The following is a 93854-nucleotide window of genomic DNA, read 5'->3' as shown; positions in this document are numbered from 1 at the left end:
TCGCGAGCCGGCCTTGGCTGTTGCCTGGCCCGCCATGGCGTCAGTCGTCTGCGGGACCTCGAGCCACCGGCATGCCCGGTCAAGGGGAAACCGTTCAAAGCGTATGAACCCGGGTTTGTGCATGTGGATGTGAAGTACCTGCCGCATATGCCGGATGAAACGGCGCGACGCTATCTGTTTGTTGCGATTGATCGTGCCACCCGCTGGGTATTCGTGCAGATCCGGCCGCACAAGACGGCGGCAGCGAGTTCACGGATCGGCTGTTCAATAAGCAAAAGCAGGCCAGTGGCGAACATGAGTTCGACCGGCTGTGTGCCGCACTGGGCATCGAACATCGCCTGACGAGACCACGCCATCCGCAAACGAATGGGATGGTGGAGCGCTTCAATGGCCGGATCAGCGAGGTGCTGGCCACGCACCGCTTCGACTCGGCGGAGGATCTGGCGCAGACGCTGACGCGTTATGTCTGGCTCTAATAACCAGCATTTGCCACAGCGGGCGCTACAGCACCAATCCCCCCTTCAAGCGATGAAGCAGTGGCAGCAGCAAAGGCCAGAGTTATTCAAAAAGCGTGTAATCAATCGAGCGGGACTGGACATCTAGCTAACAACAAATCCAAAATTCATATACCCCCACAAACGCCAAACGATGGTGAACCTTCGGCTACTAAAACCCGGCACGGAAAACTCTACAAGTAGAAAGCGGCATCACTCCAGAAAGAAGCTGCTGCATCTTTTTGTGCCAGTATCGGCACACCGCCTGCAAGAGGCCAGTCAATGGCGATATGCGGATCAGCCCAATTCAGCGAACGATCAAGTTCCGGATGCCAGAAGTCGGTTGTTTTGTAGAGAAACTCCGCGACATCACTGACAACGAGAAACCCATGGGCAAAGCCTTCAGGAATCCAGAGCTGGCGCTTGTTTTCGGCACTCAGTGATACGCCAACCCATTTACCAAAAGTCGGAGATGACTGGCGCAAATCCACCGCCACATCAAATACTTCGCCGAGCGTGCAGCGCACCAGCTTGCCCTGCGGATGCGGGGTCAGCTGGTAATGCAGTCCGCGCAAGACTCCCTGCACCGAACGAGAGTGATTGTCCTGCACAAACTGGACCTCGCGCCCGATGGCTGCGTTGAAGTGCTGCTGATTGAAACTCTCGTAAAAGTATCCTCGATCATCACCAAAAACACGCGGCTCGATAATCTTGACATCAGGAATTTCGGTATCGATTACATTCACAGGGATATTCCTTATAACCCACAATAACAATGCTCAGGAGTAAATACACCCTGGAGGCTTCAGGCTTCATTGAAAAATCAAATAATCAACGCAGGGTTTCTTTGGTGAGCCGGAGCAAATATTGGCCATAGCCTGTTTTTTTGAGCGGCTGCGCCAATTCAACAAGTTGCGCGACACCAATCCATTGCTGCCGATATGCCACTTCTTCAGGACTGGCAACTTTCAATCCCTGCCGCTGCTCGATAGTCTGGATAAAAAGACTTGCTTCCAGCATGGACTCGTGTGTCCCCGTGTCCAGCCAGGCAAAGCCACGCCCCATGGTCTTTACATCGAGAGTTCCGCGCTTGAGATATTCACCATTCACATCGGTAATTTCCAGTTCGCCACGCAGCGAGGGTTTAATACCTTTGGCGATGTCGACAACAGCATTGTCGTAGAAATAAAGACCGGTCACGGCATAGTTCGATTTCGGCTGTGCGGGCTTTTCTTCAATAGATAGAGCATTACCTGCCTTGTCAAAATCTACCACGCCATAGCGCTCGGGATCATGCACATGGTAGGCAAACACGCTGGCGCCTACCTGCTTTGCGGCGGCATCCTGCAACAATTCGGCGAATTCGTGCCCATAGAAGATGTTGTCACCGAGAACCAATGCAACATTGTCATCACCGATGAAATCCTCACCGATAATAAAGGCTTGAGCCAATCCATCCGGACTGGGCTGGACTGCGTACTTGAGTGAAATACCCCACTGGCGGCCATCACCGAGCAGCTGCTCGAAGCGTGGCGTGTCCTGCGGGGTTGAGATGATCAGGATTTCACGGATGCCCGCCAGCATGAGTGTGGTGAGCGGGTAGTAGATCATCGGCTTGTCGTAAATCGGCAGCAGTTGCTTGCTGACCGCGATGGTCGCCGGATAAAGCCGGGTGCCGGAACCTCCGGCGAGGATGATACCTTTGCGATTATTCATGTTTGTCTTTTCCCGGATGTCACTTGGCAAGCAGGGTCATTACCTGCTGCACACCTACCTGCCAAGGCGGCAGGCGCAGATTGAATGTGCTTTGCAGCTTGCTGGTATCGAGGCGAGAATTCGCCGGGCGCGGAGCAGGCAGCGGGTATGCGCTGGTCGGAATGGGCGCAATCGTCTCGGCAGTACACTTGAGGGTATACCCATGAAGCCTAGCATTATCATTAGCTTCCAGCGCATACCCATGCCAACTGGTTACCCCCTCGGCGACCAGATGATACGTACCAAAGGGGAATACAATAGGCAGATCCGCATGCAGATAGCGGGCAATAATCTGTGCGGTAATGTCTGCCAGCAAGGCCGCCGAAGTCGGTGCGCCGATCTGGTCGGCGACCACGTTCACCGCATCGCGCTCCTGCATTAGTCGCAGCATGGTTTTGAGGAAATTGTTTCCGTGCGCGCCATACACCCAGCTGGTGCGGAATATGAGATGGCGGCAGCCGCTGACGCGTATGGCATTTTCACCTGCCAGCTTGGTTTTGCCATACACTGACCGTGGATTTGGCACATCCTCTTCGGTGTACCAGCCATCTTTACCCCCATCGAACACATAATCCGTGGAGTAATGCACCAGCAGCACTCCGCACTCAGCAGCCCAGCGGGCGAACTCGGCAGGCGCGCCGGCATTGATGGCATGCACCAGTTCCGGCTCGCCTTCCGCCTTGTCAACCGCCGTGTATGCAGCCGGATTGACTATGACATCCGGCTGGACCCGTGTCAGTAGAGCACGAATGGCGTCAGGATCACTCAGATCGCACTCGTAGCGATCCACTGCGATTATCTCGCCAAGCACGGCAAGACTTCGTTGCAGCTCGAATCCCACCTGGCCAGCCGCGCCGGTGACGAGTATTTTCGGAAAAGCCATGCTTACACTCCGTACTGGGTGGATACCCATTCGCGATAAGCGCCGGAAGTCACATTCTGAATCCAGTCCTGATTTGCCAGATACCATCCCACCGTTTTACGGATGCCAGACTCGAAGGTTTCTGCCGGTTTCCAGCCCAGCTCCTGCGAGAGTTTGGTCGCATCAATCGCATAACGCCGATCATGCCCCGGGCGATCAGTGACATAAGTAATCTGCTCGGCATAGCCCTTGCCATCCACCCGTGGTCGCAATTCGTCCAGCAAGCTGCAGATGGTATTTACCACATCCACATTGGCTTTTTCGTTCCAGCCTCCTACGTTGTAGGTCTCACCAAGCCTGCCCGCTTCCAGTACGCGCCGGATGGCCGCACAGTGATCTTTCACATACAGCCAGTCGCGAATTTGCTGGCCATCGCCATAAATCGGCAGCGACTTGCCGGCCAGTGCATTAAGGATCACCAGTGGAATCAGTTTTTCCGGAAAGTGGTATGGGCCGTAGTTGTTCGAGCAGTTGGTCGTCAGCACCGGCAAGCCATAGGTGTGATGCCATGCGCGCACGAGGTGGTCGCTGGCGGCCTTGCTTGCCGAATATGGGCTGTTCGGCTCGTAGCGGTTTGTTTCAGCAAAGGGTGGGTCGCTGGCTTCAAGCGTGCCATAGACTTCGTCAGTGGAAACATGCAGAAAGCGGAAAGCTTCCTTTTCATCAGCAGCCAGGTCATTCCAGTAGGCGCGCACACTTTCCAGAAGGTTGAAGGTGCCCACCACATTGGTATGTATGAAATCGCCCGGCCCATGAATCGAGCGATCAACATGCGATTCGGCTGCAAAATTGATGACTGCACGCGGCGCATGCTCAGTAAGCAGGCGTCCGAGCAGTTCGCGATCTCCGATATCGCCACGGACGAATAAGTGCCGCCCATCGCCATCAAGTGATTTCAGTGTATCGAGATTGCCGGCATAGGTCAGCTTGTCGAGGTTGATCACAGGCTCATCAGAGCCAGCCAGCCAATCCAGAACGAAATTGGCGCCGATAAAGCCGGCGCCTCCTGTAACCAGAATCATGAAATCAAACCTCTCGGGATTTTCTAGACGTTTTCCGATAAACCAGCCATTTCGGCGTTTTGAACCGCGTAATGCAGCGATAAAGCCAGAGATAGCCGATCACAAAACAGATGGCGGTAATTTGCAGCCCGAGTGTTGAGTGCCATAACAGGGTTGCAGGCACCACCGAAAGGGAGGCAAAAAACCACAGGTAAGGGGAAGTCATGCTGTTGCGCATGGTGCGCTCTTCCGGACAGGAGCTGCCAACAGCCCAGCGCATCATGCGTTTGTAGATCAACTGGTGCAGGTGGGCAGCATCCGGCATGCCGGGGTGTGCCTTGCGGTCAAGGCGGCGCTGTATGGTAAAAATAGTCTCAACGATTGGGTAAAGCAGCAGCACAGAGGAGTACCACGGCGAGACGGAAGGATTGCGCATTACAATTGCAATCGCAAGCGCAGCCAGCCAGAAGCCCAGCGTGTAAGCACCACCGTCGCCGAGAAAAATCAGCCCACGTGGCCAGTTCCACAAGGTGAATCCGAGACAGGCGCCGATCATGCTTACAGCGGCAACCATCACAAGACGGTCGCCAACCTTAAAGGCCACGTAGCTCAGCGAAGCCAGCATGATCATGCCCACCGCACTGCTCAATCCGTTGTAACCATCAATGAGGTTGAAGGCGTTGATGATGCCGAGAATGGCGGCAACCGTGACAATGACAGCCAGCCAGTGATATTGCACAAGCCAATCCACGATGGCCATATCGGTGCGAATAATCAGCCACCCCAGTAAAGCGATGAGGAGCAGGCATGAGACCACCATGGCAAAGAGCCGTGTTTTGATAAGGCCAATCTTGAGGATATCTTCAGCCATACCGCCAGCAAATGCGGGAAATGCACTCGCGAGCAGCAAGGCGAATGCCCCGCCCAGCGAGGCGCCATCAAAAAGGTAAACCAACGGAATATCTAGCAGCAATGCAAGCAGGAGCGCCAAGCCGCCGACACGAGGAACAGCGAAGGCGTGGAACTTCTGAGCCCCATCCAGATCATTGTCCGCAGTCAAGTGAGCATGTGCGTGCCGGAAGCGCACCAGAAAAAGGCACACAACAAAACTTACAAAAAACGCAGACAAAAAGTAAAGTATATTCACAGAAAGTCGCAAGCTTGATTGCAGCGGGGAATTTTATCGCAAAAGCACAGCGCCTGCCTTCAAAATACTTCACATTGCAGCATCAGTTACGCCAGCCCCAGCGGTTGAAGTACTTCACTGCAGAAGTCAGATGCAGCAGCAAAGCCCTGCCCCAGCGATAGGATGCCTGCCCGTGGCCATGCACTATATGTACATCCGGATTCATGACCAGAGTATATCCGGCTTGTGCAATACGCCGGCACAAGTCGTAGTCCTCAAGATAAAGGAAGTAGCGCTCGTCAAACCCCTTTAGCTTCTTGAGCACTTCTGTCCGTGCCAGCATGCAGCATCCGGAAATAAGCGGAACGGGGGTCGGAGAGCTGAAGCTTTCGTCACGCATCTCATAATGCGCGATGCGGCACCTCAGCCACTCAAACTTCGGCAGGAAGCGCCTGCCAAAGAGAATGAGGGGGCTTGGCAAGCGTTTTGCCAGAAACTGGCGTGAACCATCTTCATTGCGAACATCCGGCATCACAGCGCCGCACTCCGGATGAGCAGTCAGAAAACTGAGCAGTACTGGCAACGGACTGCTCGGCCAAGTGACATCCGGATTAAGAATGAGGTGAAAGGAGCTCTTTTCCAGACTGACATTTGCCAGAAGTCGATTGTGCCCTGCACCAAAACCAAGATTCCGCCCTGCACAGCCATAAAACCAACCTCGCCGCGTCACTTCTTCCCTCAGGTTCACATCACCCTGATTGTCAAACACCAGCACTTCCGCAATGGCGCCATCTCCGGCCAGAAGATCAAACAGAGGCAGCAATTCTGCAACGGGGGTCCGGTAGATCACCAAGCCTACGGAGCATTTCGCAAGGGGATTCGCCACAACACCACTCCAAAAGCGAACTGGCATGCCTTGCGGACATGCCAGCACTCACAGCGTTAAATGCCTGAACCGGTCAGAATGCAAATGCCACGGTTTCCGGTAACAGGGCTGGCAGATTGTATTCAAACAGCTTCTGCGTGGAACTGACTCCATCCGGAGACTTCGTCACGCGGCAGGCACTCATGCTGGGCTCTGCACCGGTCACCAGGATTAGTCGGCCGGATGCGCCCAGCTGGGTCAGCAGTGGCGCCGGTACATCAGCCACAGAGCCGCTCACCAGAATCACATCAAACGGCGCCAGTCCTGCCTGTCCATCTGCCGCAGAACCCTGCTGCACTTGGGCGTTTTTGACTCCGGCCTTGGTCAGTGCCGCATTGGCAAACTGGACCAGACTCGCATTCTGCTCGATGCCATACACTTCCTGTCCTAGCCCTGCCGCCAGCGCCACCAGATATCCGGTCGTCGCACCAACGACCAGCACGCGGTCTGTTGGCTTGATGGCGGCTTCCTGCAGGAAGCGCGCTTCGATCTTCGGCGCCAGCATACGGGCACCATCACCTACCGGCAGCTCGATATCGGCAAGCGCCAGTTCGCGTTTGTCGGCGGGAACGAAGTCCTCGCGCTTTACATCCAGAAAACGTTGCAGAACCTTCTGGTCGGTGACGTTCCAGGGGCGAATCTGTTGCTCTACCATCAGGTAGCGGGCGCGTTCCCAATCCATTTTTTGCTCAACCTCAAGGCTTACGAATATCAGGCGGCCAGCGGCCGGATTTGACTTGCAATTATCCCATAAGTCTTTAAGCTCTACACACATCAATCGCTAGGGGTTCTGCTGTCACGTATCCGCCCGGATACACGATGCAGATGAGAATCACCCTTGGAACCTGATCCGGTTAACACCGGCGTAGGGAAGCGAGTTGCGTATCTGCTACTCCCTCTGTGCCGCGTTTAAAAGACCATTGGAGAGTAGTGTTATGAACAAGCCCACCGAATTCCGCGCCGACACGGCGCAAGTCGACGAAGCAGCCATCCAGCCGCTGCCCAACTCCCGCAAGGTTTACGTACAGGGCTCCCGTGCCGACATCCGCGTACCGATGCGCGAAATCAGCCAGGACGACACCCCGACCATGTTCGGCGGCGAGAAGAACCCGCCGATCTATGTGTATGACTGTTCGGGCCCTTACACCGATCCGAATGCCAAAATTGACGTCCGCAAGGGACTCGAAGCGATTCGTGCCGCGTGGATCGAAGAACGCAATGACACCGAAATCCTCGATGGCCTGACCAGCGACTACGGCCGCCTGCGCGAGGCCGACGCCAGCCTCGACCACCTGCGCTTCGACCTGCAGCGCAAGCCGCGCCGCGCCAAGCCGGGCATGAATGTTTCCCAGATGCACTATGCCCGCAAAGGCATCATCACGCCGGAAATGGAATATGTGGCGATCCGTGAAAACCTGCAGCGCGAAAAGTACATCGAGAGCCTGAAGGAACTCGGTGCGAAAGGTGAAAAGCTGGCTAAGATGATGCTGTTCCAGCATCCGGGCCAGAATTTCGGCGCCAACATTCCGGAAAAGATCACGCCGGAATTCGTGCGCGATGAAATCGCCGCTGGCCGCGCAATCATCCCGAACAACATCAACCACCCGGAATCCGAGCCGATGATCATCGGCCGCAACTTCCTGGTGAAAATCAACGGCAATATCGGCAATTCGGCAGTCACCTCGTCGATTACCGAAGAAGTTGACAAGATGACCTGGGGCATCCGCTGGGGCGCCGACACCATCATGGACCTGTCGACCGGCAAGAACATCCACGAAACCCGCGAGTGGATTCTGCGCAATTCGCCAGTACCGATTGGCACCGTACCGATCTATCAGGCGCTGGAAAAGGTGAACGGCAAGGCCGAAGACCTGACCTGGGAAATCTTCAAGGACACGCTGATCGAGCAGGCCGAACAGGGTGTCGACTACTTCACCATTCACGCGGGGGTGCTGCTGCGCTACGTGCCGATGACCGCCAACCGCATGACCGGCATCGTGTCACGCGGCGGCTCGATCATGGCCAAGTGGTGTCTGGCGCACCACAAGGAAAACTTCCTCTACACCCATTTCGAAGAAATCTGCGAAATCATGAAGCAGTACGACGTGGCCTTCTCGCTGGGCGATGGCCTGCGTCCGGGCTCGGTGTGGGATGCCAATGATGAAGCGCAACTGGGCGAACTGAAAACGCTGGGCGAACTGACGCAAATCGCGTGGAAGCACGACGTTCAGGTGATGATCGAAGGCCCGGGCCACGTGCCAATGCAGATGATCAAGGAAAACATGGACCTGGAACTGGAATGGTGCCACGAAGCACCGTTCTACACCCTGGGCCCGCTGACCACCGACATCGCCCCCGGCTACGACCACATTACCTCCGCCATCGGCGCCGCGCAGATCGGCTGGTACGGCTGCGCGATGCTGTGTTACGTCACACCGAAGGAACACCTGGGACTGCCGAACAAGGATGACGTGAAGGAAGGCATCATCGTCTACAAGCTGGCGGCGCACGCAGCCGATCTGGCCAAGGGCCACCCGGGCGCGCAGATCCGCGACAATGCCATGTCGAAGGCGCGCTTCGAATTCCGCTGGGAAGACCAGTTCAACATCGGCCTCGACCCGGATCGCGCACGCTCCTTCCACGACGAAACACTGCCGAAGGAAAGCGCCAAGGTCGCCCACTTCTGCTCGATGTGCGGCCCGCATTTCTGCTCGATGAAAATCACGCAGGATGTACGCGAGTTTGCCGAGAAGCAGGGTCTGCAAGCCAACGAAGAAGCGCTCGCGAAAGGCATGGAAGCCAAGGCGATCGAATTCGTGCAGGGCGGCGCCAAGCTGTACGACAAGGCCTGATTACCGAACCAACACCTGCCTGCAAGTGGGTGGCTGTAAAACCTGAAAAGGCTGCGTTGTTTTTACAACGCAGCCTTTTTATGGGTATATCCAGCCAAGCATTAACAATGAAAGGCTCCAAGCATATACCCAGAAGACAGACACACCAGCATACATCATGACAGCAAAATTTGTAGTCGATCAAAGCCAGACTACCTTGCTCCGCTAAGATCATCCGATTAATCAGCCTCCGGAGCTTCGCCATGCCACAGACCAAATTTTGGTTACCCGAATCTGACATCCCGACGCATTGGTACAACGTCGTCGCCGATATGCCCAATGCGCCCGCGCCGGTGCTGGGGCCGGATGGCCAAGCCATTGGCCCGGATGCGCTATCGGCCATTTTCCCGAATGCAGTCATCGAGCAGGAAGTCAGCCGCGAGCGCTGGATTCCCATCCCCGAACCGGTGCGCGAGATTTATCAGATGTGGCGCCCGACCTGCCTCGTGCGCGCCCACCGCCTGGAAGCCGCGCTGGGCACACCGGCCCACATCTATTACAAGTACGAAGGCGCCAGCCCGGCCGGCTCGCACAAGCTCAATTCGGCAATCGCACAGGCGTATTACAACAAGCAGGAAGGCGTCACCCGCATGACGACCGAAACTGGCGCCGGACAATGGGGCAGCTCGCTGGCACTCGCCGGCCAGATGTTCGGCATCGACGTGCGCATCTATATGGTGAAAGTGAGCTACCAGCAAAAGCCCTTCCGCCGCTCGATGATGCAGGCCTGGGGCGCAACCGTGCTGGCCAGCCCGAGCATGGAAACCGCCAGCGGCCGCGATGCGCTGGCCAAAGACCCGAACAACCCCGGCTCGCTGGGACTGGCGATTGCCGAGGCAGTGGAAGAAGCCGCGTCGCGCGCCGACACCAACTATGGTCTTGGCTCGGTACTCAACCATGTGCTGCTGCACCAGACCGTGATCGGGCTGGAGGCAAAGAAACAGTTCGAGATGGCCGGCGAATACCCGGACATGATTTTCGCGCCGTGTGGCGGTGGCTCGAATTTCGGCGGCGTGGCCTTCCCTTTCCTCGCCGACAAGGCTGCCGGCAGTGATGTGCGCCTCGTCGCCGTCGAACCGGCCTCCTGCCCTAGCCTGACGCGCGGCCATTACGCCTACGACTTCGGCGATACCGTCGGCCTCACGCCGTTGATGAAGCAGTACACACTTGGGCATGATTTCATGCCACCGTCGATCCACGCCGGTGGCCTGCGCTACCACGGCGCCAGCACGCTGGTCAGCCAGCTTTACCACGAAAAACTGATCGAGGCCGTGGCTGTACCGCAACTCGCCACCTTCGAAGCGGGCGTCACCTTTGCGCGCGCGGAGGGCATCATCCCCGCGCCGGAATCCTGCCATGCCATCCGTGCCTGCCTCGACGAGGCACAGCGCTGCAAGGAGGCGGGCGAAGCCAAGGTGCTGTTCTTCAACCTCTCCGGCCACGGCCACTTCGACATGGCGAGCTACGACAAATATTTCAGCGGCCAACTGGAAGACTACGCCTACCCGGAAGAGGCGATTGTGGCTGCACTGGCACGCCTGCCGAAGGTGCCGGCCTGAACGCCTGCGTCACCATGAAAACGGGCGGCCCAGCCGCCCGTTTTTCATAGCACCGCCGCCACTCAGGCCAGCAGCATGCCACGGAGCATGAAATAGACCATGGCGGCCATCAGCGCCGAAGCGGGCACGGTAATCACCCAGGCTGCGGCAATTTTCATGATCTGCGAGCGCTTTACCAGCTCCTGGCGATAGACCTTTTTCAGGTTCTTGCGCTCCATCTTGGAAAAGTGTGCGGGATCGAGCTGCTGGCGCGCCTGTTCTTTCAGTTCGGCCAGCATCAGGCCCTTTTCCTGGATCGTCGCCCTGTCAAAGCGCGCCATGAAGGCCTCGATGGCCTCCTGGTCATCTTCCGGATGATGCGCCTTGATCTCGTCCAGCGTGCGGGCGTGACTGGCCTTCAGGTATTCACGGAGGAAGCCCACGCCAAACACGCCACCAACGGCGATATGGGTCGAGCTGACCGGCAGCCCCATCTGGCTGGCCACAATCACGGTAATCGTCGCGGCCAGCGCAATGCAGAAGGCCCGCATCTGGTCGAGCTCGGTAATTTCACTGCCAACGGTGCGGATTACCTTCGGGCCGTACAGCGCCAGCCCGATCGAAATACCGAGCGCCCCGATCATCATCACCCACAAGGGAATCGCCGCCTTGCCGTGCAGTTCGCCGGCACTGGCCAGCGCATCATTGATCGCAGCCAGCGGGCCGATGGCGTTGGCCACATCATTGGCGCCGTGGGCGAAGCTAAGCAGTGCGGCAGCAAAGATCAGCGGCACGGTAAACAGCTTGTTCACACTCTGCTTGGTATTGCTGATCTGGCTCTGGCGGGACTTCAGCAGAGGGCGCAGCACCAGCATCACCACCACACCGGCAGCCAGTCCATACAGCACGGCCGGCAGGAAATCGACCTTCCACACCTTATTCAGCCCTTTCAGGATCAGGTAGGTGGTGAAAGTCCAGGCCATCAATCCGACCAGCAGCGGCACAGTATTGGTCGCTGCGGCCACCATATCCTGCCGGTAGGTGATGGTTCGCTTGATCAGATACAGGAACAGCGCCGCGAACACCCCGCCCAGCAGCGGCGAAATCACCCAACTGGCAGCAATCGTGCCGACCTGCCCCCAATCGGCGATGCCGAAACCACCGGCGGCAACGCCAGCTCCCAGTACGGCACCGACAATCGAATGCGTGGTCGATACAGGCGCACCGACCGCGGTAGCCACATTCAGCCACAGCGCACCGGCCAGCAGCGCGGCCATCATGATCCAGACAAAGGTCTGCAGATCGGGAATCTGCTCAGGGTCGATGATGCCGCTGCGGATGGTGGTCACGACATCCCCTCCGGCAATCAGCGCTCCGGCAGCCTCGAAAATGGCTGCGATGATCAGCGCACCACCCATGGTAAGCGCCCCCGATCCGACCGCAGGGCCGACATTATTGGCCACGTCGTTGGCACCGATATTCATCGCCATATAGGCGCCGATCACGGCAGCGACGATCAGCATGATATTGGGAGGCGAGCCACGCAAGGCGGTATAGAAAATGATGCCGACGATGAACAGCAGGGCAACGCCCAGACGGATCAGCTCGGCATGGCCGGATTTGGCTGCGCCATGCAGCTTGTCGATTTGCAGATGGTTCATGGGGGAATGTGATGGCAGATCAAGCGGCATGAGACCACCAGACTCAGTCAAAGTTGCACCACCGGTCGCGGCACTTCTGCCCGGCGGTGTTACGACGCACGCCGCATGCACATAAGCCACTGATTGCTATATACTTCCGCGCCTTGTTGCCCCAACCGGATGTCCCATGTCGCTGTTGCCCCACCAGATCGAACTGCTCGCCCCCGCCAAGAACATCGAAATCGCCCGCGAGGCCATTCTGCATGGCGCGGATGCGGTGTATATCGGCGGCCCGAGCTTCGGCGCGCGCCACAATGCGGTGAACACGGTCAGCGAGATTGCGGAACTGGTGAAGTTCGCGCGCCGTTACCATGCGCGCATCTTCGCGACGCTCAACACCATTCTGCACGACAGCGAGCTGGATGCGGCGCGCGAGCTGGTGTGGCAATACTACGACGCCGGTGTCGACGCGCTGATCATCCAGGACATGGGCCTGCTGGAGCTCGACCTGCCGCCGATCGAGCTGCACGCCAGCACGCAGTGCGATATCCGTGGCAAGGACAAAGCGGTGTTTCTCGCCGATTCGGGCTTTTCGCAGATCGTGCTGGCGCGCGAGCTGACCATCCCGCAGATCCGCGAGATTTCGGATGCCTGCGGAAACCGCGCGACCATCGAATACTTCATCCATGGCGCGCTGTGCGTGGCGTTTTCCGGCCAGTGCTACATCAGCCATGCCGACAACGGCCGCAGCGCCAACCGCGGCGACTGCTCGCAGGCCTGTCGCCTGCCCTACACACTGACCGACCAGAATGGCGGCGTGGTGGCCTTCGACAAGCATCTCTTGTCGATGAAGGACAACGACCAGAGCGCGAACCTGGAAGCACTGCTCGATGCCGGCGTGCGTTCGCTGAAGATCGAGGGCCGCTACAAGGACATGGGCTATGTCAAGAACATCACCGCCCACTACCGCCTGCTGCTCGACGAAATCCTCAACCGCCGCCCGGAACTGGCGCGAGCCTCCAGCGGGCGCACCGACATCCTGTTTACCCCGGACGTCGACAAGAACTTCCACCGCGGCCACACCGATTATTTCGCCACCGGCCGCAAGATCGACATCGGAGCCTTCGATTCACCGAAATTCGTCGGCACAGAACTGGGCACCGTCACGCGTGTGACGCCGAAGTATTTTGAGCTGGAAGCGCTGGAGCCCTTGGCCAATGGCGACGGCTTGAATTACATGAAAAAGCGCGAAGTGGTGGGTATGCAGGCCAACACGGTTGAAATCATCAATCGCGAGCAGAACACCTGGCGGGTATTCCCCAACGAAGCGATGAGCGAACTCGAAGGCCTGAAACCCGGCCTGACCATCCACCGCAACCGCGACCACGCCTGGGAACAGGCACTGACCAAGAAGTCGTCCGAACGCAAGATCGATGTCTGGCTGACCCTCGCCGATTCGCACCATTCACTGACGCTGACCGCGACGGACGAGGACGGTTTTAGCGCATCCAGCACGCTGGAGCTGGCGCTGGAGCCGGCCCAGAATGCCGAGAAAGCGCTGGCCGGCCTGCGGGACAACGTTGCCAAGCTCGGCAACACGATCTTCAATGCCGTCGATGTGCAGCTGTCGCTCAGCCAGCCGTGGTTCGTGCCGGCCAGCCAGATCAACGCACTACGCCGCGAGGTGATCGAGCAGCTTGAAGCCACGCGCATTGCCGGCTGGCAGCGCCCGACCCGCAAGGCCGCGGTCGAGCCGCCGGTACCCTACCCGGAAACCTCGCTGTCGTATCTGGCCAACGTCTACAACCACAAGGCACGCGAGTTCTACCACAAGCACGGCGTGGCGCTGATCGATGCCGCCTACGAGGCGCACGAGGAAGCCGGCGAAGTCAGCCTGATGATCACCAAGCACTGCCTGCGCTTCTCGTACAACCTCTGCCCCAAGCAGGGCAAGGGCATCATCGGCGTGAAGGGCCAGATCAGGGCCGAGCCGATGACGCTGAAAACCGGCAACGAAACCTACACGCTGAAGTTCGACTGCAAACCGTGCGAGATGCACGTAGTGGGCAAGATGAAGCCGCACATCTTCAAATCCGCACCGCCCAGCATCATCCCGGCCACGCCGCAGCCCATCACTTTCTTCCGCGAAAAACCGGCCAACATCAAATAAGCAGGTATATTTCTGCAGCCATTGCAATAAAAGGGCTGCAGAAATATACGGCACCGGGTAAGCAAAGCCCGGCCGTGTCACCCGGCCCGCACATTTTTCCAATCATCCCTGCGGGCCGATGAGCGAGTATGCTGGCAGCTTATCCGGCACGAACGCGATGAAACAGCTGCAGGCATTACCCTCCCCCTTGCTGGCCCCGTGGATACACAGCTTCCGCCGCTATGCCTTTGCGGCGGACGACCCTGCCTGGCTGACACGCTTCCCCGGCACCGGCGCCGAGCTCTGGCTGGAAGAAGCCGACGGCCACGCTGCGCGGCACAGCGAAGATGGCCTGCTCTGCCTGCGCAGCGTCTGCCTGCCGATGCGGCAAAGCGGGCAAACGGTCTTTGCGATCCGTTTTCGCGCCGGTGCGCTGCCGTTTTTCACGCGCACGCCGCTCGCGGCACTGGTCGACCGCTTCACGCCCCCTGCCACCATCTGGCCGGAAGCCGGTAATGCACTTGCCGCAATCCGGCATTGCCGCGATTTTGCGGCGCAATGCGCGCAGGCGGAGGAATTCCTGCTTGCCCGGCTGCAAGCACGACCGGAGCTGGAGGCCATGCACCGGCTGGCCGGCACCATGCATGAGGAGTGCGCGGGCTTTGTGCTGGGCGAGTATGCCGAGCAGCAGGACTGCCACCGCAGCCACCTATCGCGGCAGTTTCACGCCACGCAGGGCGTGAGCGCCAAGTACTACCATCGCCTGTGCCGCTTCGAGCGCTTCCTGCGCGCAGCCCTGTTCGACCCGCAGCCTTCGCTGGCGGGGCTGGCCTGCGAATACGGCTATTACGACCAGGCTCACCTGCACCGCGACGTCCGGCAGTTCAGCCGCAGCTCGCCGCTGCAATTGCTGAAGGATGCCGGCCCGCGCCTGTTCTATTCGCCCCGGCCGGCGAATGCGCCGCCGGGGCGAAGCTGAGAAATCAGGCGTCCGCGTCGCCCGAGCGGCCCAGCACCGGGTGATGGTCAAAACGCACGACGCCGATTTGCGCACGGCCGGCAACAGCCTCGGTCACCATCGCCACGCCCCGGTGGCCGAAACCGCCGCACAGCTCGATGGCCACGCAGCCTTCATCGGCCAGCGCAACGGCCGTCCGGCAGGCCTGCGCATAATCCGGCACAGCGATGGTAATCATCTCGGCCAGCGGTGTGCTGACCAGCCCCCGGTGCAGGGACGGATCGGCTTCGGGAACAACAAACATGAAAGCAAAACGCAAACTCATGGCATGACTCCGTTACGGTTGATCGAGCAGACACTGTAGCGCCCGGCCCAAGCACCGGATTGGAAAAACGTGCTGCGCCCGCCACCGGAGGATCGGTGCAAGAAGCGCTTGCAAGATGCTGAATCTGCAACGGATTCCGGACTGCGTCACGCTGGCAACCTTATGTCGGCCTCTTGCAGCCGTTACGGCAGATTTTCCTGTAAGCCGGCATGGCATCTGCCATTGATACAGCATGCGTATATGTCAGCGGTGACGATGATGGTTGATACCCAGATGCCGATGTGGATTGCCGTTCCGCCAAGCCTGCTGCAGCTTGACGAAGCCTCCGCCCTGCAGATCCGTGATCCTTATGGCGAACTGCTGCTTGATCGCGGCGAGATCATTGCTGATGCCCAGTTGCTGCAGCGCATCCAGGCCATCGGCCTGTGCAATGTCGAAGAACTCGGCCAGATCGACGAAGTGGACTCACAGGAGGCCAGTCCGGTCAGATCGACCGTGCGGCTGGAAGAGTTTCACCTCGGCCCGGGCACGCTGCTGTTCCTGAGCCCCGAGGGCGATGCGCAGGGCGACTCGCTGCCTGCCCATCTGATCGGCATCATCCCGGGTGAAGACTTGCTGGTGCGCCCCGCCGCCGGCCCCGCACAGGAAACACTGCGCGTACGCCTCGCCAAGGCTGCCAGCATCGATGTGCGCGTGGCAGTCGGACAGGACGTGCTGCGTTTTGCCAGCCCCTTGCGGCTGAGCTGCGCACAACCCTACTGGTATCTGCACCTTGGCTGGCCTGCTGACGTTGCGCTGCAGCAGGATCGCCTGTGTCCGCGCCTGCCGGTCCACCAACCGGTGCTGATCGAGCATGAAGGCGAGGTGCGCCGCAGTGCGCTGCTGCTCAACCTCTCGGAGCAGGGCGCTCTGGTGCAGTATCACACCCGGCTGGGCAAGGCTGGCGACACTCTGCTGCTGCGCTTTGTGCTGCCCACCGAGCAGGGGCACCTCACGCTGGCGCTGCCAGGCATCATCCGCAACCGCCATACCGGCATGCAGTCCAGCGACGTCGTACTGCACGGCATCGAATTCAGCCATCTGGACGATGCGGAAATGCAGGCCATTCGCCGCCACGTGCAGCGCGGGCTACTGGCGGCAGACAAAAACTGAGCGGACAGGACCTGCTGGCCAGAACAGAGGTACCCCTACGCCCTATCACGCCATAACAAACCATCCGTAATGGCTACAGACAGATACCCAACATGATTACGGCGCGATCGACAGAAAGAGGAAGATCGCGAACAGCAGCAGGTGCACCATGCCCTGCAGGACTGTCGTGCGCCCGGTCGCCAGGGTCATCGTGCTCACAAAGAGCGTGAGCAGCAGCAGGATGATGTCCCGCACGCCCAGTCCGAGCATCAGCGGCTCGCCCAGCACGACATAGATGCCGGCCAGCACCGGAATCGTCAGACCGATGGTCGCGAGCACCGAGCCCAGCGCGAGATTCAGGCTGGTCTGCAGGCGATCGGCCTGTGCAGCGCGCGCGGCGGCCAGCCCTTCGGGCATCAGCACCAGCGCGGCAATGATGATGCCCACGACCGCCGGGGGGGCTCCGGCGGCGGCCACCAGATGCTCGATGGTCGGCGACAGCAGTTTCGCCAGCCCCACGACCACCACCAGCGCGATCAGCAGCAGCACGGCACTGATGGTCGCCTGACGCTTGCCGGGCGGCGGCGCGTGCTCGTCCTCGCTGTGGCTGCCGGGAACCAGGAAATAGTCGCGGTGACGGATGGTCTGCACGAAGATGAAAACAGCATAGAAGGTCAGCGACACCACGCCGGTAAAGGCCAGCTGGCTGGCCGACAGCGCCGGCCCGGCGCTGCTGTGCATGTAGTTGGGCAGCACCAGCGTCAGCACCGCCAGCGGAATCAGCACACCCAGCGCGGCATTCGCCCCCTGCAGCTGGAAGCCCTGCACATGGTGGCGCAGCCCGCCCAGCAGCAGGCAGACACCGACAATGCCGTTGCAGACGATTATGATCGCGGAAAACACCGTGTCGCGCGCCAGCATGGCCTTGGCTTCACCGCCGCCGACCATCATGGAGACAATCAGCGCGACCTCGATGATGGTGACGGCCAGCGCCAGCACCAGCGTACCCAGTGGCTCGCCGATGCGGTGCGCCACGACTTCGGCATGGTGTACGGCGGCAAACACGGTGCCTGCCAGAATCAGCGCAATCAGCAGCGTCAGCGGCATCGAGGCGGGCAGCCAGCTGCCCAGCAGCAAGGCCAGGCAGCCCATGGGCGGCAGGATCAGGGTCCAGTGCGGCAGGCGGTTCAACATCGTGTTCTCCTGTTCTGTCATTTATGCCAATGGTAACAAGCCACTGTCCCCGCGCAGACCGAGATGCGACGTATTTACCCGTAATTATGTACGCGGGAAGACAGACGGAAACAGCCATACCTGGGTATATAAGCACAGCCCTTGGCATGCCATTATGAAATCTGCATACATTAGCAGGTATTACCGTAACACCAGCGCTGACAAAATACTGACTATGATAGGTCTTCCCGATCCGATTCCTGCGGAGATTCTGCGATGCTGCAACTGGTCATAGGCAACAAGAACTACTCGTCCTGGTCACTGCGCCCCTGGCTGGTGCTCCAGGCGCTGGACATCCCGTTCACCGAGATCAACCTCTCGTTCAACGACCCCGATTTCAAGCTGAAAGCCCGCCAGTATTCGCCCACCGCAAAGGTACCGGTGCTGCTGGACCACGACTTTGCCGTCTGGGATACGCTGGCCATCGTTGAATACCTGGCCGAGCATTTTCCCGATGCCGGCGTCTGGCCGGCCGATCCGCAGGCGCGCGCCACCGCCCGCAGCCTTGCCGCCGAAATGCACAGCAGTTTTGGCGCCTTGCGCAGCGCGATGCCGATGAATGTCGAAGCCAGCCTGCCGGGCATCGGCATGAGCGAGGGCGTGCAGCGCGACATCGATCGGCTGGTGAGTGCCTGGGCCGATTGCCGCGCCCGCTTCGGTGATGGCGGCCCCTTCCTGTGCGGCGCGTTCAGCGCGGTCGATGCCTTTTTCGCACCGGTCATCCTGCGGCTCACCACGCACGCGGTAGCCTTGCCGGCCGAGGCGCAAGCCTATGTCGATGCGATGCTGGCACTGCCTGCACTGCAGGAATGGTGTCGCGAAGCGCGCCTCGAGCACGACTATGTCGAATGCGACGAGCCCTATCGCAGCGCGGCGGAAGCCGCAGCGGCGCGCACGGCGTCCTGAACGACAGGGCGTCCCCCTGTCTTTCGGCAAGCTGCTAGAATGCGCGCGACATCTCCCACAGGTCGTTCATGTTCACACGCCGTCCGCTGATCCGGCAACGCGTGGCCTGGCTTGCGCTTGGCGCAATGCTGGCCATGCTGCTGCTGCCGTTCATTCACCGCATGCCGGTGCAGGGCGCATTGCGTCTGACGCTGTGCAGCACGGCCGGCCAGACCGGCGCCGAACGGATCAAGGCAGACCAGGCCGCGCTGGCCACGACCAGCACCCAGCCTTTCTCCGACAATGACAGCGGGCCCTTCAAGGCCAGGCCCGTTTCCTGTCCCGTCTGTGCGATCAGCTCGCACCTGCAACTGGCGCCGCCGGCGGCGCCACCGGCCTTGCCCGTCACCCGCTATGCTGCCATTCCGCTCCGTATGGCAGAGGGCACGGGCTTTTTTATCCCGGCATCCGATTATCTGCTCCCGCCCGGCCATGCGCCTCCCGCGCAAGTAGCCTGAACCAAGTCCGAAACACATACCCGACCAGGCATTGCCTCATAGCCCAATAAAACGGAAGGCAATGGCAATATACCCCAACAACCAGTTAGCCATGACCTGCCGCAAGCCAGCCGGAATCCTGCTGACTGCGCTGGGCATCAGTCTGCTGCTGCACCTGCTGCTCGTGTTTTTTGCCAGCTGGGAAGCCCGCATTGCGGCGCTCCCAGTTCTTGCAGAGCGGCTGCAGGTTCGGCTGGACGCGCCAGCAGGCACAGCTCTGCCCAGTCCAGCCACACGCAGCGCGCTGGCAACACCCCGAATGCAGGGGAAAACAGCAGCTCAGCAGGCGGCTAGGCCCATACCGGGAAAGGTGGCCGCCACACCGCTGCCGGTACTGGTGCCGGCACAGGCCAGCGCAAAACCGGCGCAAGCAGCGACTGCGCAGGATGACGGGGCGGGTACGGCGGGTTCAGCCCGGCAAAGCGCGGCTGGCGTCCAGGCAGCGGCAAGCGGCACACCCGCGGCACGATTCGTTCCTGCCAGCAGCAATGCGGCCTACCTGAACAATCCGCCGCCCGAACATCCGGCGGCATCAAGGCGCCCCGGGCGCGAGGAAGAGGGCCGCGTGGTACTGCGAGTCAAAGTACTGGCGAGCGGCGAGGTCGAGTCCGTCAGCATCGAGCAGTCGAGCGGCTTCTACCGGCTCGACCGCGCCGCCCGCGATGCGGTGCTGCGCTGGCGCTTTGTCCCGGCCCGCCGCGGCGACGAGGCGGTCGCCGACACCGTGCTGGTGCCGATTACCTTCCAGCTGCACAACTGAAACCTTACTGCCACCTGGCAGTGCCAAACACATACAACAACAAGCCGGGCCTGCCCCGGCCATGCCACACGAGATCAAGCAACCATGAAAAACTGTTTTCCATCCTTGCCCTGATGAGCGCACTGCTGCTGCCCGCCGCACTGGCCTGCGCCGAGCACGACGAAATGGCCATCGTCGCCCATATGAAATCCGTCTGGGAAAAACCCGATGCACCGCTGACGGTCAAGCCGGTCGTCACGCTGGACGGATTCGGCATTGCCGGCTGGCTGCAGGGCGCGCGCGGCGGGCGGGCCATCCTGCAGAAAGGCGAGCACGGCTGGCAGACGCTGCTGTGCGCAGGCACGATCACCAACCGCCTGCTGGAACAGGCCGGAGCCAGCCCGGCAACGGCGAAAGCGCTGCTGGCCGAACTGGGTCGTGCCGAGCAGGAACTGACGGCGGGAGAACGCGCACAGCTGGCGTCCTTCCAGAGAGTGGTTCACATGGACAAGGGTGGCCAGCACCATGGCCATGAGGCTCATGGCAAAGCCAGTGCAGCCAGCACACACGCCGCGCAGCACTGAACAGGCGGCAAGCAGAGCGCAGTGACGGAACAAACCGTCTCTTGAAAAGAGTCTGTGAGGCATTTTTCAGCAACACCGAAAAATGCAGGAGACACCCTGCTAAACTGCGCGCTCGTTACCTCCGGAGCGCGCATGAACCCCGTCTATCCCCTGCTTGCCCTGACCATCGGCCTCGTCGTTCCCTTGCAGGCCGCCATCAACAACCAGCTGAAAGCCGTGATCGGTGGCAGCACCATTCTGGCGGCGCTGGTTTCCTTTGCGATCGGCACGCTGGCTCTGCTGGCGGTCGCCTGCCTGACCGGGCAGAAGATGAGCGGGCTGCTGCAACTGCCACGGGTGGAATGGTGGATGCTGCTGGGTGGCATACTCGGTGCGCTCTTCGTCTTCGGCACGACCTTTCTGGCACCACGCATCGGCGTGGCGGCGATGCTCTCGCTGATCATCGCCGGACAGATACTGGCCTCGCTGCTCTTTGACCGCCTGGGGCTGCTCGGCATGCCACTGCGCGACATCAATGGCTGGCGGCTGGCCGGCGCGGTACTCGTGATCGCCGGCGTGCTGCTGGTGAATTTCGGCGACAGGCTCGGCGCTGCGAAGTAAACAGGCAGCCGCGCCGGTCAGGCCAGTTCGATGCAGTCGCGCCCGGCGTGCTTGGCGCGATACAGCGCCTCGTCCACCCGCTTCAGGATGGCCGTGATGCTCTCGCCATGCTGATAGGTGGTGCAGCCGAAACTGAGCGTCAGCGGGCAAATCTGTCCATCGTGGATGAAGGGCTGGTCAAGCAGCTGCTGCCGGATGCGCTGGATGGCCTGCTGCGCCGATTCCAGATCCCCCGCCGGAAACAGCAGCAGAAATTCCTCGCCGCCCCAGCGCCCGCACAGGTCGTACTCGCGCAAGGGCGCTTCGATCATCCGTGCGACATGGCATAGCGCGGCATCACCCACGTCGTGCCCGCAGCTGTCGTTGATCTGCTTGAAGAAATCGACATCGCCCATCGCCAGTGCAAAACCGCCCTGCCCGCGCACGGCCTTCGCCAGCTCATCGCTGAGGCGGTCGAACAGGTAGCGCCGGTTGAACAGCCCCGTCAGCAGATCGTGCGATGCGGTACGCTGCAGCTCATTGTTCAGGTCGCGCAGCATGTGCTGGTACTGGTCGCTGATCCGGACAATCTTTTCCAGCTGCCGCAGTTGCCGCTCGTAGCGCTGCGCAAAGCTCAAGCCGCGCTCGCGCTCGGCCAGCTGGTACTGGTCGGCGATGCGCGTGAGGCGCTCTAGAATGGTCGTGCGCTCGGCATAACGCTGCTGCAACTGCTGCAGCAGCGCATGCAGCGGGTGATCCTGCCATGCCGGATTGGCCAGCGCGGCCTCCAGCTCCAGATCAAAAGCATCCTTGTCGTGCACGCTGCTCATTCCGCAATGATGTCGAAGGGAAAGGTGCAATCCTCGCGGAACTCTTCGGCGAGTTCGGCCACGCGCTCGTTGCGGGCATCGTAATACCAGCGGACAGTAACAGGGAAACCTCGCCTGTGCGCGGCTTCGAGCTGGTCGAGCGCATCCATCATGATGCGTACCGAGCTGGTATTGAGGTACAACAGGCGCAGCTCCAGCTGCAGCGGACGGCTTTCCGAGGCCAGAAAGGCACCGATCCAGTCGAGCAAGGGCTGGAAAAGCTCGAAGGCATTTTCCGGATAGGAGTCGCCCTGCAGGCGGACCAGGCCGGCAGACCAGTCTGTCGTGATGGCCGGCGCGGCGGCGGTAGCGGAAATGGAGAGGTCTTGCATCAATACATCCTTAAATCACAACTTCAAGACTGAAAAAAGCGGTCTGCCCGTCCAGCGGCTGCAGCCGTGCCGCCAGCGGCTCACTGGCGCGCCGCGCCATGTCGATCAGGCCCAGGCCCGCACCGGTACTCGCATCCGGATCGCGCGGCTGGCGCATCTGCTCCTTGAACGCGGCTTTCAGCATGGCCTTGTCCATTGCGGCCAGCTCGTGCACGCGCGCCAGCAGCGCCTCGCCATCCACAGCGCGCACCAGATTGCCGGCGCTGACCAGATAGCGTCCGTCGGCGCGGTGAGAAATCACCACCGTCGCACGGGTCAGCTCGTCAGGCATGTCGTGCGTGCGCATGTAATGGCGGATATTCTGCGTCAGCTCGATATAGACCGAAAACACGTCGAGCACCGAGGAAGGTGATGCGGCGACGCCTTCCAGGTGCTTGCGCAGCGCCAGGCCGATTTCCTCGATCAGGCTGGCGGAAAACGGTCCGTTGAAACACATGAGGATACGCTGCTGCTCGAAGGCATCGCGCAGAGCCAGCACATCGATTGCGGTCATTCTTGCTCCTTGTTGAAATGGGGCTGTGCCGCCGGGCCTTGGGCCGGGAAGGTCACGCCGATCACCGACATGTCATCACGCTGCGGGTAGCTGCCCTGCCAGGAACGGATCAGGCCGGTCAGCAGGGCGACCCGCCCGGCGGGAGATACCCGCACCAGATCGGGCAACCAGTCGGCAAACTGCTTCTTGCCCAGGCCGAAGCCGGCTTCGCCACCGGCCAGATCGAACAGCCCGTCGGTGGCAAGGCACACGGCATCGACGCCATCCAGCAAGCTGGTGTGGTTTTCCCATTCACCCTGGCGCAGTTCGGCAATCGCACGCCGGCCACCGTCGATGCTCTCGACGCCGTCAGCGCGGATCAGGAAGAGCGGCAGTTTGGCGCCGGCAAAGGTCAGTGTGCGCTCGGACTGGTTCACGTAGCAGAACGCCGCATCCATATTGGTCGCCAGCTTCGAGCGGGCATTGTCGGCAGGCAGCATGCCGCGCACCCGCGCATCAATCAGTGCGATCAGACGCGCAGGATCAGATGGCCCGGCCTCATTAAGCGCCAGATCGGCAGCAACGTGCGCCAGCATGGTCATGAACGCGCCGGGCACGCCATGGCCAGCGCAATCGATCACGCCCATCAGGTAACCGTTCTCGTCTTCCGAAAACACGAACAGATCACCACCAACCACATCGCGCGGCTGCAGCCACAAGATGCCATTGTCGCCGAGCCGCTGGCGGAATTCGTCCTCGGGCAGGAGCGAACGCTGGATGAGGCTGGCGTAACGCAGGCTTTCCTGGATGTGCTGGTGCGCCTCGGCCATCAGCGCATTGGCATCCGACAGCGCCTGCGTGCGGTCAGCGACTTTCTGTTCGAGTTCGCTGGCGTGCTGGTCGACGCGCTCGGCCATGCGGTTGAACACATTGGCGAGCACACCGAGTTCATCCTGGCGGGTGCTGGTGATCCGCACCGAGTAATCGCCATGCCCGAAGCGCTGCGCCAGTCCGGTGAACTGGGCGAGCGGGCGCAGCAGGCCGCGATCAACTCCCAGCGTCAGCAGCACGAACAGCAGTCCCAGCAGGCAAAGGGCGGCAAACAGCCAGGGCAGGAACTGGTCGAGCGAAATCAGCTGCGCGGTATGCCAGTCGAGCGCGGTCACCGCGTACCAGTGCAGCTCGGGAATATAGGCCAGTGCCAGCAGCTGCGTGCTGCCATCGAGCGTCACCTGCACGCTGCGGACCTGGTCGGGCCGCGCACGGGCCTCCGCCATCGCCTTGCGAATAGTGGCGCGATCCGCCTCGCTGCCAAGATAGCGGTCGAGCGTCTGGTCGATGCGGGTGGAACCGGCCACCTGGAACTGGATGCGCGCCGGGTCAGCGTGCGCCATGATGGCGCCCTGCTGATCAATCACCATGGCACTCACGCCTTCCTGCGGCTTGCGCACGTATTCCTGCAGAAAGGAGGTGAAATCAAGCCCCGCCGAAATCAGCCCCAGCCGCTGGCGCGGCTCGCCAACCATCACGTTCAGCCACACTTTCGTGGTTTTCAGATGCTCGTCCTGCGAGACATTGAGCTGATACGGTTGCGGACGCTGCAGCAGCGAAAAGAACCAGTTGTCGTCGGGATTGTCAGCCTTGACGGCATAGCGTGGCGCAGCGGAAAACGGCAGCTTGCCGTCGTTCAGGTAGTAATTGCCCGTTTTCGCCACCACCAGCGAATAGAGTTGCCCGCTCATCAGCTTGCGGTAGGCCTCGGCCTCGCGGATGGCGGCATCGCGCACGCCCGGCGCGGCTTCGTCGCGGAAGAATGCGCTGATGACAGCCTCGTCAGCCAGGCGCTGCGCCAGCGCCAGCTCGCGATTGAGCGGCGCCAGGATACGCTGCTTGTACAGCAGGGTATGCTCGCGCACATAGGCTTCGCCATAATGCAGCTTGATGGCATCGACGATCCGGGCGCCAATGGCCCAGGCCAGCACAACGATGACTGCAGCGCACAGCACAAACAGCAGGATGGATTTGGCACGCAGCCCCATCCGCAAGGGGCGGGGCGGTTCATCGTCGTGACGGGGCACGCAGCACTCCAGTATTAAACAAAGCTGATGTAAACATTAAGCCATAACAAGCATGTACTAAGCAAAACAAAGCACCACCCCGCATTACATACCAATGTATCACCTCGCAACCCTTTAAAAACAAAGGCTTCAAACCCATACCCATGACGCCAATTGCAGTCCATGCGCAGAACGACGACTTTCTGCTGATCGCCAAACCCGCCGGCATTCCCTTCCACCACGACGAACTGCACGCCGGGCTGGCAGAACGCCTGCGCCAGGAAACGGGGCTCGCCGAGCTCTACCCGGTGCACCGGCTCGATACGCTGACCTCCGGCCTGCTGCTGTTTGCACGCCATCCTGCCGCCGCGCGCGAGCTGGGCGAACTGCTCGCCAGCCACCGCATCGAAAAATACTATCTGGCGCTCAGTGCAAGACAGCCCGCCAAGAAGCAGGGCTGGGTCAGGGGAATGATGCAGAAGGGCCGCAACGGCAGCTGGAAACTCAGCCACGATGAAGGGCTTCCTGCCACGACGCAATTCTTCAGCGGTGGGCTTGGCAACGGCCTGCGCGCCTTCCTGCTGCGCCCGCTGACCGGCCGCACGCACCAGCTCAGGGTAGCCATGAAAAGCCTCGGCAGCCCCATTCTGGGGGATGAACGTTACGGTGGTGCGGCAGCCGACCGCGGCTATCTGCATGCCTATGCGCTGCGGCTGCCCTGGCGCGGCGAAACGCTGCAATGGGCCTTGCCGCCGGACAGTGGCGAGGCCTTCCTGAGCGATGCCTTCCGGGGCTGGCTGGCGCGGCAGGATGCGCCGTGGGATCAGCCCTGGCCCGGACGGGCAGGCTGAACCGGGACGGCAAGGTGGCCCATCGCCAGCAGTGATTGCACCGGCAGGCAGCCTGCACAACGACCTCCCGGCGAGCCTTTGTGACCCGCCAGATACTCATGACTGTATCAAGCCAAAGTCTTTGTTTAGAAAAGGTCACATCGACATACCCCACTACCCATCGAGGCTGCTCAAGCACACGGACAGACCGGGCACACAGCGGATGGACGACCTTGTTTTGACAGGGAAAAAGCCTGGCAGGCATCCGGGCTGTCGATGCAAAAAAAACTGTAAGCCAGCTCCCCAAGATGACAGGAATTGTTTAATATCCCGTAGCCGGTCGAGGTGTTACTACAATACTTCGGGATCACCCGAAGCCATCGCCCAGCGCAAAACCGATGCTGCAGCACAAGCAGCCGGTCACAATAACTAAGCAATGATGGAGTGATTGATGAAGACTCGTATGCGTACACTCGCAGGCGCCTGCCTGCTCGCGCTCGGCACGCTGGCACCACTGCCGATGCTGACCGCCACAGCCCACGCGGCAACGGCCTGGGCCGAAGGCGTGACCTACAATGCCGGCACCGTCGTGACCTACAACGGCAAGGATTACCAGGCACTGGTCACCCACACCGCCTATGTGGGCACCAACTGGAACCCGGCCGCTTCGCCGACCCTGTGGAAGCAGGTAGCCGGCAGCGGCACCCCGACTCCGACAGCGACCCCGACCGTTGCACCTACCCCGACGCCAACTCTGGCACCGACAGCCACGCCGCTGCCGACGGCAACCCCGACCGTTGCACCAACGGCCACGCCGACCGCGACTGCCACACCGACTGCAACCCCGACCGCAGCCGGCTCCTGCTTTGCCGCCTGGAAATCCGGCACCGCGTACACCGGTGGCCAGAAAGTGACCTATAACGGCCGCAACTACGAGGCCAAGTGGTGGACGACCGACACCCCGAACAACAGCGAATGGGGTCCGTGGAAGGATCTTGGCGCCTGCAATGGCGGCGGCACCACGACACCGACGCCGACCGCGACACCGACAGCCACTCCAACAGCAACGGCAACGCCGACTCCGACAGCAACGCCGACGGCAACCCCGACCCCCACCGCCACCCCAACAGCCACACCGACCCCGACAGTCACTCCGACGACGACCCCGACGTTTGTTGCCCTCTACAAACCGCAGATCAGCTATGTCGCCATGCCGGCCGGCGGCCCGTCTGACGCCCAGCTGGCAGCCGACGAGCAGAAACTCGCCAGCCAGGCCAGCACCGATGCCGGCGCCATTGCCCGCATCCGCGAAGCACTGCAAGTGTTGCCCGATGCCGAAGTCGAAGCGGTCGTTCCCGGCCGTACCGCCAATCCGGACAACGTGAAGCGGATCGAGCGCGTGCTGGGTGAAAGCAAGTTCGACAGCCTGTTCCCGGTACGCAATGTGGGTTACACCTATGTGAACCTGCTGCGCGGCGTGGCCAAATTCCCGGCATATTGCAAGACCTACACCGACGGCCGCGATTCCGACGCCATCTGCCGCAAGCTGCTGGCCACGTCCTTCGCACACTTCGTGCAGGAAACCGGCGCCAACTGGCCGGCACTGACTCCGGCTACCGCCCGCGCTTACCCGGCACAGAACAACCCCGTGCTGGCCACCATGGACCAGAACACCGCGATTCCGGCCTACAAGCAGGGCCTGTGGTTCCTGCGCGAACAGGGTACGACCGAAGGCCAGAGTGTCGGCCAGTATCAGGATTGCTTCCGCGGTACCGGCAGCTCGATCTTCTCGATCTTCTATCCGTGCGCGCAGAACGCCAGCGGCCAGTTCATCGACTACTTCGGCCGCGGCTCCAAGCAGCTGTCGTGGAACTACAACTACGGCCCGTTCAGCAAATCGCTGTACGGCGACGTGAACGTCCTGCTCGACAATCCGGGCCGTGTTGCCGATACCTGGCTGAACTTCGCGTCCGCCATCTGGTTCGCGGTGTATCCGCAATCGCCGAAGCCGCCGATGACCTGGGTTGTCGATGGCACCTGGAAGCCGAACGCGGTCGACGTGGCCAACAATATGTCGCCGGGCTTTGGCGCTACCGTTCACATCATCAACGGTGGTATCGAGTGTGGCGGCGGCGGAGCCGAAAAACAGCAGGTCGTGAACCGCATTGCCGCCTACAAGGAAATGGCGCGTGAACTGAGTGTGCCGGTTCCGGCCGACGAGGCTCTGGGCTGCGCCAACATGAAGGGCTTCCAGCCGGGTTCCGCTGCGGCAACCAAGTCGTATCTGGACAAGAACTGGGGCTACAACGCCAACTATCCGGGTGGCAAGGCCTATGCTTGCCAGCTGGTGGATTACCAGATGCCGTTCTCGCTCGCCAATCCGGGTGATTACAAGGCCTGCGTGGACTACATGTTCCGTGGCCAGGTCAAACAGAATGGCAGCATCGTGATCGACAATACCAAGTAACGCTACGCGCCGGTTTTCCGGCTGTGCACAACAGGCTCCCCACGGGGAGCCTGTTTTTTTCAGACAACACCAATATACCCAACCATGTAATTTCCTGTAGCAATTATATAAAAATGGATGCAACCATATACCCACACTTCCAGGGTAACGAACAGCACAGCACTGCGCAATAGCATGCCAGCTGCATCATCATTTTCTTACATAAGAACTCCCTGTTTGTTCCAGTGCTGTAAGCGGATGTAGAATCCGGTAGTCGGCAAAATCATTACTACACAAAGCCGATGCGCAAGAACGGGTCCACCCGTCTTTCAATCCGATGATGGAGTAATGATGAAAACACGCATGCGAGTTCTCGCAGGTGCTGTTCTGCTTGGCGCAATGGTATCCGCATATGCGGCGCCAGTCTGGCAGGAAGGCAGCACCTACACGGCCGGCACGGTCGTTTCCTACAACGGCCAGGATTACAGCGCGCTGGTCACGCACACTGCCTATATCGGCACCGGCTGGAATCCGGCGGCATCACCGACACTGTGGAAGGCGGCCGGGACAAGCATCAGCCCAACACCGCTGCCGACACCGTTACCGACACCGACCAGGACGGGCACCCCCACACCGACGCCAGAGCCTACCAAATACCTATGCCCGATCGTCACTGCGCCACCGGGCTGGATTTTCACGGGCTATGACTCGAATGGCTGCGCGATGTTCGAGATAAAGCCACCCACTCCGACACCGACCACTGCCCCCACCCAGGCTCCAGCATCCCCATCCTGGGAGAAAGGCATCGCCTACACCGGTGGCCAGCGCGTGAGCTACAACGGCCAGTTGTATGAAGCCAAGTGGTGGACGCAGGGCGATGTACCGGGCAGCAGCGAATGGGGCCCGTGGAAACTGCTGGGTGCGGCCATTACGCCCACACCCACTACCGTACCTCCGACCCCTGGCCCCAGCATCACGCCGACCCCGGTTGCCGATCTGGCCTGCAAGCGCTCCACGCCCAGCTGGAGTGCGACCGTCAGCTTCAGCTCCGGCAGCAAGGTGCTGTATGGCAGCGGCCAGTACACCGCGCTGACCAACTCGCTGAACAAGGACCCCGCACTCAACAAGAGCGACTGGAAGTACGACGGCTACTGCCTGACCTACATCAACGACGTGACACCGGTCGTAAGCCCGACACCGACGGCTTCGCCGACTCCCACGACGGTCATTACCCCCACTCCTGTCATCACACCGACGGCTAACCCGTCGAGCGTGCCGAGCTACACCCCGGGGACCATTCCGAGCAAGGCGCAGGCGGATGCACTGGAAGTCGAGCTGACCAAGGATGCGCCGGCCTACGTGAAGCTGGTGAAGGAAACCCAGCGCGTGATCGATGACAGCATCGTTGATCAGGTGGCTCCGCTGGCGGCGACCAACCCGGACAACGTCAAGCGCGTCGAACGCATCGTGCCCGCTGCCCGCTTTGACTACCTGTTCGCGATCCGCAACGCCAAGTACAGCTACAGCAACTTCCTGAAGGCCGTCGCCAAATTCCCGGCGTTCTGCCAGACCTACAGCGATGGCCGCAATTCGGACGCCATCTGCTCGAAACTGCTGGCAACAATGTTTGCGCACATGGTGCAGGAAACCGGCGCCAACACCACCTGGCTGGACGGCATCGGCGCGATCGACACGCCGAAGTGGCGCCAGGGCCTGTACTGGGTCGAGGAAGTGGCTTACCAGAACAACCCCAACCTCTCGGGCTACACCGACAGCTGCGGCGACCCGTACTGGGGCAAGATCTGGACCTGCCCGAAGCGGGCTGACGGCCAGTACAACTCCTACCACGGCCGTGGCGCGCACCAGTTGACCCACCACTACAACTACGCGCCGTTCTCCAAGGTGCTGTATGGTGATCCGAATGTGCTGCTGCAGGATCCGAAGCGTGTGGCCGACACCTGGCTGAACCTGGCCTCGTCGGTGTTCTTCATGCTGGAAACCCAGCCGCCGAAACCCGCCATGATCCACGTGATCGACGGCAGCTGGGTTCCGAATGCGGTTGACCAGGCCAATGGCCTGACCGCCAGCTTCGGCACCACCATCAACATCATCAATGGTGGCTTCGAGTGCTCGAAGGGAGCGGAAACCAGCCAGGCGCAGAACCGCATCTACGCCTACCAGAACTTCGCACAGGAACTGGGCGTGCCGGTAGCCGCGAACGAGCAGCTCGGTTGCGCGAGCCAGAAACAGTTCAGCGAAGGCGGCGCCGCCTCCTTCCCGCTGTACTGGGACAAGGACTGGGGCTGGCAGCGTGACTACATGTGCAAGCCGGTGAACTACCAGACTGGCTTCCGCACGATTTCCAAGGGTGACTACGCCAAGTGCGTTGAATTCATCTGGAATGTGCAGGTGAAGTAATCCGGCCCGCGCCGAAATGACAAAGGGAGGCGAAAGCCTCCCTTTGTTTTTGCCATGCCGCAGACATCAGAATGGCACACCCAACCAGGGTATCGCCACAAAGCCCTTTTAATCATTTACCTGCAAGGCAATACCTAGGCTTTCGATTTTCAGGCCATGAACCGGGCGATATCGATATGCCAGCGCGCGGGATCTTCGTGACCGGTGATCTTGTCCGCCCCGCCCTTGCCCATCGGCTTGGCCAGATCGATTTCCAGCGGTGAGATGTAACTGTTGGACTTGGTACTGAAAATGGCCTTCACCACCGGTTGCAGCAGCGTGCCTTCATTCTGCTGGATGACGATGGCCAGCCGGCCTGATTCCAGCCGCACCAGCGAGCCGACGGGATAGATGCCGACACAGCGCATGAAGGCCTGCACCAGCTCCGGATTGAAGTGGAACTTGCTCCACTCCCACAGCTTGCGCAATCCTTCCGGCGCCGGCATGCCCTTGTGGTAGCTGCGATCCGACGTGATCGCGTCATACACATCGACCACCGCCGCCATCTGCGCCATCTTGCTGATCGCGTCCCCCGGCAGCTTGTGCGGGTAGCCGCTACCATCCATGCGCTCGTGGTGATGCAGTGTGATGTCGAGCGTGATGTCGTCAATACCGGGAATTTCTTTCAGGATTTTCCAGCCTTCCTCCGGGTGCGAGCGCATGATCGCGAACTCCTCGTCGGTCAGCCGGCCCGGCTTGTTGAGGATTTCATTGGGTACCTTCATCTTGCCCGTGTCGTGCAGCAGGCCGCCGGCACCAGCCAGCTTGATCATGTCATGCGAGAAACCGAGATTCTTGGCAAAGGTCACCATCAGCGTACAGACGCTGACCGAATGCAGGAAGGTGTATTCGTCCTTTTCCTTGATGCCCGAGAGCCCGACGAGCGCGCCGGCATTGCGCAGGATCGAGTCGGTAATGGCCTCGACCACTTCTTCGACGGCTTCCATGTGCACGGCCTGGCCGAGGCGGACGTCGCGCATGACGCTCTTGACCACATTGTGCGCCTGCTTGTGAATGCGGCCGGCCCGCTTGATTTCCTCGGCGAACGACACCTGGATGACGGGCGAGGGATCACTCGCCGCCTGCAGGATTTCAGCCTCGATGCCGGCCTTCACCTCGTCGACGGTCGGCGCATGATCGCCCACGTCCAGCCCCAGCTCGGTGTCGATATACACCTCGCGGACACCGGTCGCATGGATGCGGGCAAGTTCCTCCTCATTATTGACCGGGAACTGGTTGCGCAGGAACGGGTGATCCATCCAGCCGACATTCAGGTCGTGGATATACATGCCGGGTTTGAGTTCGGAGAGCGGGATTTTCTTGATCATTGAATGCGCACGGAAAAACGACTGTACTGCAGCATAGGCGAGAAACCCGACGAACGGCGAACTTCGCACCGCCAGGGTTCTGCTGAACCTAGCACCCGAAGAGAATATGACACCCAGAAATAATCGCTTTCCGGCACTCGCGCCATACCTTTTAACCCGCACGGCAGAGAATGATACCCTTAGTCCTGCTGGTGGGGAGCCCTGCCGGTACAGCTGCCCACGCCAGATACACGGAGATGTATGAGCACACAACCCTTTAAATAAAAGGGCCCGGAAGAAATACCCGAGACCAGGAACTCAGGTCTTGCTGCCCAGCCCCAGACGCAGATAGAGGTCGACGACGCCGGCCGGGACGGGCTCGCTGAAGTGGAAGCCCTGCAGATAATCGACTCCCAGCCCTTGCAGAAAGCGGGCTGTTTCCAGGTTCTCGACGCCCTCGACGACAATCTGCAACCCCAGCCCCTGGCCGAGCTGCACGATGGCCTGCATCACGCGGCGGCCTTCCTCAGTGTGCAGGCGCTGGGCAAAGGAAACATCGACCTTGAGCAGGTTGGCCGGCATTTCATGCAGTTGCGACAGTGCCGAATAGCCGGTGCCAAAGTCGTCGATGGCCAGCTGGAAGCCGGCCACGACCAGCAGCTTGAGGTGCTTGAGCTGGCGGGCGTAATCGGTGAGCGCCACGCTCTCGGTGATTTCCAGAATCACGTCACCCGGTGCCAGCCGGCGTTCATCCAGCCATTCGATCAGCTGGGAAATGAAGCGCGGATAAAAGAGCTGGCTGCGCGAGATATTGATCATCAGCTTCTGCTGCAGGCCGGCATCTCGCCAGGCACGCAGGCGCTCGAAGGCGATGCGGATCACCTGCTCGGACAACTCCTGAATGAGGCCGACCTTTTCCGCCATCGGAATGAAAAGCTCCGGGCTGATCCAGCCGCTCATGTCATCCTGCCAGCGCGCCAGCGCCTCCACCGCCATGACTTCGCCACTGCGGGCGTGGATTACCGGCTGGTAATACACCTGCAGGCCGCCATTGCGGATGGCGTCCGACAGCCGCGCCTGGATGGCGACGTGTTCGCGCCCCAGCGCTTTCAGGTGGACGATGTCGCTGTAAAAACAGACATTGTTCCGCCCGGCATGCTTGGCGTGGTACATCGTGTGATCGGCGGCCGACAGCAGCTCCTCGCCCGATTCGGCATTGTCGGGGAACAGCGCAAAACCGGCGGAAATCGTCGGCCGTGTTTCCAGCCCGTCGATGTTCACGCCCTGCCTGGCTGCCAGGCGAAGACTTTCGGCCAGCTGGCGGATGACGGTTACATCATCCTGATCGGGGATCAGCACGATGAATTCATCGCCCCCCCAGCGCGCCAGCAGGGAACCCTCGGACAACACGGCGGAGAGTTGCTGGGCCACGTTCACCAGCAGCTCGTCACCGGTCTTGTGACCAAAGGCGTCGTTGATCTGCTTGAAATGATCAAGATCGATGAAGCCCAGCGCAACCTTGCTGTGATCGCGCCGTGCCCGCTCGATGGCCTGATGCAGCGCATCGTCCAGCATCAGGCGGTTCGGCAGATGCGTGAGGTTATCGTACAGCGCCAGCCGGGTGATGTGCTGCTCGTTCAGGTGCGCCACAGTGACGTCACGCAGGATGCCGCGCAGCGAGGTGACGCTGCCGGACGGGCTGCGATGGGCAATGAGGCGGGCCTCGACCCACAGCCAGCCCTCGATGCCCTGGCGCAGCCGGAAGCGAATGGCTTCCGGCGTGGCGGTACGCTGCAGCTTGGCCAGCGTGGCCAGCAGCAGCTCCTGTTCTTCGGGATGAACCCAGGTCAGAATGTTCTGCCCGCGCGCGGCTTTCAGCTCCTGCTGGTCGATTCCGCGCAGTTTGGCCCAGGCCGGAGTCAATTCGACAAGCTCGCCGCCCGGCAATAGATCGACAATCGCTTCTTCCAGCAGATTCAGGGTATCGAGCATGGTCTTGCGCCGCGCGGCATCCTGCATCATGCCGCTGACGTCCTGAATCAGCACCACGGCATTGCGCCGTCCCCCTTCGGCGACCACCGGCTGCAGGCGCACCAGCAGATAGATGACGCCCTGCGGCAGGGTCAGGCTGCAATTGAAGGTGGCGCTGCGATTGCCCGCCAGTGCCCCCGGCAGCAGTTTTGCCAGTTCGACCGCCAGCTCCGGCGGCAAAGCGGTGCGAATGGACTGCCCAAGGAGAGCCGAAGCATCGGGCAAGGACGGCAGCACCGACCAGACCCGCTCGACCACGCCATCCCCATCCATTTCGAACACCATGTCCTGCAATGCGCCCACCAGCGCCTGCAGACGCTGCTGATTGGCCTGTACCTGCTGCTCCATGCGCTGCTTCAGCAGCGCCTGGGCGACATGGTTGGCCAGCATCGCCAGCAGGCGCAACTCGACCGGATCGCGGTTGGGCTCGACTTCTTCGAAGACGAATGCGAGGAATCCGAACGGCTCGCCACGGTCCAGCAAGGGAATGCACAGCAGCTGCCGCCCTCCCGCCAGCGCCAGCAGCATCTGTTCGGACAAGGGGAGTTCCAGCAGCGACTTGTTCAGAACCATGCCGACAGCGAGTGTATCAGCCAGCAAGGGGTATGCCGGATAGTGCAGCTCCATGAACACATCGGGCAGCACCTGCGGCACCCGGCTGCCGGCATCACGCCAGGCCGCAGTGAGGTGGGCCCGCTCGTTCTCGGGCGAGTTCAGATACAGGGCGGCCAGACTGCAGCGGCAGGCATCACCGAGGATGCGCATCGCCTCGGCGAGCGCATCCGGCTCGCCGGGAGACAGCAGGGAGGCCACAACGCCATCGAAGGCGTTGAAATAGGTGTGGTAGGTCGCGACTTCCTGGCGCAAGTCGAAATCAATGCTGCCTTCGCCATTCAGTAGATGCGATAACACCTGCCCCTCCCTGCCTTATGGCATCACGCCTTTTCTGGCGGCGGAATGACGACTTCGCTGTAACCGCATTCCTTCTGCGGACACACCTTTTCGGTGCCGCGGCGCTTGGTCGTTTTCAGCGTGAGAATCGGCCAGTTGCACTTCGGACACGGCTCGGCAATCGGAGGATTCCAGGTCGCGTACTTGCAATCCGGGTAGGTATTGCACGAATAGAAGAGCTTGCCATAGCGGCTCTTGCGCTCGATCAGGCTACCCTTGTGGCACTCGGGACATTCTACGCCGGTATCCTTCGGCTTTTCCAAGGGCTCGATATGCTTGCACTTGGGATAAGCCGAGCAACCGATGAACTTGCCGTAGCGCCCCGTCTTGATATGCAGTGGTGACTCGCATTTCGGGCAGGTGCGTCCTTCGACCACTTCCGGCTCGACGGGCGCCGACTCGGCATCCTCGCCCAGATTGCGTGTATACGTGCACTCCGGATAACCGGTGCAGCTGATGAAGCGGCCACGCTTGCCGAGCTTGATCGCCAGCTTGTTGCCGCATTTCGGACAGGCTTCGTCGATTTCTTCCTGCGTCACTTCCTTGCGAGAGAGTGACTGTTTTTCTTCGATCTGCTTGTGGAATTTTTTCCAGAACTCGTCGAGAACCGGAATCCACTCCAGCTTGCCGGTCGATACCTCATCAAGACGGTCTTCCAGTTTGGCCGTGAAGTTGTAATCGACGTACTGCGTAAAGTGATCGGTCAGAAACTTGTTGACCACTTCACCGGTGTCGGTCGGCGTGAAGCGCTTCTTGTCGAGAATGACGTACTCGCGATCCTTCAGCGTGGAAATGATCGAGGCGTAGGTGGAGGGACGGCCGATGCCGAATTCTTCCAGCGCTTTCACCAATGACGCTTCGGAGTAGCGCGGCGGCGGCTGCGTAAAATGCTGCTCGCCAAAAAGTTTGTCAACCGGCAGCTCGTCGCCTTCTGCCAACGGCGGCAGGCGGGCTTCATCTTCGTCCTCGACGTCGTCGGCATCTTCCTGATAAACGGCAATGAAACCTGGGAAGACCAGCGTCTGGCCGGAGGCGCGGAACATGGCTTCGTCGCCGACAGCAATATCGACACCGACGGTATCAAACTTGGCCGCGGCCATCTGGCAGGCCAGCGTGCGCTTCCAGATCATCTGGTAGAGCTTGAACTGTTCGGGCGACAGAAAGGCCTTGACCGAATCCGGCGTACGAAAGATCGACGTCGGGCGGATCGCCTCGTGCGCTTCCTGCGCATTCTTGGCCTTGTTCTTGTAGGCAACCGGCTCTTTGGGCAGGTAATCCTTGTCGAAATGCTGGCCGATATAATCGCGGATCTCGACGAGCGCATCATTGGCAAGCGCGACCGAGTCGGTACGCATATAGGTAATCAGACCGACAGTGCCACCACCGACATCGATACCCTCATACAGCTGCTGGGCGGTACGCATGGTGCGGTCAGTGGTCATTCCCAGCTTGCGTACGGCCTCCTGCTGCAGCGTCGAGGTGGTGAACGGCGCGGCGGCGCTGCGCGACTTCTTGCGCTTTTCGACCGATTTGACCTGCGCCGTCTTGCCCTGCAGCGCAGCCAGAATCTCTTCGTGGCGGGCGGCATCGGGAATATCGAACTGTTCGAGCTTGCTACCCTGCCATTGCGAGAGCTTGGCGCCGAATTTCTGGCGGCCCTTGTAGGTGTCCAGATGCAGCGTCCAGTATTCCTGAGTGACAAAGGCGCGGATTTCGATCTCGCGCTCGCAGATCAGGCGCAAAGCCGGGCTTTGCACGCGTCCGGCCGACAGACCGGTGCGAACCTTCCGCCACAACAGTGGCGATAAATTGAAGCCAACCAGATAGTCGAGCGCGCTGCGTGCCTGCTGGGCATTGACCAGGTCATTGTCGATATCGCGCGGATTGGCTACCGCAGCCAGCACGGCAGACTCAGTAATTTCGTGGAAAACAACCCGCTTGAACAATTTTTCCGCATCAACCAGCTTCTTGCCACGGAGTATTTCCATGATGTGCCAGGAAATGGCTTCGCCTTCACGGTCCGGGTCAGTTGCCAGATAGATGTTCTTGGCTTCTTTTACTGCAGCACAAATGGCGTCGACGTGCTTTTTGTTCTTGTCGATTACCTGATACTTCATCTTGAAGTCATGTTCGGTATCGACCGAGCCATCCTTGCGGACAAGCCCGCGGACATGGCCGTAAGACGCCAGTATCTGGAAATCCTTGCCCAGATATTTTTGCAGTGTTTTCGCTTTCGAGGGCGACTCAACGATCAGTAGATTGTCGGGCATTGTTCCCGGCTCACAGTTGGTTTAACGGAGGATAAGGCTTGCGCGCATCAGTGCAGCGTTGCACCTTCACGTCCAAACAGGATCTCTTCGATCCAAAGATTAGATAGCAGGTCCTGCTTGCGCCAGACCTGCATCAGTACAATCAGTTTCATCCGCTCAAGCACGACCTCGCCGTCCGGTTCGCGCATCACGCGTTCAAGGATCTGCTCACGGTCAGCGCCATCCAGCACGCCACTGCGTTCGAGCGAATACAGAAAATGTATCGCGTCGGCACTCATCCGCTCCAGCTCTTGCGGATGCAGCACCCGCCAGGCGGTCGCCTTGTCCGGGAATACCAGCTGCGGTTCGGCCGCCATTGCATTCAATTCTTCCATCCAGCCCATGGCTTCCTGAATGTCTTCCTGCGTAAAGCCCGCGACATCCAGTTTACGGATCAGCGTCGGGAGGTCGGAATAATCCGTTCCATGAAACTCTTCAAACAGATAAGCGAGTACGTCCAGCATTCAATTCATGACCCCGTCTTGCCGGCCCGCTGATAGCGGCCGCCCGGCAGAACCAGGATAGTCCCTTGCAACTCCAAGCCGAGCAGAATCTCGCACAGTGCGCCATGAGTCAAGCCCGTACGCACGACAAGCGAATCCAGATCAATCGGCCCCCACCCCATTTCGGCCAAAACGCGTACTTCCATCCCACCCTCCTGCGGGTAGTCCGCCACGGCAGGAGCAAGCCCGTCCTTCATCGCTGCTGCGGACTCAATATCCGGAAACTCGGTCAGAATATCATCGACCTCATCAACCAGTTTTGCCCCCTGCTTGATCAGCCAGTGGCAGCCTTTGGCGAGCGGAGAGTGAATAGAACCCGGTATGGCAAATACCTCGCGCCCCAGGTCGGCGGACTGGCGGGCCGTAATCAGCGAACCGCTACCCAGCGCAGCCTCGACCACGAGACAGCCGCTCCCCAGCGCAGCAATCAGCCGGTTACGTTGCGGGAAATTTTCAGCCTTGGGCGGGGTCCCCAAGGGAAACTCGGAAAGCAGCAGGCCCTGCTCCGAGATCTGGTGCGCCAGCTGATGGTTGCTTGCCGGATAAACCCTGTCCAGGCCAGTTCCCACCACCGCTACCGTCATCCCGCCCACCGACAATGCTCCACGGTGTGCGGCGGCATCAATCCCGGCCGCCAAGCCACTGATAACCGTCATCCCGCTTCCCGCCCATGCCGCGGCAAAATCGTGTGCACTCTGCCCCCCTTGCGGAGTGGGGTTTCTGCTTCCGACAATTGCGAGGCCGGTATGCAGCAGCAGTTCGCGATTGCCTTTGCAATAAAGCAGCACCGGGGGGTCGGGCAAGTCCAGCAATGCACGGGGGTAGGCCGGGTCGCCAAGCGTCAAAATGCCTTGCCCGGGTTCAGTCAGCCAGCCTTTGGCCGCATCCAGTGCGGACCAGGAATCCGCACTCATGGCGTACTGCAAACCGGCAAGGCGCTCGGCACCCAGCACTGCGGCAACCTCGGGGGGAATACCGGAGCGAAGATTCTGCGGATCACCGACCTGCTGGAGTATCCTCAAACGACGACGCGTGGTCAGTCCTGGCGCCAGGGCCAGTCTTAACCACGCGTCGTAAGCGTTTTCCGAAAGCAAGGTTTATTCAGCGCCTGCCGGTTGGCCCTTCACTGCGTCGCCGTAAGTCACGGCATCCGTGCTATCAAGCACCAGCCCGTAAGAGAGCGTCGGGAATACGCGGTAGACGAATACGCTGCCATTGCGCAGCGGGGGCGTGATGCGTTCCGCCTCGTCATCCTTTTCCTTCTTGATTTTCTTGCCCGGCTTGTAGGCAAACAATACCGTACCTACATCAACGCCGTCATTGGCGCCGCGATTCAGCACCACGGTAGAGAGCGAGCCGACATAGCGCTCGCCACCATAAGAGGAAAGCACCTTGGCATCGATCGGAAGTTCAGGGAGATGGGGCACGTAATTGACGAAAGGTTTTTCCGGGGCCTTGACCAGACGGGCACCAATCGGAATTTCACGCACCGAGCGACTCACCCGCAGGGTTGCTACTTCTCCGGACTGGGTAACGACAGCGTCACCCAGATAGGCCAGCTCCAGACCAATCTTCACTTCCTTCTTGTCCGGATCCAGTACAGAGGCTCGATTGATGAAAATCTGCCAGATTTCACCCGGCTGGCCATTCATGTCAACCGCATAAATAGTATCCCCCTGACCGAACACCACGCGATTGTCCGGCCCAGCGCCGACACGCGGCGCGGCGAGATAATCGGCTTCGGCCATGACCAGCGGCTTGTCAAGGAAGGGGTCAATGGCCGCAGCGGGAATACTCGTGATCGCAGTACCCTGCAGTTGCTCGACACGTGCCCTGGGCGACAGTTTTTCGGTTCCGGAGGCTTTCTGGTTTTTCAGCAGGCGCAGGCAGGGCTTGCCATCGCACTGGGCCAGCAGGATGACGTCACCAGGATAAATCCAGTGCGGATTCTTGATTTCGGCCTTGTTCATCTGCCAGATTTCCGGCCAGCGCCAGGGCTGCTTCAGAAACTTGCCCGAAATGTCCCAGAGCGTATCGCCCTTGACGACCACATAACGCTCCGGCGCATCTTTAGCCAGCTGCAAGGTATCGGCACTTGCCACACCGGCAGAACCAAGCGACAAAAGAAGCGATATAATCAATTTACGCATGCTGATATGCCCATTCCCTGCCAGTTGTCATCAATACCCTTCACAAGGTAGACCACGCCGGCAACAATTGCGATAGCCTTGCTGCCAATACCCATTACCGGGTAACTAGACAGAAAGACCAGATTTCCTGATTCTGCATACAAACTTTTTAGCCCGCAAGAAAATATGGCCATTTTGAACATTTTGCACTACCCGGACGAACGCCTGCATACCGTTGCCAAGCCGGTCGAGGTTTTCGATGACGCCTTGCAGCAACTGATCGACGACATGGCCGAGACCATGTATGCCGCACCGGGCATCGGCCTTGCTGCCACGCAGGTCAATGTACACCGCCGCCTGGTTGTCATCGATATTTCGGAAACCAAGGATCAGCTGCTGGTGGTCATCAATCCGGAGTTCATTGAAAAAGACGGCATCACGACTTACGAAGAAGGCTGCCTGTCGGTTCCCGGCATCTATGAAGAAGTCGAGCGTGCCGAGCACGTCAAGATCCGAGCACTCGACCGCCACGGCAAGCCTTACGAACTTGCGGCCGACGGCCTTCTGGCTATCTGCATCCAGCATGAAATCGACCACCTCGACGGCAAGGTCTTCGTGGAAAAGCTCTCGCGCCTGAAGCTCAACCGTATCGTCCAGAAGCTGAAGAAGAACCAGCGCAAGACGATGTAATGCCGGCAGCGGCAGCAATGCCACCCATCCGGCCACAGACCTTGCAGCAAAAGGGCTGCAGCCCGATACCCCGTACAACACTCGCATCCAGCAGGATCGCCCGATCATGAACGTCGTTTTTGCCGGTACGCCGGACTTCGCTGCCAGCGCACTGGCTGCCATCCATGCCGCAGGCCACACCATCTCACTAGTGCTGACCCAGCCCGACCGCCCGGCTGGCCGCGGCATGAAGCTGACTCCGTCACCGGTCAAGGTGCTGGCAGAGCAACTCGGCCTTGCGGTCTACCAGCCGGAAAAACTGCGCACCGCTGAACAGCAGGCACCACTGGCAGCGCTGACAGACTGCGACGTCATGGTCGTCGCCGCCTACGGCATCATCCTGCCGCAGGCCGTACTTGACCTGCCGAGACTGGGCTGCCTCAACATCCACGCCTCGCTGCTGCCGCGCTGGCGCGGCGCGGCGCCAATCCAGCGCGCCATCCTGGCGGGCGACACGGAAACCGGCATCACCATCATGCAGATGGACGCCGGACTCGACACGGGCGACATGCTCTCACGCCACATCACGCCGATCGCCGCGACAGACAACGCCACCACCCTGCACGACAAACTGGCCGAGCAAGGCGCCGAAGCCATTGTGGGCGCACTGGCCGACCTCGCCGCACTGCAGGCCAGGCGGACCCGGCAGCCAGAAGACGGTGTTACTTATGCCGAAAAGCTGCGCAAGGAAGAAGCGCAGATAACCTGGGCCAGGAGCGCCACAGAGCTTGACCGCATGATCCGTGCCTTCAATCCCTTCCCATCGGCGCAGACCACTCTTGACGGCACCGCCATCAAGATCTGGCAGGCGGAAATCTGCGCAGGCAGTGGCGCACCGGGGCAGATTCTGGCGGCTGGCAAGGGCGGCATTGTCGTGGCCTGCGGCGAAGGCGCACTGCGCATCACCGAACTGCAGCGAGCCGGCAGCAAGCGGCTCGATGCCGCGTCGTTCCAGGCCGGCATCCCGCTCGCCAGCGGCATGCGCTTTGGGTAATTTCACCATCCGGCAGACCAGCGATTGAATCTTTCCGGCACGGCATCCATCTAATTCCTGACGCTTTAGCCACGCAGGAGACGACGATGTTCAACATGTTCAAGACCGCCATACTCATGGCCGCCATCACCGCACTCTTTGTCGCCATCGGCGGCATGGTCGGCGGGCAGGCGGGCATGCTGCTGGCCCTGCTGTTTGCCGGCGGCATGAATCTGTTCGCCTACTGGAATTCGGACAAGATGGTGCTGCGCATGTATAACGCGCGCCAGGTCGACGCCTACAGCGCGCCCGAGTTCTACGGCATGGTAGCCGAACTGGCGCAGAAGGCCGGCCTGCCGATGCCCAAGGTCTACATCATCGACGAAGCCCAGCCGAACGCCTTTGCCACCGGCCGCAATCCGGAAAACGCGGCAGTTGCCGCCACCACCGGCATCCTGCGCATGCTCACCCCGCGTGAAATCCGCGGCGTGATGGCGCATGAGCTTGCGCACGTACAGCACCGCGACATCCTGATTTCCACCATTTCGGCGACCATGGCCGGTGCCATTTCCGCGCTCGCCAATTTCGCCATGTTCTTCGGCGGCCGCGACGAAAACGGCCAGCCAGCCAACCCGATTGCCGGCATTGCCGTTGCCCTGCTGGCGCCGCTTGCTGCCAGCCTGATCCAGATGGCCATTTCACGCGCTCGCGAATTCGAAGCCGATGCCGGCGGCGCGCGCATCAGCGGCGATCCGCACGCACTGGCCGATGCACTGGCGAAAATCGACGCGTACGCCCGCGGCATTCCGCTGCATACCGCCGAAGCGCACCCGGAAACCGCGCAGATGATGATCATGAATCCGCTGGCCGGACGCGGCGGCCTCATGGACCTGTTCCGCACCCACCCGCGCACGGAAGAACGCATCGCCCGTCTGCGCGCACTGGGTAGTACCAGATAACCCACCAATGTGTTTGCCTGCAGCCATTGAATTCAAATGGCTACAGGCAAATACCCAAAGGAACCATGTTTCTCACCCAAAAACTAGCCAGCCAGACACTCAGTGCCGTACTGGACGGACAGAACCTCACCGAAGCACTGCAACTGGCATGGCGGCGCAACCCGCAGCTGACGCCACAACAGCGCGGCGCGATTCAGGATGCGTGTTACGGTACGCTGCGGGAACTGGGCCTGTGGCAGACCGTACTGGGCAAACTGCTGAAGGCGCCACTGAAAGAAGCCGCCATCGAATCGCTGCTGCTGATCGCCCTGCAGCAGCTGGGCAGCGCCCGTGCCGCCAGCTACGCCATCGTCGATCATGCCGTGCAGGTCGCAGGAAAAACGGGCAAGGGGCAAGCCAAGGGACTGGTCAACGCCGTGCTGCGCAACTTTCTGCGCCAGCAGGACACCCTGCTGGCTGAAGCACGCCAGGTGCCACTGGCGCGCTGGAATCACCCGGCCTGGTGGCAGACCACCATGCGCACAGCCTACCCGCAGGACTGGGAAGCCGTGCTGACCGCCAACAACCAGCACCCGCCAATGACGCTGCGCGTGAACCGTCGCCACAGCACTCCCGAAGCCTATCTGGCACTACTGGCGGAAGCGGGCATTGCCGCGCGGCCGCTGGGCCGGCACGCTCTGCAGCTCGACAAGCCAACCGGCGTCGACCAGCTGCCGCACTTCAGCGAGGGCTGGGTGTCCGTACAGGATTACGGTGCCCAGCTGGCAGCCGCTCTGCTCGACGTGAGCGATGGCCAGCGCGTACTCGACGCCTGCGCCGCCCCCGGCGGCAAGACCGGCCACATTCTGGAGCTGGCAGACGTGCGCCTCACCGCCATCGACAGCAGTTCTGAGCGCCTGCAGCGCGTGGCGGACAATCTGCAACGCCTGCACTTTGACGCCACGCTGCAGTGTGGCGATGCCAGCCGCCCCGCTGACTGGTGGGATGGCCAGCCCTTTGACCGCATCCTGGCTGACGTACCCTGCTCGGCTTCCGGCGTAACCCGCCGCCATCCGGACATCAAATGGCTGCGCCGGCCGGAGGATTTCCGCAAATTTGCGGTACAGCAAGCACAGATGCTCGATGCGCTCTGGCCCTTGCTGGCTGAAGGCGGCAAACTGCTGTACGCTACGTGCTCCGTTTTCCCGGTGGAAAATGCCGATTCGGCCAGCGCGTTTGCCGCCCGTCACCCTGACGCACGCCGCCTTGCGCTGCCCGATTTCCTGCCCGCCACCGGCCAGTTACTGCCGACCCCGGAGCATGATGGGTTTTATTACGCGCTTTTCTGCAAGGAAACCCCGCGGGCTTAGCCTGCTGCTGGCGCACGCCCTGCTGTTGCTGAGCGTTCTGACCTGTGCGGCCGAAATTTCGCCGCTGAAGGCGGAAGCCCGCCTCGGCAACAGCCAGGTCGAAGTCAGTGCCCGCTTCAGCATCACCCTCCCTCCCGCCGCTGAACTGGCCCTGCAGAATGGCACCACGCTGCCCTTCACCTACCAGTTCCAGCTCAAGAAGCCGCGCATGCAGGCCTGGTACCAGCAGGTGAAAAGCGGCTTTGGCGCCATTGCCACCAATACCTACCGCCTCAGCTACCATCCGCTGACGCGGCAATACCGCGTTTCCAGCAATGGCATCGCGCGCAATTTCGCCAGTCTCGAAGAAGCCATCCAGGCTATTGCGACCATCGGCGGCTGGATCGTCCTGAAAGACACCTCGGTCGGTGACGAACCGGAGAACTTTGCCGGCAAGATAAGGCTGATCCTCGATTTCGACCTGCTGCCCAAGCCCCTGCAGATCAATGCGCTGGGCAACAGCGAATGGCGCATCGATTCGGACTGGCAGGATCTGCAGGTCATTGCCGCCAGCGGAGGCAACCCGTGAAGCGCCTGCTGCTCGTTTTTGCCGGCCTTGGCGCCGTACTGCTGTTTTTGCTGGCAACAGCAGCCGGCAACGCCTCGGCCTTTTCCGAATACTACGACGTCGTCCTGATCCTCAACCTGCTGCTGCTCGGCGGCATGGCCGCGCTGGTCATCGGCCACCTGCGCCGGCTGCTGCAGCGCGTGCGCAGCAAGATTTTCGGCTCGAGACTGATGCTGCGGCTGGTGCTGATGTTCGCACTGGTCGCCATCTTGCCGGGTGCACTGGTCTACACGCTGTCAGTGCAATTCCTGAACCGCTCGATCGAAACGTGGTTCGACGTGCGCGTCGACAATGCACTGGATCGCGGCCTCAACCTTGGGCACAACGCCATCGATTTCCAGCTGGGAGAGCTTGTCCGCAAGGGCCAGGTCATCGCCTGGGACATCCATGACAATCCGAGCAGCACGCTGCTGACGCGCCTGACCCAGCTGCGCGACACCACCGGCGTACAGGAAATCACGCTGTTTGACGAAAACGGCAACGCCAGTGCCCATATCGGCAACGAGAAAGCCAGCCTGATTCCGCCGCAGCCTGATCGCAAGATGCTGCGCAAGGCCGCGTATGAGCCCTTCAGCGGGCTGGAAGAAGGGCTTGGTGGCGTACTGGATATGCGCGTTCTGGTGGCGCTACCCGGCAGCGGCTTCAGCGACAAGAAGCGCTTCCTGCAGCTGATCCAGCCCGTACCGCAGCAGCTGGCACAGGATGCCGAACTGGTCGAGCAGGTGCGCAGCGAATACAAACAGCTCTCGCATTCGCGGCAGGGGCTGAAAATGATCTACAGCCTGACGCTGACGATCGCGCTGCTGATCGCTCTGCTGGGCGCACTGGTGCTGGCGCTCTATCTTTCCGACAAGCTGGCCGCGCCACTGTCGCTGCTGGCCGCCGGTACCCGTGCCGTGGCGCAGGGCGACTTTAGCCAGCAGCAGCCAGTCGTCAGCCGGGACGAGCTGGGCATTCTCACGCACTCGTTCAACCGCATGACGCGCCAGCTGTCCGAAACGCGCGCCAAGCTCGAGCAGAACCAGGCCGAACAGGCAGCGGCCAAAGCCTATGTCGAGGCCATCCTCGGGTCGATTTCGGCCGGCGTACTGTCCTTTGATGAAGACTGCCTGCTGCAGTCCACCAATCTCAGTGCACTGCGCATTCTGGGGCTGGACCCCGCCAAGGTCGACCAGCTGCCGCTGGGCCGCTGGCATGAGCCCTATCCGGTGCTGGCGAAATTCTGCGCGGAAGTACTGCGCGGCGTGCTGTCGGAAGAAGATCACTGGCAATGCCAGGTTGAGCTGCCGGAGGACAAGCGCGTGATGCTGGTCCATGGCACGCGGCTGTCCGGCATGCCCGACGATTTCGACATCATGGGCGGCTTTGTCGTGGTGTTCGACGACATTACCGAGCTGCTGTCAGCCCAGCGCGACGCAGCCTGGGGCGAGGTGGCGCGCCGGCTGGCGCATGAAATCAAGAACCCGCTCACGCCGATCCAGCTCGCGGCCGAGCGCATGGAGCACAAACTCGCGGACAAGCTCGAGCCGCAGGCGGCCGAGCTGCTTACACGCAATACGCAGACCATCGTGAAGCAGGTCGGCGCCCTCAAGCAGATGGTCGACGCCTTCCGCGATTACGCCCGCAAACCATCCGGCAAGCGCCAGCCGCTCGACTTCGCGGCCCTGCTGCGCGAGATTCTGGTGCTGTACGAAGCCGCACCGATCGAGCGCCATCTGATCACCACGACACCGCTCATGGTCAAGGGCGATGCAACGCATTTGCGCCAGGTCATCCACAACCTGCTGCAGAACGCGCAGGATGCCATTCGGGAAAGTCCTGACCCAAAAGTTTGCATTCGTTGCGAAAAAGACGAAAAATGGGTGCGCTTTAACATTTCAGACAATGGTCCGGGCTTCTCCAGTGAGCTCCTGCCCCGTGTTTTCGAGCCCTACGTCACAACAAAAACCAAAGGAACCGGGCTGGGATTGGCCATCGTGAAAAAAATCATTGAAGAACATCACGGACGCATCCAGGTGGGCAATCTGCCCGATGGAGGCGCGTTTGTGCGCATTGAACTGCCGCTGTGGGAGGATGCAATAAGTGGCTAGTCAGGATATTTTGATTGTCGATGATGAAATCGGCATCCGGGAATTGCTCTCGGAAATCTTGCAGGACGAAGGCTACAGTGTTGCCGAGGCGGAAAACGCCGAAGCAGCCCGTCGCTACCGCAATCAGGCCATCCCGAAAATGGTGCTGCTGGACATCTGGATGCCGGACACCGACGGTGTCACCCTGCTGAAGGAGTGGTCGCGCAACGGCCAGCTCACCATGCCGGTGGTGATGATGTCGGGCCACGCCACGATCGATACGGCAGTCGAAGCCACCCGCATCGGCGCGCTCGATTTCCTCGAAAAACCGATCGGGCTGCAAAAGCTGCTGGCGGTGGTCAAGCGTGCCATGACGCAGCAGGTCGCCCCCCCAAAAGCCATGCAGGGGTTGCAGAGTCTCGGTAGCAGCGCTGCCATTGCCGCACTGCAGGAGACACTCGATCAGGTCGGGAAACAGCCTCTGCCCATTCTGCTGACCGGCGAGCCTGGCGCCGGCTATGAACTGTGTGCACGTTATCTCACCCCGCCCGGCGGCCCCTTCATTGCGCCCAACGCCAATGACGATCTGGCTTCCGCCCCACAAGACCTGCTCAACCGCGCCAGCGGCGGCACGCTCTTCCTGCGCGACATTGCCTGGCTGGAACGCAAGGCACAGCAGAGCCTGCTGGGCCTGCTGCCCAAGCTGGAAAAGCAGAAAATCCGCCTGGTCTGCGTCAGCAGCCGCTCACTCGACCAGCTGGTACCGGTCTTCGACCCGGAACTGCTGCGGCAACTGACCCAGATCATTGTTCCCATTCCGGCGCTGCGCGAACACTCGGAAGACATTCCGCAACTCGCCAGCCAGCTGCTCGCGCAACTGCCCAGCCAGTGCGGCGAACGCCACTTCTCGCGTGCTGCGCTGCAGTTGCTGGCGCAGCAAAGCTGGCCCGGCAACCTCGACCAGCTAGCAAATGTGGTGAAAAGCCTGGCACTAACGTGCCGCACGCCGGAAATTGACGTGCTGCCGGCCAGCCGCCTGCTCGCGCAGATCGGCCCGACCCAGGGCTGCGAATCCGGCCCGACCGCCGCATCGACCATGCCGCTGCCGCAGCTGGATCTGGATCTGCCTCTGCGCGAGGCGCGCGACCAGTTCGAAAAGTTCTATCTGGAGCGCCAGATCGAGCTGGCACGCGGCAACATGAGCCGGGTGGCTGAAAAGATCGGTCTGGAGCGCACGCACCTCTACCGCAAGCTCAAGCAGCTCGGCATTCAGATGCAGAAAAAGAATCGCACTCACGACGAGGAATAACCTCACCCCGGTATCAACCCGAAACCCAACAAGTAATTAGGCTTCAGGCAGATACCCTTGCAAACACGACCGGACTGCCGCAATGCATCCGGTCGTTTTTCATAGGCATTCATCATGTCGCGCATCCTGATCCTCGGCGCCGGACGAGTCGGCTCATCGGTAGCCGAACAATTGGTGCTGGAAAAATACGACGTCACCATCGTCGACAGCAATCCGGCACTCCTCAAGCCACTGGCTGACCGCCTCGACCTGCGCACCATCGTCGGCGACGCCGGTTCGCCTGCGACACTGACGGCAGCCGGCGCGGCGGATTGCGATCTGCTGCTCGCGGTCACGCCCAGCGACGAAGCCAATATGGTCGCTTGCAAGGTGGCGCACGAGCTGTTCAATGTCCCGACCCGGCTGGCGCGCATCCGCAAGCAGGATTACCTGGGACACCCGGGCCTGTTCAACTCCGGCAACTTCGCGATCGACCACGTGATCACGCCGGCGCAGATCGTCACCGATTACCTCGTCAGCCTGATCGAAACTCCGGAAGCGCTGCAGGTTCTCGAATTCGGCGCCGGCAATGCGGTGATGGTCGCCGTGCGGATCGAAACCGGTGCACCGGTCGACGGGAAATCGCTCAGCGATCTGAAGGTACTCCTGCCCAAGAGCGAATGCCGCGTTGTTTCGATCTACCGGAAGAACCGCCGCATCCGCCCCGATGGCGACAGCGTGTTGCATGTGGGCGATGAAGTATTCTTCCTGGCCGCCAAGCGCGACATCCGCAAGGTGCTGCATGAATTCAGAGCCGAAGATCGCGCCATCCGGCGCATCACCATCGCCGGAGGCGGCAATGTCGGCTACAGGCTGGCGCGCGCGATCGAGCGGGATTACCAGGTAAAACTGATCGAAAGCAACCGCGAACGCGCCAACTGGCTCGCCGAAGCACTGCCATCGACGCTGGTCCTGTGTGGCGAAGCCACCGATGAAAACCTGCTCGACACCGAGCAGATCGAACGCTGCGACCTGTTCCTCGCGCTGACCAGTGACGACGAGGACAACATCATGTCGGCACTGCTGGCCAAGCAGATGGGAACCGGCAAGACGATTGCCATCATCAACCGCAGCAGCTATGTCGACCTGCTGCAGGGCGGGCGCATCGACGTGGCCCTCTCGCCAGCGCAGGCAACGATCGGCTCGCTGCTGGCGCACGTGCGCCAGGGCGACATTGTGGCCGTGCACAGCCTGCGCCGTGGCGCAGCCGAAGCCATCGAACTGGTCATCCACGGCACGCGGGATACCTCGCGCGTGATCGGCCGCCGCGTGGAAGAACTCAAGCTGCCCTCCGGGGCCGATCTGGCGGCGCTAATCCGCGGCAATGAAGTGCTGATGGCGCATCATGACACCGTGCTGCAGGCTGATGATCATGTCATCATCTTCATCGACAACAAAACCCACATCCGCGAAGTTGAAAAACTGTTCGCGGTCAAAGTGGGCTTTCTCTGAGACCTGCCATGGCCCTGTCCCGCCGCGTACTGCCGGTCGCCAACGTCCTTGCCCGAGTGGCAGGGCTGTTTTCCCTGTCGCTGCTCGCGCCGATTGTGCTGGCCTGGAGCCAGGACGAAGCCGCGCTCTGGCCATTCATCGATGCGCTGATCGGCCTGCAGATCGCCTGCGCGCTGATCTTTCTGCTGACCCGCCGCTTCAAGCGGGAAATGCAGGCGCGCGACGGCTTCATTCTGGTTGTCGGCCTGTGGACGGTGCTGCCCGCCGTTGCAGCGGTGCCGCTGATGCTCTACAACCCGCAATGGAGCTTTACCGATACGTATTTCGAGGCAATGTCGGGGCTGACAACGACTGGTGCGACGGTTTTCAGCGGGCTGGACAATCTGCCGGCATCAATCAATCTGTGGCGCCACCTGCTCAACTGGCTGGGCGGCATGGGGATCATCGTGCTGGCCGTGGCCATCATGCCGCTCCTTGGCGTGGGAGGGATGCAATTGTTCAAGGCCGAAACGCCGGGACCGATGAAGGACGCCAAACTCACGCCACGCATCCACGAAACCGCACGCAACCTCTGGCTGGTCTACGCCGGCCTCACCCTGCTGTGCACGCTGCTGCTGAAGTTCGCGGGCAAGATGAGCTGGCTGGATGCGGTCTGCCATTCCTTTGCCGCGCTTTCGCTGGGCGGCTTCTCGACCCGGGATGCCAGTGTCGGCTACTTCAACTCGCCGGTCGTCGAAGGCATCCTGATCGTTTTCATGCTGCTGGCCGCAACCAATTTTGCCACGCATTACCTGGCCATCACCGGGCGCCGGCTCTCGACCTACTGGCAGGACAGCGAATTCAAGACGATGCTGCTGCTGATTGTAGGCAGCACGCTACTGCTGGCCGGCTATCTGGTCTGGCATGGCACCTATCACGATTATCTGGTTTCCGTGCGGCACGTTGCCTTCAATCTGGTCTCGATTGCAACCGACAGCGGCTTTGCCAGCCAGGATTTCGGCCGCTGGCCGATCTTCGTGCCGCTCGTGATGCTGATGCTGTCATGTGTAACGGCCTGCGCCGGCTCGACCGGTGGCGGTATCAAGATGGTACGCACCCTGGTTCTGTGGCGCGAATCGGGACGCCAGTTCATGAACCTGATCCATCCGCAGGCAGTCCGTCCGGTGCGGGTGAACGGCAACATCATCCCTTCGCCGGTCATTTTCGCGGTGATGGGTTTTGTTTTCCTGTATGTACTGAGCATCATCGTGATGACGCTGGCGCTGCTGCTGAGCGGCCTCGATTTCATCACTGCATTCAGTGCCGTTCTTGCCTGCATCAATAACGCAGGGCCGGGGCTGGGAGCGGTAGGGCCGGCTGGCAATTATTCCAACCTGAGCGATGTGCAGGTCTGGATCTGCAGCTTCACGATGCTGCTGGGGCGGCTGGAAATCTTCTCGGTACTGGTACTGTTTACACCGGCCTTCTGGCGAACCTGAGCCACGCCTTGCGGCGTGGCCCGAGGGACTCAGTTCGTTTCTGCCACAGGCGGTACATTCCAGCTACCGCCCAGCGCCAGCAAGAGGTTGACACGCTGGTTCAGCGCGGCAGCCTGCACCTGCACCAGACTCATCTGCGCATCGAGCAGCGCCTGCTGGCGCTGCAACACCGCCAGCGGATCGCGTGAACCAACCTTGACCCGCACCCTCTCCTGCTCCAGCAGGCGTTGCTGGTCGCGCACATTCTGCTGCAGGGCCTGCTCGCGCAGAGCTAGGCTTTGCGTCGCCCGCAATCCCGATTCAACTTCCTGCAGGGCCTGGATTGCCGCCTTGCCATAGGCTACGGCAGCCTCCTGCTGTCGGGCACTGTAGACTTCAACCTGCGCCTGCAAGGCGCCACCGGTAAATAGCGGGGCCAGAAAACTGCCGCTCATTCCCTTGATCGGGTTATTGGCGGAATTCAGCAGGAAAATATCGCTCTCAATATCGGTGATGGCAGCAGAAATCGAGATTCTGGGCAGGCGGGCCGCCTCAGCCGAGCGGGTAAGATCAAAGGCTGCCGCAACACGCCGCTCGGCAGCGATCAGGTCGGGACGCCGTTCCAGCAGGCTGGCCGGCACACCGGCAGCAGGTGCAGCCGGCAATGCGGGCAACACCACCGCCGTTTTCAGTTCGGCGGCAGGATAGCGGCCCAGCAAAACCTCCAGCGCCTGAATGGACTGGACCCTGGCGAGGCTGATCTGCTGCAGGGTATCGCGCTGCTGCTGGAGCGTGCTGCTGACTGACTGGATCTCGGAGTCTGCAATGATTCCCGTCTTGACGCGCTGGCGAGTCAGCGCCAGCAGCGACTCCTGTGCGGTAACGACCTCCTGCATCTGCCGCTCGAGCAAGCCATACTGAACAGTTGCAAACCAGGCGCGGGCAACCGTCGCTACCAGAGACTGCTCGGCCCAGAGGTAATCGGCCTGCGCGGATGCGTACTGCGATTCAGCAGCACGAGCCTGCGAGCGGACACGCCCCCACAGATCGATTTCCCATGAAGCACCGAGCGAGAGAATCTGCGTATCGCTCTTGCCACCCACGCCATTCGCGGCGACAGCCGGGAACAATTCGCCACTGTTCACCGTCACCAGCGCGCGCGCCTGGGCGACCCGGGCTGCTGCCATTTTCAGATCACGGTTGTTGGCCAGTGCCTCACCGGCCAGCTGCAGCAACTGCGGATCGTTGAAATCGGCCAGCCAGCCGGAAGCAGGCTGCCCATCGGTGGCAGGCGCAGCCCAGCGGCTCTGCTGCTCAAGCACCTGCAATTGCTGCTGGCTCAATTCTGCCGTCGATGGCGGAGTCTGCAAGGCACACGCGCCCAGGGCAGACAGCAGCAGCACGGACAGCAGTCGTCGTGCGAGAGGAGGAGAAAACGTCATTGCCCCCCCTCCTTAATGCAGCTTGAGAACAAGATAGTTCAGCTTGGTATTCACGCGAAGAATCACCTTGCGCAGAATGTGAATGGCGGCGACATGCTCGGTATAAATGGCGCCCGCGCCCATTGCACCAGTCGGCAGAACAAAATCCTTCGATTTGCCATCAAGCTTGAGCTTCACCGCAAAACGGTTGGGAGGAGGAGTGTATGGCCCGGTATTGGGCAAATTGCCCCCTGTTCCAGTCGGGGACATACCTGCGGCCGGAACCGCACCCTGCGATTGCGCCCAGATCACGGAGTCGACCCTGGCCTTGATGATTTCACCCGGATTTGTTTCCAGTGCCACTTCGGCGGCATTGCCGGGAGCGACGTTGTAAAGCTCGTTCTGGTGATAAAACGCGATCAGTTCCTGCTCATCCTCGACAAAGCTGAAGGCCGGAGCAAAAGGCATCGGAACCAGCATGGTACCGACACGAATCTGCAGGTTGACCACCTTGCCATCAGCCGGAGCACGATAAACGGTCTGCTCCAGTTCCCATTTGGCATTTTCCAGCTGGCTTTCCGTTGCCGCCCGCTGGGCCCGAGCAGCGGCAATCGCAGCAAACTCGCCCTGGCTTTGTGCCGACAATTGCTGCTTGGCCTGGTTTTCGGTTGCCTGCGCACTGGCATACTCGCCTTCCAGCTCGCCAACGCGAGCACGCGCATCCTCCAGTGCGAACTTGTCACCGGCACCGGCGGCCACCAGTTCCTCATGCTCCTTCAGGCGCTTGCGAGCCAGATCCAGCTTGGCCTGCACGGCACTGACCTTGCCAGCGGCGCCGCGTATGGATTCATTGAGCTGCCGGGCGGCAGCTTCGGCATTGGCGAGCGCGGCATCATCCGCTTTCAGCTTTGCTTTCAGCTGTTTCACGGCAAATTCGTAGTTGGTCGGGTCGATGCGCAAGAGCACATCGCCTTTCTTGTAACTGCGGTTCCCCTCTACTGCCAGTTCGACCACACGCCCCTTCACCTGAGGCACCACTTGCAGCACCTTGTTCATTACACGGATATCCGGCGATGAGGGTGCAACCACATTCAGGGTCAGAATCAGTGCAGTAAGACCCACAACAGGGATCGTAATCACGATCACCATTGAAATGTTATTCCAGGGCAGCCACTTGAACTTGAAGAAAATCAGCCAGACAAAAAATGCGTAAATCCCGAGCAGTATCGCTTCCATTTCAGGCTTCATCCTTCTTGATGTTTGCTGCAGCCACCGCAGTTTTCAGACGCTCGATTTCAGCCTTGAGCGCGGCAAGCTCATCGGCCTCTTCCTGTGTGCGCTGCTCCAGAGCAGCAAGCTTCTGGTCATCCTGCTTCAAATGCTGCTCATGCTCGTCAATCACCTTGTCCGTACCGTAGGCCAGCTTGTACATCACCGGCTTGCTGTATGCCCACAGCCAGGCGATCGGCCAGAGCATGCCGCCAAACACCAGAGAAAGCAGGCACAGGCACTGGATGGCATCCTTCTGCGGATGATGCCGCTTGTGAGCGATTTTCTCTGGCAGGATATGCACCATCCAGAAGAGATACAGGCCACCGATCGGCATGGCGATCAGAATCAGCCACGCCAGTCCATCTGCAACGGCATCAAGCGTTTCACCATGCAAAAACGAAGCATGGGCGCTCTGCGCCAGCATGATCAGGCCGGCAGCAGCCAGCATTTTGCGAAAATTACGGGTCATGGAACATTCACCTTCCAGAATTGGCGCATCGCCTCGCCAAAAAAAACGAAAACGAGGCCGTGCTGCAATGCGGCAGCTTTCATTGGAGAATATACCAGTGCCTGCATAAACGACAGGGAAACACCCTATTTGAAGAATGCTTGCAACACCCTACATGGCGCGGTAATTCGGTCCGCTGCCGCCTTCCGGCGTCACCCAGACGATGTTCTGCGTTGGATCCTTGATGTCACAGGTTTTGCAATGCACGCAATTCTGCGCATTGATCTGCAACTTGGCAGCACCGCTCTTTTCGACGATCTCATACACGCCAGCCGGGCAGTAGCGCGTTTCCGGCGCGGCATACTGCGCCAGATTGATGGCAAGCGGCACAGCGGCATCTTTCAGCGTCAGGTGATCGGGCTGGCGGTGATCGTGGTTGAGATTGGCCAGCGCCAGCGAGCTCATGCGGTCAAAGCTCAGCACACCATCCGGCTTGGGATAGGCGATCGGTGCGTAATCGGCAGCCAGCCCGGTCGCTGCGTGATCGGCTTTGCGGTGGCGCAGCGTCCACGGCAGGCGCACACCCAGCGCCCCAAGCCACAGCTCGGCACCGGCCAGCATGGTTCCGCCCAGCGTACCGAAGCGTGACAGCATGGGCTTGATATTGCGTACCGACTCCAGTTCGCGACCGGTGGCCGACGCGCGCAGCGCAGTATCGTAATCGGCAAGGCACGCGCCACGCTCACCACGCGCCAGCGCGGCAATCACGGCGTCGGCCGCCAGAGTGCCTGAGCGGATCGCATTGTGAATGCCCTTGATGCGCGGAACATTGACCATGCCGGCAGCACACCCCAGCAAGAGGCCGCCAGCAAACGCCAATTGCAGCAACGCCTGCCAGCCGCCTTCGCTGATCGCGCGCGCACCGTATTCCAACCGCTCGCCCCCCTTGAGCATCGGCGCAATGCGGGTATGTGTCTTGAACCGTTGGAATTCCTCGAACGGCGACAGATACGGGTTAGCGTAATCCAGATGCACGACAAAGCCGATCGCCACCAGATTCTCGCCATAGTGATACACAAAGCTGCCGCCGCCGGTATCGTTCGCCAGCGGCCACCCCAGAGTGTGCTGTACCAGTCCCGGCTGATGCTGGCTGGCCGGCACTCGCCAGACTTCCTTGATGCCGATGCCGTATTTCTGATGACCACAGGCTTTGCGCAAATCCAGTTGCGCTTCCAGCTCTCGGGTTAGCGAACCACGCGTCCCCTCGGCGACCAGCGTGTAGGCTGCATGGATTTCCATGCCCGGAGCAAAATTGGCGGTTTCATTGCCCTGCTTGTCCCGCCCCATGTCACCGGTGACCACACCCAGCAGACGTTTCTCCTTATCGAGAATCGGCGCAGCCGCACTAAACCCCGGATAGATTTCCACCCCCAGCTCTTCGGCCTCGCTCGCCAGCCAGCGGCACAACTCACCAAGACTGAGAATCACATTGCCCTTGTTATGCAGAACAGGCGGCTGGCTCCAGTTCGGCAATTGCCAGCCACTGTCCTCGTCGAGCACCAGAAAGCGATCCTCGCTAACCGGCGTAAAACTCACACCACTGCGAGCACGCCAGTCGGGCAGCAACGCATCGAGAGCAGAAGGGTCAAGTACCGCCCCCGACAGGATGTGCGCACCAACTTCCGCGCCCTTTTCCAGCACGCAGACGCTGGTATCGGGGGCGGCCTGCTTGAGGCGGATTGCCGCCGCCAGCCCGGCCGGGCCGGCGCCGACAATCAGAACATCGTAATCCATGCGGTCGCGCTGCATTGCGGCTCCTTATCTGCTAAATAGAATAATTAATTCAAATTAATCGTCTTTACAAATATTCTACGCCCACGCTATAGTCCTTGGCAATGTAAGGAGATTATTGGCATGAAAGCACTCGTCGCCATCAAACGCGTTCTGGATTACAGCATCCAGGTGCGCGTCAAACCTGACCAGACGGACGTTGATCTGGCCGGCAGCAAAATGAGCATCAACCCCTTTGACGAAGTCGCCATCGAAGAAGCGCTGCGCCTGAAAGAAGCTGGCATCGTCAGCGAAATTGTCACGGTTACCATCGGGGCCAGCGTCGCTCAAGATGTGCTGCGCCACGCACTGGCGATGGGCGTTGACCGCGTGACCCTGCTGGAAACCGATACCGCACCCGATTCACTCGGCGTGGCCAAGCTGCTGGCCGCACTTGTCAAGGACGAGCAGCCGGGGCTGATTCTGCTGGGCAAGCAGGCGATCGACGATGATGCGGCACAAGCCGGGGCGATGTTGTCGGCCCTGCTGGGCTGGCCGCAGGCAAGTGCCGCATCGAAGATTGTGATTGCCGACGGCAAGGCGCTCGTCACCCGCGAAATCGATGGTGGTACGCAGACGGTGCAACTGACTCTGCCCGCCGTGATTACCGCCGACCTGCGCCTGAATGACCCGCGCTTTGTGAAGCTGCCCAACCTGATGATGGCCAAGAAAAAGCCGATCAACACGGTCGCCGCCGACAGCCTTGGCGTCCCCTTTGCCGCACGCCAGCAACAAGTCCGTGTTTCCGAACCAGCCCAGCGCCCGGCCGGCGTGCTGGTGAAGTCTGTAGCGGAACTGGTCGCAGCACTAAAGGCGAAAGGAGCACTGCAATGAGCACACTACTGCTGGCCGATCATGACGGCCACCAACTGAAAAAAGCCACCCTGCAAGCCATCACCGCCGCGCAGGCCTTTAACACTCCGGTTGACGTGCTGGTGCTCGGTTCTGATACTGCGGCCGTTGCCGCACAGGCCGCCAGCATCGCTGGTGTTGCCCGGGTGATTGCCGTATCGGCTCCGCATCTGGCACATGTACTGCCCGAAGATGCCACCGCCATCATTCTCGATCAACTCAATGCTGGGTATACGACGGTAATTACTGCACATACTACGCTGGGCAAGGATACCCTTCCCCGTGTTGCTGCCCTGCGCGATGTCGGCATGGCCTCCGACGTGATTCGTATCCACGCCCGTGGCCAGTACGAGCGGCCGATTTACGCGGGTAATGCGATCGCCACCATCCATAGCGATGAAGCGCTGCAGGTACTGACCATCCGCGCCACCAGCTACGCCGCCGCCGCTGCGGGCAACAGCGCCGAGATCATCAGCCGCAGCGCCCCGGCCGCACAGACCGGCAGCCTGTGGCTGGCAGATGACCATAAAATTTCTGATCGCCCCGAGCTAGCCACCGCACCGGTGGTGGTCTCCGGCGGGCGTTGCCTCGGCGAGCGTTTTGACGAAGTGCTGGCGCCACTGGCGGCCAAGCTCGGTGCGGCACTGGGCGCCACCCGTGCCGCCGTCGACGCCGGCCTGGCACCGAATGAAATCCAGGTCGGCCAGACCGGAACGATTGTCGCCCCCGAACTGTATATCGCGGCCGGCATTTCCGGCGCGGCGCAGCATCTGGGCGGCATGAAGGACAGCAAGGTCATCGTCGCGATCAATACCGATCCGGACGCGCCGATTTTCAAGGTAGCCGACATCGGCATCGTCGCCGACCTGTTCGACGTGGTGCCCGAACTGACCCGTCAACTCGGATAAAGCAGGTATACGGCCATAGCCCAATAATTAATTTGGCTGCATAGCAATACATATAAAGGTATAAAAATGAGCGCCTACAACATCCAGAAAGTGCTGTCCGTTCACCACTGGAACGACACGCTGTTCAGCTTCAAGGTGACGCGTGACCCGGGTCTGCGCTTCGAAAATGGCCAGTTCGTCATGATCGGGCTGATGGTCGATGGCAAGCCGCTGATGCGTGCCTACTCGGTGGCCAGTGCCAATTACGAGGAGGAGCTGGAGTTCTTCTCGATCAAGGTGCCCAACGGCCCGCTGACCTCGCGCCTGCAGAAAATCCAGGTTGGCGACGATCTGCTGGTGAGCAAGAAGCCGACTGGCACGCTGGTGCTCTCCGACCTGCTGCCCGGCCACAATCTCTATTACCTCAGCACCGGCACCGGGTTGGCGCCGTTCATGAGCCTGATCAAGGACCCGGAAGCCTACGAGCGTTTCGACAAGATCGTGCTGGTACACGGAGTGCGCTCGGTGAGCGAACTCGCTTACGCCGACTACATCGAGAACATACTGCCGAACGACGAATTCCTCGGCGAGATGGTCCGCGAGAAGCTGATCTACTACCCGACCGTGACGCGCGAACCCTTCCGCAATCAGGGCCGGCTCACCGATCTGATCACCTCGGGCAAGCTGTTCGACGATATCGGTCTGCCGCCGCTTGATCCGGCCACCGACCGCGCCATGCTGTGCGGCAGCCCCGCCATGCTGCACGACACTGCCGCGCTGCTGAACAAGCTGGGCTTCGAAGTCTCGCCGCGCACCGGAACGCCGGGTGATTATGTGATCGAACGGGCGTTTGTCGAGAAATAAGCCAGGAGAACCAGGCCCATACCACCAAGGGCGCCAATGGCGCCCTTTTCTTTGTTTCAGCCCTCGACTGGCTGCAGCTTGGCGTAGGCTACCGCCAGCCATTTTCTGCCATGCTCGACAAAATTGACCTGCACATTGCCATTGGCACCACCTTCGTAATCGGTGACGACGCCGGTGCCGAAGCGGTGATGCTTCACCGTCATGCCGATCGCCAGGCCATGCTCGGGAGCCGACCTTGTCGCAGCGGGGGTATTAACCTGCGGCTTTGGTATATAAGGGGTCTGCGGCGCATACCCCCGGTTCAGATAGCGCAACACTTCCGGCGGGATTTCGCCCAGGAAGCGACTGCCGGGCGCATAGCGCGTCTGGCCGTGCAGCATGCGGCTTTGCGCCAGCGACAGATACAGCCGGCGGCGTGCGCGCGTGATCGCGACATACATCAGCCGGCGCTCTTCCTCCAGCGACTTTGGGTCGCTCATGCTGTTTTCATGCGGGAAAAGTCCTTCCTCCAGTCCGGTGAGAAATACCGAATGGAATTCCAGCCCCTTGGCCGCGTGCACCGTCATCAGCTGGATTGCCTCGGCTTGCGCATTGGCCTGATGATCACCCGCCTCAAGGCTGGCGTGCGAAAGGAAGGCGACGATGGTGTTCTCGTCCTCGGCAATAAAGGCCGCCGCCGCAGTCACCAGTTCACCGAGGTTTTCCAGCCGGTCTTCGCCATCCTTGTCGGCCCGGTAGTGGGCGGTGAGGCCGGAGAGATCCAGCATCACCGACACCACTTCGGGCAAGGGCAGCCCCTGCGTCTGCGCGCGCATGGCTTCGATGATCTGCACAAATTTGCCCACCGCCGCGCCGCTGCGCCCCAGCCCGCCCGAGCACGCGGCCTGCCACAGCGAGGTGCCGGCCTGCCGCGCGTTTTCCTGCAGTGTATCGACCGTGCGTGCACCAATGCCGCGCGTGGGGAAATTGATCACCCGCAACAGCGCATTGTCGTCCTCGGGGCTGGCAATCAGGCGCAGGTAGGCCAGTGCGTGCTTGATTTCCTGGCGCTCGAAAAAGCGCAATCCACCGTACACACGATAGGGGACACCCGCGGTAAAGAGGCCGTGCTCCAGCACGCGCGATTGCGCATTGCTGCGGTACAGAATGGCAATGTCATTGGCCGGAACACCATCACGAATCAACGCCTGCACTTCGCCAACAACAAATTCGCATTCGTCGAAATCGCTCAGGCCTTCGAAAACGCGGATCGGTTCGCCAGCCTCGGAATCAGTCCACAATTGCTTGCCCAGACGATTGCGGTTGCAGGCAATCACCGCATTGGCGGCGGTCAGAATATTGCTGTGCGAGCGGTAATTCTGCTCCAGCCGGATCACGTGCTTCACCGCATAATCGCGCTGGAAATCGTGCATATTGCCAACATTGGCACCGCGGAACGCATAAATCGACTGGTCATCATCGCCAACGGCAAAAATGGCCGAATCAGGGCCGGCCAGCAGCTTCAGCCAGGAATACTGCAGCGTATTGGTGTCCTGGAATTCATCGACCAGAATATGCCGGAAACGCTGCTGGTAATGCGCGCGCAGGCTGGCATTGTGGGCCAGCAGTTCGTGGCAGCGCAGCAGCAATTCGGCAAAATCGACGACACCTTCGCGCTGGCATTGCCGTTCGTATTCTTCATACACGGCCTTCATCACCCGGCTGGGCTCGTCCCATACGCCGACCGCCGCCGCGCGGATTCCGGATTCCTTATTGCCATTGATGAAATGCTGAAAACTCTTGGCGGGATAGCGTTCGTCGTCGATATTGAGCAGCTTCAAGACACGCTTGATGGCGGACAGCTGATCCTGACTATCCAGAATGGCAAATTGCTCGGGCAGGCCCGCATCGCGGTGGTGCAGACGCAGCATGCGGTTGCAAAGGCCATGGAAGGTGCCGATCCACAGGCCGCGCGGATTGAGCGGCAGCATGGCCGTCATGCGCGCCAGCATTTCCTTGGCGGCCTTGTTGGTAAAGGTCACCGCCAGAATGCCGGCCGGGCTTACCTGCCCCGTGGACAGTAACCATGCCATTCGCGTGGTCAGAACCCGTGTCTTGCCCGAGCCCGCACCGGCCAGAATCAGGGCATGCTCGGCAGGCAGTTCGACCGCAGCAGCCTGTTGCGGGTTTAGGTTGGCGGTAAGCGAGACAGTCATGGCGACAGCAGAAAAGCAAAACGCCATTGTACAAAATGCAGGGAACGCGGGCGCAGGCATTTTTGCCCGGACAATGGAAAACGGGATGGCATTGCCATCCCGTTTCGCTCATGCAGACTGAATGCTTGCGATCAGATGCGCAGGTCGTCCAGATTGCCACCCTGGGCCAGGAAATCCAGCACCCACTGCGGCTTGCGGCCACGGCCGGTCCAGGTCTGCTCCGGATTGGCGGGATTGGCGAATTGGGCTACGCCGGCAGTTTTCTTGGCTGCACCGGCCTTTTTGCCGCCAGCGGCCAGCGCCAGCAATTCGCTCAGGCTAAAGCCGCTTTCGGCAGCGCGAGCCTGGATATCCTGCAGCAATTGGTTCTTTTCCTGCTCCTTGCGGCGTACCAGTTCGCCTTCAACTTGTTTGCGCAGATCGGCGAGCTGGTTGTAATTCAGGTTGGACAAGTCAATCACGGTGGTCTCCATTGGATTAAGGCAATTCAATTGTGAGCCTATTATGGAGGCGCCTTCATTGAATTACAAGAATCATCGGTTTATTTCATTCCACCGTCAATAAGCCAGCCATTCACATTCTGCAATACGGTCTCGTCCAGCGCGCCAGTAGCCGCTGCCAGCTGTAATCCCGAGTAAAGATAGGTGTATTTTGCGACCACCAGCTGATAACGCGTTTCGTAATACCGCTGATCGGCATTCAATACATCGACCATTGTCGAAACGCCGACCTGATACCCCAGCTTGGTCGATTCCAGCAGCGACGTACTGGATTTCAATGCCTGCTGCAGAGCGCGAATCTGCGCGGCACCGGCCGAAACACCAAGGAAAGATTGCGTGGTGGTTTGCTGCACGTCACGCCGGGTTGCCTCAACCTTGTCGGTTTGCTGGTCGCGATTGGCGACGCTTTCGCGCAACTCGGACGACAGGCGGCCGCCGGTAAAGACCGGGATCGACAATTGCACGCCGATGATTCCCTGTCCGCTGCGATCCGTTCCGCCATTACGCGCCAGATCGCCCTTGTCGTAGCTGTTGCCGTAACTCGCCACCAGATCGAGCGTGGGCGAGTATTCGTGGCGGAAGCGGTCGATTTCGCGATTGGCAATATCGAGATTCAGCCCTTGTGCCAGGATATCCAGGCTGCCGCTTTGCGAGCGGGCAATCCATTCCGGCAGATTGTTCGGCACCGGAGGTTGCGGCTCGCGGTCGGCAATGACGGACAGCTTGCCGGGCTCCATGCCGGTAATCAGCCGGAAGGCGTTTTCCTTCACGGCAAGCTCGTTGCGGGCAACGATTTCGGTCGCCATGGTGCTGTCATAGCGAGCCTGCGCCTCATCGACGTCGGTAATCGTGGCCACACCGACCTCGAAAGACTTGCGGGCCTGCGCCAGCTGCTGCGAGAACGCTTCGAGCTGTGCACCAGCCAGCGTCACCTTTTCCTGGGCTGCGAGCAGCTCGAAATACGCCAGCGCCACACGCAGGATCAGTTGTTGCTCGGCGGCACGGAACTGCAGATTGGCCAGATCGGTGTGCTTGCCCAGCTGATACGCCGACACGAAGGAATCCATGCGGAACAGTGGCTGCGTCAGCGCCACATTGTATTTGTATGATTGCCCGGAGCTGGTCGACTTGGGATTTGCCAGCGTCGGCACGCCCGGATCATTTTCGATGCGGGTCTGATTGGCACCCGCGGTAAAACCGATCTGTGGCAGGAGCAGCGCCCTGCCCTGCACGGCCTTTTCCTGCCCGGCGATATGCGCCTGCACGGCCGCAGCATAGGTAGCATCGTACTTCTTGGCGGCCTGCCAGGCCCCCATCAGGTCAATGGCACCGGCAGGCATGGCCATGAAGCCTGCAAGAAGGATCAGAAGCGGTTTCAGTTTCATTGCTTTACCCATTTTCAGTCAGATGCGCCGCCAGCCCGCAGTCTGGCAGCACGTTATTCGTCTCAGTCTGCCACGAGCGCGCTGTCCGCGTCTGTGCCAGTCTTGCTATCCCGTGCCGGCGTATCCGGCCGGATACGGAACCAGGCCGCATAGAGCGCGGGCAGGAACAGCAGTGTCAGCACGGTCGCGACCAGCAGGCCGCCCATGATCGCCACGGCCATCGGCCCCCAGAAGGTATCCCGCGAGAGCGGAATCATTGCCAGGATTGCCGCGGCCGCCGTCAGCATGATCGGCCGGAAACGCCGCACCGCCGACTCGATGATGGCATCCCACGGGCGCGCGCCATCGCTAATATCCTGCTCGATCTGGTCCATGAGAATCACCGAATTGCGCATGATCATTCCCATCAGCGCAATCACCCCCAGTTGCGCCACAAAGCCGAATGGTGCGCGGAATACCAGCAGCGATAGCGTCACGCCGATCAGGCCCAAGGGTGCGGTCAGCAGCACCATCACCATACGCTGCATCGATTGCAGCTGCAGCATCAAGAGCGTCATCACCACGATCAGCATCAGCGGCATCACGGCAGTAATCGATTTCTCGCTCTTCTGCGACGATTCCAGCGTACCGCCGGTTTCGATGTGATAACCGACCGGCAACGTGGCCTGCAATTCGCGGATTTTCGGCAGCAGCCGGGTACTAACGTCCGGAGCCTGTGCGCCGATGACATCGGCGCGCACACTGATGGTCGGAACCCGGTTATAGCGCCAGATGATGCTTTCCTCGTTTTCCAGCGACAGGGTTGCCACCTGCGACAGCGGCACCGAGCGGCCATCGGGCAGCTGCACCGGCAGGCTCTGCAGGAAATCAAGCCGCGAGCGCTCGCTCTCGACCAGCCGCGCAACGACGGCAATGCTCTCGTTGCCTTCGCGCAATTGCGTGGCTGTGACGCCGGACACCGCCATCTGCAGCATTCCCGCCAGCTGCTGCGAATTCAGCCCCAGCTGGCGCAGGCGATCCTGGTCGGCGGTCAGGCGGATGGTTTTGACCTTCTCGCCCCAGTCGGTATGAACCTGACGGGTATGGGGATCAGACCTCATTATTTCCGACACCTTCGCGGCAATACCCCGCACCGTTTCCTGATTGGCGCCGGATACGCGGAACTGTACCGGATAGCCGACCGGCGGGCCGTTCTCCAGCCGGGTGACCCGGCCGCGCACCAGCGGAAAATCACGCTCGAAGAGTTCCGTAATGCGCCGGTAGACGTTGTCGCGCACGAATTCGTCCTTGGTCATCACGGTGAGCTGGCCGAAATTGATGTTCGGCATCTGCTCGTCCAGCGGCATGTAATAGCGCGGCGAGCCGGCACCGACATAGCTGGTCACGTGCGCCACATCCGGGTCCTTCAGCAGGATGGCTTCGAGCTTCTTTACCTCGCGCTCAGTCGCCTGATATGACGCCGAGTACGGCAGCCACAGGTCGACCATCAGCTCGGGCCGGCTCGATGCTGGGAAAAACTGCTTGGGGACAAAAAGCCCGAACAGCGCCAGCGCCAGCACAAAAGCGGCGGCGGTCAGCGCCACCGTCGTTTTGCGCCAGCTCACGCACCACGTCACCATCGCGCGGAATTTGCGGTAAAAACGCCCCTGATACACGTCAGTGACTTCGTGCGCCGGCTGCTCGGGCAGCAGCAGGTAGCCGAGATAGGGCGTAAAGATCACCGCCACCAGCCAGGACACGATCAGGGCAATTCCGACCACGGCAAAAATCGAGAACGTGTATTCACCGGCATCGGATTGCGCCAGGCCAACCGGCAGAAACCCGGCGACGGTAATCAGCGTGCCGGTGAGCATCGGAAAGGCGGTGGATGTGTAGGCAAAGGTTGCCGCGCGGAAACGGTCCCAGCCCTGCTCGAGCTTGAGCGCCATCATTTCCACCGCGATGATGGCGTCGTCGACCAAAAGCCCCAGTGCGATCACCAGCGCCCCCAGCGAAATGCGCTGCAGTTCGATATGGAAGAACTTCATCAGCAGGAAGGTGATCGCCAGCACCAGCGGAATAGACAGCGCCACAACGATGCCGGTGCGCCAACCCAGGCTGAGAAAGCTGACCGCCAGCACGATCACCACCGCTTCCAGCAGTGATGTCATGAAAATGTGGATGGCACTCTGCACGACGGCCGGCTGATCGGACACGGTGTGGACTTCAACACCAACCGGCAGCACCTGGCGCAGTTGTGCGAGCGTCGTGTCGATCTCGCGCCCCATTGCGATGACGTCACCGCCATTGCGCATCGAAATGCCCAGCGCCAGCGCCGGCTGCCCCTGATAGCGGATCGCCGACTCGGGCGGATTGACCGTCGCGCGATACACCTGGGCGACGTCTTCCAGCCGGAACGTGCGGCCATTGACCGTAATCGGCGTGGCCTTGATCGTGTTGACCGCATCAAAACCGCCCGTCACGCGCAGGAAAATCCGTTCGTCATTGCCTTCGACGACGCCGGCTGGTGTCACCGTATTGGTGGCCGCCAGCACCTGGTTGATCTGGAACGGGCTGACGCCGGCACTCGCAAGCTTGGCCGTGCTGTACTCGACGTAGATTTTTTCGTCCTGCACACCCAGCAGTGTCACCTTGTTCACGTCGCGGATGCGCAAGAGTTCGTTGCGCGCAGTTTCCGCCCAGTGCTTCAGCTCGGGCAGCGAGAAGCCGTCGCCGGTAATCGCATACAGATTGCCGTAGGTATCGCCGAATTCATCGTTGAAAAACGGCCCGACCACGCCGGGTGGCAGCTTGCCCTGCGCATCGCCGATGCGCTTCCTGACCTGATACCAGGCATCCGGCACTTCCTTGCGCACGTTTTCGCGCAGGATGATGGTGATCAGTGCTTCGCCAGCCCGCGAATAGCTCTTGGTGTAATCGATATAGCCAATGCCCTGCAGAGCCTCTTCCAGCCGGTCGGTGACCTGTTCTTCGACCTCGCCCGCCGAAGCGCCGGGCCAGAAGGCGCGAACGACCATGGCCTTGAAGGTGAACTCGGGGTCTTCCTTCTGCCCGAGCTGCGTATAGGCCAGCACACCGGCCAGCGACAGCACGGCCATCAGATAGAGAATCAGCGAGCGGTGCTTCAGCGCCCATGCGGAAAGGTTGACGCTATTGAACATGGCTGGCGACTCCTGCGACAGCGGCATCCAGCACGGTCACCTTCTGCCCTTCGTGCAAAAGATGTACGCCGGCCGTCACCACCCGCTCGCCGGCAGCGACACCGCTGACGACCACATGCTCGTCCTGATAGCGCAGGACGTTGACTGCGCGGCTTTTCACGCGTCCATCGCTACCCAGCAGCCAGATCCGCTGCTCCTTGTCCCGGCCGTACAGGGCGGTCAGCGGCAAAGGCAGGCCGCTCTCGCCTGCGGCAGCCTGCTGCGGCACATGCACCGAAGCCGACATGCCCAGCGCCGGCGCCTGCGGCCCGGCCGGTAGCGCAACCTTGATCTGGTAAGTGCGCGCCACCGGGTCGGCGGCTGGCGCAACTTCGCGCACCACGGCGGGCAGCATGCTGCCTTCTGCGGCCCACAGCTCGACCATCACTTCCGAACCGGGCTTGAGCGAGCGCTGCCGACCTTCCGGCACATCGAACACCACATCACGCGCACCATTCTGCGCCAGCAGCACAACCGGCTGGCCAGCGCCAAGCACCGCACCGGGCTCGGCCTGTACGGCAGTCACAACCCCCGCCACGTCGGCGGTCAGCTGGGCATAGCCCGACTGGTTGAATGCCATCTGTGCCTGCGAGCGAGCCTGCTCAAGCTGCTTCTTCAGCGCGTTAACCGTGGTCAGACGACGGTCAACTTCGGCCTGGCTGACGAACTTCCGCGCCAGCAGGTCTTCGCTGCGCTTGAGGTCCAGCTCGGCCTGGCTGAGCTGGACCTGCGCCGCATCGACCTGCGCCGATGCGGCCTGGGCCTGCAGGGCCACATCACGCCCGTCCAGCAGGGCAATCACCTGCCCGGGCTGCACCTGCGAACCAACCTCGACCTTGCGCTGCACCAGCTTGCCGCCGATACGGAAAGCCAGTGGCACCTCAAGACGCGCCCGCACGACACCGGAGTACACCACTTCGCCCGCCGCGCTGGCCGGTCTGACGGTCATGATGCGCACCGGACGAACTTCCTCCTGAACCTGCGCCGCCTTGTCGCCGCAGCCGGCCAGCGCCAGCAGCAGCACCACACCCAGCCAGTGCACTTGTTTCATCGGTATTGCTCTCCTGAATGTCATGGTTTTGTCTCCGTAGCACGCAAGCCCTGCAGCAGCAGGTCGCACAGGGTGGTGATGTACCGGTTCGAGTCAAAATCAGCGGGCAGGCAACAGGTCAGCGATTGCCGCATCACCATGGCCATCACCACCGGTGCACAGATCACATGCAGCGCATACTCGACATCCATCGGCCTGAATTCGCCACTGGCAATCCCGCGCTCCAGCAGAGCCCGGATCATCGCGTCGCCGGGCTCGACGAATTCCTTCTGATACAGCTCGGCCACTTCGGGGAAGTTGCCGGCTTCGGCAATCATCAGCTTGGGCAGCGCCGCCAGCGGGGTTTCGCCCTGCAACTGCCACCACATGTGCAACAGGGCACAGAGCTGCTCGCCGGCACTGAGGTGCGCCAACGCCTGCAGGCGCGCTTCACCTTCCTGCAGCCTTGGCAGCAGCAACTCGCGCAGCACCGCCTTGAACAGCTCTTCCTTGTTGGGAAAATACACATAGGGCGTACCGCGGCTGACCCCGGCGGCACGGGCGATGTCTTCCATCTTGGTGGCGGCATAGCCCTTTTCAGCAAACAGCGCGAAGGCCGCCTCGAGGATTTCCTGCGGGCGGGCTTCCTTGCGGCGGGAACGCGGGGGGGGCGAGATCGGCATGACGGCCAGCTATTGAATGAACGTTCATTTAACTATACGCGCGTCATTTTCTCAGCAACAGGCTGCCGGATGTAACCGTATGTTTTAGCGCAGAAGAAAGCCGGCCATGCCGCATGACGCCAGACGGTGCTGGTGTACAATCGCGCCGATTTCTCCACTTTGCGGAAAGCTCAGCCATGACCACGATCACTGCCGCCGACAAGGCCAACATCCTTTCCGAAGCCCTGCCTTATATTCAGCGCTTCACCGACAAGACCATCGTGATCAAGTACGGTGGCAATGCGATGATCGACGAAGAGCTGAAGGAAGGTTTCGCGCAGGACGTGGTGCTCTTGAAGCTGGTCGGCATGAATCCGGTTGTCGTGCACGGCGGCGGCCCGCAGATCAACGAGCTGCTCGACCGCATCGGCAAGAAGGGCGAATTCATCCAGGGCATGCGCGTCACCGACGCCGAAACCATGGACGTGGTCGAAATGGTGCTGGGCGGCCATGTGAACAAGGAAATCGTGTCGCTGATCAACAAGCACGGCGGCAAGGCAGTCGGCCTGACCGGCCAGGACGGCCACTTCATCCGCGCACGCAAGATGTTCCTGAAGGGGGCATCCAGCGACGAGCTGCTCGACATCGGCCAGGTCGGCGAGATCGAAAAGATTGACCCGTCCATCGTGTCGCACCTCGACGCGGCCGACTTCATTCCGGTAATCGCGCCGATCGGTGTCGACGCCAGCGGCGAGAGCTACAACATCAATGCCGACCTCGTGGCCGGCAAGCTGGCCGAAGTGCTGAAGGCCGAAAAGCTGATCCTGATGACCAACATCCCCGGCGTAATGGACAAGGACGGCAACCTGCTGACCAAGCTCACCGCCCGCCGCATTGATGAACTGTTTGCCGACGGCACCATCTCCGGTGGCATGCTGCCGAAGATCAGCTCGGCACTGGATGCCGCCAAGTCCGGCGTGAACTCGGTACACATCATCGACGGCCGCGTGAAACACGCCCTGCTGCTGGAAGTGCTGACCGAAGCCGGTGTCGGCACCATGATCCGCGCCCGCTGATTTTTCACGCACCTGCACCTCGCAAACACCGGCTGCGGCCGGTGTTTTGCATTCTGGCGGGCAAATCGGCTTGCAAGCATGGCGAGGATGTCTACAGTGGTAATACCCTTGCGCCACCGGAGAAAACAACATGCAAACCGCAAGCCAACTGCTCAAGCAAAAAGCCCTGCACAGCGTACTGGCCGTCGCCCCGCACGCCACCGTTTTCCAGGCACTGCAGGTTCTGGCCGACAATAATATCGGCGCTGTTCTGGTCATGGACGAAGGCAAGCTGGTCGGCATCTTTTCCGAACGCGATTACGCCCGCAAGGTCGTGCTGGTCGGCAAAACGTCGGCGGTCACGCCGGTGGCCGAAATCATGACCAGCCGCGTGCTGTGCGTGCCCCCCACGGCCACGGCCAGCGAGTGCATGGCGGTCATGAGTGAAAAACGCATCCGCCACCTGCCGGTGATGGATGGCGACAAAGTGCTCGGCGTACTGTCAATCGGCGATCTGGTGCATGCCAAAATTGCCGAGCAAGAATTCACCATCCAGCAGCTCGAACAGTACATCTACAGATAAGCACAGGTATACGCACCCAGCCATTCATTCGAAAAGGCCATAACAACATACCCGCACGCCCATATCAGGCAAGGCTATTCACTACACCGAAACGGGGCTACCATCGCCCCGTTTTCTTCTGGCCCGCCCTTCATGCACTCCACCGTCTGGCTGTTCGACCTCGACAACACGCTGCACCACGCCAGCCGGCATGCCTTCCCGGTGATCGACAGTGCGATGACGTGCTACCTGATGGAAGAGTTGCAGCTCTCCCGGCAGGACGCCAACCATCTGCGCGTGCACTACTGGCAGCGCTACGGTGCCACCCTGCTCGGACTTCGCCGTCATCACCCGCACATCGACCCGCATCACTTTCTGGCGGCCTGCCATCCGCTGGACGAATTGCTGCGCGAAGTACATCCGATGCCCGGACTGCGCCAGACACTGCGGCGCCTGCACGGCCGCAAAATTCTGTTCACCAACGGCCCGCTGGCCTACGCGCGGACGATGCTGGCCGCACTGCGCATCGAACATGAATTCGACGGCATCGCCGCCATCGACACGCTGAAACTCACGCCGAAGCCGCTGCCGGCCGCCTACCGCCATGTGCTGCGTCACTTCCGGCTCGCACCGCACGACTGCACACTGGTCGAGGACAGCGCGGACAATCTGCTGACGGCCAGGCGGCTGGGCATGCGCACCGTCTGGCTCAACCGCAGCGGCCGTCGCCATCCCGCAGCCGACCGCGTCATACGGCGCCTGTGCGAACTGCCCGCACTGAAGCGCTGAACCTCAGTGCGGATAGCGCGCCAGCCTTTTCATGCCACCGGCAAACCTTCATCGCCGCAACACACTGCGGTATGCTGGCGGGCCAAGCCATCGTCCATCCCTGCCATGTATCTCAGCCACCTGCAGCACCGCCAGCCACCGCTTCCCGCCGCCATCGCGCGGGCGCTTGATTACCTGCGCAACACCGATTTTTCCCCGATGGCGCCGGGCCGCTATCCGCTGGAAGGCGACCGGCTGATTGCCATCGTGCAGGAACCGCAGACACAGCCCTGGGACACCGGCATGCCGGAATTCCATGCACGTTACATCGATATCCAGTACCTGCTGAGCGGCGAGGAAGCCATCGGCTTCTGCCCGGCCAATCCCGACCTCCCGCGCGTCACCGACCAGCTGGCCGAGCGCGACATCGCCTTCGTGCATCCGCAGCCGCAGGAATCTCGCCTGCTGCTCACGGCCGGCATGTTCGCCATATTTTACCCCGGCGAGCTGCACAAGCCCTGCCGCACGGTGGCCGGGCCACAGGCCATCCGCAAGGTCGTCATCAAGATCGATGCGGCCCTTCTCGATGAATTCGACGAATGATGCACAAGGCCAGCTTCGCACCAGTTGTGGCAGAAGGCTGTCGCATCCTGGTGCTGGGCAGCCTGCCCGGCGACGCCTCGCTCGCTGCCGGCGAATACTACGCACACCCGCGCAATGCCTTCTGGCCCATCATGGCCACTCTGACCGGCAGACAACTGCCTGAGCTGGCGTGGCCAGCGCGCTATGCCGCCCTGCTGGCCTGCGGCATCGGCCTGTGGGATACGGTGGGCCGCGCCACGCGGCGCGGCAGCCTCGATACCGCGCTGCGCGAGGTCGCCCCCAACCCGCTGGGAGAACTGCTCGCCGGACTGCCACAGGTGCAATGCATTGCCTGCAACGGCCAGACAGCAGGCCGCCTCGCCCGCCAGCAGCTCGGCGCGGACAGCCGCCTGTGCATCCTGCCTTCGACCAGCCCGGCACTGACGCTTCCGCTCGCCGACAAGCTCGCGCACTGGCAGCACGCACTGGCTCCCGTGCTGAATCGATGAGCACACGTTCTGGCACAAGGCGCACAGCCGCAGACCACACACTGCACGGCAAGGCGAAACAACGCCGGGCAGAACCATTTGCCTTCCTGCTTTCGGAACTCCACCCCATGACGCACACGCAGCTCACCGATCTCATCCTCGCCAGCCATGAGCGCCTGCTTGGCTCCAGCCTGCTGCCACCCGATCTGCCGGCCAGCGCGGCCGCACACTGGCTGCAGAACGAAGCCCCGTTCTGCGTACTCGCGCACGACGGCGGCGATGATCCGCGCTTCATCTTTGCCAATCGGACCGTACAGTGCTGTTTCGAATACAGCGCAGACGAACTCGTCGGTCTGCCTTCACGCCTTTCCGCAGCCGCACCCGACCGCGACGAGCGCCAGGCACTGCTCGATGCGGTAAGCCGGCAAGGCTACGCCACCGGCTATCGTGGCTTGCGCATCGCCAAATCCGGCCGCCGGTTCTGGATCGAGGATGTCACGGTCTGGAATCTGCTTGATGAGCACGGCGCATGCCACGGCCAAGCAGCCTGCTACCGGCGCTGGTGCGATGCCTGATCGCGGTGCGGCGCTGCCGCATCCTGCCCGCCGCTGGTGCACGCAAGAAGGTTCGAACCGTGCCATCCCGCGCAAAACAGGCTCTCCGGAGCATGTCGACACTGGCACGGGGCTTGCTCAAAGCCTATTGCCGCGCCATTGCGGCAGCCGACAAGGAGAGCACCATGTACCGCCCCGATCCTTTCCTGCGCCTGTTGCTGATCCTGCTGGGTCTGCGCCACGTACCGCAAGCCTCGCCGGATCGTATCCCGCGCCCCTTCTTCCCGGACTACCTGCGCGACAGTGACATTCCCGCCTACCTGAGCAACGCCACGCTGGCCTGGCGCGAAGAATTCGCACCACTGCCACAGCGGCCCCGATGATTCGGCCAATATATACCCATAGCCATATCTGCCTGCGACCATTAAAAATAAATGGCTACAGGCAGATACCCATCAGGCACGAAACATGAAGAACACCGCGCCGACCATGCAGGCGGCCGCCCACACATAATTCCAGTTGAACGGCTCCTTCATGTAGAGCACGGCAAACGGGATGAATACCGACAGGGCAATCACCTCCTGCATGATTTTCAGCTGCGCCAGGCTGAAGACCTGAAAACCGATGCGGTTGGCCGGCACCATCAGCAGGTATTCGAACAGGGCGATGCCCCAGCTCATGAACACCATCAGCAGCCAGGGCTTGGTCTGGCCATGCTTGAGGTGGGCGTACCAGGCAAAAGTCATGAAAAGGTTGGAGCAGATCAGCAGCAAAACGGTAGAAAGCGCGGCGGGCATGGCGAATCGGACAGTGATTTTCGGGAGCGGGGAATTTTACGCCTCTTGCCCGGAAATGCCCGCCTCTGGCAGACAAAACACCTGCAGCAGGCAGATGGTGGCGACAAAGAAACACGTCCGCCCCTGCACTGGCATATCCAGAAAGGAAAGATTAAGCTGCTGCGATACCCAACACCGAGAAACCTCGCATGCCTACCAAGTCACGCCGCAAGATTGCCATCGCCTGCCAGGGCGGCGGCAGCCAGACCGCATTCACCGCCGGGGTACTGGAGGCCTTGTTCGAGCACCGGGTGCAGGATGATTTCCAGATCGTCAGCCTCTCGGGCACTTCCGGCGGCGCGCTGTGCGCGACACTGCTGTGGTATGCGCTGATGAAGGGGGATGCCAATCCCACCCGCCGCCTGCTGGATTTCTGGCACGACAACACGGCACAGAGCTCAGCCGAACAGCACTTCAACCACAGCATCATCGAATCACTGCGCGCCACCAGCAAGGGCCACCTGCCGCAGATCAACATGAGCCCGTCCGACCCGCTGGCGAAGCTGATGATGAGCCTCTCCACCAGTGGCCTGCGCCCGGAATTCACCGACTTTCCGGCGCTGCTGCGAAAACACCTGGATTTTGACGAGCTGCTGCGCTGGGGCGCCCAGCCCGATGCTCCGGCACTGTTGCTGGGCGCCGCCGAAGTGCTCAGCGGCAAACTGCGCAAATTCAATTCCCGCGAAGAAGCCATCCGCATCGAACACCTGCTGTCTTCCTGCGCCGTACCGAACATCTTCCCCGCGGTCGAATTTGAAGGATTCGCCTACTGGGATGGCCTTTTCTCCGACAACCCGCCGCTCGACGAGCTGGTGCGACCGAAATATGTTGGTGCCAGCAATATTCCCGACGAACTGTGGGTCATCAAGATCAACCCCACCGGCTGCAACGAAGTACCGCACACACCGGAAGACATCGCCGACCGCCGCAACGAGATGATCGGCAACATGTCGCTCTTCCAGCAGCTCACCAGCCTGGCGTGGGTCAACGACATGATCCTCATGGATGCCTTCCGCCCGGAAATGCTGGCCAGGTTCGACATCACCCACCCGGTACTGATCCCGAAATGCTACCGCGACCAGCCCGATGCAGCGTACACCATCCCCTTCATCGAAATGTCGGATGACCTGGTCGACACGCTGGACTACGAAAGCAAGCTGGACCGCAGCCCGGCCAATATCAACCGGCTGATCGAAAACGGCCGCCAGCAGGCCAGCACCTTTCTGGCGCAGCGCCGCAGGGCCATTCACGGCAAGTAAACCGTTTCTTTGACCCATCTGAGGCTGGCGGCCCGCACGGGCGGCCAGCCAATAATAAGTAAGCTGCCATGACATCTCGATGCGGTCATCCGAATCCACCGCACGCCACCGTGTGCAAACAATGCGGCAAGGCCTTCACAACAGGTAGCGCGATCAAAACTGCGCTCAATCCTTATGCCCCCCAGCCTGTAACCTGACCCAGCCCGCAACCGGTCAATCGCTGCTCGCTGGACTGGTAGGCCCGAAATATGACCGCTATTACGCCGAACGCTGGGCGCGTAAAAATCCTGGCTGGAATTGGGCGGCTTTTTTCTTGGTTATTTTGTGGCTGGCTTATCGCAAAATGTACTTCTACTGTGTGCTGTTTATTCTTTTTGCAGTAGTTGGACATTTCATCCAATTGAAGCTCGAGCTCCCATCAGGTACTGGTACGGCAGTCAATTTGATCACGATGATCTTGTTCGGCATGTATGGCAATCATTGGTACCAGCGCCACATCACTCGCCAGTCCAAGGCTATTCGCAAGCTGCCAGCACATCGACAGGCAGCAGCTCTTGCTCGACAAGGGGGCGTCAGCTGGCTTGCTGTACTCGGAATTTTGTTGCTCTTCATTGCCCTGCAGTTCAGTCTATTTATCGCAACATTGATGGTGACTGGAATACCGCATCGGCATGCCATCGAAGCAAGAGGGTATTCGCACATAAGCCTTGCCAGTAAAGAGCTACCAGACAAAACTCTCCCCCCATCGACTCACTTCATGCCAAGGTGGTAATACCCGTTTGTGCTGCTGCCTAGCTGAACCTCCTCTGATAAGATGTGCCGACATGAACAACAAAGCGGCACGACCGCAGGTGCGGACGCACCATGGAGGATGAGATGAAAACACAACTGACCCTGGGCAGCTTCGCGCTGGCCCTGCTGCTGGCAGGCTGCGGCGACAGCAGCGTGCCCACCGAGGCCTCGACTGTGGCCACTTCGGCGACCGTTCCGGCCGCCAATCCGCCGCAGGCCGGGTGGACGCGTTACCAGATCGCCAAATACCAGGCTCAGATCGATTACCCGAACGAGCTGGTCGCCGAAGCCGGTTCTGAAACCGGCAACCGCTTCAAGAGCGCCGACGGCAGCGTCGTGATGAGCTTTGAAGCCCTTCCCGACCAGGGGCAGTCATTGCCGGATTTTGCCAAAACCCGCAAGGCTGCGCAGGAAGCCACCAAGGCCAGCGTGAAGGAAACACACGAAGGCGGCAGCTGGTACATGCTGGTCAGCGCCAAAGACGACAAGATCATCTATGAGCACGGTTTCCAGCGTGGCGGAATCTTCAGCATTCTCACCGTCAGCTATCCCGCCAGCACGACGGCTACTTGGCAGCCCAGGATCAGCGACATCCTGAAAACGGTCATTCCCGGCACAGCCAGCTAGCCAGTCGCGGAAAACCAGGGCTGCGCGGCAAACACCCTGCAGTCCCCGGTGCAAACCGTCATCGGCAAGATCAGGAATACACTGCCCCGCTCTCGATCCGCTTCGGCCAGACGGCGCGGCTTGCCGCGCCATTTTGCCCGGCCATCTGCTAGGATGACGGCATCCTGACCCGATTGACCGGAGCCGGCTTTGTCCGCGCACGACTCTCCTGATCTGCATCCCACTGTCTGGCAAACCCTGCTGGACTCGCTCCCCTTGCCGCTGACCCTGACGCGACTGACGGATGGCGCCTTCCTTTACGCCAACCAGGCTGCCATTGCCCGCTCGGGGCTCAGTCAGGAACAGCTGCGCGACAACTACCGCGCCGACGATTTCTACAGCATGCCGCTGGGCCGCGCCGGCCTGCAGCTACAATTGCGCCAGCCCGACAGCGTCGCCCACATCGATCTGGAGCTGCGCGACCCCGCCGGCCCTGTCGTTCCCGTCCGCGCTGCGGTGCGCCGCCTGAAGATCGGCGACGAAGAATGCGTACTGACGCTGTTTGACGAGCGCAGCAACGCCACCCGGCTTGAGCTCTCCCGCACCCGCCAGCAGCTTGATGCGCTGCTCGCCAACATGCCCGGCATGGCCTACCGCTGCACACCGGCCAATAGCTGGCAGCTGGACTACGTGAGCCACGGCGCGGATCATCTGACCGGTTTTGCCGCCAGCGACTGGCCGCAGCACGCGCCGCCCTTCCAGGCGCTGATTCACCCGGATCACCGCGAGGCACACGCGATTGCGCTGGCTTCCGGCGAAGGCTATGGCATCGAATACCGCCTGCTGCACCGTGACGGCATTCCGCGCTGGGTGCACGAACAGGCCTGGCTGGTGGAAGACAGCGAGGGCAAGATCATCGCGCGCGAAGGCGTGATCAGCGACATTTCCGGCCGCAAGGCCGAAGAGGCCGCGCGCCGGGCCGATGCCGACCAGTACCGCGAACTGGTGCAGTCGGCGCGCAGCATCATCCTGCGACTCGATCCTGCCGGCCACATCAGCTTCATCAATCATTACGCGGAAAGCTATTTCGGCTTCGCGCCGGACGAACTGATCGGCCGTCCGCTGCTCGGCACACTGCTGCCCGAAGTGGAAAGCACGCGGCGCAATCTGGCCGAGTTGCTGGCGCAGCTGTTGCAGACACCGGAAGAGTTTGCCGTGCATGTGAACGAAAACCTGTGCCGCGACGGCCGGCGCGTCTGGATGCTGTGGACCAACCAGGCACTGCGCGACGAACACGGCCAGCTCACCGAAATCCTCAGCATCGGCAACGACATCACCGAACAGCGCCAGGTGCAGGTCGAACTGCGGCGCGCGCACGAACAGCTGCAGCTGCAGTACCAGCGCATTGCCGCCCTGCAGGGACAGCTGCGCGAGCAGGCGATCCGCGATGCGCTCACGGGCCTCTTCAACCGCCGCTACCTTGAGGAAACGCTGGAGCGTGAAATTGCCCGCGCGATTCGTGACAAGCAGCCGCTGAGCGTGATCATGCTCGACGTCGATCATTTCAAGCAGGTCAACGACCGCTTCGGCCACAAGACGGGCGACGACGTGCTGCGGGCACTCGGCGCCTACCTGCGCGCGCGCAGTCGCGGCGAGGATGTCGCCTGCCGCTACGGCGGCGAGGAATTCGCCATCGTGCTGCCCGGTGCGCAGCTTGCTGACGCGGTCAAGCGGGCGGAGAGCTGGCGCGAAGGTTTTGCTGCCTTTGCACTGGATGTTGAGGGGATCAGCGTGCAGGTGACACTGTCGCTGGGCGTAGCCAGCTTCCCGCTGCATGCCGACAATGGCGAACTGCTGCTCAACCGGGCCGATACCGCACTGTATGCCGCCAAGGCAGCAGGCCGTGACAGGGTGATGACAGCCTGCGACCACGTCAGCGACGAGGCCTGAACACCGGGCAACATACCCGCTTACATATGTAGCCACAGCCATTCATTTCAAAAGGCTGTAGAGATATACCCAAGCAAAGCCACACCATTAACCTGTATTGGCACAACAAAAAGGGGAGCCGGAGCTCCCTTTTTTGCGTTTGCCGTGCTGTGCTTACTTCAGCAGTGCCTTGGCGCGAGCCACGACATTTTCTGCAGTGAAGCCGTACAGCTTGAACAGCGTACCGGCCGGAGCGGATTCACCGAAGGTGTCGATACCGACCACGTCACCTTCCAGGCCGACGTACTTGCGCCAGAAATCACTGGTCGCGGCTTCAACAGCCAGACGCGGAACACCGGCCGGCAGCACGGAGGCCTTGTAGGCGGCATCCTGCTTGTCGAACACATTGGTCGACGGCATGGACACCACGCGGGCAGCAATGCCTTCCGCAGCCAGAGCTTCGGCAGCCTTCACGACCACTTCAACTTCGGAACCAGTCGCAATCAGCACCACCTTGGCGTCGGCCGCGTCGCGCAGCACGTAACCACCCTTGCGGATGTTGGCGATCTGCTCGTCGTTGCGGGCCAGGAACGGCAGGTTCTGACGGCTGAAGATCAGCGAGGACGGTGTCGAACGCTGTTCGATCGCGTCAGCCCAGGCTTGTACCGATTCAACGGTATCGGCCGGACGCCATACGTTCATGTTCGGGATGCAGCGCAGGGTCTGCAGCTGTTCAACCGGCTGGTGAGTCGGACCATCTTCGCCCAGACCGATGGAGTCGTGGGTGTAAACGAAGATGTTGTTGGTCTTCATCAGCGCGGCCATGCGCAGCGCGTTCAGGGCGTATTCGCAGAACATCAGGAAGGTGCCGCCGTACGGACGATAGCCGCCGTGCAGAACGATACCGTTCATGATCGCGCTCATGCCGAATTCGCGCACGCCATAGCTGATGTGACGGCCGGAGATCTCGCCATTTACAACCTTCAGGCTTTCAGCACCCTTCCATGCAGTCAGGTTGGAGCCGGTCAGGTCGGCGGAGCCACCCAGCAGTTCAGCAACGTTCGGCGCAAAGGCCTGGATGGCGTTCTGGCTGGCCTTGCGGGTAGCGATGGTTTCAGCCTTGGCATTGGCTTCAGCTACGGCGTTCTTCACCAGTTCCTGCCAGTTGGTCGGCAGCTCGCCCTTCATGCGGCGGGTGAATTCGGCAGCCTCAGCCGGGAATTGGGCAGAGTATTTGGCGAACAGCGCGTTCCACTCGCCTTCCCACTTGGCACCGGCTTCCTTCTTGTCCCAGCCGGCGTACACGTCGGCGGGAATCACGAACGGTTCGTGAGTCCAGCCAATGGCGGCGCGGGTGGCGGCGATTTCGTCGTTGCCCAGCGGAGCGCCGTGGCAATCGTGGCTGGCGGCCTTGTTCGGGCTGCCCTTGCCGATAATGGTCTTGCAGCAGATCAGGGTCGGCTTGTTCGGCTCGGCCTTGGCTGCCGCGATGGCGGCTTCCAGAGCGTCAACATCGTGGCCGTCCACGGCCGGAATCACTTGCCAGCCATAGGATTCGAAGCGCTTCGGAATGTCTTCGTTGAACCAGCCTTCGACGTGACCGTCGATGGAAATGCCGTTGTCGTCCCAGAAGGCAATCAGCTTGCCCAGTTGCCACACGCCGGCCAGCGCGCAGGCTTCGTGCGAAACGCCTTCCATCAGGCAGCCGTCACCCAGGAACACCCAGGTATTGTGGTCAACAATGTCGAGGCCCGGCTTGTTGAATTCCTTGGCCAGCAGCTTTTCGGCCAGCGCCATGCCGACGGCATTGGTAATGCCCTGACCCAGCGGGCCGGTGGTGGTTTCCACGCCCGGGGTGTAGTGGACTTCCGGGTGACCCGGAGTCTTGGAGTGCAGCTGGCGGAAGTTCTTCACGTCGTCGATGCTGACGTCGTAGCCGGTCAGGTGCAGCATCGCGTATTGCAGCATGGAGCCGTGACCATTGGACAGCACGAAGCGGTCGCGGTTGGCCCATTGCGGGTTCTGCGGGTTGTGGCGGTAGTTGCCGTTGCCCCACAGCGCCAGACCGATTTCAGCCATGCCCATCGGCATGCCGGGGTGACCGGAGTTGGCTTTCTGAACAGCATCCATCGCCAGGGCGCGGATGGCATTGGCGAGATCGGTACGCGTTGCCATTGATATTCCTCTACACAGTTTGAAAGGGTACGAGACCTGCAGCATTATCCGTGAGGGCTACAGGGAAGAACAACCGGATTAAACACGGATTAAGCACAGCGACATTTTTAACACGAGTCGCGTGTCAGCGGCGTTGCGCTGGCGCAAAAAAGAATCCGCACCGGGGACGGTGCGGATCGGCTGCCACGCGGGCTTATTCCTTGACGTAGAGACCCGGTGCGGCATCCAGCTGCGGATGCTTGCGGCTGGCGAGCTTGGGCTTGTGCTGCGTTCCCGACTGCGGGCGCAGCCACTCCACCCAGTTCGGCCACCACGAGCCAGCCACTTTTTCCTGACCGGCAAGCCAGGCATCGGGCGCCAGCCCTTTGGCGGGGGAGCCCTGCCAGTAACTGCGCTTGGAGGTGGGGCCTGGCGGGTTGATGATGCCGAGAATGTGGCCGGACGTGGACAGCGTAAAGGTCACCGGCGCACTGACCCGGTCAATCAGTTTCCAGGTCTGCAACCACGGGGCGATGTGGTCTTCTTCGGTGCTGACCATATAGAGCGGCTGGCAGATCTGGCCGAGATCGATTTTCTCGCCGGCGATCGTGAGGGCATCGGGCTGCACCAGCTTGTTGTGCCAGTACAGTTCGTGCAGGTAGTAGTGATGCATTGCCTGCGGCATGCGGGTGGTGTCCATGTTCCAGAACAGCACGTCGAACGCCATCGGCGTATTACCCATCAGGTAATTGTCGACCCAGTAATTCCAGATCAGGCTATTGGCACGCAGCATGCGGAAGCTGGAGGCCATTTCCTTGCCGTCGAGATAGCCCTTGCCTTCCATCTGCTTGTCGATGAAGGCCAGACCCTCTTCGTCGATGAAGACTTCGATGTCGCCGGGACGCTCGAAATCGGTCAGTGTGGTCAAGAGCGTAGCCGAATTCACCGGAACCTGCCCGGGCATCCTGCGGTTGGCCCAAGCCAGGTAGGTCGATACCAGCGTGCCGCCGATACAGTAGCCGACCAGATTGACCTTGTCCGCACCGGAAATCTCGCGGGCGACATCGATGATCTGCGCAACGCCATCCTGCAGATAGTCATCAAAGCTCAGTGCGCGGTCATCCGGGCCGGGATTTTTCCAGCTGGTAACGAAGACGGAAAAGCCCTGGTCGACCAGGTATTTGATCAGAGACTTCTTCTCGTTGAGGTCAAGGATGTAGAACTTGTTGATCCAGGGCGAGACGATGACGATGGGTACCGCATGCACTGTGGGCGTCGTGGCTTCGTAATGCAGCACCTCGAGCAGCCGCCCGCGATAGACCACCGCTCCCGGCGTCGTGGCCAGGTTTTCGCCGACCCTGAAGGCGTCCAGATCGGTCATGCTGATGTCGCCGCGCTGGGCATCGCGGGCAAAATTCTGCAGGCCGCGCGCCAGGCTTTCACCATTGGTCGCCAGCGCATTGGCCATCGCCACCGGATTGGTCAGCAGGAAATTGGTCGGCGCCACCGCGTTGAGCCATTGCCGCAGCCAGAAGGCGGTGCGGCTCTGCTCCTGACAGCACATGTCCGGCGTGGCATACAGCGTGTCCTGCAGCCAGCGTGTGTTCATCAGATACCATTCCTTGATGCCGTCCCACAGCGGGGAATCACGCCAGACCGGATCAGCGAAACGGGTATCTTCGGGATTCGGCGGAAAGGTATCGGTATCTTCCTCGCCCAGCCAGCGCCCGGCGGTAAAGCGGTACCAGCGGATCGAGTCATTGCAGTAGACGCTCAGCACGTTCTGCAATTCCTCCGGGTGCGTCAGCCAGGCTTGCTGGGCTTTCAGCGAGGTGGTGAAAAGACCGAACGGGTCGAACATCTGCCGCAGCTTGTGCTGCAGCTCCGACGTGCGTGCGGATTGTTCGCGGTAAAACGTTTGCAGCGCCATGACGTGCTCCGGCTTGGAAACAGGCAGCTTTCATTTTAGTTGCACTGCAACAAAAAACAATGCCGGCAACCGCCTGCTTTCCGGCCTTCCAGCACTTGAGAAGCTGCAGACCACGTTTACCCCGGCTAAGGCCCAATCATCACGTCACAACGCATGTTCGCCGCCGCGCAAGATCCGGTCAGCCTCGGCCAACCGCTCGACGGTTCCTACATCCAGCCAGATGCCGCGATGGCATTCGCCGCTGACGCGCCCGGCGGCCATCGCTTCCAGCAGCCAGGGCAGGAGCGGCGAAGGCTCATCGTGCGGCACGCGCGCGAAAAACGCGGGGTGATAGGCTGCCACGCCGCAGAAGGTATAGGGCGTATCGCCCTCGTGGCATGCTCGCACGCGACCATCGGCGTCCAGCGTCAGATCCCGTCCGGTGGGATAGCCCGCTTTGGGCACCAGCAGCAGATGCGCGCCCCCCGGCGGCAACACTGCCGCTCTGGTCTGCAGTTGCGCCACATCGACGTCGCACAGCACATCGCCGTTGAGCACCAGAAAGGGTTCGTCTCCCAGCAGCGGAAGTGCGCGGGCGATGCCGGCAGCGGTTTCCAGCGCCTGACCTTCCGGCGAATAGCGGATCGCCACACCCCAGCGGCTGCCATCACCAAGAGCCGCCTCGATCTGTTCGCCCAGCCAGGCGTGATTGATGACCAGCTCGCGCACTCCGGCCGCGGCCAGTCGCTGCAGATGCCGGACAATCAACGGCTGGCCGCCGGCCAGCAGCAGGGGCTTCGGAGTATGGTCAGTCAGCGGCCGCATGCGCTCGCCACGGCCGGCGGCCAGAATCATTGCTTTCATGGGTATATACCTGAAGCCTTTAAGATTATTGGGCTGTAAATAAATACATCAGAATGTATAGCCAACCTGCTGCGCCTGCTCACCATGCAGCTTGCGCAGCAGCCGCGCCAGCGCGCCAAGTTCGACATAGCGCTCGCAGACCTTGGTGACGTAATTGAGCACGCGCGGAATATCGGTCTGATAGCGCTCCTTGCCGTCGCGGTACTTGAGACGGGCAAAAAGGCCGAGAATTTTCAGATGGCGCTGCAGGCCCTGCCACTCAAAAGCACGATAAAACTCGGCAAAATCGGCATCGACCGGCAAGCCGGCCGCCCTGGCTTTTTCCCAGTAACGGATCGCCAGATCGAGCACGAAGGCCTCTTCCCAGTCGAGGTAGGCATCCCGCAGGAGCGACACCAGATCGTAGCTGAGCGGACCAGCCACGGCATCCTGAAAATCGATCAGGCGCAAGGCATCGCCCTGCACCATCAGGTTGCGGGCATGGAAATCACGATGCATGAAATGCGGCGCTTGCTGCAGATTGCGTGCCACGATCAGCGCGGTGCTGCGCTGCCAGGTGGCCAGATCGGCATCCGCCAGCTCGACGCCCAGCTGTTGCGGAAAATACCATTCGCGGCAAATGTCCATTTCGCGCTGCTGGAATGCGGCATCGAAGGGCGGCAGGTGCGCAGCCGGCAAGGCCGTCTGCATCTGCACCAGCAGATCAATCGCGCGGCGATACCAGTCCTGGGCATTCTGCGCTGTAATCACACTGGCCAGTTCGGTCGTGCCCAGATCTTCCAGCAACACCAGCCCCTGCTCCGGCGCATTGCCCAGCACGGCCGGCACCGGCAGGCCTGCCGCCGCCAGCTCGGCTTGCCGCGCAAGGAAGGGGCGCACATCGAATTGCGCGGGATCGGCCTGCATGACAATGATGTCGCGGCCATCATCCAGACTGGCACGCCAGTACTGCCGGATACTGGCATCCGATGCCGCCACCTCAAGCTTCTTGACGCTGCGGTGCAAAGTATCTGAAATCAGGGTGAGAATTTGTTGCTGAGGGAGAGATGCGTTCATTGCGGATTATCCGGTAAATGCTGCTAGAATCCGCTGATTCTATCATTGCCCGAATGGCTCACATGCGTGTGCCCTGCACCCCACCCTTTTCGCTGACCCTGATTTCACTGGCCCTGGCCACCCTGCAACTGGCGCATGCCAGCGATGCCGGCACGCCACAGGACGAACTCCCCATCCTGCTCGAGGCAGATCGCGCCGAGGTCAGGCAGGGGCAGTCGGCCTATGCCGAAGGCAACGTCCAGATCACCCAGGGCGGCTTGTACTCGGAAAGCGACTGGGTCAAATACAATCTGGTCAGCGGCCAGATGCACGCCGGCGACCGCGTGAAAATCACGCAAAACGGTGACGTGCTGGTCGGCTCCCGCCTGGACATGGCCGTCGACGAGCGCATCGGCGAACTGGAAAATCCGGAGTACACGATGTCGCTGGGCACTGCACGCGGCACCGGGAAAACGCTGTTCTTCGAAGGCCAGGACAAATATCGCGTCAAGAACGGCAGCTTCACAACCTGCGCCGCCGGCAATGACGACTGGTACATGCATGCCAGCGAGTTGAACCTCGATTACGTCGATGGTGTCGGCGAAGCCTGGAATGGCTGGTTTGAATTCAAGGGCGTTCCACTCGCCTACTACCCCTGGGCCGATTTTCCGCTGAACGACAATCGCAAGACGGGCTTTCTGATGCCGACCTTCGGTTACAGCAAAAGCAACGGCCTTGAGCTGAGCGCCCCTTTCTACTGGGATATCGCGCCGAATTACGACGCCACCATCACCCCAGCCCTTCATGGCAAGCGCGGTCTGATGATGGGAGGCGAGTTCCGCTATCTGTACCCCAGCTTTGCCGGCATCCTGCGCGCGGAAGGCATCAAGGATCGCGAAGCGGACATGAACCGCTACAGCATCCTGTTCCAGCACCAGCAGAACATTACCGACCGGCTGCGGCTGGCCATCGACTGGCAGAAAGTCTCTGATGACAATTACTTCAACGATTTCGGCAATTCGCTGGAAGCCAGTTCGCAGACTTCCTTGCCAAGGGATGGGCTGCTGACCTATTCAGCGAATTGGTGGAATGCCAGTGCGCGCTGGGAAACTTTCCAGACCCTGCAAAGCAATATCAATCCGATCACGCCGGCCTACGACCTGGCCCCGCAACTGACCTTTACCGCCAATCCGGTATTGAGCAAATACCTGACTACCAGCCTGACTGCGGAAGCAACGGACTTCCAGAAAGACAACGCCATCTCCGGCTGGCGTTCATGGGTTCACCCCACGATCAGTGCGCCATTCGTGAACGGCTACAGCTTTGTCACTCCCAAGCTTTCGCTGGACGCCACACAGTACCGGCTGGAAAAACTGGGCAGCACTCCGGCCCAGACGATTGACCGTACTCTCCCCATCGCGAGCCTGGATTCCGGCCTGTTTTTTGAACGCGAAGCGTCGTTTGGTGACCTCGGCTTCATCCAGACGCTGGAGCCACGCGCTTACTACCTGTATGTGCCATACAAGGATCAGAGCAACATCCCCCTGTTCGATACCGGTGAAGCAGACCTGACCTTCTCGCGCATGTTCATGGAAAACCGTTTCACGGGTCATGACCGCATCAATGACGCCAATGACCTGACCCTGGCGCTGACTTCCCGTATTTTCGATGCCGATCAGGGTGTGGAGCTACTGCAGATCGGAGTCGGGCAACGCATCTATTTTACGCAACCCAAAGTGGGCCTCTCCGGCAACAACACCAGTGATTCAACCGCGGACACCCTCTTCTCATTCAGCAGCCGCTTCCATGATTTCGGCACCAGTTACGACCTGCAATACAACTTCCAGAATGCGGTAACCCAGCGCGCCAACCTCAACCTGAGCTGGACTCCGGATGAGTACAAAGCGCTGAATCTGCGCTATCTGATGAACCGGGTCTCCGATGTCGAGCAGGTCACCGCGTCCGGACAATGGGCGCTGGGCGGTGGCTGGTACGCCGTCGGCATGTACAGCTATTCGCTGCTGGATCACAGCAGCCTGGAAACCCTGGCCGGGCTGGAATACAACGCCGGCTGCTGGGGCTTGCGCCTGGCGGCACAGCGCTATCCGACCAATAACGGCGAATACCAGATCAACTACTTTGCCGTGCTGGAACTCAGCGGACTCGGCGGCGTCGGGTCGAACCCGGTCAAGACCATCCAGCAATCCATCCCCAACTATGCGAACATTTTCCGCACCAATCCCCTGCGCACGAGGTAAGTCAATGAAACCGTTTGCCCCGCTGCTGCTGGCAGCTGCACTGTGCAGTCCGTTCAGTCAGGCAGCCATCGCCACCGTCGATCGCGTGGTCGCCATCGTCAACCGCAGTGCCATCACCCAGCAGGAACTGAATCAACGCGTCGAGGAAGTCCGTGCCAGCCTGCGCCAGCGCAAGGCCGAAATCCCGCCGACGGATGTCCTGCAGGAAAAGGTGCTGGACAACCTGATTCTGGAACAGGTGCAACTGCAGCGCGCACAGGACATCGGCCTGCGCATCGATGACAGCGCGCTGGAAAACGGGCTTGCCCGCATTGCCGCGCAGAACAACCTGTCACTGCCGGAATTCCGCGTGCGTGTTGAAGAAAATGGCCTCGACTGGAAGCAGTTCCGCGAGAGTATCCGCCAGCAGATGCTGCTGGGGCGCCTGCGCGAACGCGAAGTCGAGAGCCAGGTGCAGGTTTCCGAGGCCGAACTCGACGACTACATCAAATTGGCCGAAGGCAACGCCCCGGTCGAATACGACCTGTCCCAGATCTATATACCTGTTCCCGACAACGCCAGCCCCGAACAGATCCAGGCCGCGCGGGTCAAGATCAACGAAGCCCGGCGCGAACTGGTGAACGGCCGCGATTTCGCGACCGTTTCGGCCACATACAGCGCCAGCGGCGACTTCGGCAAGGGCGGCAGCCTGGGCTGGCGCCCGTCGGCATCACTGCCGGCACCGTTTGTGAATCTGCTGAACAAGACTCCGGTCAACGGCATCACGGATGTCGTGCGTACTCCGGGCGGCTTCCACGTGTTCCGCCTGAACGGCAAGCGCACCCAGAGTGAAAATGTCGTGGTGAAACAGACCCACGTCCGGCACATCCTGCTGCGCTCGAACGAGCTGGTTTCCGAGAACGACGCCCGCCGCAAGCTGACCCAGCTGCGCACACGCATCCAGCAGGGTGAGAAATTTGCCGATCTGGCCAAGCTCTATTCCGACGACGGCACCGCAGCCAAGGGGGGCGATCTGGGCTGGATCAGCCCGGGCGAAACCGTCCCGCAGTTCGAAGAAGCGATGAATGCGCTGGCGATTGGCGAAGTCAGCCAGCCGGTCCGCTCGCCATTCGGCCTGCACCTGATCCAGGTCGAAGAGCGCCGCGACCAGGATGTCACCAAAGACCGCGAACGCGCCAAGCTGCGCATGGAAATCCGCCAGCGCAAGGCCGAAGAACAGTATGAAGACTGGCTGCGCCAGCTGCGCGACAAGGCCTATGTGGTCTATCGCCTGAAAGACGAATAATGCCGGACATGCAGATGCCCCCCCTGGCGATAACCACGGGCGAACCAGGGGGTATCGGCCCGGAAATATCGCTGCAATTAGGTTGCAGTGATATACCCATAGAACACCCGATTATCCTGATTGGCAACCGGGCCATGCTTGAGGCTCGCGCCGCACAGCTCGGACTGCCCTGCGACTATCCGGCCTACCAGCCCGGCCTCCGCGCGGCAGTCAGCATCGCAAACATCCCGCTCGCCTGGCCAGCCGTACCGGGCCAGCTTGATCCGGGCAATGCAGCATATGTACTTGCCACGCTCGACATGGCCATCTCCGGCTGCCTTGACGGCCGCTTTGCGGCCATGGTCACCGCCCCCATCCACAAGGGCGTCATCAACGAGGGCATTGCCGACCGCCATTTCAGCGGTCACACCGAATACCTAGCCGAACACAGCGGCACGCCGCAGGTCGTGATGATGCTTGCCGGCGACACCCGCGACGGCCAGGCGCTGCGCGTTGCACTGGCGACCACACACCTGCCGCTGAAGGACGTTCCCGCTGCAATCACGGCAGGCAGCCTGAGCACCACACTGCGCATCCTGCACAAGGATTTGCAGCAGAAATTCGGCCTCGCCTCTCCCCGCATTCTGGTGGCAGGGCTGAATCCCCACGCCGGCGAATCCGGCCACATGGGACGCGAAGAAATCGACGTCATCATTCCCGTACTCGATGAACTCCGGGCGGAAGGCATGCAGCTGATCGGACCACTGCCAGCCGACACACTGTTCAATCCGCCGGTGCTCGTCCAGGGCGATGCCGTACTGGCCATGTACCACGACCAGGGCCTGCCCGTACTCAAGCACGCCACTTTCGGACAGGGGGTCAACATCACCCTGGGCCTGCCCTTCATCCGCACTTCGGTGGATCACGGCACCGCGCTGGATCTGGCTGGCACCGGCCGCGCCGACCCCGGCAGCCTGCTGACCGCCACCCGTCTGGCCAGCCAGCTGGCGCGGAACCGGGCCACCACTGCCAACCATTAAGCTGCCTCCATGAGCCATATTCCACGCAAACGCTTCGGCCAGAATTTCCTGCAGGATCAGGGCGTCATCGCCGACATCATCAATGCCACCGATCCGCAGGCCGACGACGTCATCATCGAAATCGGGCCGGGCCTGGCCGCGCTGACCGAGCCGCTGCTCGCGCGCGTACCGCAGCTGCACGTGGTCGAAATCGACCGCGACATCGTCAGCCACCTGAGCCAGCGCTTCCCGCCCGAGCGCCTCGTCATCCACAACGCCGATGCGCTGGAATTCGATTTCGGCGCCCTGGCACGCCAGCTCAAGCCCGGCGGCCGCGTCAAGCTGGTCGGCAACCTGCCCTACAACATCTCCACGCCGCTGCTCTTCCATCTGGCCAGCTTCGGCGATGTCATCCACGACATGCACTTCATGCTGCAGAAGGAAGTCGTCGACCGCATGGTGGCCGAACCCTCGACCCCGGATTACGGCCGCCTGTCCATCATGCTGCAGTACCGCTACCTGATGGATCACATCATCGATGTGCCGCCGGAGTCGTTCTATCCGCCCCCCAAGGTCGATTCCGCCGTCGTGCGCATGGTGCCCTGGCCTGCGCCGCCGCATCCCGCCAGCGATTACGAACTGTTCGAGCAACTGGTTGTCGCCGCGTTCGCGCAGCGCCGCAAGACACTGCGCAACAACCTGAAAGGCATCGCCAGCGCGGAAGAGCTGGAAGATCTGGGACTCAAGCCCGGTGACCGGCCGGAAAACCTCAGCGTTGCCGATTACGTCAGCCTGGCCAACTGGCTGGCACAAAAACATCCGGGTCGTGTGGCGCACAGGAACTAGGGATAGTCCTGAAGCCGCCCGCCCGCCCAGCCCTTTACAATCCGGACCATGCTATGAACTCCAACGTCGCCCCGATGATCCGCTTCGTCAACGTCAACAAATGGTATGGCCGTGACCACCACGTGCTGAAAAATATCAATCTGGAAGTCCGGCAGGGCGAAGTCGTCGTGGTCTGCGGGCCGTCGGGCTCGGGCAAATCCACACTGATCCGCACGATCAACCAGCTCGAGCCAATCAATGACGGCGAAATCTGGGTGGACGGCGTGCGCGCCAATGACCCGCGCACCGACATCAACAAGCTGCGCGAGGAAGTCGGCTTCGTCTTCCAGCATTTCAATCTTTACCCCCACCTCTCGGTGCTCGACAACATCACGCTGGCCCCCATCCAGGTCAAGAAAGTGCCGAAGGATCTGGCCGAGCGTACCGCCATGGAACTGCTCGAGCGCGTGGGCCTCGCCAACAAGAAGGATGCCTACCCGGCCAATCTGTCGGGCGGCCAGCAGCAGCGCGTGGCAATTGCCCGCGGCCTGGCGATGAACCCGCACGTGATGCTCTTCGACGAACCCACCTCCGCGCTCGACCCGGAAATGATCGGCGAGGTGCTGGCCGTGATGAAGCAATTGGCCGAATCCGGCATGACCATGATGGTCGTCACGCATGAAATGGGCTTCGCCCGCGAAGTGGCTGACCGTGTCATCTTTCTCGACCACGGCGAAATTGTCGAAGACGCCAAGCCGGACGATTTCTTCACCAACCCGCAGACCGAACGCGCGCGACAGTTCCTGCGCCAGATTCTTGCTCCGCTGCACCAATAACCAGGCAGCGTATCCACGCGCACGGCAACATGTGAAAAGGCTGCAGGCCCATACCCTGCAGCCTTTTTTCTTGTCATAAGGCAAAAAAGCAGAATCTACGGCATTTCCCCAGAGGCAGACCGGCTGACGCTTGGTTATACTCTGCACAGCCCATTCCCCCCTTACGGAGAACCGCAATGAAAGCACTGCTCCCCCTTGCTCTGGCCTTGTCCGTGCTTGGCACGGCCCACGCCGAAGAACTGACCGGCACACTCAAGAAAATCAAGGACAGTGGCCGCATTGTCGTAGGGGTACGTGACGCTTCGCAGCCTTTCTCCTTCCTCGTTGGCAACAAGCAATATGTCGGCTACTCGGTGGATCTGTGCAACAAGATCGTCGATCAGGTGCAGAAAGAACTGAAGCTGAAATCGCTGGACGTGGTCTATCAGCCGGTCACCTCGCAAACCCGCATTCCGCTGATGCAGAACGGCACGATCGACCTCGAATGCGGCTCGACCACCAACAGCGTGGAGCGCCAGAAACAGGTCGCCTTTGGTGTGAACATGTTCTGGGTGAACGTGCGCATGGCGGTCAAGGCCAATTCCGGCATCAAGAGCGTGGCGGATCTGAACGGCAAACCGGTCGTAACCACCACCGGCACCACGTCGGACCGTTACATCAAGCAGCACGAAAAAGGCAAAAACATCGACGTGAAGAACCTCTATGGCAAGGATCATGACGAATCCTTCCTGATGGTGGAAACCGACCGTGCGGCCGCCTTCGTGATGGATGACACGCTGCTCGCCGCCAAGATTGCCGCCAGCAAGAACCCGAAGGATTTCGTGGTTATCGGTGAAGTGCTGTCCGGCGAGCCCTACGGCATCATGCTGCGCAAGGATGATCCGCAATTCAAGAAACTGGTCGACAGCACACTGACTGCCGTCTACAAGTCGCCGGAAATCGAGAAGATCTATGCCAAGTGGTTCACCTCGCCTATCCCGCCGAAGGGTGTCAATCTGAACATGCCGATGTCCGACAAGATGAAAGACATGCTCAAGAATCCAAGCGACAAGGGCATCTAAAGGCATCCTGAAGGTATCTGGCCGCAGCCCTCTCTTTCAGAGGGCTGCAAAGCAATACCCTGAAGCAACATCGGAATACTCATGACCATCAATCTCGACTGGGGCATTTTTCTGCAGGAGTCCCCCACCGGTGACGGGCCGTACTGGACCATGCTGGCGACCGGCCTGCAATGGACGCTGGCCACTGCGCTCACCGGCTGGGCCATCGCCCTGCTGGTAGGCAGCATTGTCGGGGTACTACGCACCGTTCCCTATCGCCCGCTCGCGCTACTGGGCGATGCCTATGTCGAGGTGTTCCGCAACATCCCGCTGCTGGTCCAACTGTTCTTCTGGTTCTTCGTCTGGCCAGAATTGCTGCCAGCCGAAATCGGCCGCTGGATGAAGCAGGACATGCCCTACCCCGAATTCATCACCGCAGCACTCGGGCTGGGCTGGTTCACCGCAGCCCGTGTTGCTGAACAGGTAAAGTCCGGCATCCTGTCGCTGCCGCGCGGACAGAAGAACGCAGCACTGGCGCTGGGTTTCTCACTGCCACAGACCTATCGGCTGGTTATCCTGCCGCAGGCTTTCCGCGTCGTGATCCCGCCACTGACCAGCGAATTCATGAATATTTTCAAGAATTCAGCCGCCGCCCTGGCCATCGGCCTGACCGAGCTCACGTTCCAGATGAAGCAGATGGTCGAGTATTCCAATGAAGTGATCGTGAGTATCGCAGCAGCCACCGTGCTCTACATGATGCTCGCCTTCGCAGTGAATCGCGGCATGGCCTGGCTGGAAAAGAAAGCGCGCGTTCCCGGCATGATTGGTGGAGGCCGCTGAGATGATTGACTGGCAACTCATTGCTGACAACCGCGAGATGCTGCTGGACGGCATGCTCTATTCGCTGACGCTGACCGGCACGGCCATGGCTGGCGGCATCGTCATCGGCTGCCTGCTGGCACTGGCGCGCTTATCCTCCTTCAAGCCGTTGTCGCTGTTTGCGGCCGGCTATGTGAACCTGTTCCGCTCGGTGCCGCTGGTACTGGTGATCTTCTGGTTTTATTTCCTGCTGCCCTATTTCGGCCTATCCATCGGCCCGGACAAATCGGTGTTCATCACGTTCACCCTGTTTGAAGCGGCGTATTACAGCGAAATCATCCGCGCCGGCATCCAGTCTATTTCGCGCGGGCAGGTATCTGCCGCTTACGCGCTGGGACTGACCTACCCGCAGACCATGCGCTACATCCTGCTGCCGCAGGCCTTCCGCAACATGCTGCCGGTCCTGCTGACGCAAACCGTCGTACTGTTCCAGGACAGCTCGCTTGTCACCATTATCGGCATCAAGGATTTCATGGGCAGCACCGTCGTCGTCGCCAGCAACAATGGCGCAATGACCGAAATGTACACCTTTGCGGCGCTGGCTTATTTCTGCGTCTGCTTTCCGGTTTCGATGCTGCTTAAACGCCTGCACAAACGCATTGCCGTGATCCGCTGAGCGGTTCACCAAGGAAACGAACTCATGATCCAGATTGAAAAAGTCAGCAAGTGGTATGGCCAGTTCCAGGTTCTTGCCGATTGCAGCACCCAGGTCAGCAAGGGTGAAGTTGTCGTTGTCTGCGGCCCCTCCGGCTCGGGCAAATCCACGCTGATCAAGTGCGTCAATGGCTTGGAGCCCTTTCAGGCTGGCAGCATCATTGTCGACGGCATTTCGGTAGGCGACCCCAAAACCAATCTGCCTCGCCTGCGCTCCAAGGTCGGCATGGTGTTCCAGCATTTCGAACTGTTCCCCCATCTGTCGATCACCGAGAATTTGTGTCTTGCCCAGGTCAAGGTGCTGGGCCGCAGCATGGATGAGGCTCATCAGAAAGGGCTGCAATTGCTTGATCGTGTGGGCCTGAAAGCCCAGGCGGCCAAATTCCCCGGTCAGCTCTCCGGCGGCCAGCAGCAGCGGGTTGCCATTGCGCGTGCACTGGCCATGGATCCGATTGCGATGCTGTTTGACGAACCGACTTCGGCTCTTGATCCGGAAATGATCAACGAAGTACTCGATGTCATGACCGAACTGGCGCAGGAAGGCATGACGATGATGTGCGTAACGCACGAGATGGGCTTCGCGCGGCGCGTCGCCAGCCGCGTCATTTTCATGGACCACGGTCAGATTGTTGAAGATGCCGGCAAGGATGAATTTTTCGGCGCCCCCCATTCGGAACGCGCCCAGCAATTCCTCTCCAAAATCCTCCAGCACTAAGCCCACCCGGCGGGTCAGGCCCCGAGTCTGACCCCGCTCGCCGCAAGACGATCAAATTTCGCGACAAACCAGTCTTCGTCATACCAGCCGCGATTCAGGCAGTGCTTCACGTCATCCCAGATCGAGAAAAACCAGCGCCGCTGCTCATGGCCGGCATGCAATGGGCAGGCGCTCACATAGCGCTCGAACAAGCCCCATTCCGGGCGCACATCGGCAAGATGGAACAGATCCTGTTCACGATGACGGAAGGCCACATCGCAGGGATCAAGCATCGCCATCGGCAGGCACGTTACCGGATCAAACAGGAAATTACCGGCATGCGGATCATCGTGTACCAGCGATGAGGCATCGCGATCAATCGGTCCGAGCACGTCATGCCGCAACTCCCAGAGTGCCTGCAGCGATACGCGCAATACTGGACTGAAAGGCGAATCGGCTGCCTGCGAATAAGCATGCGCCGCACGATTCCAGTCGGAAAAAGCCGCAATCAGTGACTGGGTAAATCCACCATCTGGCAACTCGTATCCCGCCGGATTGGACTGCTGGTGCAGATGCAGCATGGCTTCGACAAAGCTGTCAGAGAGCGCAACAATCCTCGCTGCATCAGGCTGGATATCCCAGGGGGCCTTGCCAGGCAAATAATCCAGCACCAGCATCCCGACATCCTTGCCTCCTATGCTGCGCACTCCCGATGCCAGCACCTCCGGCATGGGAAGCACACTGTGTGGCCGTAATCGCTGCAATGCAGCGATCTCCTTGGCGACTCGCCCATCCTGAAATGCAAACTTTACGACACAGGAGTGTGGTGGCGCCTTGATAATCACTGCATGGCCATAAAAGCCGGCGATTTCCGTCAGTTCAAGTATTGGTGACGCACAGGATGCGGCAAACCAGTCTTGTGCAGACTGGGCATAGAGGCTGAGGGCCATGGTTTTCTCCGGTGAGAGGTGCACTACATTGTCGGCAAACCAACCCTGCATGACTTTGCCGGGCTTGTGCACGTTTATGCGCGCAGCTTCGATACGCCATGCCGTATCCTCAAGCTCCCCCATGGAATAAATACGCTACGGATCTATACCCTCTTCAGCGCCTCACGCGCCCAAAGCAAAAAGCCCCGACCATTGCTGATCGGGGCTTTCCATGGGGAGTCTGGCGATGTCCTACTTTCACACGGGCATTCCGCACTATCATCGGCGCTGAGGCGTTTCACCGTCCTGTTCGGGATGGGAAGGGGTGGGACCACCTCGCTAAGGTCACCAGACTATAACTGTTTGCATGTCGCACTCCTGCTTGATGT

81 protein-coding genes, 1 rRNA gene, 1 pseudogene and 1 riboswitch are annotated in these 93854 nt (G+C 60.7%); of the genes and pseudogenes, 46 read left to right on the top strand and 37 right to left on the bottom strand.

The features are described from left to right. Positions 1–603: pseudogene (locus H559_RS23160) on the top strand (integrase core domain-containing protein); the annotation flags it as partial. Positions 604–688: 85 nt separating this feature from the next. Here the strand turns inward: H559_RS23160 and rfbC are convergent. The 7 genes from rfbC to H559_RS20120 all read right to left on the bottom strand — a co-directional run bounded on the left by rfbC (position 689) and on the right by H559_RS20120 (position 6905). Then, complete coding sequence (rfbC, locus tag H559_RS0111755; RefSeq protein WP_028452874.1) at positions 689–1240, bottom strand: dTDP-4-dehydrorhamnose 3,5-epimerase; 552 nt, start codon at positions 1238–1240, stop codon at positions 689–691. A gap of 85 nt (positions 1241–1325) precedes the next feature. Then, complete coding sequence (gene rfbA, locus H559_RS0111750) at positions 1326–2210, bottom strand: glucose-1-phosphate thymidylyltransferase RfbA (protein WP_028452873.1); 885 nt, start codon at positions 2208–2210, stop codon at positions 1326–1328. A 19-nt stretch (positions 2211–2229) separates the two neighbouring features. Then, entirely contained in the window at positions 2230–3132 is a 903-nt protein-coding gene (gene rfbD, locus H559_RS0111745; RefSeq protein WP_028452872.1) for a dTDP-4-dehydrorhamnose reductase, read from the bottom strand. A 2-nt stretch (positions 3133–3134) separates the two neighbouring features. Then, positions 3135–4193 carry a dTDP-glucose 4,6-dehydratase gene (gene rfbB, locus H559_RS0111740; RefSeq protein WP_028452871.1) on the bottom strand — a complete coding sequence of 353 codons (1059 nt, stop codon included), beginning with the start codon at positions 4191–4193 and terminating at the stop codon, positions 3135–3137. Positions 4194–4197: 4 nt separating this feature from the next. Beyond that, on the bottom strand, positions 4198–5331 hold the full coding sequence (locus H559_RS0111735; protein ID WP_245579370.1) for an MraY family glycosyltransferase: 1134 nt from the start codon (positions 5329–5331) through the stop codon (positions 4198–4200). 70 nt (positions 5332–5401) lie between these two features. Next, positions 5402–6184: a glycosyltransferase gene (locus H559_RS22230; protein WP_162143321.1), complete on the bottom strand. Its 783-nt coding sequence runs from the start codon at positions 6182–6184 to the stop codon at positions 5402–5404. A gap of 73 nt (positions 6185–6257) precedes the next feature. Then, positions 6258–6905 (bottom strand): protein-L-isoaspartate O-methyltransferase family protein, encoded by a 648-nt coding sequence (locus H559_RS20120; RefSeq protein WP_034640993.1) that lies wholly within the window; start codon positions 6903–6905, stop codon positions 6258–6260. Positions 6906–6996: 91 nt separating this feature from the next. Further along, positions 6997–7112, top strand: a riboswitch (TPP riboswitch). Positions 7113–7212: 100 nt separating this feature from the next. Here H559_RS20120 and thiC point away from each other — a divergent pair. Beyond that, positions 7213–9075 carry a phosphomethylpyrimidine synthase ThiC gene (gene thiC / locus H559_RS0111720; protein WP_444541993.1) on the top strand — a complete coding sequence of 621 codons (1863 nt, stop codon included), beginning with the start codon at positions 7213–7215 and terminating at the stop codon, positions 9073–9075. A gap of 242 nt (positions 9076–9317) precedes the next feature. Further along, the gene (locus H559_RS0111715; RefSeq protein ID WP_028452868.1) at positions 9318–10673 is read left to right on the top strand and encodes a TrpB-like pyridoxal phosphate-dependent enzyme; all 1356 of its coding nucleotides are present in this window, start codon (positions 9318–9320) and stop codon (positions 10671–10673) included. 62 nt (positions 10674–10735) lie between these two features. On the opposite strand, the gene H559_RS0111710 is transcribed toward H559_RS0111715, so the two are convergent. Next, complete coding sequence (locus tag H559_RS0111710; protein ID WP_028452867.1) at positions 10736–12313, bottom strand: inorganic phosphate transporter; 1578 nt, start codon at positions 12311–12313, stop codon at positions 10736–10738. 166 nt (positions 12314–12479) lie between these two features. Between H559_RS0111710 and H559_RS0111705 the strand changes: the two genes are divergently transcribed. Together H559_RS0111705 and H559_RS0111700 are read left to right on the top strand one after the other, a co-directional pair. After that, on the top strand, positions 12480–14462 hold the full coding sequence (locus H559_RS0111705) for a peptidase U32 family protein (RefSeq protein ID WP_028452866.1): 1983 nt from the start codon (positions 12480–12482) through the stop codon (positions 14460–14462). A 118-nt stretch (positions 14463–14580) separates the two neighbouring features. Beyond that, positions 14581–15420 carry a helix-turn-helix domain-containing protein gene (locus H559_RS0111700; RefSeq protein ID WP_081413027.1) on the top strand — a complete coding sequence of 280 codons (840 nt, stop codon included), beginning with the start codon at positions 14581–14583 and terminating at the stop codon, positions 15418–15420. A 4-nt stretch (positions 15421–15424) separates the two neighbouring features. Here the strand turns inward: H559_RS0111700 and H559_RS0111695 are convergent, their stop codons facing one another. Continuing rightward, complete coding sequence (locus H559_RS0111695) at positions 15425–15724, bottom strand: DUF6506 family protein (protein ID WP_028452864.1); 300 nt, start codon at positions 15722–15724, stop codon at positions 15425–15427. 240 nt (positions 15725–15964) lie between these two features. On the opposite strand from H559_RS0111695, the gene H559_RS0111690 reads away from it, so the two are divergent. Next, positions 15965–16876, top strand: a complete 912-nt coding sequence (locus tag H559_RS0111690; RefSeq protein ID WP_028452863.1) for a PilZ domain-containing protein — start codon at positions 15965–15967, stop codon at positions 16874–16876. 96 nt (positions 16877–16972) lie between these two features. On the opposite strand, the gene H559_RS0111685 is transcribed toward H559_RS0111690, so the two are convergent. Next, complete coding sequence (locus H559_RS0111685; RefSeq protein ID WP_028452862.1) at positions 16973–18049, bottom strand: calcium:cation antiporter; 1077 nt, start codon at positions 18047–18049, stop codon at positions 16973–16975. 255 nt (positions 18050–18304) lie between these two features. Between H559_RS0111685 and H559_RS0111680 the strand changes: the two genes are divergently transcribed. From H559_RS0111680 to H559_RS0111660, 5 genes are all read left to right on the top strand, one after another. Then, entirely contained in the window at positions 18305–18994 is a 690-nt protein-coding gene (locus H559_RS0111680) for a glutathione S-transferase family protein (RefSeq protein ID WP_081413025.1), read from the top strand. A 68-nt stretch (positions 18995–19062) separates the two neighbouring features. Further along, positions 19063–19491, top strand: coding sequence for a DUF2946 family protein (locus H559_RS0111675; RefSeq protein ID WP_028452860.1), 429 nt, complete (start codon positions 19063–19065; stop codon positions 19489–19491). Positions 19492–19582: 91 nt separating this feature from the next. Next, entirely contained in the window at positions 19583–20290 is a 708-nt protein-coding gene (locus tag H559_RS21785; RefSeq protein WP_051279365.1) for an energy transducer TonB, read from the top strand. Positions 20291–20403: 113 nt separating this feature from the next. Then, positions 20404–20853 (top strand): copper uptake system-associated protein, encoded by a 450-nt coding sequence (locus tag H559_RS21780; protein WP_051279363.1) that lies wholly within the window; start codon positions 20404–20406, stop codon positions 20851–20853. A 132-nt stretch (positions 20854–20985) separates the two neighbouring features. Beyond that, positions 20986–21453, top strand: a complete 468-nt coding sequence (locus H559_RS0111660; RefSeq protein ID WP_028452859.1) for a DMT family transporter — start codon at positions 20986–20988, stop codon at positions 21451–21453. A gap of 17 nt (positions 21454–21470) precedes the next feature. On the opposite strand, the gene siaD is transcribed toward H559_RS0111660, so the two are convergent. From siaD to siaA, 4 genes are read right to left on the bottom strand one after another with little or no spacing between them, the layout of a single operon-like run. Beyond that, on the bottom strand, positions 21471–22262 hold the full coding sequence (gene siaD, locus H559_RS0111655) for a biofilm regulation diguanylate cyclase SiaD (protein ID WP_028452858.1): 792 nt from the start codon (positions 22260–22262) through the stop codon (positions 21471–21473). After that, on the bottom strand, positions 22259–22633 hold the full coding sequence (gene siaC / locus H559_RS0111650; RefSeq protein WP_028452857.1) for a biofilm regulation phosphoprotein SiaC: 375 nt from the start codon (positions 22631–22633) through the stop codon (positions 22259–22261). The genes siaD and siaC overlap by 4 nt, the downstream gene beginning before the upstream one ends. 10 nt (positions 22634–22643) lie before the next feature. Further along, complete coding sequence (siaB, locus tag H559_RS0111645; RefSeq protein WP_028452856.1) at positions 22644–23186, bottom strand: biofilm regulation protein kinase SiaB; 543 nt, start codon at positions 23184–23186, stop codon at positions 22644–22646. Further along, on the bottom strand, positions 23183–25243 hold the full coding sequence (gene siaA / locus H559_RS20105) for a biofilm regulation protein phosphatase SiaA (protein ID WP_155845388.1): 2061 nt from the start codon (positions 25241–25243) through the stop codon (positions 23183–23185). Before siaA ends, siaB begins: the two co-directional genes overlap by 4 nt. Positions 25244–25386: 143 nt before the next feature. On the opposite strand from siaA, the gene H559_RS0111635 reads away from it, so the two are divergent. The 3 genes from H559_RS0111635 (at position 25387) to H559_RS21775 (ending at position 30916) form a co-directional block, all read left to right on the top strand. Next, positions 25387–26073, top strand: a complete 687-nt coding sequence (locus tag H559_RS0111635) for a pseudouridine synthase (RefSeq protein ID WP_028452855.1) — start codon at positions 25387–25389, stop codon at positions 26071–26073. Between the two features lie 430 nt (positions 26074–26503). After that, positions 26504–28519 (top strand): glycoside hydrolase family 19 protein, encoded by a 2016-nt coding sequence (locus H559_RS23020; protein ID WP_155845387.1) that lies wholly within the window; start codon positions 26504–26506, stop codon positions 28517–28519. A gap of 330 nt (positions 28520–28849) precedes the next feature. Continuing rightward, on the top strand, positions 28850–30916 hold the full coding sequence (locus H559_RS21775) for a carbohydrate-binding protein (RefSeq protein WP_051279361.1): 2067 nt from the start codon (positions 28850–28852) through the stop codon (positions 30914–30916). 149 nt (positions 30917–31065) lie between these two features. Here H559_RS21775 and H559_RS0111620 read toward each other — a convergent pair whose 3' ends face one another. The 6 genes from H559_RS0111620 to H559_RS0111595 form a co-directional block, all read right to left on the bottom strand. Continuing rightward, positions 31066–32283: an HD-GYP domain-containing protein gene (locus H559_RS0111620; RefSeq protein ID WP_028452853.1), complete on the bottom strand. Its 1218-nt coding sequence runs from the start codon at positions 32281–32283 to the stop codon at positions 31066–31068. 297 nt (positions 32284–32580) lie between these two features. Continuing rightward, complete coding sequence (locus H559_RS21770) at positions 32581–35205, bottom strand: bifunctional diguanylate cyclase/phosphodiesterase (RefSeq protein ID WP_051279359.1); 2625 nt, start codon at positions 35203–35205, stop codon at positions 32581–32583. A 23-nt stretch (positions 35206–35228) separates the two neighbouring features. Further along, positions 35229–37514: a type I DNA topoisomerase gene (gene topA / locus H559_RS0111610; protein ID WP_028452852.1), complete on the bottom strand. Its 2286-nt coding sequence runs from the start codon at positions 37512–37514 to the stop codon at positions 35229–35231. 47 nt (positions 37515–37561) lie between these two features. Then, the gene (locus H559_RS0111605; RefSeq protein WP_028452851.1) at positions 37562–38017 is read right to left on the bottom strand and encodes a DUF494 family protein; all 456 of its coding nucleotides are present in this window, start codon (positions 38015–38017) and stop codon (positions 37562–37564) included. 5 nt (positions 38018–38022) lie between these two features. Continuing rightward, complete coding sequence (gene dprA, locus H559_RS0111600; RefSeq protein ID WP_028452850.1) at positions 38023–39150, bottom strand: DNA-processing protein DprA; 1128 nt, start codon at positions 39148–39150, stop codon at positions 38023–38025. Between the two features lie 3 nt (positions 39151–39153). Further along, complete coding sequence (locus tag H559_RS0111595) at positions 39154–40206, bottom strand: LysM peptidoglycan-binding domain-containing protein (RefSeq protein WP_034640985.1); 1053 nt, start codon at positions 40204–40206, stop codon at positions 39154–39156. Positions 40207–40371: 165 nt separating this feature from the next. On the opposite strand from H559_RS0111595, the gene def reads away from it, so the two are divergent. The 9 genes from def to H559_RS0111550 all read left to right on the top strand — a co-directional run bounded on the left by def (position 40372) and on the right by H559_RS0111550 (position 51149). Next, positions 40372–40875: a peptide deformylase gene (def, locus tag H559_RS0111590; protein ID WP_028452848.1), complete on the top strand. Its 504-nt coding sequence runs from the start codon at positions 40372–40374 to the stop codon at positions 40873–40875. A gap of 106 nt (positions 40876–40981) precedes the next feature. Next, positions 40982–41908, top strand: coding sequence for a methionyl-tRNA formyltransferase (gene fmt, locus H559_RS0111585; protein WP_028452847.1), 927 nt, complete (start codon positions 40982–40984; stop codon positions 41906–41908). A gap of 86 nt (positions 41909–41994) precedes the next feature. Beyond that, positions 41995–42846, top strand: coding sequence for a zinc metalloprotease HtpX (gene htpX, locus H559_RS0111580; protein WP_028452846.1), 852 nt, complete (start codon positions 41995–41997; stop codon positions 42844–42846). A gap of 65 nt (positions 42847–42911) precedes the next feature. Beyond that, positions 42912–44195: a 16S rRNA (cytosine(967)-C(5))-methyltransferase RsmB gene (gene rsmB / locus H559_RS0111575; RefSeq protein WP_028452845.1), complete on the top strand. Its 1284-nt coding sequence runs from the start codon at positions 42912–42914 to the stop codon at positions 44193–44195. Next, positions 44146–44763, top strand: coding sequence for a DUF4390 domain-containing protein (locus tag H559_RS0111570; protein ID WP_081413022.1), 618 nt, complete (start codon positions 44146–44148; stop codon positions 44761–44763). The genes rsmB and H559_RS0111570 overlap by 50 nt, the downstream gene beginning before the upstream one ends. Beyond that, the gene (locus H559_RS0111565; RefSeq protein WP_028452843.1) at positions 44760–46892 is read left to right on the top strand and encodes a sensor histidine kinase; all 2133 of its coding nucleotides are present in this window, start codon (positions 44760–44762) and stop codon (positions 46890–46892) included. The genes H559_RS0111570 and H559_RS0111565 overlap by 4 nt, the downstream gene beginning before the upstream one ends. Beyond that, the gene (locus H559_RS0111560) at positions 46885–48180 is read left to right on the top strand and encodes a sigma-54-dependent transcriptional regulator (protein ID WP_028452842.1); all 1296 of its coding nucleotides are present in this window, start codon (positions 46885–46887) and stop codon (positions 48178–48180) included. Before H559_RS0111565 ends, H559_RS0111560 begins: the two co-directional genes overlap by 8 nt. Before the next feature lie 114 nt (positions 48181–48294). Continuing rightward, positions 48295–49671, top strand: a complete 1377-nt coding sequence (gene trkA, locus H559_RS0111555) for a Trk system potassium transporter TrkA (protein ID WP_028452841.1) — start codon at positions 48295–48297, stop codon at positions 49669–49671. 8 nt (positions 49672–49679) lie between these two features. Then, entirely contained in the window at positions 49680–51149 is a 1470-nt protein-coding gene (locus H559_RS0111550; protein ID WP_034640980.1) for a TrkH family potassium uptake protein, read from the top strand. A 29-nt stretch (positions 51150–51178) separates the two neighbouring features. Here the strand turns inward: H559_RS0111550 and H559_RS0111545 are convergent, their stop codons facing one another. The 4 genes from H559_RS0111545 to H559_RS0111525 form a co-directional block, all read right to left on the bottom strand. Then, the gene (locus tag H559_RS0111545) at positions 51179–52570 is read right to left on the bottom strand and encodes an efflux transporter outer membrane subunit (protein ID WP_028452839.1); all 1392 of its coding nucleotides are present in this window, start codon (positions 52568–52570) and stop codon (positions 51179–51181) included. Positions 52571–52582: 12 nt separating this feature from the next. Continuing rightward, complete coding sequence (locus H559_RS0111540) at positions 52583–53785, bottom strand: HlyD family secretion protein (protein ID WP_028452838.1); 1203 nt, start codon at positions 53783–53785, stop codon at positions 52583–52585. A 1-nt stretch (position 53786) separates the two neighbouring features. Beyond that, on the bottom strand, positions 53787–54290 hold the full coding sequence (locus H559_RS20085; RefSeq protein WP_211230934.1) for a DUF3302 domain-containing protein: 504 nt from the start codon (positions 54288–54290) through the stop codon (positions 53787–53789). Positions 54291–54440: 150 nt separating this feature from the next. Further along, positions 54441–56078, bottom strand: a complete 1638-nt coding sequence (locus H559_RS0111525) for an electron transfer flavoprotein-ubiquinone oxidoreductase (protein ID WP_028452837.1) — start codon at positions 56076–56078, stop codon at positions 54441–54443. A gap of 105 nt (positions 56079–56183) precedes the next feature. Here H559_RS0111525 and H559_RS0111520 point away from each other — a divergent pair, with 105 nt between their 5' ends. The 3 genes from H559_RS0111520 to H559_RS0111510 all read left to right on the top strand — a co-directional run bounded on the left by H559_RS0111520 (position 56184) and on the right by H559_RS0111510 (position 58702). Then, entirely contained in the window at positions 56184–56933 is a 750-nt protein-coding gene (locus H559_RS0111520) for an electron transfer flavoprotein subunit beta/FixA family protein (RefSeq protein WP_028452836.1), read from the top strand. Further along, positions 56930–57859, top strand: coding sequence for an electron transfer flavoprotein subunit alpha/FixB family protein (locus H559_RS0111515; protein WP_028452835.1), 930 nt, complete (start codon positions 56930–56932; stop codon positions 57857–57859). Before H559_RS0111520 ends, H559_RS0111515 begins: the two co-directional genes overlap by 4 nt. A 66-nt stretch (positions 57860–57925) precedes the next feature. Further along, positions 57926–58702, top strand: coding sequence for a ferredoxin--NADP reductase (locus H559_RS0111510; protein ID WP_028452834.1), 777 nt, complete (start codon positions 57926–57928; stop codon positions 58700–58702). Positions 58703–58758: 56 nt separating this feature from the next. On the opposite strand, the gene H559_RS0111505 is transcribed toward H559_RS0111510, so the two are convergent. The 6 genes from H559_RS0111505 to H559_RS0111480 form a co-directional block, all read right to left on the bottom strand. Beyond that, a complete protein-coding gene (locus tag H559_RS0111505) occupies positions 58759–60897 on the bottom strand; it encodes a UvrD-helicase domain-containing protein (RefSeq protein ID WP_028452833.1) in 2139 nt (712 codons plus the stop codon). Positions 60898–61028: 131 nt separating this feature from the next. Next, a complete protein-coding gene (locus H559_RS0111500; RefSeq protein ID WP_245579369.1) occupies positions 61029–61358 on the bottom strand; it encodes an H-NS histone family protein in 330 nt (109 codons plus the stop codon). Between the two features lie 80 nt (positions 61359–61438). Next, positions 61439–62782, bottom strand: a complete 1344-nt coding sequence (locus H559_RS0111495) for a TolC family outer membrane protein (protein WP_028452831.1) — start codon at positions 62780–62782, stop codon at positions 61439–61441. A gap of 62 nt (positions 62783–62844) precedes the next feature. Further along, the gene (locus tag H559_RS20080) at positions 62845–65943 is read right to left on the bottom strand and encodes an efflux RND transporter permease subunit (protein ID WP_051279353.1); all 3099 of its coding nucleotides are present in this window, start codon (positions 65941–65943) and stop codon (positions 62845–62847) included. Then, on the bottom strand, positions 65933–67033 hold the full coding sequence (locus tag H559_RS20075; RefSeq protein WP_051279351.1) for an efflux RND transporter periplasmic adaptor subunit: 1101 nt from the start codon (positions 67031–67033) through the stop codon (positions 65933–65935). The genes H559_RS20080 and H559_RS20075 overlap by 11 nt, the downstream gene beginning before the upstream one ends. A gap of 20 nt (positions 67034–67053) precedes the next feature. Further along, positions 67054–67695 (bottom strand): TetR/AcrR family transcriptional regulator, encoded by a 642-nt coding sequence (locus H559_RS0111480; protein ID WP_034640975.1) that lies wholly within the window; start codon positions 67693–67695, stop codon positions 67054–67056. A gap of 176 nt (positions 67696–67871) precedes the next feature. Between H559_RS0111480 and argB the strand changes: the two genes are divergently transcribed. From argB to H559_RS0111445, 7 genes are all read left to right on the top strand, one after another. Next, positions 67872–68750 carry an acetylglutamate kinase gene (gene argB, locus H559_RS0111475; RefSeq protein ID WP_028452829.1) on the top strand — a complete coding sequence of 293 codons (879 nt, stop codon included), beginning with the start codon at positions 67872–67874 and terminating at the stop codon, positions 68748–68750. A gap of 130 nt (positions 68751–68880) precedes the next feature. Next, positions 68881–69312, top strand: a complete 432-nt coding sequence (locus tag H559_RS0111470; protein ID WP_028452828.1) for a CBS domain-containing protein — start codon at positions 68881–68883, stop codon at positions 69310–69312. A 132-nt stretch (positions 69313–69444) separates the two neighbouring features. Beyond that, a complete protein-coding gene (locus tag H559_RS0111465; protein WP_028452827.1) occupies positions 69445–70080 on the top strand; it encodes a pyrimidine 5'-nucleotidase in 636 nt (211 codons plus the stop codon). A gap of 105 nt (positions 70081–70185) precedes the next feature. Then, positions 70186–70662, top strand: coding sequence for a NanQ anomerase/TabA/YiaL family protein (locus H559_RS20070; RefSeq protein ID WP_034640972.1), 477 nt, complete (start codon positions 70186–70188; stop codon positions 70660–70662). Further along, a complete protein-coding gene (locus tag H559_RS0111455; protein WP_034640969.1) occupies positions 70659–71150 on the top strand; it encodes a DNA-deoxyinosine glycosylase in 492 nt (163 codons plus the stop codon). Before H559_RS20070 ends, H559_RS0111455 begins: the two co-directional genes overlap by 4 nt. 107 nt (positions 71151–71257) lie before the next feature. Further along, complete coding sequence (locus tag H559_RS0111450) at positions 71258–71704, top strand: MEKHLA domain-containing protein (RefSeq protein WP_028452825.1); 447 nt, start codon at positions 71258–71260, stop codon at positions 71702–71704. A 92-nt stretch (positions 71705–71796) separates the two neighbouring features. Further along, positions 71797–72066 (top strand): hypothetical protein, encoded by a 270-nt coding sequence (locus H559_RS0111445; protein WP_028452824.1) that lies wholly within the window; start codon positions 71797–71799, stop codon positions 72064–72066. Between the two features lie 72 nt (positions 72067–72138). Here the strand turns inward: H559_RS0111445 and H559_RS0111440 are convergent, their stop codons facing one another. Then, positions 72139–72480 carry a DMT family protein gene (locus H559_RS0111440; RefSeq protein ID WP_028452823.1) on the bottom strand — a complete coding sequence of 114 codons (342 nt, stop codon included), beginning with the start codon at positions 72478–72480 and terminating at the stop codon, positions 72139–72141. Between the two features lie 188 nt (positions 72481–72668). Here H559_RS0111440 and H559_RS0111435 point away from each other — a divergent pair, with 188 nt between their 5' ends. The 4 genes from H559_RS0111435 (at position 72669) to H559_RS21765 (ending at position 77126) form a co-directional block, all read left to right on the top strand. After that, a complete protein-coding gene (locus tag H559_RS0111435) occupies positions 72669–73778 on the top strand; it encodes a patatin-like phospholipase family protein (RefSeq protein ID WP_028452822.1) in 1110 nt (369 codons plus the stop codon). Positions 73779–73971: 193 nt separating this feature from the next. Continuing rightward, on the top strand, positions 73972–74550 hold the full coding sequence (locus tag H559_RS0111430; protein ID WP_081413019.1) for a DUF2628 domain-containing protein: 579 nt from the start codon (positions 73972–73974) through the stop codon (positions 74548–74550). A 104-nt stretch (positions 74551–74654) separates the two neighbouring features. Further along, positions 74655–75197 (top strand): hypothetical protein, encoded by a 543-nt coding sequence (locus H559_RS0111425; RefSeq protein ID WP_028452820.1) that lies wholly within the window; start codon positions 74655–74657, stop codon positions 75195–75197. 189 nt (positions 75198–75386) lie between these two features. Continuing rightward, a complete protein-coding gene (locus tag H559_RS21765; RefSeq protein ID WP_051279350.1) occupies positions 75387–77126 on the top strand; it encodes a sensor domain-containing diguanylate cyclase in 1740 nt (579 codons plus the stop codon). Positions 77127–77279: 153 nt separating this feature from the next. Here H559_RS21765 and tkt read toward each other — a convergent pair whose 3' ends face one another. The 4 genes from tkt to H559_RS0111400 all read right to left on the bottom strand — a co-directional run bounded on the left by tkt (position 77280) and on the right by H559_RS0111400 (position 83088). Next, positions 77280–79280, bottom strand: coding sequence for a transketolase (gene tkt / locus H559_RS0111415; RefSeq protein ID WP_028452819.1), 2001 nt, complete (start codon positions 79278–79280; stop codon positions 77280–77282). A gap of 193 nt (positions 79281–79473) precedes the next feature. Beyond that, a complete protein-coding gene (locus tag H559_RS0111410) occupies positions 79474–81189 on the bottom strand; it encodes a PHA/PHB synthase family protein (RefSeq protein WP_211230933.1) in 1716 nt (571 codons plus the stop codon). Positions 81190–81333: 144 nt separating this feature from the next. Beyond that, positions 81334–82032: an N-acetylmuramate alpha-1-phosphate uridylyltransferase MurU gene (gene murU, locus H559_RS0111405; protein WP_028452817.1), complete on the bottom strand. Its 699-nt coding sequence runs from the start codon at positions 82030–82032 to the stop codon at positions 81334–81336. A gap of 48 nt (positions 82033–82080) precedes the next feature. Then, positions 82081–83088, bottom strand: a complete 1008-nt coding sequence (locus H559_RS0111400) for an aminoglycoside phosphotransferase family protein (protein ID WP_034640965.1) — start codon at positions 83086–83088, stop codon at positions 82081–82083. Positions 83089–83150: 62 nt separating this feature from the next. Between H559_RS0111400 and H559_RS20060 the strand changes: the two genes are divergently transcribed. The 9 genes from H559_RS20060 to H559_RS0111355 all read left to right on the top strand — a co-directional run bounded on the left by H559_RS20060 (position 83151) and on the right by H559_RS0111355 (position 92557). Next, positions 83151–85325, top strand: a complete 2175-nt coding sequence (locus H559_RS20060; RefSeq protein ID WP_051279346.1) for an LPS-assembly protein LptD — start codon at positions 83151–83153, stop codon at positions 85323–85325. A 4-nt stretch (positions 85326–85329) separates the two neighbouring features. Next, positions 85330–86610: a peptidylprolyl isomerase gene (locus tag H559_RS0111390; protein ID WP_028452815.1), complete on the top strand. Its 1281-nt coding sequence runs from the start codon at positions 85330–85332 to the stop codon at positions 86608–86610. An 8-nt stretch (positions 86611–86618) separates the two neighbouring features. Then, positions 86619–87629: a 4-hydroxythreonine-4-phosphate dehydrogenase PdxA gene (gene pdxA / locus H559_RS0111385; RefSeq protein ID WP_211230932.1), complete on the top strand. Its 1011-nt coding sequence runs from the start codon at positions 86619–86621 to the stop codon at positions 87627–87629. A gap of 9 nt (positions 87630–87638) precedes the next feature. After that, positions 87639–88454 (top strand): 16S rRNA (adenine(1518)-N(6)/adenine(1519)-N(6))-dimethyltransferase RsmA, encoded by an 816-nt coding sequence (rsmA, locus tag H559_RS0111380; RefSeq protein ID WP_028452813.1) that lies wholly within the window; start codon positions 87639–87641, stop codon positions 88452–88454. A 74-nt stretch (positions 88455–88528) separates the two neighbouring features. Then, positions 88529–89269 (top strand): amino acid ABC transporter ATP-binding protein, encoded by a 741-nt coding sequence (locus tag H559_RS0111375; protein WP_028452812.1) that lies wholly within the window; start codon positions 88529–88531, stop codon positions 89267–89269. A gap of 176 nt (positions 89270–89445) precedes the next feature. Next, positions 89446–90330 (top strand): transporter substrate-binding domain-containing protein, encoded by an 885-nt coding sequence (locus tag H559_RS0111370; RefSeq protein ID WP_034640961.1) that lies wholly within the window; start codon positions 89446–89448, stop codon positions 90328–90330. An 81-nt stretch (positions 90331–90411) separates the two neighbouring features. Beyond that, the gene (locus tag H559_RS0111365) at positions 90412–91149 is read left to right on the top strand and encodes an amino acid ABC transporter permease (protein WP_028452810.1); all 738 of its coding nucleotides are present in this window, start codon (positions 90412–90414) and stop codon (positions 91147–91149) included. A gap of 1 nt (position 91150) precedes the next feature. Continuing rightward, a complete protein-coding gene (locus tag H559_RS0111360; protein ID WP_051279344.1) occupies positions 91151–91804 on the top strand; it encodes an amino acid ABC transporter permease in 654 nt (217 codons plus the stop codon). Between the two features lie 24 nt (positions 91805–91828). Continuing rightward, positions 91829–92557 (top strand): amino acid ABC transporter ATP-binding protein, encoded by a 729-nt coding sequence (locus H559_RS0111355; protein ID WP_028452808.1) that lies wholly within the window; start codon positions 91829–91831, stop codon positions 92555–92557. A gap of 14 nt (positions 92558–92571) precedes the next feature. Here H559_RS0111355 and H559_RS20055 read toward each other — a convergent pair whose 3' ends face one another. Together H559_RS20055 and rrf are read right to left on the bottom strand one after the other, a co-directional pair. Continuing rightward, positions 92572–93486, bottom strand: a complete 915-nt coding sequence (locus H559_RS20055) for a phosphotransferase (protein WP_162143320.1) — start codon at positions 93484–93486, stop codon at positions 92572–92574. A gap of 218 nt (positions 93487–93704) precedes the next feature. Then, a 5S ribosomal RNA gene (gene rrf, locus H559_RS0111345) occupies positions 93705–93818 on the bottom strand. Positions 93819–93854 lie beyond the last annotated feature (36 nt).

The sequence above is a fragment of the Chitinilyticum aquatile DSM 21506 genome (genome assembly GCF_000430805.1).
GTDB classification, from domain to species: domain Bacteria; phylum Pseudomonadota; class Gammaproteobacteria; order Burkholderiales; family Chitinibacteraceae; genus Chitinilyticum; species Chitinilyticum aquatile.
This window is presented reverse-complemented; position numbering and strand designations above follow the sequence as displayed.

Coding starts and splice junctions, on each gene's coding strand:
- H559_RS20080 (WP_051279353.1), bottom strand. CDS start 65,943: ATGTTCAATAGCGTCAACCTTTCCGCATGGGCGCTGAAGCACCGCTCG.
- H559_RS0111470 (WP_028452828.1), top strand. CDS start 68,881: ATGCAAACCGCAAGCCAACTGCTCAAGCAAAAAGCCCTGCACAGCGTA.
- H559_RS0111620 (WP_028452853.1), bottom strand. CDS start 32,283: ATGATCAAGAAAATCCCGCTCTCCGAACTCAAACCCGGCATGTATATC.
- H559_RS0111680 (WP_081413025.1), top strand. CDS start 18,305: ATGCTGCAACTGGTCATAGGCAACAAGAACTACTCGTCCTGGTCACTG.
- pdxA (WP_211230932.1), top strand. CDS start 86,619: ATGCAGATGCCCCCCCTGGCGATAACCACGGGCGAACCAGGGGGTATC.
- H559_RS0111605 (WP_028452851.1), bottom strand. CDS start 38,017: ATGCTGGACGTACTCGCTTATCTGTTTGAAGAGTTTCATGGAACGGAT.
- H559_RS0111440 (WP_028452823.1), bottom strand. CDS start 72,480: ATGCCCGCCGCGCTTTCTACCGTTTTGCTGCTGATCTGCTCCAACCTT.
- tkt (WP_028452819.1), bottom strand. CDS start 79,280: ATGGCAACGCGTACCGATCTCGCCAATGCCATCCGCGCCCTGGCGATG.
- H559_RS0111685 (WP_028452862.1), bottom strand. CDS start 18,049: ATGTTGAACCGCCTGCCGCACTGGACCCTGATCCTGCCGCCCATGGGC.
- rfbB (WP_028452871.1), bottom strand. CDS start 4,193: ATGATTCTGGTTACAGGAGGCGCCGGCTTTATCGGCGCCAATTTCGTT.
- H559_RS0111375 (WP_028452812.1), top strand. CDS start 88,529: ATGATCCGCTTCGTCAACGTCAACAAATGGTATGGCCGTGACCACCAC.
- H559_RS0111400 (WP_034640965.1), bottom strand. CDS start 83,088: ATGAACGCATCTCTCCCTCAGCAACAAATTCTCACCCTGATTTCAGAT.
- H559_RS0111435 (WP_028452822.1), top strand. CDS start 72,669: ATGCCTACCAAGTCACGCCGCAAGATTGCCATCGCCTGCCAGGGCGGC.
- H559_RS20085 (WP_211230934.1), bottom strand. CDS start 54,290: ATGACCCGTAATTTTCGCAAAATGCTGGCTGCTGCCGGCCTGATCATG.
- trkA (WP_028452841.1), top strand. CDS start 48,295: ATGTCGCGCATCCTGATCCTCGGCGCCGGACGAGTCGGCTCATCGGTA.
- H559_RS0111390 (WP_028452815.1), top strand. CDS start 85,330: ATGAAACCGTTTGCCCCGCTGCTGCTGGCAGCTGCACTGTGCAGTCCG.
- H559_RS0111410 (WP_211230933.1), bottom strand. CDS start 81,189: ATGGCGCTGCAAACGTTTTACCGCGAACAATCCGCACGCACGTCGGAG.
- H559_RS0111715 (WP_028452868.1), top strand. CDS start 9,318: ATGCCACAGACCAAATTTTGGTTACCCGAATCTGACATCCCGACGCAT.
- H559_RS0111425 (WP_028452820.1), top strand. CDS start 74,655: ATGAAAACACAACTGACCCTGGGCAGCTTCGCGCTGGCCCTGCTGCTG.
- siaB (WP_028452856.1), bottom strand. CDS start 23,186: ATGACCGCAATCGATGTGCTGGCTCTGCGCGATGCCTTCGAGCAGCAG.
- H559_RS21780 (WP_051279363.1), top strand. CDS start 20,404: ATGAGCGCACTGCTGCTGCCCGCCGCACTGGCCTGCGCCGAGCACGAC.
- H559_RS0111660 (WP_028452859.1), top strand. CDS start 20,986: ATGAACCCCGTCTATCCCCTGCTTGCCCTGACCATCGGCCTCGTCGTT.
- H559_RS0111550 (WP_034640980.1), top strand. CDS start 49,680: ATGGCCCTGTCCCGCCGCGTACTGCCGGTCGCCAACGTCCTTGCCCGA.
- H559_RS20120 (WP_034640993.1), bottom strand. CDS start 6,905: ATGGATTGGGAACGCGCCCGCTACCTGATGGTAGAGCAACAGATTCGC.
- H559_RS20070 (WP_034640972.1), top strand. CDS start 70,186: ATGTATCTCAGCCACCTGCAGCACCGCCAGCCACCGCTTCCCGCCGCC.
- topA (WP_028452852.1), bottom strand. CDS start 37,514: ATGCCCGACAATCTACTGATCGTTGAGTCGCCCTCGAAAGCGAAAACA.
- H559_RS0111480 (WP_034640975.1), bottom strand. CDS start 67,695: ATGCCGATCTCGCCCCCCCCGCGTTCCCGCCGCAAGGAAGCCCGCCCG.
- H559_RS0111455 (WP_034640969.1), top strand. CDS start 70,659: ATGATGCACAAGGCCAGCTTCGCACCAGTTGTGGCAGAAGGCTGTCGC.
- H559_RS21775 (WP_051279361.1), top strand. CDS start 28,850: ATGAAAACACGCATGCGAGTTCTCGCAGGTGCTGTTCTGCTTGGCGCA.
- H559_RS0111510 (WP_028452834.1), top strand. CDS start 57,926: ATGAGCGCCTACAACATCCAGAAAGTGCTGTCCGTTCACCACTGGAAC.
- H559_RS0111700 (WP_081413027.1), top strand. CDS start 14,581: ATGAGCGAGTATGCTGGCAGCTTATCCGGCACGAACGCGATGAAACAG.
- H559_RS0111445 (WP_028452824.1), top strand. CDS start 71,797: ATGTCGACACTGGCACGGGGCTTGCTCAAAGCCTATTGCCGCGCCATT.
- H559_RS0111495 (WP_028452831.1), bottom strand. CDS start 62,782: ATGAAACTGAAACCGCTTCTGATCCTTCTTGCAGGCTTCATGGCCATG.
- H559_RS0111540 (WP_028452838.1), bottom strand. CDS start 53,785: ATGGAAGCGATACTGCTCGGGATTTACGCATTTTTTGTCTGGCTGATT.
- H559_RS0111505 (WP_028452833.1), bottom strand. CDS start 60,897: ATGACTGTCTCGCTTACCGCCAACCTAAACCCGCAACAGGCTGCTGCG.
- htpX (WP_028452846.1), top strand. CDS start 41,995: ATGTTCAACATGTTCAAGACCGCCATACTCATGGCCGCCATCACCGCA.
- def (WP_028452848.1), top strand. CDS start 40,372: ATGGCCATTTTGAACATTTTGCACTACCCGGACGAACGCCTGCATACC.
- siaC (WP_028452857.1), bottom strand. CDS start 22,633: ATGCAAGACCTCTCCATTTCCGCTACCGCCGCCGCGCCGGCCATCACG.
- H559_RS0111570 (WP_081413022.1), top strand. CDS start 44,146: ATGATGGGTTTTATTACGCGCTTTTCTGCAAGGAAACCCCGCGGGCTT.
- H559_RS0111525 (WP_028452837.1), bottom strand. CDS start 56,078: ATGCAGCGCGACCGCATGGATTACGATGTTCTGATTGTCGGCGCCGGC.
- fmt (WP_028452847.1), top strand. CDS start 40,982: ATGAACGTCGTTTTTGCCGGTACGCCGGACTTCGCTGCCAGCGCACTG.
- H559_RS23020 (WP_155845387.1), top strand. CDS start 26,504: ATGAAGACTCGTATGCGTACACTCGCAGGCGCCTGCCTGCTCGCGCTC.
- H559_RS0111595 (WP_034640985.1), bottom strand. CDS start 40,206: ATGCGTAAATTGATTATATCGCTTCTTTTGTCGCTTGGTTCTGCCGGT.
- argB (WP_028452829.1), top strand. CDS start 67,872: ATGACCACGATCACTGCCGCCGACAAGGCCAACATCCTTTCCGAAGCC.
- H559_RS21785 (WP_051279365.1), top strand. CDS start 19,583: ATGACCTGCCGCAAGCCAGCCGGAATCCTGCTGACTGCGCTGGGCATC.
- H559_RS0111695 (WP_028452864.1), bottom strand. CDS start 15,724: ATGAGTTTGCGTTTTGCTTTCATGTTTGTTGTTCCCGAAGCCGATCCG.
- H559_RS0111710 (WP_028452867.1), bottom strand. CDS start 12,313: ATGAACCATCTGCAAATCGACAAGCTGCATGGCGCAGCCAAATCCGGC.
- rfbD (WP_028452872.1), bottom strand. CDS start 3,132: ATGGCTTTTCCGAAAATACTCGTCACCGGCGCGGCTGGCCAGGTGGGA.
- H559_RS0111705 (WP_028452866.1), top strand. CDS start 12,480: ATGTCGCTGTTGCCCCACCAGATCGAACTGCTCGCCCCCGCCAAGAAC.
- rsmB (WP_028452845.1), top strand. CDS start 42,912: ATGTTTCTCACCCAAAAACTAGCCAGCCAGACACTCAGTGCCGTACTG.
- H559_RS0111520 (WP_028452836.1), top strand. CDS start 56,184: ATGAAAGCACTCGTCGCCATCAAACGCGTTCTGGATTACAGCATCCAG.
- rsmA (WP_028452813.1), top strand. CDS start 87,639: ATGAGCCATATTCCACGCAAACGCTTCGGCCAGAATTTCCTGCAGGAT.
- H559_RS0111355 (WP_028452808.1), top strand. CDS start 91,829: ATGATCCAGATTGAAAAAGTCAGCAAGTGGTATGGCCAGTTCCAGGTT.
- H559_RS0111690 (WP_028452863.1), top strand. CDS start 15,965: ATGTCAGCGGTGACGATGATGGTTGATACCCAGATGCCGATGTGGATT.
- H559_RS0111365 (WP_028452810.1), top strand. CDS start 90,412: ATGACCATCAATCTCGACTGGGGCATTTTTCTGCAGGAGTCCCCCACC.
- H559_RS0111545 (WP_028452839.1), bottom strand. CDS start 52,570: ATGACGTTTTCTCCTCCTCTCGCACGACGACTGCTGTCCGTGCTGCTG.
- H559_RS20060 (WP_051279346.1), top strand. CDS start 83,151: ATGCGTGTGCCCTGCACCCCACCCTTTTCGCTGACCCTGATTTCACTG.
- H559_RS0111635 (WP_028452855.1), top strand. CDS start 25,387: ATGACGCCAATTGCAGTCCATGCGCAGAACGACGACTTTCTGCTGATC.
- H559_RS0111675 (WP_028452860.1), top strand. CDS start 19,063: ATGTTCACACGCCGTCCGCTGATCCGGCAACGCGTGGCCTGGCTTGCG.
- rfbA (WP_028452873.1), bottom strand. CDS start 2,210: ATGAATAATCGCAAAGGTATCATCCTCGCCGGAGGTTCCGGCACCCGG.
- H559_RS0111370 (WP_034640961.1), top strand. CDS start 89,446: ATGAAAGCACTGCTCCCCCTTGCTCTGGCCTTGTCCGTGCTTGGCACG.
- H559_RS0111515 (WP_028452835.1), top strand. CDS start 56,930: ATGAGCACACTACTGCTGGCCGATCATGACGGCCACCAACTGAAAAAA.
- H559_RS0111465 (WP_028452827.1), top strand. CDS start 69,445: ATGCACTCCACCGTCTGGCTGTTCGACCTCGACAACACGCTGCACCAC.
- H559_RS20055 (WP_162143320.1), bottom strand. CDS start 93,486: ATGGCCCTCAGCCTCTATGCCCAGTCTGCACAAGACTGGTTTGCCGCA.
- H559_RS20075 (WP_051279351.1), bottom strand. CDS start 67,033: ATGAAACAAGTGCACTGGCTGGGTGTGGTGCTGCTGCTGGCGCTGGCC.
- H559_RS0111450 (WP_028452825.1), top strand. CDS start 71,258: ATGACGCACACGCAGCTCACCGATCTCATCCTCGCCAGCCATGAGCGC.
- murU (WP_028452817.1), bottom strand. CDS start 82,032: ATGAAAGCAATGATTCTGGCCGCCGGCCGTGGCGAGCGCATGCGGCCG.
- H559_RS0111360 (WP_051279344.1), top strand. CDS start 91,151: ATGATTGACTGGCAACTCATTGCTGACAACCGCGAGATGCTGCTGGAC.
- siaD (WP_028452858.1), bottom strand. CDS start 22,262: ATGAGCAGCGTGCACGACAAGGATGCTTTTGATCTGGAGCTGGAGGCC.